At 43.6% G+C, this 115343-nt stretch carries 83 protein-coding genes, 1 tRNA gene, 5 rRNA genes and 1 other RNA gene (1 of these 90 cut by a window edge); 32 read left to right on the top strand and 58 right to left on the bottom strand.

Annotated features, from left to right (window positions below):
- Nucleotides 1-15: 15 nt before the first annotated feature.
- Both AC2CZC_RS09125 and AC2CZC_RS09120 read right to left on the bottom strand, forming a co-directional pair.
- Nucleotides 16-165 carry a hypothetical protein gene (locus AC2CZC_RS09125; RefSeq protein ID WP_484584563.1) on the bottom strand — a complete coding sequence of 50 codons (150 nt, stop codon included), beginning with the start codon at nt 163-165 and terminating at the stop codon, nt 16-18.
- A 9-nt stretch (nt 166-174) separates the two neighbouring features.
- Nucleotides 175-672, bottom strand: coding sequence for a hypothetical protein (locus AC2CZC_RS09120; protein ID WP_484584562.1), 498 nt, complete (start codon nt 670-672; stop codon nt 175-177).
- Nucleotides 673-1372: 700 nt separating this feature from the next.
- Between AC2CZC_RS09120 and AC2CZC_RS09115 the strand changes: the two genes are divergently transcribed.
- Nucleotides 1373-1687, top strand: a complete 315-nt coding sequence (locus tag AC2CZC_RS09115; protein ID WP_484584561.1) for a hypothetical protein — start codon at nt 1373-1375, stop codon at nt 1685-1687.
- A 422-nt stretch (nt 1688-2109) separates the two neighbouring features.
- Here the strand turns inward: AC2CZC_RS09115 and AC2CZC_RS09110 are convergent, their stop codons facing one another.
- Together AC2CZC_RS09110 and AC2CZC_RS09105 are read right to left on the bottom strand one after the other, a co-directional pair.
- Nucleotides 2110-3645 (bottom strand): serine hydrolase domain-containing protein, encoded by a 1536-nt coding sequence (locus AC2CZC_RS09110; protein WP_484584560.1) that lies wholly within the window; start codon nt 3643-3645, stop codon nt 2110-2112.
- A 68-nt stretch (nt 3646-3713) separates the two neighbouring features.
- Complete coding sequence (locus AC2CZC_RS09105; protein WP_484584559.1) at nt 3714-4490, bottom strand: helix-turn-helix domain-containing protein; 777 nt, start codon at nt 4488-4490, stop codon at nt 3714-3716.
- A gap of 440 nt (nt 4491-4930) precedes the next feature.
- Here AC2CZC_RS09105 and AC2CZC_RS09100 point away from each other — a divergent pair, with 440 nt between their 5' ends.
- The 3 genes from AC2CZC_RS09100 to AC2CZC_RS09090 all read left to right on the top strand — a co-directional run bounded on the left by AC2CZC_RS09100 (nt 4931) and on the right by AC2CZC_RS09090 (nt 9298).
- Nucleotides 4931-5698 carry a S1 family peptidase gene (locus AC2CZC_RS09100; protein ID WP_484584558.1) on the top strand — a complete coding sequence of 256 codons (768 nt, stop codon included), beginning with the start codon at nt 4931-4933 and terminating at the stop codon, nt 5696-5698.
- Between the two features lie 61 nt (nt 5699-5759).
- Entirely contained in the window at nt 5760-7850 is a 2091-nt protein-coding gene (locus AC2CZC_RS09095; RefSeq protein ID WP_484584557.1) for a S8 family serine peptidase, read from the top strand.
- A 329-nt stretch (nt 7851-8179) separates the two neighbouring features.
- A complete protein-coding gene (locus tag AC2CZC_RS09090; protein WP_211035660.1) occupies nt 8180-9298 on the top strand; it encodes an MBL fold metallo-hydrolase in 1119 nt (372 codons plus the stop codon).
- Nucleotides 9299-9323: 25 nt separating this feature from the next.
- Here the strand turns inward: AC2CZC_RS09090 and AC2CZC_RS09085 are convergent, their stop codons facing one another.
- The 3 genes from AC2CZC_RS09085 to AC2CZC_RS09075 form a co-directional block, all read right to left on the bottom strand.
- A complete protein-coding gene (locus tag AC2CZC_RS09085) occupies nt 9324-11162 on the bottom strand; it encodes a winged helix-turn-helix domain-containing protein (RefSeq protein ID WP_484584556.1) in 1839 nt (612 codons plus the stop codon).
- Nucleotides 11163-11391: 229 nt separating this feature from the next.
- Entirely contained in the window at nt 11392-11817 is a 426-nt protein-coding gene (locus AC2CZC_RS09080; RefSeq protein ID WP_484584555.1) for an acyl-CoA thioesterase, read from the bottom strand.
- 216 nt (nt 11818-12033) lie between these two features.
- Nucleotides 12034-13029 carry a fatty acid desaturase gene (locus AC2CZC_RS09075; protein WP_484584554.1) on the bottom strand — a complete coding sequence of 332 codons (996 nt, stop codon included), beginning with the start codon at nt 13027-13029 and terminating at the stop codon, nt 12034-12036.
- Nucleotides 13030-13664: 635 nt separating this feature from the next.
- Between AC2CZC_RS09075 and AC2CZC_RS09070 the strand changes: the two genes are divergently transcribed.
- Nucleotides 13665-13817 carry a hypothetical protein gene (locus AC2CZC_RS09070; protein WP_484584553.1) on the top strand — a complete coding sequence of 51 codons (153 nt, stop codon included), beginning with the start codon at nt 13665-13667 and terminating at the stop codon, nt 13815-13817.
- A gap of 1102 nt (nt 13818-14919) precedes the next feature.
- Here AC2CZC_RS09070 and gcvP read toward each other — a convergent pair.
- From gcvP to AC2CZC_RS09050, 4 genes are all read right to left on the bottom strand, one after another.
- A complete protein-coding gene (gcvP, locus tag AC2CZC_RS09065) occupies nt 14920-17817 on the bottom strand; it encodes an aminomethyl-transferring glycine dehydrogenase (RefSeq protein ID WP_484584552.1) in 2898 nt (965 codons plus the stop codon).
- Nucleotides 17818-17996: 179 nt separating this feature from the next.
- Entirely contained in the window at nt 17997-18386 is a 390-nt protein-coding gene (gene gcvH, locus AC2CZC_RS09060) for a glycine cleavage system protein GcvH (RefSeq protein ID WP_046355903.1), read from the bottom strand.
- Nucleotides 18387-18448: 62 nt separating this feature from the next.
- Nucleotides 18449-19531 carry a glycine cleavage system aminomethyltransferase GcvT gene (gcvT, locus tag AC2CZC_RS09055; protein ID WP_039612050.1) on the bottom strand — a complete coding sequence of 361 codons (1083 nt, stop codon included), beginning with the start codon at nt 19529-19531 and terminating at the stop codon, nt 18449-18451.
- 114 nt (nt 19532-19645) lie between these two features.
- Nucleotides 19646-20218, bottom strand: coding sequence for a hypothetical protein (locus tag AC2CZC_RS09050; protein ID WP_063362522.1), 573 nt, complete (start codon nt 20216-20218; stop codon nt 19646-19648).
- A gap of 129 nt (nt 20219-20347) precedes the next feature.
- Between AC2CZC_RS09050 and AC2CZC_RS09045 the strand changes: the two genes are divergently transcribed.
- Nucleotides 20348-21193 (top strand): LysR family transcriptional regulator, encoded by an 846-nt coding sequence (locus AC2CZC_RS09045; RefSeq protein WP_063362521.1) that lies wholly within the window; start codon nt 20348-20350, stop codon nt 21191-21193.
- A gap of 2 nt (nt 21194-21195) precedes the next feature.
- Here the strand turns inward: AC2CZC_RS09045 and AC2CZC_RS09040 are convergent, their stop codons facing one another.
- The 4 genes from AC2CZC_RS09040 to AC2CZC_RS09025 are packed head-to-tail and all read right to left on the bottom strand — an operon-like array spanning nt 21196 to nt 25456.
- Entirely contained in the window at nt 21196-22362 is a 1167-nt protein-coding gene (locus AC2CZC_RS09040; RefSeq protein WP_211035685.1) for an FAD-dependent monooxygenase, read from the bottom strand.
- A gap of 11 nt (nt 22363-22373) precedes the next feature.
- Complete coding sequence (gene ubiH / locus AC2CZC_RS09035; RefSeq protein WP_211035687.1) at nt 22374-23552, bottom strand: 2-octaprenyl-6-methoxyphenyl hydroxylase; 1179 nt, start codon at nt 23550-23552, stop codon at nt 22374-22376.
- 24 nt (nt 23553-23576) lie between these two features.
- Nucleotides 23577-24890 carry a Xaa-Pro aminopeptidase gene (gene pepP, locus AC2CZC_RS09030; protein WP_211035689.1) on the bottom strand — a complete coding sequence of 438 codons (1314 nt, stop codon included), beginning with the start codon at nt 24888-24890 and terminating at the stop codon, nt 23577-23579.
- Between the two features lie 2 nt (nt 24891-24892).
- Complete coding sequence (locus tag AC2CZC_RS09025) at nt 24893-25456, bottom strand: UPF0149 family protein (RefSeq protein ID WP_046355896.1); 564 nt, start codon at nt 25454-25456, stop codon at nt 24893-24895.
- Nucleotides 25457-25728: 272 nt separating this feature from the next.
- On the opposite strand from AC2CZC_RS09025, the gene ssrS reads away from it, so the two are divergent.
- A non-coding RNA gene (gene ssrS, locus AC2CZC_RS09020) (6S RNA) lies at nt 25729-25911 on the top strand.
- A 110-nt stretch (nt 25912-26021) separates the two neighbouring features.
- Here the strand turns inward: ssrS and AC2CZC_RS09015 are convergent.
- The 3 genes from AC2CZC_RS09015 to zntR all read right to left on the bottom strand — a co-directional run bounded on the left by AC2CZC_RS09015 (nt 26022) and on the right by zntR (nt 28918).
- Entirely contained in the window at nt 26022-27119 is a 1098-nt protein-coding gene (locus tag AC2CZC_RS09015; protein ID WP_063362517.1) for a 1-acyl-sn-glycerol-3-phosphate acyltransferase, read from the bottom strand.
- Nucleotides 27120-27213: 94 nt separating this feature from the next.
- Entirely contained in the window at nt 27214-28518 is a 1305-nt protein-coding gene (locus tag AC2CZC_RS09010; RefSeq protein ID WP_484584551.1) for an SO_0444 family Cu/Zn efflux transporter, read from the bottom strand.
- A complete protein-coding gene (gene zntR, locus AC2CZC_RS09005) occupies nt 28502-28918 on the bottom strand; it encodes a Zn(2+)-responsive transcriptional regulator (protein ID WP_063362582.1) in 417 nt (138 codons plus the stop codon). The genes AC2CZC_RS09010 and zntR overlap by 17 nt, the downstream gene beginning before the upstream one ends.
- Before the next feature lie 289 nt (nt 28919-29207).
- Here zntR and AC2CZC_RS09000 point away from each other — a divergent pair, with 289 nt between their 5' ends.
- Nucleotides 29208-30155 carry a D-2-hydroxyacid dehydrogenase gene (locus tag AC2CZC_RS09000; RefSeq protein WP_484584550.1) on the top strand — a complete coding sequence of 316 codons (948 nt, stop codon included), beginning with the start codon at nt 29208-29210 and terminating at the stop codon, nt 30153-30155.
- Between the two features lie 233 nt (nt 30156-30388).
- Entirely contained in the window at nt 30389-30751 is a 363-nt protein-coding gene (locus AC2CZC_RS08995; protein WP_484584549.1) for a DUF3192 domain-containing protein, read from the top strand.
- Between the two features lie 54 nt (nt 30752-30805).
- Here AC2CZC_RS08995 and AC2CZC_RS08990 read toward each other — a convergent pair whose 3' ends face one another.
- From AC2CZC_RS08990 to AC2CZC_RS08980, 3 genes are all read right to left on the bottom strand, one after another.
- Entirely contained in the window at nt 30806-31708 is a 903-nt protein-coding gene (locus tag AC2CZC_RS08990; protein ID WP_211035705.1) for a diguanylate cyclase domain-containing protein, read from the bottom strand.
- Entirely contained in the window at nt 31709-35440 is a 3732-nt protein-coding gene (locus tag AC2CZC_RS08985) for a hybrid sensor histidine kinase/response regulator (RefSeq protein ID WP_484584548.1), read from the bottom strand. It lies immediately after the preceding gene.
- 160 nt (nt 35441-35600) lie between these two features.
- Nucleotides 35601-37001, bottom strand: a complete 1401-nt coding sequence (locus AC2CZC_RS08980) for a PhoH family protein (protein ID WP_063362512.1) — start codon at nt 36999-37001, stop codon at nt 35601-35603.
- 411 nt (nt 37002-37412) lie between these two features.
- On the opposite strand from AC2CZC_RS08980, the gene rapA reads away from it, so the two are divergent.
- Nucleotides 37413-40310 carry an RNA polymerase-associated protein RapA gene (gene rapA / locus AC2CZC_RS08975; RefSeq protein ID WP_484584547.1) on the top strand — a complete coding sequence of 966 codons (2898 nt, stop codon included), beginning with the start codon at nt 37413-37415 and terminating at the stop codon, nt 40308-40310.
- 59 nt (nt 40311-40369) lie between these two features.
- Here the strand turns inward: rapA and AC2CZC_RS08970 are convergent, their stop codons facing one another.
- Both AC2CZC_RS08970 and AC2CZC_RS08965 read right to left on the bottom strand, forming a co-directional pair.
- Nucleotides 40370-40657 (bottom strand): hypothetical protein, encoded by a 288-nt coding sequence (locus tag AC2CZC_RS08970; RefSeq protein ID WP_484584546.1) that lies wholly within the window; start codon nt 40655-40657, stop codon nt 40370-40372.
- Nucleotides 40651-41304 (bottom strand): HAD-IA family hydrolase, encoded by a 654-nt coding sequence (locus AC2CZC_RS08965; protein ID WP_484584545.1) that lies wholly within the window; start codon nt 41302-41304, stop codon nt 40651-40653. Before AC2CZC_RS08965 ends, AC2CZC_RS08970 begins: the two co-directional genes overlap by 7 nt.
- A gap of 139 nt (nt 41305-41443) precedes the next feature.
- Here AC2CZC_RS08965 and AC2CZC_RS08960 point away from each other — a divergent pair, with 139 nt between their 5' ends.
- Nucleotides 41444-42208 (top strand): DeoR/GlpR family DNA-binding transcription regulator, encoded by a 765-nt coding sequence (locus tag AC2CZC_RS08960; RefSeq protein ID WP_484584544.1) that lies wholly within the window; start codon nt 41444-41446, stop codon nt 42206-42208.
- 69 nt (nt 42209-42277) lie between these two features.
- The gene (gene rluA, locus AC2CZC_RS08955; RefSeq protein ID WP_063362507.1) at nt 42278-42931 is read left to right on the top strand and encodes a bifunctional tRNA pseudouridine(32) synthase/23S rRNA pseudouridine(746) synthase RluA; all 654 of its coding nucleotides are present in this window, start codon (nt 42278-42280) and stop codon (nt 42929-42931) included.
- Between the two features lie 16 nt (nt 42932-42947).
- Here rluA and AC2CZC_RS08950 read toward each other — a convergent pair whose 3' ends face one another.
- Nucleotides 42948-44240 carry an amidohydrolase gene (locus AC2CZC_RS08950; RefSeq protein WP_484584866.1) on the bottom strand — a complete coding sequence of 431 codons (1293 nt, stop codon included), beginning with the start codon at nt 44238-44240 and terminating at the stop codon, nt 42948-42950.
- A 192-nt stretch (nt 44241-44432) separates the two neighbouring features.
- On the opposite strand from AC2CZC_RS08950, the gene AC2CZC_RS08945 reads away from it, so the two are divergent.
- Nucleotides 44433-45626: a cyclic di-GMP phosphodiesterase gene (locus AC2CZC_RS08945; protein ID WP_484584543.1), complete on the top strand. Its 1194-nt coding sequence runs from the start codon at nt 44433-44435 to the stop codon at nt 45624-45626.
- Nucleotides 45627-45658: 32 nt separating this feature from the next.
- Here the strand turns inward: AC2CZC_RS08945 and AC2CZC_RS08940 are convergent, their stop codons facing one another.
- Both AC2CZC_RS08940 and AC2CZC_RS08935 read right to left on the bottom strand, forming a co-directional pair.
- The gene (locus tag AC2CZC_RS08940) at nt 45659-46759 is read right to left on the bottom strand and encodes a general secretion pathway protein GspB (RefSeq protein ID WP_484584542.1); all 1101 of its coding nucleotides are present in this window, start codon (nt 46757-46759) and stop codon (nt 45659-45661) included.
- A gap of 9 nt (nt 46760-46768) precedes the next feature.
- On the bottom strand, nt 46769-47683 hold the full coding sequence (locus AC2CZC_RS08935; protein WP_063362504.1) for an ExeA family protein: 915 nt from the start codon (nt 47681-47683) through the stop codon (nt 46769-46771).
- Between the two features lie 172 nt (nt 47684-47855).
- On the opposite strand from AC2CZC_RS08935, the gene AC2CZC_RS08930 reads away from it, so the two are divergent.
- The 3 genes from AC2CZC_RS08930 to AC2CZC_RS08920 all read left to right on the top strand — a co-directional run bounded on the left by AC2CZC_RS08930 (nt 47856) and on the right by AC2CZC_RS08920 (nt 50332).
- A complete protein-coding gene (locus tag AC2CZC_RS08930; RefSeq protein ID WP_484584541.1) occupies nt 47856-48962 on the top strand; it encodes a tRNA nucleotidyltransferase/poly(A) polymerase-related protein in 1107 nt (368 codons plus the stop codon).
- A gap of 262 nt (nt 48963-49224) precedes the next feature.
- Nucleotides 49225-49365: a hypothetical protein gene (locus tag AC2CZC_RS08925; RefSeq protein WP_484584540.1), complete on the top strand. Its 141-nt coding sequence runs from the start codon at nt 49225-49227 to the stop codon at nt 49363-49365.
- A 571-nt stretch (nt 49366-49936) separates the two neighbouring features.
- On the top strand, nt 49937-50332 hold the full coding sequence (locus AC2CZC_RS08920; protein ID WP_484584539.1) for a hypothetical protein: 396 nt from the start codon (nt 49937-49939) through the stop codon (nt 50330-50332).
- A 131-nt stretch (nt 50333-50463) separates the two neighbouring features.
- On the opposite strand, the gene lpdA is transcribed toward AC2CZC_RS08920, so the two are convergent.
- The 5 genes from lpdA to serB all read right to left on the bottom strand — a co-directional run bounded on the left by lpdA (nt 50464) and on the right by serB (nt 59095).
- The gene (lpdA, locus tag AC2CZC_RS08915; RefSeq protein WP_023400801.1) at nt 50464-51888 is read right to left on the bottom strand and encodes a dihydrolipoyl dehydrogenase; all 1425 of its coding nucleotides are present in this window, start codon (nt 51886-51888) and stop codon (nt 50464-50466) included.
- 218 nt (nt 51889-52106) lie between these two features.
- Nucleotides 52107-54014, bottom strand: a complete 1908-nt coding sequence (gene aceF / locus AC2CZC_RS08910; protein WP_484584538.1) for a pyruvate dehydrogenase complex dihydrolipoyllysine-residue acetyltransferase — start codon at nt 54012-54014, stop codon at nt 52107-52109.
- A gap of 11 nt (nt 54015-54025) precedes the next feature.
- Nucleotides 54026-56692: a pyruvate dehydrogenase (acetyl-transferring), homodimeric type gene (gene aceE / locus AC2CZC_RS08905; RefSeq protein WP_063362497.1), complete on the bottom strand. Its 2667-nt coding sequence runs from the start codon at nt 56690-56692 to the stop codon at nt 54026-54028.
- A gap of 102 nt (nt 56693-56794) precedes the next feature.
- Complete coding sequence (gene pdhR / locus AC2CZC_RS08900) at nt 56795-57544, bottom strand: pyruvate dehydrogenase complex transcriptional repressor PdhR (protein ID WP_039612079.1); 750 nt, start codon at nt 57542-57544, stop codon at nt 56795-56797.
- Nucleotides 57545-58075: 531 nt separating this feature from the next.
- Complete coding sequence (gene serB / locus AC2CZC_RS08895; protein WP_484584537.1) at nt 58076-59095, bottom strand: phosphoserine phosphatase SerB; 1020 nt, start codon at nt 59093-59095, stop codon at nt 58076-58078.
- Nucleotides 59096-59168: 73 nt separating this feature from the next.
- Between serB and AC2CZC_RS08890 the strand changes: the two genes are divergently transcribed.
- Nucleotides 59169-59807: an AhpA/YtjB family protein gene (locus AC2CZC_RS08890; protein WP_484584536.1), complete on the top strand. Its 639-nt coding sequence runs from the start codon at nt 59169-59171 to the stop codon at nt 59805-59807.
- A gap of 56 nt (nt 59808-59863) precedes the next feature.
- Here AC2CZC_RS08890 and AC2CZC_RS08885 read toward each other — a convergent pair whose 3' ends face one another.
- The 4 genes from AC2CZC_RS08885 to prfC all read right to left on the bottom strand — a co-directional run bounded on the left by AC2CZC_RS08885 (nt 59864) and on the right by prfC (nt 64780).
- Nucleotides 59864-60628: a TatD family hydrolase gene (locus AC2CZC_RS08885; RefSeq protein ID WP_484584535.1), complete on the bottom strand. Its 765-nt coding sequence runs from the start codon at nt 60626-60628 to the stop codon at nt 59864-59866.
- The gene (gene pdxH / locus AC2CZC_RS08880; protein WP_484584534.1) at nt 60629-61270 is read right to left on the bottom strand and encodes a pyridoxamine 5'-phosphate oxidase; all 642 of its coding nucleotides are present in this window, start codon (nt 61268-61270) and stop codon (nt 60629-60631) included. It lies immediately after the preceding gene.
- 114 nt (nt 61271-61384) lie between these two features.
- Complete coding sequence (gene argS / locus AC2CZC_RS08875; protein ID WP_484584533.1) at nt 61385-63127, bottom strand: arginine--tRNA ligase; 1743 nt, start codon at nt 63125-63127, stop codon at nt 61385-61387.
- A gap of 63 nt (nt 63128-63190) precedes the next feature.
- A complete protein-coding gene (gene prfC, locus AC2CZC_RS08870; protein ID WP_063362491.1) occupies nt 63191-64780 on the bottom strand; it encodes a peptide chain release factor 3 in 1590 nt (529 codons plus the stop codon).
- A gap of 320 nt (nt 64781-65100) precedes the next feature.
- On the opposite strand from prfC, the gene AC2CZC_RS08865 reads away from it, so the two are divergent.
- Both AC2CZC_RS08865 and AC2CZC_RS08860 read left to right on the top strand, forming a co-directional pair.
- The gene (locus AC2CZC_RS08865) at nt 65101-65835 is read left to right on the top strand and encodes a thioesterase II family protein (protein ID WP_484584532.1); all 735 of its coding nucleotides are present in this window, start codon (nt 65101-65103) and stop codon (nt 65833-65835) included.
- Nucleotides 65836-66043: 208 nt separating this feature from the next.
- Nucleotides 66044-67372 carry a hypothetical protein gene (locus tag AC2CZC_RS08860; RefSeq protein WP_484584531.1) on the top strand — a complete coding sequence of 443 codons (1329 nt, stop codon included), beginning with the start codon at nt 66044-66046 and terminating at the stop codon, nt 67370-67372.
- A 2-nt stretch (nt 67373-67374) separates the two neighbouring features.
- Here AC2CZC_RS08860 and AC2CZC_RS08855 read toward each other — a convergent pair whose 3' ends face one another.
- Nucleotides 67375-67980 carry a DUF6151 family protein gene (locus AC2CZC_RS08855; RefSeq protein ID WP_484584530.1) on the bottom strand — a complete coding sequence of 202 codons (606 nt, stop codon included), beginning with the start codon at nt 67978-67980 and terminating at the stop codon, nt 67375-67377.
- A 119-nt stretch (nt 67981-68099) separates the two neighbouring features.
- Between AC2CZC_RS08855 and efpL the strand changes: the two genes are divergently transcribed.
- The 3 genes from efpL (at nt 68100) to AC2CZC_RS08840 (ending at nt 74507) form a co-directional block, all read left to right on the top strand.
- Nucleotides 68100-68672 (top strand): elongation factor P-like protein EfpL, encoded by a 573-nt coding sequence (efpL, locus tag AC2CZC_RS08850; RefSeq protein WP_039612087.1) that lies wholly within the window; start codon nt 68100-68102, stop codon nt 68670-68672.
- Nucleotides 68673-68856: 184 nt separating this feature from the next.
- Nucleotides 68857-71574, top strand: a complete 2718-nt coding sequence (locus AC2CZC_RS08845; protein ID WP_484584529.1) for a basic secretory protein-like protein — start codon at nt 68857-68859, stop codon at nt 71572-71574.
- Nucleotides 71575-71777: 203 nt separating this feature from the next.
- Complete coding sequence (locus AC2CZC_RS08840) at nt 71778-74507, top strand: ATP-binding protein (protein WP_484584528.1); 2730 nt, start codon at nt 71778-71780, stop codon at nt 74505-74507.
- Between the two features lie 17 nt (nt 74508-74524).
- Here the strand turns inward: AC2CZC_RS08840 and rimI are convergent, their stop codons facing one another.
- The 5 genes from rimI to guaB all read right to left on the bottom strand — a co-directional run bounded on the left by rimI (nt 74525) and on the right by guaB (nt 78714).
- Nucleotides 74525-74977, bottom strand: a complete 453-nt coding sequence (rimI, locus tag AC2CZC_RS08835; protein ID WP_484584527.1) for a ribosomal protein S18-alanine N-acetyltransferase — start codon at nt 74975-74977, stop codon at nt 74525-74527.
- Nucleotides 74961-75248 carry a hypothetical protein gene (locus AC2CZC_RS08830; protein WP_063362484.1) on the bottom strand — a complete coding sequence of 96 codons (288 nt, stop codon included), beginning with the start codon at nt 75246-75248 and terminating at the stop codon, nt 74961-74963. The genes rimI and AC2CZC_RS08830 overlap by 17 nt, the downstream gene beginning before the upstream one ends.
- Before the next feature lie 72 nt (nt 75249-75320).
- Nucleotides 75321-75397, bottom strand: a tRNA-Trp gene (locus AC2CZC_RS08825).
- Nucleotides 75398-75543: 146 nt separating this feature from the next.
- Nucleotides 75544-77118 (bottom strand): glutamine-hydrolyzing GMP synthase, encoded by a 1575-nt coding sequence (gene guaA / locus AC2CZC_RS08820; RefSeq protein WP_484584526.1) that lies wholly within the window; start codon nt 77116-77118, stop codon nt 75544-75546.
- 126 nt (nt 77119-77244) lie between these two features.
- Nucleotides 77245-78714: an IMP dehydrogenase gene (guaB, locus tag AC2CZC_RS08815; RefSeq protein ID WP_237139284.1), complete on the bottom strand. Its 1470-nt coding sequence runs from the start codon at nt 78712-78714 to the stop codon at nt 77245-77247.
- A 133-nt stretch (nt 78715-78847) separates the two neighbouring features.
- On the opposite strand from guaB, the gene xseA reads away from it, so the two are divergent.
- The gene (gene xseA, locus AC2CZC_RS08810) at nt 78848-80197 is read left to right on the top strand and encodes an exodeoxyribonuclease VII large subunit (RefSeq protein WP_484584525.1); all 1350 of its coding nucleotides are present in this window, start codon (nt 78848-78850) and stop codon (nt 80195-80197) included.
- On the opposite strand, the gene AC2CZC_RS08805 is transcribed toward xseA, so the two are convergent.
- From AC2CZC_RS08805 to AC2CZC_RS08795, 3 genes are all read right to left on the bottom strand, one after another.
- Nucleotides 80194-80871, bottom strand: a complete 678-nt coding sequence (locus tag AC2CZC_RS08805) for a coiled-coil domain-containing protein (protein ID WP_484584524.1) — start codon at nt 80869-80871, stop codon at nt 80194-80196. The two genes, xseA and AC2CZC_RS08805, sit on opposite strands and share 4 nt — an antisense overlap.
- Nucleotides 80872-80883: 12 nt before the next feature.
- Nucleotides 80884-81705 carry a serine O-acetyltransferase gene (gene cysE, locus AC2CZC_RS08800; protein WP_484584523.1) on the bottom strand — a complete coding sequence of 274 codons (822 nt, stop codon included), beginning with the start codon at nt 81703-81705 and terminating at the stop codon, nt 80884-80886.
- A 207-nt stretch (nt 81706-81912) separates the two neighbouring features.
- The gene (locus tag AC2CZC_RS08795) at nt 81913-84798 is read right to left on the bottom strand and encodes a M16 family metallopeptidase (protein WP_484584522.1); all 2886 of its coding nucleotides are present in this window, start codon (nt 84796-84798) and stop codon (nt 81913-81915) included.
- A gap of 282 nt (nt 84799-85080) precedes the next feature.
- Here AC2CZC_RS08795 and AC2CZC_RS08790 point away from each other — a divergent pair, with 282 nt between their 5' ends.
- Entirely contained in the window at nt 85081-86037 is a 957-nt protein-coding gene (locus AC2CZC_RS08790; RefSeq protein ID WP_484584521.1) for a methylenetetrahydrofolate reductase, read from the top strand.
- 68 nt (nt 86038-86105) lie between these two features.
- On the opposite strand, the gene AC2CZC_RS08785 is transcribed toward AC2CZC_RS08790, so the two are convergent.
- On the bottom strand, nt 86106-88532 hold the full coding sequence (locus tag AC2CZC_RS08785) for a zinc-dependent metalloprotease (RefSeq protein WP_484584520.1): 2427 nt from the start codon (nt 88530-88532) through the stop codon (nt 86106-86108).
- Nucleotides 88533-88693: 161 nt separating this feature from the next.
- Between AC2CZC_RS08785 and AC2CZC_RS08780 the strand changes: the two genes are divergently transcribed.
- A complete protein-coding gene (locus AC2CZC_RS08780; protein WP_063362479.1) occupies nt 88694-89662 on the top strand; it encodes a class 1 fructose-bisphosphatase in 969 nt (322 codons plus the stop codon).
- Between the two features lie 15 nt (nt 89663-89677).
- On the opposite strand, the gene AC2CZC_RS08775 is transcribed toward AC2CZC_RS08780, so the two are convergent.
- From AC2CZC_RS08775 to AC2CZC_RS08760, 4 genes are read right to left on the bottom strand one after another with little or no spacing between them, the layout of a single operon-like run.
- Nucleotides 89678-89995 (bottom strand): hypothetical protein, encoded by a 318-nt coding sequence (locus AC2CZC_RS08775; RefSeq protein ID WP_484584519.1) that lies wholly within the window; start codon nt 89993-89995, stop codon nt 89678-89680.
- Between the two features lie 14 nt (nt 89996-90009).
- A complete protein-coding gene (locus AC2CZC_RS08770; RefSeq protein WP_484584518.1) occupies nt 90010-90795 on the bottom strand; it encodes an ATP-binding cassette domain-containing protein in 786 nt (261 codons plus the stop codon).
- Nucleotides 90792-91724, bottom strand: a complete 933-nt coding sequence (locus AC2CZC_RS08765) for an ABC transporter permease (protein ID WP_484584517.1) — start codon at nt 91722-91724, stop codon at nt 90792-90794. The genes AC2CZC_RS08770 and AC2CZC_RS08765 overlap by 4 nt, the downstream gene beginning before the upstream one ends.
- On the bottom strand, nt 91714-92805 hold the full coding sequence (locus AC2CZC_RS08760; RefSeq protein WP_484584516.1) for a substrate-binding domain-containing protein: 1092 nt from the start codon (nt 92803-92805) through the stop codon (nt 91714-91716). Before AC2CZC_RS08760 ends, AC2CZC_RS08765 begins: the two co-directional genes overlap by 11 nt.
- A gap of 214 nt (nt 92806-93019) precedes the next feature.
- On the opposite strand from AC2CZC_RS08760, the gene AC2CZC_RS08755 reads away from it, so the two are divergent.
- Nucleotides 93020-94207: an ROK family transcriptional regulator gene (locus tag AC2CZC_RS08755; protein WP_484584515.1), complete on the top strand. Its 1188-nt coding sequence runs from the start codon at nt 93020-93022 to the stop codon at nt 94205-94207.
- Between the two features lie 20 nt (nt 94208-94227).
- On the opposite strand, the gene AC2CZC_RS08750 is transcribed toward AC2CZC_RS08755, so the two are convergent.
- Nucleotides 94228-95064, bottom strand: coding sequence for a sulfurtransferase (locus AC2CZC_RS08750; protein ID WP_484584514.1), 837 nt, complete (start codon nt 95062-95064; stop codon nt 94228-94230).
- Nucleotides 95065-95153: 89 nt separating this feature from the next.
- Here AC2CZC_RS08750 and AC2CZC_RS08745 point away from each other — a divergent pair, with 89 nt between their 5' ends.
- On the top strand, nt 95154-96155 hold the full coding sequence (locus AC2CZC_RS08745; RefSeq protein WP_484584513.1) for a glycosyltransferase family 9 protein: 1002 nt from the start codon (nt 95154-95156) through the stop codon (nt 96153-96155).
- A 6-nt stretch (nt 96156-96161) separates the two neighbouring features.
- On the opposite strand, the gene AC2CZC_RS08740 is transcribed toward AC2CZC_RS08745, so the two are convergent.
- Nucleotides 96162-98474, bottom strand: coding sequence for a bifunctional diguanylate cyclase/phosphodiesterase (locus AC2CZC_RS08740; protein ID WP_484584512.1), 2313 nt, complete (start codon nt 98472-98474; stop codon nt 96162-96164).
- Nucleotides 98475-98918: 444 nt separating this feature from the next.
- Complete coding sequence (locus tag AC2CZC_RS08735) at nt 98919-100019, bottom strand: phosphoribosylaminoimidazolesuccinocarboxamide synthase (RefSeq protein WP_484584511.1); 1101 nt, start codon at nt 100017-100019, stop codon at nt 98919-98921.
- Nucleotides 100020-100214: 195 nt separating this feature from the next.
- Here AC2CZC_RS08735 and AC2CZC_RS08730 point away from each other — a divergent pair, with 195 nt between their 5' ends.
- The 5 genes from AC2CZC_RS08730 to AC2CZC_RS08710 all read left to right on the top strand — a co-directional run bounded on the left by AC2CZC_RS08730 (nt 100215) and on the right by AC2CZC_RS08710 (nt 106133).
- Nucleotides 100215-100901, top strand: coding sequence for an ABC transporter ATP-binding protein (locus AC2CZC_RS08730; protein ID WP_484584510.1), 687 nt, complete (start codon nt 100215-100217; stop codon nt 100899-100901).
- Complete coding sequence (locus tag AC2CZC_RS08725; protein WP_484584509.1) at nt 100898-102259, top strand: ABC transporter permease; 1362 nt, start codon at nt 100898-100900, stop codon at nt 102257-102259. The genes AC2CZC_RS08730 and AC2CZC_RS08725 overlap by 4 nt, the downstream gene beginning before the upstream one ends.
- A gap of 55 nt (nt 102260-102314) precedes the next feature.
- The gene (locus AC2CZC_RS08720) at nt 102315-102767 is read left to right on the top strand and encodes a DUF3299 domain-containing protein (RefSeq protein WP_440589565.1); all 453 of its coding nucleotides are present in this window, start codon (nt 102315-102317) and stop codon (nt 102765-102767) included.
- Between the two features lie 1277 nt (nt 102768-104044).
- Nucleotides 104045-105011, top strand: a protein-coding gene (locus tag AC2CZC_RS08715; protein ID WP_484584823.1) for an IS630 family transposase whose coding sequence is annotated in 2 segments (ribosomal slippage) — nt 104045-104443 and nt 104445-105011 — 966 coding nt in all. Because the reading frame shifts where the segments join, the coding sequence is not laid out codon by codon here.
- 155 nt (nt 105012-105166) lie between these two features.
- Nucleotides 105167-106133, top strand: a protein-coding gene (locus AC2CZC_RS08710; protein WP_484584823.1) for an IS630 family transposase whose coding sequence is annotated in 2 segments (ribosomal slippage) — nt 105167-105565 and nt 105567-106133 — 966 coding nt in all. Because the reading frame shifts where the segments join, the coding sequence is not laid out codon by codon here.
- A gap of 126 nt (nt 106134-106259) precedes the next feature.
- Here AC2CZC_RS08710 and rrf (AC2CZC_RS08705) read toward each other — a convergent pair.
- The 6 genes from rrf (AC2CZC_RS08705) to AC2CZC_RS08680 all read right to left on the bottom strand — a co-directional run.
- Nucleotides 106260-106374 (bottom strand): 5S ribosomal RNA (rrf, locus tag AC2CZC_RS08705).
- A 178-nt stretch (nt 106375-106552) separates the two neighbouring features.
- Nucleotides 106553-109435 (bottom strand): 23S ribosomal RNA (locus AC2CZC_RS08700).
- A gap of 256 nt (nt 109436-109691) precedes the next feature.
- A 16S ribosomal RNA gene (locus tag AC2CZC_RS08695) occupies nt 109692-111224 on the bottom strand.
- Together the 16S, 23S and 5S rRNA genes form the textbook arrangement of a ribosomal RNA operon.
- A 1214-nt stretch (nt 111225-112438) precedes the next feature.
- Nucleotides 112439-113405, bottom strand: a protein-coding gene (locus tag AC2CZC_RS08690) for an IS630 family transposase (RefSeq protein ID WP_484584823.1) whose coding sequence is annotated in 2 segments (ribosomal slippage) — nt 112439-113005 and nt 113007-113405 — 966 coding nt in all. Because the reading frame shifts where the segments join, the coding sequence is not laid out codon by codon here.
- A gap of 271 nt (nt 113406-113676) precedes the next feature.
- Nucleotides 113677-113791, bottom strand: a 5S ribosomal RNA gene (gene rrf / locus AC2CZC_RS08685).
- Nucleotides 113792-113905: 114 nt separating this feature from the next.
- Nucleotides 113906-115343: ribosomal RNA gene (locus AC2CZC_RS08680) — 23S ribosomal RNA — on the bottom strand (it continues 1444 nt past the right edge of the window).

Below are 115343 nucleotides of genomic sequence, written 5' to 3'. Positions count from 1 at the left end.
TCGCTAAAACATAGATTAATGCTTTGTCTCATCACTCTTATTGGAATCATCATTATCCTGAGGGTCTAAATCACCGTCATAGTTAGGCATCGGGAACTCTCCGTCCACTGGAGGAAGATCATCACAGCCACCGCCTGAACCAGGTAAAAAATTATAGTTATACACTCGTTTTCCTTATTTAAAATAAAAGTTCTTATTTAGATAAACTTGTAAAACCTGCTCTGCTTTTGCTGATAACTTTTCATTAATTGGCAAAATCATTCCAGTTAAACACTCTTCTCTCATCTTGGTCTTTTTTGCTTGTAAGCTAAAAGCGGCTTCCTTTATTTCATCGCCACTCAATTTATTTTTTGCTATGTCAAACCAAGTTCTGTCACATTCTAAAGAAAGTGTTTGCAAGCTCTTATAAAGGTCAAGCGCAGCCTTTTTTCTTTTAGCAAATGGGAAGTAAGGCTTTATCGCCGTAATCACTTGTGACAATGCAATGATAACCCCCCAAACTAAAGGGTACTTATCCCATACAGCCCAAGTCGCAATGCTTGCACAAGAAGCAATTGCGACCACCATATTGATTGAATTATCCAATTTGTCGCATTTATGCACATAGAGTTGCAAATAGTTAATGTGTTTATGTAAAGCAACTAAAGTGTTCCAGTATATCTGCCGTTCCATTTCTCAACCTAATAAAATAGCTTATCGCTAGTTCCCTATAATGATAAAGACAAGCCACTTGCTAAGACATAGAATGCTTAGTTGTCACCTAATACCATAGCAAGCAGTTAATAATTCAGTATTGTAATATTTATTATACACTTACAAGCCATAAAAAATGAAAGCATTAACAAAAAAATGGAAGGTTACACTTATCAATTAATAAAAAATAATGAGCTTTTAATAATAAACGCTTCATCATAAAAATGTGGTACATTAATTTTTAAGAAAGTTTTTACCCAATGCCTGTCTATGCTCCGCTAAATTAATCTCGTTAATTGATCATTCAACAACAAACTTCATCGCGGTACCGCGTAATCCGTACACATACAATCAAATTAAGCCTTTTTCGATCAAGCACATTACCTCACTAGAATTTGAATATTTCTGCTTTGACCTGCCTGACGTGTGCTTTGCTATTTGCTCCCCACTATTTCTAAAGCAACAACGACCACTCATTTTCTAATGATAAAAAAACTGACATATAGCAAAAAATTGACGCCTCGGCTGAGTTGTCGCTTGTTGTTTCAAGTCGAGAATAGCTTTTATCTGCAGCTTTCAAGGCTTAGATATAAAATGTCGCAAAACTTGGAAAGCTTGGTTTGAAAAATGCATTAGAAACCAACTAAGAACCAAAACCAAATTGAGTGATAACACCACCATGAATGAAAGCACAAATACAGTGTATGTACTGAGCGGTTACGCAAAATGCTCGACCACAGACCAAGACAAATACAAACTTGGCAACAAACACTCTATCGGCCTATTAACGACCGATAAAAATTACAAAGAGAATATCAACAATCTTAAAAACTTTATCCAAGATTTAGGGTGGGATTCCATCACTTTTTGCATGGTTGAAGAGGTCGACGACATCAATGCTTTGTCTAATGACGTGTTAATATCCAGCTTTCAGCGCGCCCAAAAAAATGGCCAATCTTTAGTCGTGAATGACCAACCGATCACTGTGCATTAGTGCAAAATACATCTTGCGGAGCAAGATTACTTTTGCGCAAGGTGATTACGTGCAAAGGGTTAATGACTGCGAGCGCAGCGAGGACATTCTCTTTGCGCAAGGTGAAATGACCCATTTTAACCACACTCACTACTTTAAAAGATCTCGTTGAAAAAGGTTTATGACCACAAACGCAGTGAGAACACTCTCTTTACGCAAGGTGATTACGTGCAAAGGGTTTATGACTGCGAGCGCAGCGAAGACATTCTCTTTGCGCAAGGTGAATTCGTGCAAAATACATCTGGCGGAGCAAGATTACTTTTGCGCAAGGTGAAATGAGCCATTTTAACCGCAGCCTAGCTGCGGCTTTCCACAACCCCAAAACCACATCAAATAATTTGTAGCTATGCCCAACACATCACGCTTAACCCGCTTGGTGCGTTTTAGTCGCTGATTTTCATATACTCTGTACCAAACCAAGTCAAGCTCTTCACTTGTTTTGAGTTGTTATCAAATTTAATATTAATCGGCCTTATCTTGCTAAATGGACTGCTTCGCTCTGCAAATAAGTTCATAGATATAGGCTGGATAGTAAACTCATAATCGTATAACTGCCCGGTTAAAACACCGTGTGAAGACATGGATATGGCCAATTTACTGTACTTGTCTTGACCTTGATAATTGCCAACGAGCTTAACCAACTCAGCTTTGGTAGGCTGGTAATCATCTACACCTGACTGCTTTACTAACGCATTAATCCCATCAGCTTGTCTTTGCAGCCTTCTATCTAACAGCCACTGCACTCGCTCAGGGTAATCACCTTGACGCTGCTCAGCCATCTCATCGGCTTTTTCATGTGCTGTTAAATACTGAAAAAACTGCACCATGGTTTTTCTACTCAGCCAACCTGTCATGTTATCCGAATTAGAAAAAACACCGATCCCCACACCTAAATCAGGCGAAAAGGCCATCACTGTGCGTGCACCTGTATAGCCACCACCATGGGTATACACGGTATGACCATCAATATCACACACAGTCCAACCTAATGCATATCCATGACAGGGAAGCTCGTAAGGGTTTCTTGCTTTGGGGTCAAGCTGAGCAACTGATGTATGAGCTAACTTCATCATGTCACTACTAAACCCTGATTTACGCGCAAGTTCTCGGTTTAACTGTAACTGCAACCACTTCCCCATATCTCGGGGTGATGCCACTAAGCCACCTGCAGATTGCATTTTTCCATCGGTTTTTGGCGGCACGATATGCCAACCTTTCTCCTCGCCTTGCCAGATATGATTCCAAGATAAGTGCTTCATTGAAAAGTCAGATGTGCGGGCCGAAGTGTTTACCATTGCCATGGGTGTAAAGATTTCATCCTGCAACCAATCTTGCCATGCTTTACCTGTTACCTTGTGTAAAATGGCCCCATAAATGTTATAGCCTAGATTGGTGTAGTCGAAACCTTCATCACGCTTAACGCTGTGTTTAGCTAATAATGCAGGATAGTCTTTATGATCGACCTCCGTCATATAAGCTTCTAGTGCAGTAATACGGTCTGCCTCGACAGGAAACTGATGCGTAAGCAAATCACTCAGCGTCCAATGATTAGGGTCAACGCCTTCAGGTAGTTTTATATGCGGCCAGTGCTTAGCAATTGTATCATTAAGTTTGAGTATGCCCTGTTTATCTAACTTCGCTGCAAGTAGCCCCATGTAAGCTTTAGTTTGAGAGGCAATATATATGGGTGTATCCAGCGTCAGTGGCAGCTGAGTATCGATATTACGAATGCCCTGCACATGATTTAAAAGCACCTCATTTTTAGTCACAGCAACAACGGCATAGCCTGGTTCTAAACTTGGCACATCCTCGATAAATTGCTTTAATTTTTCTGCTGCCTGCTGCGGTGTCACCGCATAGCTTAACTGACTCACACCGATTAAAGAGAGAAATAAAATCGCCTGCGCTTTTTTGCCCATAACTGGCTCCTGACTGTAAAAAATAAGCAATAGCATAGCCGCACGCCCAGCTATTTTATTGTATGGATTTAACCTGTAATGAATTGCTTGAGTTGGCGCGGTGTAAAGCCGATTTCTTGCTTAAACAATCGTGTTAAATGGCTTTGATCGCTAAACCCGCTGTCATTTGCCACCTCTACTAGCATTTTGTTTTTTGAGAGTAACTGCATCGCGCGAGAGACCTTGCAACGCTGTTGGTACAAGCTGGGCGTACAGCCAAAGTGCTTATGAAAACTTCGCGAGAAATATACAGGATGAACATCTAGTTCTACTGCCAGTTGCGTTAAATTGAGATTATCGGGGGAGCATTCAATAGACTGCTTAGCCTTTAATAGCCAAGCTACTTTTTGCCGCTCAGTTGTGACGGTACTGCCTTGTCTAATGGCGAGTAAATCCCACAAAAACTGCTCTTGGAATGAATCATTATTTATCATCACCCCTTTGACTGATTGCTTGATCATTTGCAGCAAGGGTTTGCTTGTGAGCGGTTGCCAGTGCCAATCTAGCGCAACACCCTCAGCATATTCATCAAAAGCTTGTTTGCTAAAGTTTAATGCAAATATCAGAGTGCCCTGTTTACCATATTGATTTGCATGGCCAAATTCAGCCGGCTTGGTGCAAAGACTAGGTGTGTACACTTGCTGCTGCAAGCCGCTGCTAGACTCAGCCAAAGCGCCTGACAGCACGATAGACAACTGATGCCCCTCATGCTCATGCATCGCCATCGTGCTATTCGCAGGGTAGTAAGTTAAACACGCATTTAGCCCAGACGAGATATCTACCCGCCTTTGCTTTATATCACTCATTATTGTTTTTATTAGTGTATATATGATTGCCCTAGCCTAATCAAAAACACACCGAGCGACAACCTCAACTAGACCAACAAGCTAACAATCAATTAATTTTCATACACTTGGCTCTCTTTCCGCCAATAGCACTTTGCTCTTGATCAGGCTGAAAGTTAATAAATGCAAGGTCGAGTTACCCAGCCCTCTTTGATTATTTTTTCAAACAAACCTTTCTCTTTGTTTTACATACCTTTACCAACATAAAACAAACAAAAAAAACACAAAAATAAAACATTTTCAAACCCACTTGTTATTTTAATTTTTTTTGTTCGTTCTTTTATATGTGCAAAAAATAATTTTATAAACAGTTATAAATACATTTTAATTTCAAGGAAATAACCTTTTAAATTAAAAATAACTTTATTTGAATTAATATAAAACACAAAGAAGGATACAACATGAAAAGAAACATTTTAACTTCAATAATTTCAAGCGCCGTTCTATTTAGTAGCGTTGCAAGCGCGGATATATCTAACAATAACACTCAAACTAATTCAATCTATGACGGTTTAATTACTAATAGTATTGAAATCAGTAATAACGTGTACCCTGAAATAGTAATGTTTGGATTTAATGGCTATATTTGTACAGGTACATTTGTTGATTCAAAAACTATTCTTACGGCAGGCCACTGTGCTGCCTCATCAGAATATAATCCAAATAACATAGAAGTATTAACTGGGGAAGCTAAAGGTCAAAGCCCTTCAAATGTCTATGTGCACCCTAATTATGATGATTCAAATTGGCATGGCACTTATCAATACGATCTAGCTGTTCTGAAGTTTGACTCGCCAGTTTCTTCAAGCTACAGAGCATTAGCACCGCAATCAGCCAGAGCAGTAGCACAACAAAGAGCTGCAATCATTGGCTTTGGGAATAATAACCAAGTAACGAAAACAGGTGCAGGCGTAAAGCGCCTTGGTATTGCTACCGTGAGCTATGTTGATGGCGCAATGATATATGCTTACGGACATGATGGTAACAGTGGCTCAAATCAAGATTGGACAAGAGGTACATCCTTAACGGGTGGTGGTGACTCTGGTGGTCCTATTTTTGCTGCTCAGGGAATTTTAGGCGTAACCAGTGGTGGCTCTGTCGGTAGTGCATTTTGGGTCGATATTCATTCTAACGCTTCAAAAGCATTCTTAAATCAATATATCCAATAACAAACAGCCCCCAAATGGGGGCTTTTTAATTATACCAATATAAAATATAGGAGGGTTAGTTTTGAAAACGTTAAAACTTATAACCTTTATCTTGCCACTATCTTGTATATTTGATGCAAGTTCCATGACCGACAGGAATTACAAGGATCGCTGGATTAATCCAAAAGGCGACCCTCTTTTAAAACACCAATGGAATTTACTAAATCAAAACTTATCGCAATATAATAATTCACCTAGCGACTTAAACCTCTGGCAAACACATATATGGGGACATAAAGGTAAGGATATAAAAATTACAGTCATCGACTCTGGTGTTGACGTTAAACACCCAGAATTAGTTGATAACTTAATTGTTTTTAGTGAGATTAATTCGTCGGCTACTAATGACGCTCATGGTACCAAGATGGCAGGAATTATCGCGGCCTCAGAAAATGACATTGGAATTCGTGGCGTAGCTCCACAGAGTCAAATAGTTTCGTTTTCTGGTATTAATGACTTAGACGACTTTATGGTGAGTCATGGCCTGCATGAAAGCTCATACGATGTTCAAGTGTTCAATCAAAGTTATGGTTTAGCCTGGTCACATAGTGTGCCTTATACGTTAAATACACCTGAGTTAAATTATATCGAAATGCAATCCGTGTTAAAAAAAGTCTCTCTTGAAAACCCAGCAGATAAACGGAGCGCGCTATTTGTAAAGTCAGCGGGTAATGGGTATTTACAAAGCAGTGTTTTTTATCTTGATGCGAATGACAATAGAGTCAAAAAATATCCAAAAAACAGTAAACCCATTGACGATAATCATTTTTTACCTTGGCAAAATACTAATTCAGACCATGAGAATGCCAACTATTGGAATATGGTTGTTGGCGCCGTCAATGCTTTTGGTGAAAGAACGTCTTATTCAACACCTGGCAGCAGTGTATTTATTTCAGCGCCAGGCGGAGATTCATTTAACACAGGTGTTAAAAATCTTTCAACGACCTTTACCTGCGAACACTTGGAAAAACAAGGCCTTCTAGAGCCTAGTATGTTTATCAGTGATCTAAGGAATGCGCCATTTATCTCATGTACTCATAGTAGCCTGCTATTAAAGCTACTTGATGTTGAACAAATTTATATGCAGCGAACTGGCGCAAAAAGTATTGATTTAGGGCTGATCTACACATTACCAGAGTTTAAGTCGATTGAAGCAACATTAACTGCCCAAGAACACCAAGTGATTAACCAGTTGATTTTGATGCAAATAGTAAATCCGCAGTTTAGCAGTGTACAAGGTCATGGATCACTGCTGTCATACATCGCTGAACAGTCAGATTTTAGCTATGCAATAGATGGGACTTCTTCAGCTGCTGCTAATGCAACTGGTGCGGTTGCTTTGTTAATGTCGGCAGCGAATATGCAAAATCATCAGTTATCATCTCGTGATATACGCCATTTATTAGCAAATACCGCTACAAGAATAGACCCTAATCAGAGTGCTATTTCGGTTAACGGTATTGTTGGATTAGAAGGTTGGTCTAAAAATGCTGCTGGTCATTGGTATAGCCCTCATTATGGATTTGGGTTAATTGATGTTGATAAGGCTGTGGAACTAATAAGACGATACACCATCGAAAATTTACCCAGTGACTTAGTTGAATCGACTTGGGCCGCTTCAGCCTTGAACCTATCAGAGATTAAAATACCGGATTCTCAACAGACGGTGACGTCGGTCATTACTGTAAATGATGAACTGTTTATTGAAGCGGTGCAGGTTAGGTTAGATATTGCCCACAGCCGTATATCAGATTTGAAAATAGAGCTGGAATCACCCAGTGGGACCCGCAGTATTTTAATGTCGCCCTTTGGTAATTTAAACGGTCAAGCTTTGAGCTCTGTCATTAATGGCATGCCAAGTACGCAGGGCTATGACGATCACTTGATGCTGAGCTACAAGTTCTGGAATGAGCAGGCCAATGCCGAACATGGTCAGTGGAAGTTGCATGTGACGGATATGAGCGCTGCGCATCGCAGTTTTCAATTATCAGGTCGCCATGGCAATGAGGATGTCGTTATGGATAATAATGAGCAAGCAGGCAGCCTAAACAGCTGGTCAATTCGCATCATAGGCCATCAAGAAAAGATCAGTAAAAATAAAAGATTAGATTAACTATCTTAGGTTAACCGTAATCAGTAAGAGCACCTTATCAACACGTTGGCGGTTTGAGTTATTCTACCGCCAACTTTTCGTATATCTACCTGAATTGATGGCTATAATCATGATGAACAGAGCGAATGATTTTCTATATGCACTGCGCTCTATCCACCAATAACGCTTTGCCCTAGATTAATAAAAAGTGCACAAAACCCATATTAAGCATTGATTTTTATAGATAAATTTTCTATCCATTTTCTATTTAGCTAAAAATAGGTTTTAAATAAGACCCAATTGGCACTGGCATTTAAGATGCTGTAAAACTAAAACAGGGCCTCTTATTTATGAAACTTAAAACACTAACACATGTTATTTCTCTTATGTTGATAACAGGTTGCACAACACAAATAGAACGTATAGAAAACCCTGAACTTACAAAAAATAAAAAAGGCGCTTATACCAACTTATTCCCAAGTCATTTTACCGATAATGGCCCCCACCATATCAATGATGATTTAGATCTCCTTAAGCCTGAAGAAAAAAAGGTGATTGAAAGAGCATTTTTAGATCCAGTCCCTTCGCATAAATACAGTAAGAGTTATGGCTACAACTTCAATGATTTGGTTTATTCAAATATTGAAATTAGCCCAGATAGAAGAGGTGAATTAACCTGGTTAGGCCATGCCAGCTTTTTGATCCAACAAATGAATAATGACGCCTTAGTTACCGACCCTGTATTTCATGAATTCGATGGCTTTTTAGGTTGGTTAGGACAGCAATTGAGCACCTCATTTGTTCGATTGGGAGAAGCCCCTGTCAACGCTAAAGAGCTGGATTTTGTATCTGGCGTACTGATCTCTCATGACCATTTTGATCACTTAAGTAACACTACGCTTAATGAATTTAGTAAAAATACACAATTATATTTGCCTTTGGACAGTGCCAGCGATATTGACTACGAAAATGGGCCAATAACCGAAATGGACTGGTACACTCATACTCAGCACAATAAAACGCAAGTGCACTTTTTACCAAGTAACCATAACTCCTCTAGAGGGATGTTTGATACCGATCACAGCTTATGGGGCAGCTGGATGCTAGATGATGGGAAATACAAAGTATATTTTGCTGGTGATACCGGTTACAGCGACGTATTCAAAGATATTCGAAAAAAAATGGGCCCAATGGACGTTTGCTTGATGCCAATCGTCGCCTATCATGAAAGTAAAAGACGGGTACACATGTCTCCAGAAGATGCTATAAAAGCTGCCGATGATTTAGGCTGTAAGGTATTTATTCCATGGGGCTATGGCACATGGACTTTAGGGTGTGAACATGTCCATGAACCTCTTAGACGGCTCGCGTTGGCAGCAGAGCAAACGCCACCCAACTTCATTATAAAAACGCTAAAAATGGGGGAAAGCTTTAACTATCACACCCTACTTAACACAGCCAAAAATTAATTAAAAACCGTCATATTTTGATGACTTAGTTAACCGCTAGGTCATCAAAATACCCAACTTCACTCAGCTCAATACGGTGTTTCTCAATCCAAAACTTTGAGGCATGTATTTTGATGTAATTTTGATATTCAATTACTTTAAGTTCATTCATATACGGCTTCATTTGATAAAGTAACAGAGCACTATGTAGGGCGTTATTATGCTCATAGCTTAATCTCGCACTATCAAATGCCTGCTTCGCAGCTTGTATTGCTCCCCTGAAATCTTGCTGTGCACGTAATACCCTCGCTTTTTGATTAAGATTAAAACTACTTTCTGGCTGCGTTTTGAAAAGACCAATAGCCTCTTCCCACCTATTTTGTTCAATATACCAAGACAGTAAATCTTCAATACTGCTTTCATAAATCCACTGATATTTGGCAAGTTTGTTTAGACCAAGCAGTTTTAAAAAATAAGACTCCGCTTCAACCTTACTCGGTGAAAATAACGCCAAGTGATAATGAATAACCGCAAAGTGTGCTTGTTCAATTTCATGCGCGATCAACAGAGATTTGGCAGTATTTAAGTATTGATAACGGTTTACCAAGTCGCCTAGTTTATGAGATAAAATCGACCCCGTCGTTTGCGCTTTAACCTCTGACAATACATCACCACTTTGCCTCGCATGCTCACTCGCATTACTAATATGATGTTGTAGCTGGCTAGTATTATGCTGCGCATAAGCCAACCACGCCAAGGCTAACTCTATATTATGAGCAACCTTTGAATAGGGCGTTTCAGCTAATAATGCCAATGCTTGTTTATAGTATCGTTCGGCATGCTGGTAAGCATGTTGCTGATGAAAAATGCCACCTTTAAGATATAAAGCTAATACAGTATAAGGGGAGTTTTTTTGCAGCTTGGATTCAATAAGCAGCTTTTCAATCAATGCCCTAGCAACATCAAAGTTTTGATGAGTTATTTCTTGCTTTATCAAATGGTAAATAACTGATAAATCATCTGGTTGACGCTCTAAAAGCAATTGTAGTTTTGCAGCCAATAATGCTGAGTTGGGCTCGTTTAGGTATCCCGAACTTTGTACATTACCAATGGTTTTATCAAGCGCATTCGTCATTAACGCTTCATTCTTTGCAAGAATATAACCGTGCCACTCACGTTCTGCACCCAGCAACTTATATTCAACCACCATTTGCTCATCTAATTGCGATACATACCCGGATAGTAATATTGCTGTATTATTGAGCTGGGTCTGCTCTCTAACCTTATCTGAATAGCGAAATACAACATCTGTATCTATGCCATGGTCATCGCTTTGAAAAAGCTTATTACGAGTGAGCAAAGTGTCAATACGATCAACTTGTAACTCATCCAAAGCTTCTGAAAATGAAAAGGGGATAACGTAAACCTGCCCCTTCAATTGTTTATTAGAAAGGGAACCGTTAGAAGACAATCCAAAAAATAAAACAAAAATAATAACTAAGAGCAACGTAATAACAGAATAAAGATAATATGACGATGTATACCATTTATTCATTAACTGAACTGGGGCTTTTTCCTCATTTTTCAGTTCTTTGGGCTCAAATGACAACTGCCACACGTAACCCTTTTTAGAAAATGTTGTTATCGCACCATTTCCAAAAACACGGCGAAGATGGCTAATATTTTGAAAAACAACCTGTTCAGAAACAACCTGCTCGCCCCAAACCTCATCGAGGATCCTGTCTTTACTTAGAATTTTATCTTTATTTTTAATAAATAAAGCTAATAACTTAGCTTCATTACTTTTTAAATCTATCGGCTTATCGTTGTGGTAGAGCGTAAAAGTATCATCATCAAAATAGTACTTTTCAAAATAATAGTGCATAAGTAATCATTATTTTTATCGTATATGACTTATCACAAAGGCAGGAAGTACCCTATGGACTCCGCATTATCAACAATCGAACAATAAATTACTAGGATAATTATTAAGTTAGTGGTGATTATTAAATGAGTGGTAGAGAAAAGAGCAAGCCTTAAAAACAAGGATCCTGATCTGCGTCAGGATGACAAATTATGAATGCATAACCTATAAAGGGGTCTGGCCCCTTTGCTCACATCTCGTATTGCTTCAAAATCGCGAGCATATCATCTGGAATGGCCGCTTTTTGCCCTGTTTTCATATTAAACATCACCACAGTGGCATATCCCGTTGTGCAGACTGCTTGCTGCGACTCACTAAATGCCTCATAGCGCATAGTGAAACGGTCTTCTTTGATGTCGGTAATGTATGAGCCAATATACAGAGTGTCAGGGAAGGTAACGGGTCGTTTATATTGCGCGTAGGTATCACGCAGAACAGGACTATGACTGGGCTCAGATAAAATAGAGAGCAACCCGGTTTGCTTTAAAAAATCAATTCGCGCGGTTTCAAAATAACGGAAATACGACACATTATTCACATGCCCCAACGCATCCATTTCACCCCAAACCACCTTAATTTTGGTGTTAACTGCAAACTTTTCGAAAAACTCCTGCATGATCTTGCCTCAAATTATGATTATTTAATTCGAGAGTATCAACTCATCGTACCAGCTGCAAGGTGAATACGTGCAAAGGGTTAATGACTACGAGCGCAGCGAGGACATTCTCTTTGCGTAAGGTGAATTCGTGCAAAATACACCTTGCGAAGCAAGGTTACTTTTGCGCAAGGTGAAGTGAGCCATTTTAACCATAGCCCACCTAAACTCTCCCCCTCACTCTCCCTCCTCCAAATACCTATTTGCATGTTTTAAACTATGTAAATCATCAAAGCGAACGCCATGTTTTGCCATCACTGGGCGTATTTTTTGACTGATCACTTGTCGAATATAAAAGGGCTGATTTGGCACAAAATGATGAATGGTATGTGTGCGACCAAAATCAAAGCAAAATAATTGAAACGGTAAAAACCAGCGGCTGGTGATCACATGGGTTTGCTCTAATACATTCGTCACACCACCATAATAATGCATAGAAGAAGTGATTAAATTCAGTGACGCTGAGCGGATCATATTCGGTAATATCAGTACCACCATTAAAAACTCAGCCACCGCCAGTAGCTCCGCGCTCCATGCTGGCAAGGTGAATGGCATCACAAATTGCAGCGCATAATAAGCTAACACCCCATACAAAATACCAAAGTAAGCCGTTGCAAGGGGCGCGCCTGCATTAAAGACCCGAAAAAACTTAAAACCACGAATTTCTTTACTAAAGCGCTTTGAATTTATAAGTAGCCCTAAAAGGCCATCAAGGATCACCACCGCCCGTAAAAAAGGCGATTGAATGCCATTGCCCACCAAACGCTCTTCTAAATCCTGCGAAGTCCCCGACACTTTATGATGGTGTAGATGTATCTTCCTACGATACCAAGGGTTCACCGTATTTGGCCGCATCAACCACACGCATAACATCATAAAATTATGCACAAACGGGCGCTGACTAAAATACTGTTTGTGGATCAAGTCATGCTCAAGCTCATGCGCAATGGAGGTGATCAAAGCCACTAAAATTATACACACCCACGCAGGTACCACCGCAACATAATACAGCGCCGCAACGCCAATGAATGCACACAATGACAACAGCAAAATAACCATGGCAATACCGTTTTGCCATTTAAGAATTGAGTAACGCGCCCTAAGTGCTGCCTCTTCGGCTTTTATCGCCGTCACGATTGTATTGATGTTCTGCTTCGCAGTTAGTTTTGACATGGATAGCTGTGCTAAATGGTTGATATCAGGATGATACATGAAATGGGGGGGAGTGGGATCAGAGTGAGTGGATAAGTGTGGTGTTTTGTGTGGAGAGTTCTTTTAAAGGCTGTATCGGGTGATTATAGAGGAAATAGATCAATCTGATCTCTGCGAGGCTTAGGGCTTATATTCTTTTCGATGTTACGATAAAGTAGGCACAAGAATAGTGCTTAGATAATTCGAAGCTGTTCAAAGCAAATGAATGAAAGTTAAACCAAATGTTCAACTATTAAGAGAGGTAAGGAATGCAAACTCTATTAAACCAAAAAGACTGTAGACAGATTAGCGGAGGTGGTCCTTACAGACCAGCAAAACCAAAAGTTCAGACAATCGTTAAGGTTAGGTAATTATTTCTCAACCTTAAATTAAAGGCATCATTGTAAATGATGCTTCATTTACTTACGCTATCTACCCCGCCGCCATGTTTGCGCAGCGTTCTGACTACAAACTTCATCTGCTTTTACTTAATCCAAAATAATTAGGAAAAATTTTAAATAACCACTCTTGTATTATTTTTAACCACCCTTATGTATTAGTAAGCTCATTTTTCAGTAGAGCTATTCCTTTAAAAAATCAACCTACAGGAGTAGTTTATGGCAGATATTGTCAAAGTAAAAAAGCATTCCATTTATTCTCTTCAAACCTTGGTAAAGAACTTCAAATCGCAACTTTGGAAAGCCTTACGGGTTGGAAGAAGAGCACAATCAGCACATACTTTAATAAAAAATGGAAAGGCCAAATTCTGACAAAAGAAAGACCTGGCGTATTTAAAGTAGTCATGGATGCTAAAATGAACTTTGATAATTTCTTCGACTTGCACACACAAGTTGATAAAGCAGTTAGGTAAGCACAAACCTGTGAGGCCAGCGTTGTTGCTCAATAATGTAGTTTAAGCTTCATGACCTCATTCAAATATTCACTGGGCTTTGTCATTTTAATTGGCATCGAGTAGTTTTGAAGGGGTTAGAATATTCTAGCCCTTTTGTTCAAAGGCTTCGGTTAATATCAAAACGGCTCTTAAACTGATAGCTATAATAAATATGGATCCTGACGCTCGTCTGGACGACAAGGGTTGGATTGCTGCTGGACCAGAATCTCTGCAAAATGGCTCCTAACATTCATCAGGATGACGAGGGCGAGATTACAGTTGAGTCCTAGATTCTCAGTTCAAGGTCATCTATATGCCAACCCAAGCCAACAAACTCACGGACAACTCCACTCCCCCTTCTATCACGCCTGAAAATAAGCAATTGATGAGTAATGCGCTCGCATGGATGCGAGCCAAGCCATGACTTCGCCAAGGATGGCGAATACATGGCGGTTACGTTCACATCAATTGATTATTTGAAGATTAAGCGTGATAGCGGGGCGCTGGGAGAGTCCAGAGCGAAGGTCGCACCCGAGAGGCCAGCGTCAGCCCCTCTTTGGTTGTCGTCGCCAACGCGACAAAATGTTTAGTTGAAGGCTGCTGTCGACACCATAACTGTTGTTAACCTGATAACCCTAATAGACATGGATCCTGACGTTCGTCAGGATGACGAAGGTGAAATTACAGCTGAGCCAGCACCTCTGCAAAATGGATCCTGAACTTCGTCAGGATGACGAGGGCGAAATTGCAGCTGACTCCAGCATCTCTGCAAAATGGTTCCTGACGTTCGTCAGGATGACGGGGGCAAGATTGCAACTGAACCCAGCACCTCTGCAAAATGGCTCCTGACCTCCGTCAGGATGACAAGGGCGAGATTACAACTGAACCCAAAACCCGCCCACAAAAAACCGCCTTAATTTCTTAAGGCGGTTTTCAAATCAAAATCCATGTCAGGATTTCTCCCGACAATCAGATATCAATTACTCTGCATATGTCTCAACAGCTGGACATGAACAGATCAGGTTACGGTCACCGTATACGTCATCGATACGAGTTACCGTTGGCCAGAACTTGTCTTTTGCTACAGCAGGTACTGGGAATGCCGCGTAAAAACGGTCATATGCACGCTCCCACTCGTTTCCTAATACGTCAGCTTGTGTGTGCGGTGCAAATACAAGTGGGTTGTTCTCAACAGACCACTCACCAGACTCAACCTTTGCAATCTCCTTACGGATTGAGATCATCGCTTCGATAAAGCGGTCGATTTCAACCTTAGACTCAGACTCAGTCGGCTCAATCATCAGTGTGCCAGCAACTGGGAATGACATCGTTGGTGCATGGAAGCCGTAGTCCATAAGACGCTTCGCTACATCCATTTCAGTGATGCCAGATGCATCTTTAAGTGGACGTAAATCAACGATACACTCGTGCGCAACACGGTCGTTACGGCCGCGGTATAGCACTGGGTAGTGATCCGCAAGTTTAGCCGTTAGGTAGTTCGCATTAACAATCGCAATTTCAGTCGCTTGTTTAAGGCCTTCACTGCCCATCATTGCGATGTATGCCCATGAGATAGGTAAAATCGCCGCTGAGCCGTAAGGTGCAGCAGATACCGCGCCATTGCCTTCTGTTGTGCCCGCAACATTGATGATACTGTGGTTAGGCATAAATGGCGCAAGGTGCGATTTAACACCGATAGGACCAACACCAGGACCGCCACCACCGTGTGGGATACAGAATGTTTTGTGTAGGTTTAAGTGCGATACGTCAGAGCCGATGAAGCCAGGGCTTGTTACACCTACTTGCGCGTTCATGTTCGCGCCGTCCATGTATACTTGACCGCCGTGCTGGTGAACGATGTCGCATACTTCACGGATAGTCTCTTCGTATACACCGTGTGTAGACGGGTAAGTAACCATGATACAAGATAGGTTCTCAGACACTTCTTCCGCTTTAGTGCGTAAATCGTTAAGGTCGATGTTACCTTTATCATCACAACCAACAACCACAACTTTCATGCTTGCCATTTGTGCAGATGCAGGGTTAGTACCGTGCGCAGAGCTTGGGATCAAACAGACGTTACGGTGCGCGTCGCCACGTGATTCATGGTATTTACGAATCGCGATAAGACCCGCGTATTCGCCTTGTGCACCTGAGTTTGGCTGTAGTGATACGGCATCGTAGCCTGTGATATCTACAAGCCAGTCGTGCAGCTCAGTCATCATAGTTTGATAACCTTGTGCTTGCTCAAGTGGACAGAATGGGTGAAGCTCAGCGAATTCAGGCCAGGTTACTGGGATCATCTCCGCTGTCGCGTTTAGCTTCATAGTACAAGAGCCCAAAGAGATCATTGAGTGGTTCAATGCTAAATCTTTGTTCTCTAAACGCTTGATGTAACGCAGCATTTCAGTTTCGCTGTGATACTCATTAAAGTTTGGATGGGTTAGGATCTCGTCATCACGTACCAAGCTTGCTGGGATACCTGTGATGTCGTTTGCCGCAACCTCTGCGTCAAGCGCAGCCACATCAAGACCGTGGCCTTCGCCAAGGATGATGTCGAATAATTCTGTGATGTCAGCGCGTGTGGTTGTCTCATTCAGTGCGATTGAGTACTCGCCTGCGTGGTTAATTGCAAAGTTCACTTCATTTGCAACAGCACGTGCAACGACTGCGTTTTTGTCTGCGTCTTCAGCCACAACCGTGATGGTATCAAACCAAGTGTCGTGCTTCAGTGCAACGCCTTTTGACTTAAGGCCCGTCGCCAAGATGCTTGCAAAGCGGTTGATGCGCTGTGCAATGGTTTTAAGACCTTGAGGACCGTGGTACACCGCGTAGAATGCAGCCATGTTAGCTAGCAATACCTGCGCTGTACAAATGTTTGAGTTCGCTTTTTCACGACGGATGTGCTGCTCACGCGTCTGCATCGCCATACGCAGTGCATCGTTACCTAAACGGTCTTTAGAAACACCAATGATACGACCAGGCAGTGAACGCTTGTACTTGTCGCGAGTTGCGAAGAAGGCTGCGTGTGGACCACCGTAACCCATAGGTACACCAAAGCGCTGTGCCGAACCAAGTACCACGTCTGCACCTAGTTTACCCGGTGCTTTCAATAGCATTAAGCTCATGATGTCTGCGGCAACACAGGCAATCGCTTTTTTGTCTTGTACTTGTGCGATTAGGTCAGTGACGTCCACCACTTCACCTGATGTTGACGGGTACTGGAATAGTGCACCGAAGATCTCGTGATTTACCACGTCGCTTGCAGGTGCGACAACTACGTCAAAACCAAACTGTTCAGCACGAGTGCTTACTACGTCAATCGTTTGAGTGTGTACGTCATCTGCAATGAAGAAAGTATTTGCTTTTTTCGCTTTTGCTACACGCTTAGCTAGGGCCATTGCCTCTGCCGCTGCGGTAGACTCATCAAGCAAAGATGCACTTGCCAAGTCTAGGCCCGTGACATCCATTGTTAGAGTTTGGAAGTTAAGAAGAGACTCCAAACGCCCCTGTGCGATCTCTGGCTGGTATGGCGTATACGCGGTGTACCAACCTGGGTTTTCTAACACATTACGTAAAATAACATTAGGTACGTGTGTTGGGTGATAACCTTGGCCAATGTATGATTTAAATACTTTGTTTTGACCAGCTACTGACTTTAGGTAGCTCAGCGTTTCAACTTCTGTACGGCTTTCACCAATCTTAAGACCTGTTTCTAAACGAATAGAGTCAGGTACCGTTTGACCGATCAGCTCTTCAACACTTGATACTCCAAGCTCAGCAAGCATGTCGCTTACTTGTGCGGCATTCGGGCCGATATGGCGACGAATAAAGTCTTGCTTTTGCTCTAACTGTTCAAGAGATTTGGCGTTTGACATTAGTCCAGATTCCTATGATCCAAATAAAATGGGTGTTCCTGCATTGATGCCTAGCAATGTTGCCAGACAAAGGCCTTGGTAACGCAGTCACAAATAATGCTTTGAGAGTAAACCAAACCAAAGCGGTTTGATTTAACAACAAAAGCCCCAAAAAATGGGGCTTTTAGTCATTCAACGAATTAGTCTTCGTCGATTGAATTTGAATAACCTTCAGCGTCAAGTAGGTTTTCAAGCTCAGACTCGTCAGACGCCTTCACTTTGAATAACCAACCGTCACCGTATGGGTCGTTGTTTACAGACTCAGGAGAGTCTTCTAGCTCTTCGTTGATTTCAACGATAGTACCAGTAATTGGTGCGTAGATATCAGAAGCCGCTTTTACAGACTCAGCAACTGCACAGTCTTCGCCAGCATCTACTTCGTCATCCACATCAGGTAGGTCAACAAATACCATGTCGCCTAGAAGTTCTTGTGCATGCTCAGTGATACCTACAGTGAATACACCGTCGCCTTCAGCGCGAACCCATTCGTGTGAAGATGCGTATTTTAACTCGCTAGGAATGTTGCTCATTTTTTGTTCCTTTGGTCGTTTTAATTGGGCAACCGCCCATTATTCTACTCGTTACAATGATTTTAGATCACTGACTTACCGTTGCGTACGAAGCAAGGCTTCACTACTTTAACGTCTACCAGCTTTTTGCGCATTTCAACTTGTGCCGTTTCCCCAGTTGAACGAGGTACACGTGCCAATGCTACGCTGAAACCTAAAGTCGGAGAGAATGTACCAGAAGTGATAACACCTTCGCCACCTTCTACGATAACTTTAGAGCCACCGCGTAAAACGCCTTTGCTCTCAAGCACCAAGCCAACTAGCTTATCAGTGCTCTTGTCAGCACGTTGTTGCTCAACCACTTTACGACCGATGAAATCACGATCTTCTGGTTCCCAAGCAATGGTCCAAGCCATGTTAGCAGCCAGTGGAGATACAGTTTCATCCATATCAGAGCCGTACAAGTTCATGCCTGCTTCTAAACGTAGCGTATCACGTGCACCTAAGCCAGCCGGACGCACACCCGCGTCTAGCAGTTGCTGCCAAAGCTCAGCAGCATCGTCGTTATGCACAACAATCTCGTAGCCAGCTTCGCCAGTGTAACCTGTTGTTGCAATAAATAGTTTTCCAGCTTGTGCACCAAAGAATGGCTTCATACCTTCAACCGCAGCACGCTGCTCGTCGTTTAAGATAGTTGCTGTTTTTTCTTTTGCATTTGGACCTTGAACGGCAATCATCGCGTACTCAGGACGCTCAGTCACTGTCACGTCAAAATCAGCCGCGACTGCGCCGATGTGCGCCAGATCTTTTTCACGCGTTGCTGAGTTAACAACTAAACGATAATCTGTTTCTGTGAAGAAGTAGATGATAAGGTCGTCAATTACGCCGCCTTGCTCATTCAACATGCCTGTGTAAAGCGCTTTACCTGCAACCGTTAGCTTAGCAACATCGTTTGCCACTAGCTTGCGTAAAAACGCCTGTGCGTCAGCACCTTTTACATCAACAATGGTCATGTGAGATACGTCGAACATACCAGCATCTTGACGCACTGCGTGGTGCTCTTCGATTTGTGAGCCATAGTTGATTGGCATTTCCCAACCGTGGAAATCAACCATTTTAGCGCCAGCTTCTAGGTGCTTAGCATGTAGTACTGTTTTAGAAGTCATACTTGTCCTTCACTTTTTTGGTTTATGTAAGCAATTTAAGTTGCTCACATATAATCGAGCACATAGTCTCGATGGGGTTAATCATGAGCTGATAATCAGCTCAAATGCACGGAATTAGTTAATGCAAAAACCTGCATCGCTTAACTTCTTTTGCCACAGTGATAGTGGCTCTGGCTGCGCGATGAGTTGATGCTGCTGCACACCGTCTTGCAATAGCGTGGTGATGAACACATCGCCACTTTGCTTGCCATAGCAAGCCTGCAAGTCAGAAATACCTAAGCCCGGTGTGAGCGAAAAATGGGTTAACAATGACTCAAATGCTGCCGCACCACTGAGTTGTGCAATGGCCAAATCATCACGGCGCATCAATTCGATGTCATAGTCCTGCTCATGTTGGTCAACCAGCGCTTGCAATGTATGTGCTGCGTCTTGGTCCAAAATGAAGCGATAAGCGGTTTCACTAAAGTAATAAACTGCATAACGATGGCCATTTGCAAACGACCCTTGAATGCCTAAACCCGGTGCAATTAACTTGTTTAAGTTAATGCCAAGCTCTTGATTAAGAAAAGGAGTTGTTTCAAAGCCACTAAAATCCAATACCACCTGACCGGCCAATGCACTGTAGGCATTTTCAGCAGGTACCGTCCCTTGACGATGCTTGGCAAAAATTATTGGAGAAAACGTCATACAACCACCTTAGTGAAATGAAGATAGGCAAAAGTATAGGGGGGGTGAATGGCAACAACAAATTGTAATTATTTATCAATTGATAAATAATATTAATGTATTCGACTTTTATAAATAGCTTTTTTAAATATGAAGAACTTATCAATTGATGGCCTACGGACACTCGTCACGGTTGTAGAGGTCGGAGGTTTTGCAAAAGCAGGCGAACTACTGGGCTTATCGCAACCCGCGGTGAGTTTACAGATCCGCCGCTTAGAAGATTTACTTGGCTGTAAGCTGTTTAAAAAGCAGGGTCAACGCCAAGTGCTTAATCAATATGGCGAGCTACTGCTGCCCCAAGCCAAACAAATGCTGCAATACAATGACGCTATTTTACAGCAGTTTACATCTGAAAGTGTCACAGGACGCGTGCGTCTTGGGATCCCCAGTGAGTTTGCCGCGCGCATTCTGCCCGCCATTATTGGTGACTTTGTCTCTCTTTACCCTGATGTAGCGTTAGAGGTAAAGTCCAGGCTAAGTAAGCATTTACTTTCAGTATCAAGGCAAGATCAATTTGACTTGGTATTGGCACTCAATGAAGAACTTGAGTCTGTCAGTCATCCAATCTTTATGCGTGACCAACTGGTCTGGGTCGGCGACTTAAGCCTCGCAAAAAAAGAAGTCATCACGTTAGTGGCTGCACCGGAGGGCTGTATTTACCGTCGCCGTGCCATCGAAGCGCTACAGCAAAGCGGGCGTTCTTTTCGCATCGTCTACAGCAATGCCGATTTAACCGGTTTAACCGCTGCGCTTAAAGAAGGCTTAGGGATCACGGTACTGGCCAAAAACACCGTGCCCGCAGAGCTGACCTATCAGCAGCATACGCCAGAGCTGCCGAAACTTGGGGAGATTGGGATCAGTTTAATCAAGAATACTCAAGAGTCTGCCCATGCGGTGAACAAACTCGCTGAGTTTATCGCGCTGCGTTTGGCGTAGCGCTATTGCCCGACTGCTTGCTTTACAAACAAGCTTTTAATTGGGCCTAGATTATCTACTAAGCTCAATCCTAAGCCGCGGATCAGCTTTTTAGCCGGATGGGCACCTTCAAATAAATCTTTTAGGCCCTGCATCATCGCGATGTGTTTTTGCGCATCAAGCTTGCGCGCTCGCTCATATTCTCGCAGCACTTTATGCGCGGCGAATTCTTGGCTTTGCTCACCCAGAGCTGTGATCAGATGCGCCGCATCCTTTAGGCCTAAATTCATGCCAAGCCCTGCCAGTGGGTGAATGGTGTGCGCAGCGTCGCCCATTAACACCACGCGACCTTTGAGCCACTGCTGGGCATAACGCATGGTCAATGGAAATACCGCTCGCTCACTTTGCACTTCACACAAGCCACATTGCATATCAATGGCCGCAGATAAGGACTTATTGAACTCACTAGGACTTTGCGCCATTAACTGCTCAGCATGCTCAGGAGACGTAGACCATACGATAGAATGCATATTTTCTTCAGCCAGTGGTAAAAACGCCAATGGGCCAGTAGGTAAAAAGACCTGACGGGCGGTGTGCAGATGTGTGCAATCTGTTTTTACTGTCGCCACAATGGCATGGTGATCGTAATCCCAAAAGCTCAGCGGCATATCAAATAATTTGCGTACACCTGAATTCGCGCCATCTGCTGCCACCAGCAGTTTACTCATCACGGGCATGCCTGAGTCCAACGTGATCAACACATCCGTTTCGGTTTGATGAATGGCTTGATAACGGCTTTCAAATGCCAAAGTGACATTGTCGAAGGCCTGCAATTTATTGTAGAGCGCGTAGCGGATCCCATCGTTTTCAATGATGTGACCCAGTTGTGGTAGCTGCAAAGACTGCGCGTCAAAGGCGATTTTACCAAAGCTATCTGCATCTCTGACATCCATCGCGGTATAAGGCGTGGCGCGACTGGCAAAAATATCCTGCCATACATCTAGCGATTCAAATAGCTGCTGACTGGCCAAACTAATTGCACTAACACGCATGCTGTAGTCCTCAGCCAGCGGCTTAGGTGCACTGCCCGCATCCAATACCATGACCGACACATCTTGCTGTGCTAGCCCAAGTGCTAACGTCAAACCGACACAGCCACCGCCAACAATACATACTTGCACTTGCTGCATGAGAGCTCCTTTTATTGCACTCGACCCATTAGCTGTCTGGCCAATGGTGCTTTTAAATTAGGGAAGAGGCTGATCATCATCAGGCCGCAGCTGCGTCCAAACGCCACGCTGCGGGACTCATTGGAAAAGAGTCGTACCAGAGCGTCAGTGAGTGTCATCACCCGACCAATATCACTATCTCTGGCAACCTTATACGCCTGCGTAAATGCATGATCGCCCCAGGTTGCGATGTCCGAGGCTTGTAGCTGCGATACCAAACATTGAATATCGCGCATGCCCAAGTTAAAGCCTTGCCCCGCAATGGGGTGGATGGCGTGCGCAGCATTACCGATGACCACCACGCGGTGGTGCACAACACTGGAGATCCGCCCATGCACCAATGGATAGCGACTGCGCTTACCAACGGCTTCAAACAACCCACCTCGGTAACCAAACTCTTGCTGCAATCGCGCTAAGAAGGCGCTGTCATCAAGTGCGAGTACCTCTTCCAAGGCATCTTTGTTCATACACCAAGCGACTGAAAAGCGGTCTTCACTCATGGGTAACAGTGCAATGGGCCCTTGCGATGTAAAACGCTCAAACGCTTTCCCCTGATGACCCGGTGACACTTTCACGTTGGCAATTAACGCCCCTTGCTCATAGGGAAAGCTATCAAACTCTAAATTTAATAAGCCCCGCGTAGGCGAGTGCGCGCCATCCGCTATCACCAAGAGTTTTGCTTGCAAAACAGGTGATTGCTCCGCATCGAGTTCAACTTCAACATACTCGGTGTGCTGCGTGACAGCTTTGACCTTTGCAGGACAAAACAAGGTAACATCTTGACTTTGTAATTGTTGATGTAAAAACTGACCATATGGATTTACCTCAACCACATAGCCAAGCGCATCAACTTGATATTCCTCAGGTGTGATGGAAGCTTTACCAAAGTGCCCTCTATCGGACACGTTGACCTGCGAGATCCGCTCAGCGAATGACCATGTTTTATTGAATAGGTTCAGTTTGCTCAGATAATCAACCGATTGCTCAGCCAAAGCAATACTGCGATCGTCAAAACTTGGGTGGCTGTTAGCTTTCGGAGCGAACGCTTCTACCACCGCGATACGGCAATCGGGAATTTGTTTTTTAATACTGACAGCAGCAGTGGCACCCGCCATGCCGCCGCCGACGATAAGGACGTCGAATTGTTGCAAGCCTGATACTCCCAAATCTTGCAGTTAGGCTTTGTGCATCAGTGCTTCAATCTCAGCGATAGATTTTGGCACATCAACCGTTAAGTTTTCATGGCCATCTTGAGTGATCAGTAAATCATCCTCAATGCGCACACCAATGCCTTTGTATTTTTCTGGTACTTCAGCATCTTCGTCAAAATATAAACCCGGCTCTATGGTCAACACCATGCCCGCTTCAAACGGTCTGTCTGCCTCATCCAGTTTATATTCACCGACATCATGTACGTCTAAACCAAGCCAGTGGCCCACTCCGTGCATATAAAACGCCTTGCACGCTTGTGTTTCTATTAGCTCTTCTAAGGTGCCAGAAAGAATGCCAAGCTCAATTAAGCCTTCTGTTAATACACGCACAACCTGCTTATTGGCTTTAACCAGCGTGCCGCCGGGCTTCACTTCTTCAAATGCAGCCAACTGTGATTTTAATACCAGATTATAAATCTCTGTCTGTGCTTCACTAAACTGTCCGCTGACAGGAAAAGTACGTGTAATATCCGCAGCATACCCTTCCAATTCACAGCCTGAGTCGATCAAGATCAAATCGCCCTGCGTTAATACATCGCTGTTTTCAGTGTAGTGTAATATGTTGGCGTTATTGCCTGAGCCAACAATGGTGCCATACGCTGGGTATCTCGCTCCATTCATCGCGTAGTGGTGATGAATTTCAGCTTCTAATTGATACTCAGTGGCGTCTGCCTTGGCAAACTGCATCGCGCGAATATGCGCTTGTGCACTGATCTTTGCGGCTTTGCGCATTACAGCGATTTCGTCTGCGGATTTAAACAGACGCATTTCATGTACGAGCGGACGAATATCTTTAATGGTCTCAGGGGCTCTATACCCTTTTTTAGGTGCGCCGCGCAGCGTGCTCAGTAATCGCCACACTTTATCATCAAAGTCGGGATAAGTGCCTTGGCCAAAATACAGTGTCGCGGTGCCATTCACTAAACTTAACAGTTCATCATCAAGCTCTGTCAGTGCATGGGTGTCATCCATGGCAAACAAGGTTTTCGCTTGCTCAAAGCCAACGCGCCTGCCGTGCCAAATTTCAGCCAACTTATCTTTATTACGACAAAATAAGGTGCTCAGCCCCTTACCTGCTTTGTCTTTGCTCAGCACAAGCACTGCATCCGGCTCTTTAAAGCCGGTGAGGTAAAAGAAGTCACTGTCTTGGCGAAATGGAAACTCGGTATCACGACTTCGGGTAATTTCAGCCGCCGCCGGAATAATGGCAACTGAGTTATTATCCAGGTTGTTTAGCAGTCGCGCGCGACGTGCTACAAACTCTTCATTTTTTATCATAATTAATGCACTGTTTTTGATGTCGCGCCATTTCCTTGCTCTCGGCCCATCTCCGCAAAGCATAATAGCGCAGAAACTCGAATATACTCGACCACTTCGTGGAACGCTTGTTGGTCTTCCTCTGTATCATCGAAATGCGTATCAAGGCGAGTGATCTCACTGAAGTCGCTGATCACTTCTTTTACATCAGCTGACAGCTTGCCGTAATCTTTTTGCTTTAAGCCAAATCCAAGTAAAAACCCAGATACCCAAGATACTAAGGCATTGGCTTGGTCGATAAGTGCTTCATCATCATTGGGTAAGTACACTTCAAAGGTGTGTTCAGGATCGTTAAAGCGCTCTACCACAAGCTTGTATAACTCAGCTAAAAAGTCTTTAAGTTCAACGCCAAATGCTTGGCCATCGTTGAATACATCGCTGAGTAAACCTAGGTATTCTTTGTCATCAATGCTCAATCCACAGGCTAAAATACCGCTGATGGTGCCATGCACTTCTGCTGGTGCGACAAAGATGCCGTGTTTTTCGAGTAATAACTGGGCTTGTTGGTAATCTTTTAATTCGATCATAAGGCTTAATTCTCATTCACTTGATAAGGTTAATGCTACCACTCGAAGTATAGCAACTACAATGCATTGTCTTATTCTGCTGGAAAAAACCCGTCTTTAACTGGGCTAAAATACCGTATTGGTTTACTCAATTTATAAAGTGGATATCTGCTGTGTATGGAAAAAAAGCAAAAGCTGCACAGACAATACTCAGCAGGTGAATTAGCCAGCAAATAAGTAAGATTTTTTCATTTTAAGGTTTAAGCATTCGATGTTGTCTTATATACTGAATGTGTTCCCTAGCTCGCTGGACCGTGGATTATGTCCCTGAGCCGATAAACTTTTTTTAGGAATGCAGTTTATCCACTTTTGCGCAAGCTTGGCATGTACCGAGAAGCCTACGGTGGGTTGTTGCCTTCCGCCTTGAACCTTAGGGTTCAAGGACTTATATCCGCATCCACGCAGCCGGGGACACCTTTCATACCTATAGAATCGCCCGCTTATTTCTTTGCGTTACCGCAGTTAGAAAAATAAAAAACCCACAGAACATAGTCCCATGGGCTTACCAGTCGTATTTAGCTATCGCTTATATTGTCGATTTTCGCTTCACAGGCTGCGCATACATAGACAAGACAAACTCTTTTAGTTCATTTGGCAGCGTTTCAATACTTTGATTAAAGCGCGCTGTTTCTTCACTGCTGCTGTTTGTTTTATCACCCGCTGCTAAATAATTGCTTGAATGCAGATAGTAATTATCAATAATTTGCTTATCGATGATCTGCGCCAGCTCTTCAGGGGTGTCAAAGTCATCCTCAATCGGCGTACCAAATGCAACGTGCACGTTTCCTTTGTCTGCACTAAAGCCATCAATGATGCTCTTGATGTCTTCGCCTTCTTCTTTTTGATATTCACCAAATTGCTGTTTATGGTAAAGCTCTTTGGCTTTTGCTAACGCACATGGCTCATATTGATAAGAGATAGAAACCGGTACCACTTTGAGTTTGCGCACATAATCAGCAAATGGTTCTTTCAAACGTCGCCCTTGTAACTGCAACATTTTCAATAAGGCAGGATCGGTATAATCAATGCCATCTTTGGCACGGCCTTCTTTTTGCGCAATCCAAATAGAATTACCTGACTGCAGTGAATCATAGATATAACCAGACAACTGAGATAGCGCTTTGAGCATTTCTTTTGGCGCTTTTGCTGAGCGTTTAACGATAAAGCTCTTATTTAAACGCATCAGCTCAGTGATATAGGGTACTTGCAACAAGTTATCGCCAATCGCGATACGCACTGTTGGCAAGTTATTCTGGTGAAGTCCCCAGTTTACTAATGCAGGGTCGAGTACAATATCTCGGTGATTTGAGATAAATAAATACGCAGCGTCTTTATCTAAACGGTCGAGTCCCGAATAGGTGACTTTTGACGTGGTACGCTCAACCAACATAGACAAGTACTGCGCCACTTCATTTTGTACCGCTTCAACGTTATTCACCGTCTTCCATTTAGACTTTAATTTTGCCTTTACCAAAGGTCTGCTAATCGCAGAAAAGGCTGCAAGCCACTTTGGTAAGTTATGCTCGGCAATCACATCTAAAAATTGCTCATCGGCCAATAACCTCGCTAGGGCTGCGGGCACTTCATCATCATTATATGGTCTGATATCTGCGTATTTATCCACTAAATTACTCTTACTGATCTGGGCGTATGACAAAAAAACGGCTCATTCTATCTCGCTCTTTATTCGGATGCTAAGAATATCAAGTCTGACCACACTAGGCGGCCCGGCGTTTCATAACATCCATTGCAAACAAGCGTAACATAAGCATCACCAACACAAGCGCCATGAGTTGGCTCATCCAGCTTGGGAGCAGTTGATGTTCATGCCCTGCCATGGCTGACACTTCAAAGCCAAAGTGAGAGACTAGGTAATCCGTTAAAAATCCAAACACAATCGCGACGCCAATGACGGCCGTGATATAGGCAACAACAGCGCGGCATCCAAGCTCTTTTGCAACGACGCCTATGGTAGCAACATTGGTTGCCGGGCCTGCCAGCATAAACACCAAAACAGCGCCAGGAGACACGCCTGCTAATAGCAGACCTGCGGCGATGGGCGTCGATGCCGTGGCACAAATGTACATGGGAATACTGATCAAAATAACCACGACCATGGCTAAAATGCCATCTCCCCACTGTGCTAAAAATGCAGTTGGCACAAATGTTTGGACTAATGCAGCGAAGAATATACCAATTAAAAGCCAAACCATAGTATCAGATAACAGCTTGTTACAACTAAATTTTACTGCTTGCCAAAACTTACTCAGCAAACTGTCTTCACTCTGAGTCTTGGAAGTACAGCAAGTGCTTACTTCTGTCTCGAATTTTTTATTCTCAGATGCACAGCAACTTGCTTGTTTACGTTCAAGCTTTGGCGCAATGACTGGCTCTTTAGCACAGCAAGAAGCCTTATTATCATCCTCATCCAAATTCTTAGACTGAGTCGCACATGAAAAAGCGGATACTTGAGGCTCTTGAGCACAGCAAGAAGTTTTATTTACATCCTCATCTAAACTCTTAGGTTGTGTTGCGCATGAAGAAGTGGCTGCTTGAGGCTCTTGAGCACAGCAACTAGATTGATTGGCAGAAGGGTTTTCTGATGTCTCTTTACCTGCCTCATCTTGAGCATCTCTACCGACTAGCAAGCCAGCAGTAATGGCACTGGTTACCGCAGCAATGGGCCTGATAATCGCCATAAAAGGCCCAAGTAACGCATAAGATACTGAAATTGAATCCACACCCGTTTCTGGTGTTGATACCAAAAATGCAGTAGTTGCACTTTTAGAGCCCCCCGCACGCCTTAGTCCAATGGCAGCCGGAATGACACCACAAGAGCACAGCGGCATCGGCGCGCCAATAAGCGCCGCTTTAATTGTGGTCCAAAGCCCTTCTTTACCTAGATGACGCTGTAAAAAATCTTTCGGAATAAACACATTTAACAGCCCAGCCAACAATAACCCTAGCATGAGCCAAGGTGCCGAAATCACAAATAACTGCCAAAAATTACTGATGAATGTCATCTAAATCCTCCAATGCGGTCAAAATTGAGCAAGTATTTGCAGGTTCATCGCCACCACAACATTGGCTTGCCAATAACGTTAATGAGCGCTCAAACATACTCAATTGTGCAATCTTTTCTCTTACCCAATCGCGCTTTTGTAATGTAAGTGTTTTTACCTCTTCGCAGCTGTGCATTTGCTTTTCAATTTTAATACTCAGTAATTCATGAATATCCTTAAGATTGAACCCAACTTCCTTGGCGCGCACTATAAAGCGCATTCTATCGACAGCTTGCTTATCATATAGACGATAACCAGCTGCACTTCTTTCACTGGCAGTCAATAATCCTTGCTGCTCATAATATCTCAACGTGTCAGTCGACACGCCCAAGAGCTTAGCTAATTGTCCTATTCGAAACATCGTCATTGCTTTCCAACTAAGTATTAAAACCAACCAGCAAACCGGTTTTACCCCAGCTGTATTCATCGCCATATTTAATAAATTTTAAGCGCTAAAAGTGATACACTGGTGTTTGCAATTTGCTGAACATACACAAATGAACTCTGCAAATGGTGCTGTAAAGTAGAGATCTTTAATCCGCCTTGTTCAAAAAGGGCCTAAAATCCAACATCACCGTTTCGTCAAATTCATCACTAATACAGAGTATAAACCTTGGAGTTTACTCCAAAGTCAATAACGAGATAAAAATATGAACATTGTTGTTTTGGATGCCGCTACTTTGGCAGGTGTCGACCTTTCTCCACTGCACGCTTTTGGTACAGTGACCACCTATGAATATACCCAACCAAGTGAAGTCGACAGCCGTATCCAGCAGGCAAACATCATTATCTCAAACAAGGTACAATTAAATGCCACCCATTTTGCCATAGCCCCTGATTTAAAATTGATTTGCGTTGCAGCTACGGGCACCAATAACATTGATTTGGTCGCCGCAAAAGACGCCGGTATTGCGGTTACCAATGTAGCTGGGTACTCGACGCCATCGGTGGTTCAGCATACCTTTACCTTGCTTGGTAATTTAATGAGTAATATTCATAGATATGCTGCAGATACCAAGCAAGGCGCTTGGCAAAACAGCAAGATGTTTTGTCGCTTAGATTACAGCATCAATGACATAGCAGGTAAAAACTTCGTGATCGTTGGCTATGGTAACCTCGGCCAAGCAACCGCTAAAGTCGCAGAGGCATTTGGCGCAAAAGTCATTATTGCAGAACGCCCAAACAGCAAGGCGACACGCAGCGGCAGAGTAACATTTGAAGAAGCCATGCAAATAGCCGATATCGTTTCGATACATTGCCCGCTTACCCCCCAGACAGAAAACTTATTCAATGCACAAACGCTCGCACTTTTGCCTCAACATGCCATTTTGATTAATACAGCCCGTGGCGGTATCGTCAATGAGCAAGCCCTCGCGGACGCGCTTGCAGCAAATCAAATTGCTGCCGCTGGCGTCGATGTTTTGTCTATTGAACCAGCAACCAAAGATAACCCGCTGATCACATACCAAGGTGATAACCTTATGCTCACCCCGCACACAGCTTGGGCCAGTCATGAGTCTATTACGCGCCTAATACAAGGTATTGCAGACAACATCACCAGTTTCTTAGACGGTGGTCAGCACAACCGCGTCGTGTAACCTCACACCTTTCATACAATAAAGCCACTTCGTATTCAAGTGGCTTTATTCACTACATATTGTTCATTATTGTTATTTATTAGTGAAAACTAACACCACCCGAAACATCAAAAACTCACAAGCCATTGTTTTTATTAAATAAAAAATTCTGGCAAAGCAATTGCAACCTCTAAGCTAAGTAAAAAATAAAGATCTGGATGATGGATCACACATCAGGTCATGAGGATAACAAAATGAAAAAACTACTTGTCGCTACTGCGCTTTTGAGCACAACCTTCTTATCTGGCTGTATTGTTGCCGTCTCTGACGGTGAAGTAAGTCACCACAGTGCCTGGAATAGCACTCACAAAGAAAACAGAGCAAAGATCAGTAAACTTGAACTAGGCACAAGTTACCAAGCAGTCACCAGTAAGTTTGGTACACCTGACTTTAATGAAGCAGTGTCTAAAGATGGTCACACTTATCAAGTGCTTTATTTCGCCACCAACAGAAAGCACTCTGATGGTCAAATTACCAAAGATGAGTGCACGCCACTGGTGTTTAAGGATGATCAGCTTATCGGTTTCGGTCAGGCCGCGGTAGACAATTACCTGTAAACAGATTTGACATACTTCCCTACTTAAAGCCGCATTGTGCGGCTTTTTTCTTGGTCAGCGGCTCACTAAAACAACCCGCTCTTGCTGATGATGTGCTTGTAGTAGCGCTTCATCTGCTAACTCCAAGCTGTCATTTTGATCACCAGAAAAGTCCTCATGTACATGCACAACCCCCATACTGATGGTCACATGTGCGCAAATCGGTGAACTCGGGTGTGGAATAGACAACGCATCGACAGCCTGATGCATGGCCGATGCCAGTGACATGGCTTGATCTGCACTGCGCTTATTCATCAAAGCAACAAAGCGCACGCCGTCGTATCTTGCAACAAATCCTTCTACTTTCTGCGTCATGCTTTGCAACACTTTAGCAATTTTAACTAGGCACTCATCGCCCGCACTAAACCCGCAGCTATCGTTATATTCTTTAAAATAATCGATATCTACGAGCAAAATAGACAGCGGGACTTGCTGGTCGCGACTTTGATACCAAAGCTGAGCTAAAGTCTCATCAAGGGCTCTGCGATTTGGAACCTCAGTCAACCCATCAATATTTGCCAAACGCTCAAGTAGATCATTTTTTTGCTTAATCGCTAAATGTATTTTTACCCGGGCTTTAACGATATTGGGGCTAAATGGTTTAACTATATAGTCGACTGCGCCGAGCAATAGCCCTCTGGCTTCATCTTGATAGCTGTTGCTTGCTGAGATAACAATCACGGGGATCTGATAACAACTTGGATCTGCTTTTAGTTGCAGTAAAAAATCGAGCCCTTCATCATCAGGCATGAGGATATCAACAATGATCAAATCAATTTGTGTTTGTAGTAGCCGTTCAAAAGCCTTGTCGCTGTTAGCACAGCTGATCACCAAGTGCTCATCAGATAGCGTATTTTCAAGCACGACACGATTGAGAGGATCCCCATCTAACACTAATATATTGGCCGATTTTTGCATTTAACTTCCTTTTGTTTCCAATAAAATAAACTGCTGAGCTTGGCGGATAAGTCTAATCAGCTCATCTCTCAAAGAGGCGTTTTGCGGTATCACACCTTGATACTCAACTGGCGCATTTACCGCAGTGTCTAAACGAGAATTCGCTTCTACTAATTTGGCATACTCGGCCAAGCGCGTTAACCCTATGCCTGCGGATGCGCCTTTGATGCTATGTGCAATATCTGCCAACTGTTGGTTACTCTCTATTACGAGTAGCTCGCTCACATATTCATCACATAGTTTAGCAAACTTATTCAACATTGTTTTTACCAGACTTGGGTTGTCCATCAGCTGCGCCATTGCAAAGGCTTTATCAAAAACACATAGCTGAGTGCCTACATAGGGCAACAGTGCTGAACACAGTTCTTGAGGAGAGATAGGCTTTACCAAAAAAGCATTAACACCATGCTTGAACGCTTTTTCCTTTTCATGTTCATGTGCATTAGCCGTCAAGGCAATAATGGGAAGATCCTCTTTACTTAATTCTTGACGCAATAACTCTGTCGCTTGGTAACCATCAATGTGCGGCATATAAATATCCATAAGCACCATATCTGGCTGAAGGGCTTGGCATATCTGCACTATGTCCTGTGCACTTGAAAGCGCTACAACCACCGCCCCATGCTGCTCCAACACCGTTTTAGAGATATCTAGATTCAACGCGTTATCATCCACCACCAAACAAAGCGAATTTACCAGACGCGTTTGGCCTTCAACCTCTGTGACGCCTTGCTCAAACGGTGCCAAACACAGAGACTGATAGAACATATGCTGCGGTATCTTCAAAGTGTTCAGTGATGCTTGATGCGCTGACGCCAAGTTTAAATCGCTCGGGACCACCAGCCCTAAACAGTTTTCAGGCGCGATATCACTAAAATGATGGCACAAATAGCTCATTTCATCAGCATCATCACACGCGATATAAGCAAACTTATCCAACTGTGCCAACGCTTCTCCAAAATTAGCAAAGCAAGTAATGTGATAATGACTGAGATAATCAGGAGGCTGATGTGTCGATATCAAACATATCGTGTCTTGATTGGCCATGAGAGCACGGCTTTGCGTTTGTAGCATAAGCTCAAATTCAAAATTACTACCAACGCCTTCCTCGCTGTGGATCTCAATTTTCCCACCTAACAGCGTTACTTGTTGCTTAACAATCGCCAAGCCTAGACCAATCCCTTCATACTCTCTTGAACTTGACTCGTTGCCCTGAGTAAAGGCATCAAATAGTCGCGCTTGCTCGTCTTCTTTAATACCGGGACCTGTGTCAAATACAGAAAAAGACAGCCACTGCTCTCCTTCTTTGCTCCATTTAGACTCAACCCTTAAGCCAACTTCACCACGTTGCGTAAACTTAACGGCATTCCCCATCAGATTAACCAAGATTTGCTTAATACGCGCTTCATCGCCAACAAATTCAGGCCAAACATTCGCTGCAACTTGCAGGTTCAGTGCTAATCCCTTGGCATCACTTAGTGGTTGGATCAAAGCATTTAAGCTATTCATTAAACTCAAGATAGTGAAAGGTTTATTACGCACTTTGGTACGACCGCTCTCCAAACGAGCAAAACTCAATATATCACTGAGCATAGTCAATAATTGTTTTGCGGCGGTTTCGATATGGACTAACTTCTCACTGTCTTGCGGCTGTGTCAGGCTCGGTTTTAATATTCCAACTAACCCAAGAATCGCATTGAGCGGCGTGCGGATCTCATGACTAATATTGGCAATAAAGCGACTTTTAGCTCTATTGGCACGCTCAGCTTCTATTTTGGCTTTAGTCAGCGCGGTGACATTTTGCACATGGATCACAAAGTATTTAGGCTGTTTTTGCTTATCCCATACCAAGGACACACTCAATTGCAGCCACAAAGATGACTCGCTTTGCGACAAGCTCAGCACTTTAACGCCTTTGCGCTCTTCAAGTAATTGATCCAACACCCCATTGAGCGTCTCCAACTCCCCTTGAGCAAAAAGCGTACTCAAAAGCTGACCGGTTTCCACTCCACCCAATAGCTTGCGCACGGCACGATTAAACTCTAAAACCATTGCATCAGTAGAAACAAGTAAAATACCATTGGGTGCATGCTTAATCGCCGCTTTAAAGTTTTGCTCCGAAGCCCGTAGCGCATTCATAGCTTGCTGTTGTTCGCTAATATCACGAGCAATCCCCAAGCTGCCTATTCTGCTCCCCTGTTCATCAAATAAAGGAGAAACACTGACTAAATAGGCCTTGTCATCAAAATCTAAGATCTCAGTCAGTGGAATACTATGGCTCTCCATTGCCTGCTCAAGATCCAATAGCGCTAGGTACTTTTGACTCACCTCTTGATGTTCTTTAGCAACCAGATCACTTTGCGCTACCCCAATAAAGCGCTCAAATGCTTGGTTGCACCCGATAAATGAACCATCAATGTTTTTAAAATAAATCAGATCAGGTACTGAGTTAAGCACGGTATTAAGCAGCGCAGCTTGGCGCTCCTTAGCTTCAAAGCTTCGTGATAACGCTTTTTTCTGTCGCCGTACCTGCTCATCCAATCGCGCATTATGTGTTTCCATCTGTTCAATCAGTGCTTGCCTTTGCACCACAACATCTTTGATCTCTTTAAACCAAGGCTGCCAATCCACTGGTACAGAATAATCAAGCGTTTCTGAGTCGACTAAATCTTGCTTCGTTAGATAATTAACAAAATGTTTGAGCGGACGAATAAAAACCTGCCCGTTGAGCCATAAAAAGGAGCAAAAAGTAAATAAAATAAACAGTGCTAAGAAGCTAAGCTCAACCATGACTTCTTCGAAAACAGCGGCAGTAAACGCGCCTTCAGTTTGCTGAAACCTAAGTACATAAGGTGCATTTTGGATATCCCCTGTTAACTCAATGCCACCGCGCCATACCCGAGCACGCTCCGAAGGCAAAGGCTTTAGTAAGCCCGCTGGCGAGCTGCTTTGCACTAGCACTTGTTCATTGTCATCTACCAGCGCCAGTGATCCGCCATCAAAGGTTAATTTATCTAATAAAGCCGTCACTTTTTCAGCGTTGTAAATCAAAATAATATGAGACTTTCCGCCACTGTTAATTGGCTGAGCAATGCTGAAGTAGGTATTACCAAATAGCCTAGCTTGCTTGCTATCTGGGTTACTCAAAACGCCCTTTCTGGGACTAAAACGCCCTTCGACGATGGCAGTTAATAGATGACTTTGTGTTTCATCACGGCGTTTAACGAATGCAAAGCCATGCTCATTAAAATAAGCCACCGCCTCTAGCTCACTGATCAACGCCAAAGCAGTATCAAAACTCGGACCCAGTGCCATCACATGCAACCAATGTTCTAACACATGCGGGGAGGCTTTGTATGTCCCCAGTCCAACCAGCTCTCCGCCTTGCTCTGGCAAACGATGATAATAGTAACCTAATTGCTGGCGTACCTGTTGCTGGACATCACGACTTAGTTGGTATTTGATGGGAGTCTCTAGTCCGCGTTTAATACTACCGATCACCGTGCTTGCGGCACTGGCTGCTTGATCAACTTGCGCCAATACCGCAGCAAATTGCACCTGGTAAACGGCGTATTGACGCTCTAACTTAATATTGAATAAATGAAAACACAGTACAATGGCGAGAATTAAAGGAATTAATAACGCAACACAGATAGATTTTCGATAAGTTTTGAGTGGCTGAAACTCTGACATAATGTCCATTCACTGGCCTGTAGTAGTTCTTTCCATCTTTTTTTTGAAAGGTTAGCGAGCAGTGTTCAGATAAGCAAGTGATTCACATCGTAACCCCTATATTTGCAAATAAAAAACCAGTGTATACCGGATACACTGGTTGATATTTATGGGCTAAATATTACAAGTTTTCTTCGGCAAATGAGGCCAATCGACTTCTAACAACACCATTTAGGTTGATGGTCGCACTGCCCTCGAAGTCTTTAAATCGCTCCACTATATAAGTTAGTCCAGAAGTCACTGGTGTTAAGTAATTACTGTCTATTTGCGCCAAGTTGCCTGTACAGATAAGCTTGGTCCCCTCACCGCAACGCGTAATGATGGTTTTAAGCTGTGAAGCCGTTAAATTTTGGCTCTCATCTAAAATCACCACTGCGTTTTGAATGCTGCGACCGCGCATAAAGTTAACCGACTTAAACTGGATATTGGCCTTTTCCATAATGTAATTACGGCTAGATATCGGGCTTTCGTCATGCTTATGCAACACCTCCAAAGTATCTGTAATGGCTGCCAGCCATGGTGCCATTTTCTCTTCCTCTGTACCGGGTAAAAAGCCAATACTTTCTGCGATTTCAGGGGTATTTCGCGTCACGATCACCTTGTCATATATGCCCTTTTCGATGATCATTTCAAGGGCACTGGCCAATGCCAATAGTGTTTTACCGCAGCCAGCAGGACCGGTTAATACCACTAGCTCAATGTTAGGGTCTAAGAGCGCATCCAATGCCATCCCTTGATATACATTTTTTGGTTTAACGCCCCAAGCTTGCTGATGCAGTAACCGTTCGACGCTGATGTCTTTTAACGTTACATGTGATTCATCATACCCCACTACACGTGCCGCAAAGTGCTCGCCGCCATCAAGAAGATATTCGTTATAAAATACCTCTGGCATCCGAGACTTTGGTACTTTATGTAAACTATATCTCCCTTGCTGCTCAGTTTGGCACTCACCTACACTTGCCCAAAAGTCTCCCTCAAACTTGTTATACCCTGAGGTCAGTAAGTTAATATCATCAATGAGTTGATCTGTTCTGTAGTCTTCAACAAACTTCAACCCCACCCCTTTTGCTTTGAGGCGCATATTTATATCTTTGGTTACCAAGGTTACTTTTTTTTCTGTGTATTGTTTTTGAAGTTGTAGCGCACAGTTGATAATACTGTGGTCGTTTTCATTGCCAGGCAGTCCAGAAATACTATCTGGATACAAATGGTCATTTACGATTATAAGCTTGCCACTGCTGGCTGGTTTATTGGGATCACGCTGTACTTTTGGTAAATCAACACCCTCTAGCATTTGCTCTGGAGTCGCATTGGTCAAAACATCATCCAAACTTCTAATGGCAACTCTTGCATCTCGACTTACATCACGTTTTCTATCCTTGATGTGGTCAAGTTCTTCTAACACAGTCATGGGGATCACAACATCATGTTCTTGGAAGGAAAGGTAAGCGAGGGGTTCGTGAAGTAAAACGTTGGTGTCTAGTACATAAATTTTCCGGTCGAGGTCATCTTTTCCCATAGTGCATTCCTATTCGTCTGCAATTTCTATGATTGAACTGTGTATTGCTCGCCACACAATACATCGCTCTAACTTAATTTTAGTCTATTTGTCACAAAAGTCGTTTTCATGACAAAAAACCTTTTGCCGAAATGTCCCTAATTATTTCCACACTCCCCCTGTACCACTTTTTTTAATGATTCAATTCGTATATTTTATCTCCAATAACAGTGATGTTTGACTATGCTTAATAGCCACTATTGCACAATAAAAAACAATCAACGGTGAGCAAACGAAGAATATGAATCAGTTATCTTGTAAAACCCACGCAATACCACGCGGTAAGGCACATTTATTGTGTTTTTACAATCTTGAACAAGGCTTTGCTTCTCGGTAACATAGCCGCCTTTTTTCTGCGAAGATGAGAAAACCATGAATTTTTCCTTAGGTCAGCGCTGGATAAGCGATACCGAATCAGATTTGGGTTTAGGGGCCATTGTCGCCTTAGAAGGTAGACAAGTAACCATTCTGTTTCCCGCCAGTGGAGAAAACCGCGTTTATTCTGTACAAGAAGCGCCGGTGACTCGAGTAGCATTTAATCCTGGGGATGTGATCCGCAGTGTTGAAGAATGGGAAATGCGTGTAGAGAGCATCGAAGAGCAAGGGGATCTGCTTTGCTATCATGGTGTTCGTCTAGACACAGAAGAAACTGTCAGCCTAAAAGAAACCTTTTTAGATCATTTTATTAAGTTTAATAAGCCACAGGACAGACTATTTGCAGGTCAAGTGGATAGGTTTGATCGCTATACATTGCGTTATCAAACATGGCAGCACCAATTTAACCGTCAACAATCTCATCTTAAAGGCCTAATCGGACAACGTGCCAGCTTAATTCCACACCAGCTGTATATCGCTGATGAAGTGGGACAACGCTTTGCACCACGTGTTTTACTGTCTGATGAAGTCGGCTTGGGTAAAACCATTGAAGCCGGTATGATTTTGCATCAGCAGATCCTAACGGGTCGTGCTAGCCGTGTACTCATTGCGGTACCTGAAAGTTTACAACATCAGTGGCTAGTAGAGATGTTACGTCGTTTCAACTTACGTTTCTCCATCTTTGATGAAGAGCGTTGCGACGAAGCATTTGCAGACTCACCCAATGTGTTTGAAACCGAGCAATTGGTTTTGGTCAGTCTTGAATTTATCACTAAGAAACGCCGCTGGTTTGAGCAAGCAACGCTGGCAGATTGGGATCTGCTTGTGGTCGATGAAGCGCACCACCTTACCGTAGAAAAAGATAAGCCAAGTACTGAATATCAGCGCATTGCTGAACTCAGCCAAGATATCCCGGGCCTCATCTTATTGACTGCAACACCTGATCAATTAGGCCATCGCAGCCACTTTGCTCGCCTACAGTTATTAGATCCAGATAGATTCTATGACTATGACGCGTTTGTTGCAGAAGAAAGTAACTATAAAGAAATTGCGGATGCCGCAAATCAATTGCTGCAAGATGCGCAGATAGATGACAAAGCAACCGCGACCATTACTGAGCTTCTAAAAGAAACAGATATCTCAGAGCTTCTTAAGCGCGTTGCTGCCAAAGAGCAAGAGGCGAAGCAAGAGCTATTAGGCATGTTGCTTGACCGTCATGGTACAGGCCGTATCTTGTTCCGTAACAGTCGCAGTGGCATTGATGGCTATCCCGGTCGTAAAGTCCATGCGCACCCAGTTGACATGCCAAAGCAATATAAAACGGCGATGTCTGTGCTGGGTAGTATGGGCGGTATCCAAACTGCAGAGAAAAGCGCATTACGCGCCCTATTCCCTGAAAAAATCTTTCAGGAGTTTGAAGGTGAAAGCGCCAGTTGGACACAGTTTGATCCACGCGTTAATTGGTTGATTGAAAAGCTTAAAGAACTAAAGCACGAAAAAGTACTTTTGATCTGTGCCGAAGCACAAACAGCAATTAGCCTCGAGCAAACTTTACGCGAGCGCGAAGGCATTCGTTCAGCAGTCTTCCACGAAGGCATGTCAATCATTGAACGTGACCGCGCGGCCGCTTACTTTGCTGATGAATATGACAGTGCACAGGTATTGTTATGTTCTGAGATAGGCTCTGAAGGTCGTAACTTCCAGTTCTCACATCACCTAGTGTTGTTCGATCTGCCACTAAATCCAGATTTGCTAGAGCAGCGTATCGGTCGACTTGACCGTATTGGTCAACAACATGACGTCAATATTCACGTGCCTTACTTTGCAAATACCGCTCAAGAAGTGTTATTGCGTTGGTACAACGAAGCGTTAGATGCATTTGAGACCACCAGCACAACAGGCCAAATGCTGTATAAAGAGTTTTCTGAAGATCTGCTTGAATTTATCGCGGCGCATAACTGTGATGAGGAAGAGCTTGATCCATTACTTGAGCAAGTCGCCAAACAGAACAAAGTGCTGCGTGCAAAAATGGAGCAAGGTCGAGACAGATTACTTGAACTGCACTCAAGCGGCCAAGGCCGTGCAGAGCAAATCGTCACTGAGATTGAAAAACTCGATGATGATGTGATCTTGCCTGCTTATATGATTAATGTGTTTGATATTTTTGGTGTAAACCAAGAAGACAAAGGCGAGAACACCATTATTCTCAAGCCCACAGAACACATGCTTAATCCGTCATTCCCATGTCTGAAAGACGATGGTATGACAGTAACATTTGACCGATCAACTTCACTGTCGCAAGAAGATGCGCAATTCATCAGTTGGGATCACCCAATGGTTGAAGGCGTTATGGACATGATCTGTGATGATGACTTTGGCTGTGCATCCGTGGCGCTATTGAAAAACAACAAACTGCCTGTCGGCACTTTCTTTGTTGAGCTGATTTATGTTGCCGAAACCTCTGCGCCTAAATCGCTGCAAGTGGGTCGCTTCTTGCCGCCTACACCTATTCGTGTATTAATGGATAAAGCAGGTAATAACTTGGCTGAGAATGTCGCATTTGATGCATTTAATCAGCAGCTCTCTGCGGTAGGCCGTCAAACTGCCAGCAAGCTAGCCAATGCATTGCAATCGGGGATCCACCCACTTATAGCCCAGGCAACAGATATTGCCAACCAGCAACTAGACACATTGCAAAGTCAGGCTCAAGCAGATATGCAGACACGCTTAGACGAAGAACAAACTCGTCTAAGTGCACTCAAAGCGATTAATCCAAATATCCGTGATGAGGAGATCCAAGTGTTTGATAAGCAAAAAGCACAGCTCAATGAGCACATCTCTAAAGCACAGGTAAAACTGGATGCGATCCGTTTAATTGTGGTTGCTAACCAGTAATTAGTGCCTTTAAAATAGGCAATAAAGTATTTTTCATTTATTGCCTATTTTCCCCATTTTTACCCGATAGCGACCAGTAAAAGTGAAGCTTGCAACACCAAGCATACACTATTCGTTACCACAATGGCTGGACGTTTAAACCTCAAGCCATAAAGCAGCCAAAACATAAAGACCACGACATAACCCAATAAAAAGCTCATCGATAAAGTGCTATCACCTTGATGATTAAGTTCATTGAGTAATTGTCCAAGCAGTGCAAACGCACCTATCCCCCCAAACAATACGCCAGCCATATCCCAGTGACGTTCACTGCTCATTAAAAAGTGCGCCCAAGTCACTTTCAGCATGCTCCCCTCCCATGCAACAGCTTTGCATTCCAATTTGTATAGTCATTTATCCTAGCTACAATGTTGGGATGTGATAGCTGACAGAACCGCCCGACTACCACCACGTCACACCCGGCAGATAATGCTCCTTGTACGCCAGCATCTGAGTCTTCAAACACCACACATTCTCCACAGGGCAAGCCCAGCTTACTTGCAGCCGCGGTGAAAGGCTCTGGATCTGGTTTACCTTGGCGGACATCTTCCGCCCCGATTAAATGCGTGGGTATAGGTAGGTGGCATGTTTGCATCCTCTTCAATGCATTATCACGATCTGCTGAAGTCGCTAACGCCCACGGTAAGTTCAACTGCTGTAAATGAGTAAGGAAGGCCTTTGCGCCAGCAATCTCTTCAACATACTTTGCAAATGTGGTCTCAGCGCCTTCTAAATGCTTAACTTCCTGGTGAAGGTCCAAATGTGGTAAATGTTGCTTTACATAGTCTTCAAAGCGAACACCTCGGCCATCTCTTAATACTTGTTCAATATCGAGCTGATGCAGTTGGCACCAAGGTGCAATGGCTTTGGCAATCGCGGTATCAGAATCAACAAGTGTGCCATCCATATCAAAAATAGCACCTCGGTACTTTGACAAATTACAGTAATAATCCATATTTCTCTCCATCAAAACAGGCAAAAACACGCAAATTAAAACTTAAAAACGCAAAAAAACGCATGTACATGCAAATAATACGCTTGCGATCCCCCTAAGATCAAGTAAAATTCGGCAAAAAAGCGCAGGAACATGCAAAATGCTATTGGCGGAACGACATCAATTAATCTTAGAACAACTTAATCTGCATGGCAGGATCACATCTGTGGAGTTGGCTAAATCACTGGCTGTTAGTGAAGACACGATCAGGCGAGATCTCAACAAGCTAGGTGAATTAAAACTGTTACATCGTGTTCATGGCGGTGCTTTGGTGATGCAAGAAGAGACACCTGATTATTTTGACAGATTAAATACACCCGATCCCTCAAAAAAGCGCTTTTTAGAACCCGCACTCAATATGCTTGAAGCAGGACAAACCATTGTTATTGATTCTGGTGAAACGTGTCGTTATCTCGCACAAAACTTGCCAGCCAACTTGCCTTTAACCGTTGTCACTGGCTGCCCGCTGATTGTGCAAGATCTCATGCAACAACCTCAGGTGCAGGTTATCCAAATTGGCGGCAAAATGTTTAAGCCTGCCATGCGCACTGTTGGTCACAGTGCCATTGAGATGCTCAAACAGATCCGCTTTGATATCGTCTTTATGGGGATCTGTGCATTTCATGCCAAGCACGGCTTTTGCGTCAGCTACCTTGAAGAAGCTGAAGTATTGCGAGCCACCATTGAGCAAGCTGATCGCACCGTTTTAATGGGGCCTCATGATAAGCTAGATAAAACCAAAACTTACCAGATTGTGCCTGCGCATAAGATCAATCATGTGATCACCGATGAGGGCATACGACAAGATGTACAAAACAGTATCCAAGCGCTTGGGATTGAATTAACCATTGTGCCAAGCAACTAGGGTTTACTTGGCCTTTTGACCGTAGCCAGTTAGAATACGCCCGTTTTCGATCAAATTTGGAATTTTGCAGTGCTATTAAATTACAACCCACCAACCGATCCCTATCTAGGCCTCTTATATCAGGACGATCATATGTTGGTGATCAACAAGCCAAGTGGTTTGTTGACAGTGCCGGGCAAAGATCCAAAACATGCAGACAGCGTCATTAACCGCATCAATCGGGTATTTCCAACTGCAAAAATCGTGCATCGCCTAGATATGGCGACATCAGGTATCCTATGTTTGGCCATGCATAAAGAAGCACACCGCTTTTTAAGTATTCAATTTCAAGACCGACTGACGAAGAAGCGCTATGTGGCCCGTGTACATGGTCGATTGGAAAGTAAGACAGGCTCAGTTGATCTGCCACTCATTTGTGATTGGCCTAACCGCCCCAAACAAAAGGTCTGTCATGAATCGGGCAAGCCATCACTGACCCATTACGAAGTACTTGAATATGAGCCAAATGCAACACGTGTTTCACTTACGCCCATTACTGGTCGATCTCACCAGCTAAGGGTACATATGCAATCACTGGGTCATGTTATTCTAGGTGATAGGCTATATGCGACTGGTGACGCCCTCAAAGCCGCAGAGCGTTTGCAGCTACATGCACAAATGTTAGAGATCTGCCACCCTGTCAGTGGCGAGATGATGCAATTTAATGCGCCAGATCCTTTTTAGGCTCTGGCACGAATCCTTACTTTTGATTAAAGAGATCTAACGCACTGGCCGTCATAGCACGTACCCCTGTTTTTAAAGCCAATGGATAATCTGGCGCAAACTTGCTTGAATGCAGTGAAGGCAAACTTGTGCCATGTGTTTGCGCATCAGCATAAGCTTGTGGCTCGACGCCCCCTAACCAGAAAATGGTGATTGGAATATTATCATTCGTGCGCCCGTATAAGCCAAAGTCTTCACCCGCCATCACAGGCTCTGCTTTCACCACATTCTCAGCACCCAATTCATTTTTAATACTGGCTGTCACCGCATTAGCAAGAGCAGGTGCATTATAAGTTGATGGAATGCTTTCTGATTCATGCACATGTACAACAGGCGCTTGCTCAGGCGTTAATCCAGCACTAAGGGCAACGCCTTTCGTCAGTCGCCTTAACGCTGCTATTTGCTGATCTCTCACTTCTCTATCATAAGATCTCAATGTCAGCTGTAATTTCACTTCGTTAGAAATAATATTATGCTTAGATCCACCATGAATCGATCCCACAGTGATCACAGAAGGCTTAAGCGGTGAGATCTCGCGACTGGTAATGGTCTGGATCCCAAGTACAATGCGCGACGCTAACACGATGGGATCAATGGTTGTATGCGGGTAGGCGCCATGACCACCTTGCCCTTTAACAGTAATGTCTACAGAATCAACATTGGCTAACGCATAGCCAGGAGAGATGGCAACTTTACCTGCTGGCAGCGATGCACTGACATGTAAACCAAGCACATGATCAGGCTTGGCAAATTTGCTAAATAGCCCTTCTTTGAGCATAGCTTTAGCGCCAGCGCCCACTTCTTCTGCAGGCTGCGCCACCATCATCAATGTACCCTGCCACTGATGTTTATTTTTTACCAACTGCTCTGCAGCACCAATAAAGCTGGTCATATGAATATCATGGCCACAGCCGTGCATCACACCGACCATGTTATTGTTGGCATCCTTTACACGCACTTTTGAGGCATAAGGCTTTCCGGTTTGCTCAATAATTGGCAAACCATCTGTATCAGCGCGGATCATCACTGTGGGTCCATCACCATTTTTCATCAGCCCTACTACACCATATCCGCCCACACGCTCAGTGACGTCAAAGCCCAATGCTTTTAACTCTTGCGCCAAACGTGCGCCCGTTTGCTGTTCTTGCATAGACAGCTCAGGGTTCTGATGTAGATGTAAATACAGCGCTTCTAATTTAGGAAGCGACTGGTTTACTGCGGATTCTAGATTACTAGCAGCAGCGTGATGTACGCAACACAATAGCGCCATTGATGTGAGCAATGTTTTCATAACGTTATTATTATTGAATTGAAAAAGTCGTTCCAGCTTGCAAATAATTGCTGATAAATGCAACTGTTTATGCCATTCACGCTGGACAAAAATTATAATCTGTGCACTATTGCGCTTTCATTTTGATATGCCTTTGCTAAGCTTAAATTCTATACAAGGGGTTTTTATACTGTGAAAACAATAAATATCAAAGAGTTGCAACCTGGTATGTTTGTTGTTGGCGTGATCAAACAAGCCGGACACGTACGGGTAAAAAATCAGGGCTGGGTGAGAGATGAAAAAGGGATCAACAACCTGATCCATTCCGGTGTATTAGAAGTCGAGATCGATCCCGACAAAACATTAGATCAGTCTAAGCCCGAACCAGAGATCATCGAAGAAGTGATCACTTCTGCTAAACCTGATCCCTGGCATAAATCCGTCCCAGTCGAAGCTGAACTTGGCCAAGCTGTGAAAATGTACGAGCAAGCAAAGCAGCTACAAGAAAAAGCGTTCTCCGATATAAAAGAAGGCCGAAAAATCAATATCGCGGAGTTTAAAGAAACGGCTTCAGGTTTTATCGATTCAGTGTTTAGAAATCAAGACGCCCTCGCCTGCATCGCACGGATCCGTGAAAAAGATGGCTACCTGCTGGAGCACTCTCTAAACGTATCCATTTTAATGAGTATCTTTGCCAAGCACCTCGGATTTGATCGCGAGCTCATAGAAGAGTTGGCAACAGGCGCGTTATTGCACGACATAGGTAAAATTAAAATCCCTGATGAAATATTGCAAAAACCGGACAAGCTCAGTGAAAATGAGTTTGCCATCATGCGAGAGCACGCCAAATATAGTCACGATATTGTTAAAGACAGTGGATTAGGTGAAATTGCCGCTGAAATAGCAGGCTTTCATCACGAGAGGCTGGATGGAACAGGGTATCCGTACTCAAAACAAGGTGACGAATTATCACAGTATGTACGTATGATCTCTATTGTCGATGTCTATGACGCCATGACTGCAGACAGAGTCTACAAAGTGGGTATGGCCCCCATAAAAGCATTCAAAAAGCTCAAAGCAGGATGCCCACATCAGTTTGATGAGAACTTACTTAACCAATTTATTCACTGTATTGGCATGTATCCGGTAGGCACTTTAGTTAAGCTCAAAAGCCACCGAGTAGGTATTGTTGCAGCGAGCAACCCAGTGTCGCCTTTACAACCTGTGGTGAAAGTGTTTTACAATGCAAAGAACATGTTTCATGTTGAAGTAAGAGATGTCGACTTAAGCGATAAGCGCATTGATGATGAGTTAGAAGCAGCGGTAAAACCTGAAGAGTTTGGTTTGGATTTAATCAAGTTTTTCCGCCACTCTATGCTACCTTAGCGCCCCAAAGCGCTAAGGCCACTTCTGTTGAGTTATGGGATCCAGTCCTGCATAGCATTTAGAGTAAATTCAATGCCATCAAAATCAAATAAAGCTTGCTCTGGTGTGATCTCTACTATAGTTAAAGCCCCCAAATTGTCACCTTCATACAACTCACGGTTATTCACTTTGATCCAACGCTTGTCAGGCTCAGTGGCGTAGATATGTGCTTGATAACGCAAAGATGGAATACTATTTTGAAGCTTCAAAGGAAGTAGTTCAACAGGCGTGGCTTGTGCTGTTTCTCTGCTACTAGATACCACGTCACTGTCTTCATCTGAACCCACCGAAAACGTCGGGCGGGTTTCTTCCACAGCTGCTGCAAAGGCTTTTTTTAGCTCATCTGATACACCCGATAGCTCCTCTTCTTCACGATTTTGAGTACTATTAAACTGATTAGATTGCGGCGCTCCGTTATATGCTTGTGTCATATTCGGATTATAAACTTGTCCTGTATTAGGCATCGCGACAGGCTGCTGTGTATAAGCCATATTTGGCTGCACAATTTGCCCTGCGGCTGCAAATTGCTGTGTTTGTGGCATTTGCGCTTGTACCGGTACATTAACAATTTGGCCCTGACTATTCACAGGGACCAACTGTTGAGAATAAACAGCTCGGCCACTGGCATCGAATCCCACTTGCACTGACATCCACTGATAGTGAATTTGGTTTTGTACCATAGGTTGCTGCATCAATACCGGTTGTTGCATTGGGTTGGTCATAACAGGTGCGGTAGCTACAACATTGGGGGTTGTAAGTGCAGTGTTTGCAACAACTTGATCAGGCGCATTGGACTCAGTATGAGTAATCTCCGAGTCCGCTTTAACCGCCTCAACCTCTGCAGTCTCCTTGGTTTTCTCAGCACCCGATACTGGCTCAACAGCCACCAGTATTGGATCATTGTCAGGTGTTTGCACCGACTGACCAAGGAAATACCCTGCGCTTAGCGCACAAATGCTAATAAGCCCACCGCCTAGTCCAAGACTCAAACGTTTATAAAATGCGACCTGTGCAGATTGACGTGCTTGTACATAGTCTTGCTCAGATTTTGATTGTTGTTGTGATTGTTTTAATGCATTAACAAGATAAGACATGGCACACCATTAAAAAATATATGAAAGACCAAAACCGCAGACAAACATTGCGGCCACCCAACCAGACACTAACATCGGCACATTGAGTTTTTTGGTTTGTTGTTCTGGGATCAAATTAAGCGGCAAAGCCTCTTTGGCTGCTTGTTGCGCTATCTGCTTAGTGACTTCTTGCTGCTGAGCAGAATAAGCGCCAAGCAAACATCTGTCTGCCAGTAAGTTGATAAGCCTAGGGATCCCTGCAGTGACTTGGTGAATATAGGCAACCGATTCATTACTAAATAAATGGTTTTGACAACCTGCTTTATTCAACCTGTGCTTGATATAAGAAAACACTTGCGACTCAGTCAGCGGCAGTAAGTGATATCTCGCAGTGATCCTTTGTGCCAACTGACGCAGTTCATTACGTTGTAGTAACTGCTGGAGTTCAGGCTGACCAACCAATACAATCTGCAGGAGCTTTTTATGATCCGTTTCTAAATTAGTCAATAGACGAAGCTGCTCTAACACTTCTGCAGCCAAGTGCTGTGCTTCATCAATAATCAGCATAGTGTGGCCACCTTGCTCATGATTATCTAACAAACGCTTTTTGATCACATCGGTTAATGACTTCAGCGTTGCTTCTTTTGCATCATAGTCAATGTGCAGCTCATCACAAATACTGGCTAACAATTCCATTTCAGACAGTGCGGGGTTTAAAACAAACGCAACCTGCGTAGACTCGGGTAATTGCGCCAACATGCTGCGCGTCACGGTGGTTTTACCTGTGCCCACTTCCCCTGTCAATAATACAAAGCCGCCGGCGTCACCAAGTCCATAGGTTAAATGCGCCAACGCTTCTTTGTGGCGATCACTTAAAAATAGAAACTCAGGATTTGGCGCAATTGAAAACGGTTTTTCCGTTAAACCAAAATAGCGTAAATACACGTGCTGTCTCTTTATTGTTAGAATGCTGCCTATAATGGCAAAAAATCACTTTAAGTTAAAACATTGTTTGCTTAATCGACACTGAATTTTTCACAAATTTAGGAACAAACATTTTAAACTCAAGATGATAGTGCCATAGTGAAACATGAAATAATGACGTATTAGGATAACTATGAAGGTGTATTTGGTCGGTGGTGCCGTCAGAGATGAATTACTCGGCAGACCTATATTAGAAAGAGACTATGTTGTAGTAGGTGCGACAATCAGAGATATGCTCAAACTTGGTTATCAGCAAGTTGGTAAAGACTTCCCTGTGTTTTTGCACCCAGAAAGTAAAGATGAGCACGCCTTAGCACGCACCGAGCGCAAGCAAGGACAAGGCTATACGGGCTTTATTTGCGACTTTGCACCGACCATTACCCTAGAAGATGATCTGATCCGCCGTGATTTGACCGTCAATGCCATTGCCCAAGATGATCAAGGTAATTTGATCGATCCCTATCATGGCAAAGCAGATCTCGACAATAAGATCTTGCGCCATGTCAGCGACGCCTTCAGCGAAGATCCACTGAGGATCTTACGTGTTGCGCGATTCGCTGCGCGCTATCACTACTTGGGCTTTACCATTGCGGATGAAACCATGCAGTTAATGACTGCCATGGTTCAAGCTGGTGAACTTAAAACGCTCACTAAAGAGCGGGTATGGATGGAGATAGAAAAATCACTCAAAGATGGTGCTATCCACATATTTGCCAATGTGCTTGCGGATCTGAATGCCCTGCCATTTGTCACACCTTGGCAAACCAAATGGGATCAAGAAACCGCTAAGACATTAGCGGATCAACTCGCGCGCTTAGATCCAAGCAACGATACCTATTTAAGATCTGCACTTAGCCTTTGGCAATATCAAGCTGATCTGAGCCAATACAATCTAGAGCAAGATCATAAGATCCCAAAAATCTATGCTGATAGCTTACGTGATTTGCAGGCAAACTTACCATTATTGCAATCAGATACTTGGCAAGCTGACACCGTCATGACCATATTAAATCAGCTTGATGCTTGGCGCCGCCCAGAGCGATTAAGTGTGTTTATTAGCACTGCACGTGTGATTGATGATACCTGCGCTGTTAGGGCCATCGAACTCAACAAAGCATATAAAGCGGCCAACAACGTCAAAGCACAAGAGGTTATTGCATTGGGTGCAAAAGGGCCAAAAATTAAAGTTGAGATGGATAAGCTGAAGTTAAAACGAATTGAAGCCATTTTTAAAATATAGATATCGAGTATTGTGGGCTAGCTTCTATGAAAGCAGTCCATCCTACTATAGTAACGGCAAGCGAATTCAACTATTAATATAATTATTTACAAGCATAAGCAATGAGAAAAAAAGCAGAAAAATAAAAGAAAAATAAATATATTGATTAAAAATATCAAAAAAACAAAAATCAAAAAGTTGATCAAAAAAAATAAACATAGTAGATTTAAAAAATCATTAATAATAATGATTAAATAAAATTTAATTTTAAAAGGAAATTCAAATGAAACTAAAACTAACTAAAAACAACATTAAAGAGTTATCTAACAGAAAAAATCTAAATAAAGAGCAAACTAATGAAATTGCAGGTGCTAGTGGCAGAGTTGTCCCATCTGATCGTCAACTTAAATGTGATATACAATAAAAATTAATTAGTTTAAAATATGGTAGCTATATTTAAATTTAGCTACCATTTAAAATCCAAAAGAAACTGACACAAATAAAAAATACTTTCCTATGAATAATTAATAATGCACTGCGATGCACGTGCAATGGATAAACCAAAAATAACACTTGCTTTAGGAATTGTTATTTCCTTAACCAACATTTAAATATAAAGAAAACAATATAATTTAAAAACCAATTAAAACCTCAACCTCAATTTGAAAACAACTAAAACCAAATCGATTAATAAAAACCTTAAAATAAAAATAATTAAAACAACCAACACTACTACAATATATTTTACCAACAAGCTTTACTCTTATGCCATATTTAAAATATTAATTAACAGTAAAGTAAAGATACTCATAGCACATCATTTTCATTGCTAATTAAAACTGAAATTTGACCATAAAAATATAATCAAGATGACTCACATCCAAAAAAATTAAAAGCTGAATTGCCGAAAAAATATAGGAAAGCAACTTTTTAATATTCTGTGCACATATCTTGCTTTATTTTTATGCTAAACCACACTTGAGTAAGGATACAGGATGAAAATTGATGGTGCATATACTGCATATACCCCAACGAACAGCCAGGTTAAGGCAAAAACGCAACACGGCAATACACTGCCGCAAAACTCAACGCCACAGTCAATCAATACAAAGGCCATCGATATGAGCAATATCGGCATGAATGAGCTCAATGCACTGATACAGGCAACTGGAGACGATAGACTCCTGTTCAGGCTCCCTCATGACACCTTTAAATTGGTTGATGGTGAACTCCAAGGTTCTAGCAGTAGAAACTTTTTAGCACAAATTGAAAACGAAATCGCCTTTGAGCAAAGCCGAGGAAGTGATACCGGCGAGCTAGAAAGCTTTTTAGCTGTCCTCAAGGAGTATCAAGGTTATCCGCTGCAATCGAATGTCGCAGTGACTGCCTGAACGTGGTTGAACAAAGGCAGCTGAGCGTGCTTATAAGTAGATTGGAGCTCACTTTTCACAACGATACACCCGTGTAACAAACAAAAAACCCGGCAATTGCCGGGTTTTTTCAATTCAAAAAGAAGTATGAATTACTTCTTCTTAACTGCTTTTTTGTTTGGAAGGTCAGTGATTGAACCTTCGAAAATTTCAGCAGCTAGACCGATTGACTCATTCAGTGTTGGGTGAGCGTGGATAGTCAGTGCCACATCTTCTGCGTCTGCACCCATCTCTACCGCTAGGCCGATCTCACCAAGCATTTCGCCTGCGTTGATACCAACCATTGCACCACCGATAACACGGCCTGACTCTTTATCAAAGATAAGCTTAGTTTGACCTTCAGTACGTGCTGAAGCAATTGCACGGCCAGATGCTGCCCACGGGAATACCGCAGTTTCAATCTTAAGACCTTGCTCTTTCGCTTCTTTCTCAGTTACACCAACCCATGCAATTTCTGGATCTGTGTAAGCGATTGAAGGAATACACTTAGGATCGAAGTAGTGCTTCTTACCAGAGATAACTTCTGCAGCAACGTGCGCTTCATGTACCGCTTTGTGCGCAAGCATAGGCTGACCAACGATATCACCAATCGCGAAGATGTGGTCAACGTTTGTCTTCATTTGCTTGTCTGTGTTGATGAAGCCACGCTCATCAACAGCAACGCCAGCTTTGTCAGCGTCAAGTAGCTTACCGTTTGGTGTACGACCAACAGCAACCAATACTTTGTCGTAACGTACTTGGCCTTCAGGTGCTTGCTTACCTTCGAATGAAACGTAGATACCGTCTTCTTTCGCTTCAACAGCAACAACTTTCGTAGAAAGCATTACGTTGAACTTGTTCTTAACGTACTTCTGGTAAACCTTGATGATGTCTTTGTCAGCAGCAGGTACTAGCTGATCAGCAAACTCAACAACGTCGATGTCTGAACCTAGCGCACGGTAAACAGTACCCATCTCAAGACCGATGATACCACCACCTAGTACAAGTAGTTTGCCAGGCACGTCTTTAAGCTCAAGTGCACCAGTTGAATCAATGATGCGCTCATCTTGTGGGATGAACGGAAGGCTTACTGGTTGTGAACCTGCTGCGATGATTGCGTTATCAAACGTCACTGTCTTAGTGCCGTCAGCGCCTTCAACTGCGATAGTGTTAGACCCTGTGAATTTACCGTAACCGTTAACTACGTTAACTTTACGCATTTTAGACATACCAGCTAGGCCGCCAGTAAGTTGACCGATTACAGACTCTTTCCAAGTACGGATTTTATCTAAATCGATTTGTGGAGCACCGAAAGTTACACCGTGAGAAGCCATTTCAGCTGCATCGTCGATAACCTTAGCGACGTGAAGAAGTGCTTTTGAAGGAATACAACCTACGTTCAAGCAAACACCACCTAGGGTATCGCGAGATTCAATCAATGTAACATCTAAACCTAGGTCTGCTGCACGGAATGCTGCAGAGTAACCACCAGGACCACCGCCTAGTACAACAACTTGAGTTTTGATTTCGTTGCTCATGTTATTACCTTAACTATTATTCGAACGGGACTCTACTCAACTGAGTATCCGCACCCAATTTGCCTGCCGGTCGCCAAATTAGGGCAAATCCAACAGAGAGAGTTTTTTGTGCGCGAAAGTGTATCATTCGCACTCACTAATGTCCCGTCCAATTATCAGACAGGACACTAAAAATACAACAAAACCGCACAACTTAGGCTGGGCGGTTTTGATTCATCTTACATCACTAGCTGACGAATATCGCTCAGGTAGTTTGCAAGTGTCACAGTAAAGCGTGCTGCAAGCGCCCCGTCAATTACACGGTGGTCGTATGAACAGCTTAGCGGCACCATTAAGCGCGGCTCAAACTCTTTACCATTCCATTTCGGCTTCATCTCAGACTTAGATACACCTAAGATAGCCACTTCTGGCGCATTCACGATTGGCGTGAATGACGTACCACCGATACCACCAAGGCTCGAGATTGTGAAACAACCGCCTTGCATGTCAGCAGCAGTCAGCTTACCGTCACGTGCTTTCTTAGACACTTCCATCAGTTCACGAGAAAGCTCGATGATGCCTTTTTTGTTCACGTCTTTGAATACAGGAACAACCAAGCCATTTGGCGTATCAACCGCCACACCGATGTTCACGTATTTCTTCAGAATTAGGCTCTCACCGTCTTCTGATAGTGAAGAGTTAAACGTTGGGAACTCTTCAAGTGCTTTTGCAGCGGCTTTCATTACGAAGACCAATGGCGTGATTTTCACACCCATTTTCTTCTTCTCAGCCAGCACATTTTGCTCTTTACGGAACGCTTCTAGTGTCGTGATATCTGCTTCGTCAAACTGTGTAACATGCGGGATTTGTACCCAGTTACGGTGTAGGTTTGCACCAGAGATCTTTTGAATACGAGATAGCTTCTTCTCTTCAACTTCACCAAACTTGCTGAAGTCTACTTTCGGCCAAGGAATTAGACCAAGCTCGCCACCACCGGTGTTGCCACCTTTAGATAGCTGACCTGATTCAACTTGCTTCACTAGCTCTTTCACATAGTTCTGAACGTCTTCTTTAACAACACGGTTCTTACGACCGGTAGCTTTAACGCGCGCAAGGTTTACACCAAACTCACGTGCTAGACGACGCACAACTGGTGATGCGTGTGCGTACTGATCGTTCGCAACAAATTCATCTTTTTGTGCAGATGCAGGGGCTGCTGCCGGAGCAGGTTTTGCCGCAGGAGCCGATGTTGGCGCTGCGGTTGGTGCTGGCGCTGCTACAGGTGCTGCTGCCGCTGGTGCACTGCCTGCTGTTTCAAATACGAAGATTAAAGAGCCTGTCGATACTTTATCGCCAGCATTTACTTTGATCTCTTTAACAGTACCTGAAAATGGTGCTGGTACTTCCATAGAAGCCTTATCGCCTTCTACAGTGATAAGAGATTGCTCTTCTTCGATTGAATCACCAACTGATACCATGATTTCAGTCACTTCAACTTCATCACCGCCGATATCTGGTACATGTACTTCTTTCGCTTCTGCTACCGCAGCTGGTGCCGCCGCTGGCGCAGGTGCTGCTTCAACAGGTGCCGCTGCTGGCGCACTGCCTGCAACTTCAAATACGAATACCAAAGAGCCTGTTGACACTTTACCGCCAACTTCCACTTTGATTTCTTTCACAGTACCTGCAAATGGTGCTGGTACTTCCATAGAAGCCTTATCGCCTTCTACGTTTAAGATTGACTGGTCAGCTTCAACTGCGTCGCCCACAGCAACCATGATCTCAGTCACTTCAACTTCGTCGCCACCGATATCTGGTACATGTACTTCTTTAAGCTCTGCCGCAGCAGGTGCCGCAGGTGCTGGCGCTGCAGCAGGAGCCGCTGGCGCTTCTGCCGCAGCAGGTGCTTCTGCACCGGCTGCGTCAAAAATCATAATCAAAGAACCTGTTGAAACTTTATCACCTTCAACAACTTTGATTTCTTTAACAGTACCCGCAGCGGCTGCTGGTACTTCCATTGAAGCCTTATCGCCTTCAACTGTGATCAATGACTGATCCACTTCAACCGTGTCACCTACGCTTACTAGGAGCTCGGTTACTTCAACCTCATCGGCACCAATATCTGGAACATGAATTTCAATTGACATGTTTTTGCCTCTTATGCGTAAAGTGGGTTAGCTTTTGTTGTGTCGATATCAAATTTCTTGATAGCGTCAGCAACAACTGATTTTTCAACCTTGCCCTGTTGAGCAAGTTCGTTAAGTGCAGCAACAACCACATAACCTGCGTTCACTTCGAAGTGACGACGTAGGTTTTCACGGCTGTCTGAACGACCGTAACCGTCAGTACCTAGTACCTTGTAAGAGCTGCTTGGCATGAATGCGCGTACTTGATCTGCATAGTTCTTCATGTAGTCAGTCGCTGCAATCGCTGGAGACTCACCCAGTACAGTTGAGATATAAGGTACTTTTGCATCTGCTTCTGGGTTAAGCATGTTGAAACGTTCAGCGTCTTGACCGTCACGAGCAAGCTCGTTGAATGACGTCACAGAGAATACATCTGAACCAATGCCGTACTCTTCGCTTAGGATTGCACCCGCTTTACGTACTTCGTTCAAGATTGTGCCTGAACCCATAAGTTGTACGTGTGCTTTCTCACCTGCGTTTGACTCAAGCTTATAGATACCTTTACGGATACCTTCTTCAGCGCCTTCAGGCATTGCTGGCTGGTGATAGTTTTCGTTCATCAGCGTTAGGTAGTAGAACACGTTTTCTTGCTCTGGACCGTACATACGACGGATACCATCTTGCAAGATAACCGCTACTTCAAATACGAACGTTGGGTCGTAAGAAATACAGTTAGGGATCGTACCCGCTTGAATGTGCGAGTGACCATCTTCGTGCTGTAGACCTTCACCGTTTAGCGTTGTACGACCTGCTGTAGCACCTAATAGGAAACCACGTGCTTGTTGGTCACCCGCCATCCACGCCATGTCGCCAACACGTTGGAAGCCGAACATAGAGTAGTAGATATAGAATGGGATCATCGGCAGGTCATTTGTGCTGTATGACGTTGCAGCAGCAACCCATGAAGACATTGCACCTAGCTCGTTGATACCTTCTTGAAGTACCTGACCTGATGTTGCTTCTTTGTAGTAAGAAACGATGTCGCGGTCTTGAGGCGTATAGTTCTGACCATGTGGGTTATAGATACCGATTTGACGGAATAGACCTTCCATACCGAAAGTACGCGCTTCATCCGCAATGATTGGTACGATGTTTTTGCCAACACCCTTGTCTTTTAACAAGATGTTTAGTGCACGTACGTAACCCATTGTGGTTGAGATATCACGCTTTTGCTCTTCAAGTAGCGGCTTGAACTGCTCCAATTTTGGTAGCTCAAGTGCTTGTGTGAAGTTAGGTAGACGCTGTGGTGTGTAACCGTGTAGCGCTTTACGGCGTGCGTGCAGGTATTCGTACTCTGCAGAGCCTTCTTTAAGCGTTAGGTACGGTAAGTTTGCAATTTCTTCGTCAGAAACTAGATCTTCTAGACCTAGGCGTGAGCGCAAGTGCTCAACGCTAGACATGTCCATTTTCTTAACTTGGTGTGCAATGTTTTTACCTTCCGCAGCTTCACCCATGCCATAACCTTTTACAGTCTTAGCTAGGATAACTGTTGGACGACCTTTCTCGTCTTGCGCCGCTTTATAAGCTGCGTATAGTTTAGATGTATCATGACCACCACGCTTAAGTGCGAAGATTTCATCATCCGTCATATCAGCAACCAGTGCTGCTGTCTCTGGGTAACGACCAAAGAAGTGCTCACGTACATACGCGCCATCTTTCGCTTTGTATGTCTGGTAGTCACCATCGATTGTTTCGTTCATTAGCTGAAGAAGCTTACCAGTTGTGTCTTTCGCTAGTAGCGTATCCCAACCTGAACCCCAAACAACTTTGATTACGTTCCAACCAGCACCTTTAAATAGGCCTTCAAGTTCTTGAATGATCTTACCGTTACCCATTACTGGGCCGTCAAGACGCTGTAGGTTACAGTTGATCAGGTAACATAGGTTATCTAGCTTCTCACGCGCTGCAAATGAGATTGCACCACGTGATTCTGGCTCATCCATCTCACCATCACCTAGGAACGCATATACGCGCTGCTCGTTAGTCTCTTTAAGACCACGACCTTCTAGGTACTTAAGGAAACGTGCTTGATAGATTGATGCGATTGGACCAAGACCCATAGATACTGTTGGGAATTGCCAGAACTCAGGCATCAATTTAGGGTGAGGGTATGAAGAGATACCTTTACCGTCTACTTCTTGACGGAAGTTATCTAACTGCTCTTCAGTTAAACGACCTTCAAGGAACGCACGTGCGTAGATACCCGGTGAAATATGACCTTGGTAATAGACTAAATCACCACCGTCCTTCTCGTTTGGCGCACGGAAGAAGTGGTTGAAACACATTTCATAAAATGCTGCTGAAGACTGGTAAGACGCCATGTGGCCGCCTAACTCTAGGTCTTTTTTAGACGCACGAAGTACGATCATGATCGCATTCCAACGTACGATAGAGCGGATACGGCGTTCAATCGTGGTATCACCAGGATATGCTGGTTCTTGGCCTGCCGGAATGGTATTTACATAGTTTGTAGTAATACCTGTAGGCATGTCCACGCCATCTAGGCGGGCTTGCTCTAGCACTTGCTCAAGTAAGAATTGCGCGCGTTCTACGCCTTCTTCTTTCACAACTGACTCAAGCGCTTGTAACCACTCTTGGGTTTCTAACGCGTCAACGTCAAACTTATTGACTTCAGACATATGGAGTGTTCCTTATGTTTTAAATGCAAATTTATTCAATGCGTCAATGACGCAATCAAGCATAATTGCTCGATTTTGCTTAAAAGACCGAATTTACCTAACTTATTGCTGCTTAGTGCGACGTAGACTCCGCTCAATACGAGAGCGTTCTCTACCCGCTTCAAGTAATGCTTCTTCGATGAAGGCCAGGTGCGCGTTACTCGCAAGCCTCGCCTTTTCCGGATCCCCTTGGATCACGGCATCCATCAATACCGCTCGGTGCTGTGCAAGCTGTTCGCTCACATCTGACTTTTGCACCAACACGGTTAAATTCTGCAATACATTTTGCTCAAGTAACGTTTGCATTCCTCTCACTAGGTGCAGTAACACCACATTATGTGACGCTTCTGCTACAGTGAAATGAAACGCATTGATTGCTTTGGCTTTTAGGGCTAAATCATCCCCCACCTCAGCGATATTGTCATAGCTCTGCTTTACTTTATCCATGTCATTGTCTGTGCCTCGAAGCGCAGCATAATAAGCAGCGATACCTTCTAAGGCATGACGGAATTCAAGTAAGTCAAACTGAGACTCAGGGTGTTTACTGATCAAGTCAAAAAGTGGATCAGTTAATCCTTCTTCTAGTTGATTTTTAACGTACGTACCGCCACCTTGGCGACGCGTCACTAACCCTTTGGCTTCGAGTTTTTGAATCGCCTCTCTTAACGACGGGCGGGATACTTCAAACTGCTTAGCAAGTTCTCTTTCGGGAGGAAGCTTTTCACCAGGAAGCAATGATCCTTCTAAAATCATGTTTTCCAATTGCTCTAAAATCACATCCGAGAGTTTCGCAGCTTTAATCTTCAAAGACATTGATAACACGCCAGTTTGGGTTATATCCACCAACTAAGTAAGAAGTCCCTACGTTACATCGTAAGTCTTTAAAACTTAGCAATATTTACTTAATCATTTAGTATATTGTGACCAGGTAGGTAAATTGGTCATACCAAATTTGGACAATAAGTTATCAAAATCAAGCTCGGCTGTCAAAATTACACCTTTTAATCGCTTTTAATATCCTTTTTTTGACATCCATTCAGATTAAACTTTATACAATTAAAAATGATTGCAAAGAAAAATAAAAATGGTCAGACCAGAGGGGGCGAAATACAAATTAAAACCAATTGGCAAATTTAAATAGTATGAAGAAACATAGTGTTTTATCGAATGGATAATAAAAGAGGAGGAGAAGCTGTCCTAAAATCAACGTCAGGGTGGACAACTTCTCACAGGGTTAACTTGTGCTCATCTCTAATTTCCTCTTCTTCGCTTGTTATCATTATATGTTCGTGATTAGTGTGCATTTTAGGTACAGACTAACCCGTTCGATTATGAACTAAGAAGTTAAGGTAATGGTACTGTCAGAAAATACAGGAATTGTAATAATGAACCTTCACAAATTGCAGCATCGGCCTGCTCTACTACTTTGGGCTTGCCATGGATCGCCACCCCTAGATCCGCAGCAGCCATCATGACAAGGTCGTTCGCACCGTCACCAATCGCGAGTGTCTGCCCTGCACTCACTTCATAGCGCTCACGTAAGGCATTTAACACCTCAGCTTTTTTCTCAGCATCCACAATCTCTCCGATGACACGGCCAGTTAGACGCTGCCCATCGATTTCTAGCGTGTTGGCATATGCATGGTCTAGACCCAATCTAGGTTGCAACGCCTCTGCAAACCAAGTAAATCCCCCCGATGCGATTGCTAATCGCCATTGATGTGCCTTTAGCACCTCACACAACTGCTTAATACCCAACATTAAAGGTAGATCTTCTTTAAGCGGTGAGATTAAGCTCAATTCAATCCCCTGTAACTTCGCTACTCGCTTGTGCAGACTGTCACTGAATGCCAATTTACCAGCCATGGCCTCTGCGGTGACTGAAGCGACTTCATCATATACGTCGGCCAAACGCGCAATCTCATCAATGCACTCTATCTCAATCACTGTTGAGTCCATATCCATGACCAGTAAACCTGGAGTATGTAGCTGAGGCAAACAAGGTAAGATCGCCCCCTGACAACCAAGTTTGCTAGCCGCTTGACGAATGTCTGATTTAGGCAACTCAGCAGAGGGAAAACATGCCATGATGGCGACACCGGCGGGTAAATCCTCATGTGCTTGGTACGCACATACCTGTGTAGGCACGATGTTTACCAATGCCAATGCGTTTAAAAACTCAAGTAAAATTGACCCAGTAATAGTCGTACCAAATAACACGATACAGTGTGCTGCGCCCTCTTCTAATCCCCCCTCTTTCACAGATTGGGCATTTTCAAATTCATACCACTTTGATAAGGTAAGTTGATTTTCAACAGGGCGGACATCAAGTTGGTCGAGACTTGGCATATTTAGCATTGGCATTGAGCACTCCTAATAATGATATAGGCTCTTTTTAACATCTAATGAAAATAAAGTCAGCCAACAAGCTGTAACTATGAAAAATACACAAGCGAACACCTTTTTACAGTCATCAAAAAGTAAACGATTACTGAGACTTATTATCGCAGCAGGCTGTTTGATTGCGCTGTTATGGATTGCGACCAATACCAGTTTTCGCTCTCACCAGTTACTTCATACCAATGCCAACCATACTGGACAAAGCTTAATCAATCAGTTTGCATTAAATGCGATTGAACCACTGACGAAGATGGATACGCCCAGACTCAGAACGCTCAGTAATCATCTCGCAAGTGATGAGTTCGTCTTGTCTGTGGCGGTTTATAATCACAAGGGAGAATTCGTCATTGGCAATGATGGTATCACTCAATCACCCGTGATTGCGGGCTTGCCTGATGGACTTGCTGGGATCAACCCGAGTAAAGATGCCATTGTCAGTACCATTGTCGATAACGAACGTACAATTGGCTTTGTCAGTATTGAATACCTGACTGACGCCGCAATGAATGAAAGCCACAAGCACTTTCACCAGCTTGGCCGTATCGTGCTACTCATGCTCATTATTGTCGGGGTGTTTACGTGGCAAATAGGCAGAGCATTGACGCGACGTGATGTCAAAAAGCACATTAACAAAAGTGCACAAGAGGATAAGACCGAAAAAGATATTAACGAATGATGGCACGCTAGCAAAACTCACTCAATGCAGTGAAGGCTAGAGTAAACTTGCAGACGTCAAAGCGAAAAAAGCTCTCTGGACGATTTATATAGAGCTCGCGCAATGACTTCTGGTGGTTCAGTACGCAGCTGACATACCTGTTCAAAAATATCCACCAAACGCACTGGCACATTTATCTGTCCTTGAAACCCACAAACCGGCATTGATGGCGCATCGGTTTCTAATACAAAATGGCATAATGGCAAACAACTAACGACATCACGGGTCTTTCTCGCACGTGCATAAGTTATCGTGCCACCAATACCCAGTTTAAATCCTAGCTTTATATAATACTCAGCTTGCTGCTGTGAGCCAGAAAATGCATGGATCACACCACCAAATTGAGGGATCACTTGCTTAAACGCTTGTGCAATTAAGTGGTGACTTTGGCGATGATGAACAATGAGCGGCAAGCCTAATTGATTAGCCAGCTTAATATGCTCTTTAAATAAGACTTGTTGCAGTGCTAAATTATCGCAATGACTATCGATGCCACACTCGCCAATGGCGACCAGCTTTACTTTCTGTTGCGCTGCCAAAGCAGCCAAATGTGGCATGTCTTCTACACTTCGCTCAGTCAAAAAGTACGGATGTAAGCCAAATGCAATATGGCAACTTGGGTGCTGCTGTTGAAACGCCAGTAAACTTTCACTTTGTGCAAGTGATATACCAGGCACCACAAACCGCTCAATGCCAGACGCTTTCGCATCTGACATATATTCCGTTAAGTTATCGGCAAGTTCGTCAAAGTCCAAGTGACAATGACTGTCTATAAAGCGCATTTACGGATTTAAACGCTCAATAGACCAGCTACCATTTGATTGCTTCACATACATAAAGCGATCATGAAGGCGATGCTCTCCACCTTGCCAAAACTCTATTTTATGTGGTACAACACAGTATCCGCCCCAAAAATCAGGTAGGGGAATATCACCTTTAGCAAACTTACTTTTCATCCCTTCAAATGTTTGCATCAATGCCTGCCTTGATGACACTGGACGCGACTGCTGAGAAGCCCAAGCAGCTAGCTGGCTCTCTTTTGGGCGAGATAAAAAGTACTTTGCCACAGCTGCAGTGCTCAAAGGCTTAGCTTCACCATAAACAATCACTTGTCGCTCAATTGCATGCCAAGGGAAATGTAGAGAGATTTTATTATTCTCAGACAAATCTTGTGCTTTTTTTGAGCCCGTATTAGTAAAAAATACGAAGCCATTTTTATCTAGATTTTTGAGTAATACGATGCGCTGTGAAGGCTGACCATCTTTATCAACAGTCGCAACCACCATGGCTGTTGGATCTGCACTGAACTTAGCGTCAACCGCTTGCTTCAACCAAATCTCAAATTGCTCAATAGGGTCATCTTGCAAAGTTTCTCGGCGCAACCCACCTTGCACATATTCTCTGCGGATATCATCTAATTTCATCTTGGCGATTCCTTAGCATATTTCAACGACTTCTCTTTGTGCTCAAAGGAAGTATTACATAAACAAAAAGCCGCCTAGAGTGGCGGCTTTTTTAACATCACACATAGATAAAGCTTACATTTGCTCCATCACTTCAATGCCTAACAAATCTAGACCTGTGTGTAGTGTTTTAGCCACTAAATTACATAGCATCAAGCGACTTTCTCTTGCTTGTTCTGTGACATCGTCTTTCAAAATAGGGCACGCCTCGTAGAAAGACATATATAAACTCGCAAGCTCATATAAGTAACCACATAATACGTGTGGCGTCGCTTCATTGATCATTAGATCAAGCACTTCTTCCAACTGCAGCAGCTTAAGCGCAAGCGCTTTTTCTTGCGGCTCTGTGATAGCGATATTACCAGCCAAGGTTGCACTATCCACATTTGCTTTACGGAAGATACTCTTAACACGCGTATATGCATATTGAAGATATGGTGCTGTTGCGCCTTCAAAGCTCAACATCGTATCCCAGTTGAAGATGTAATCACTGGTGCGATGCTTTGATAAATCGGCATATTTAACCGCGCCAATACCCACTTTACGGGCGATCTCCGCACGTGCTTCCTCTGACAGTTCAGAAGCACGCTCAGCCAGTTTATCCGACGCTCGGCCAACCGCTTCATCCAACAAATCTGCAAGCTTAATCGTACCACCTGTACGAGTTTTAAATGGCTTACCATCATCACCCATCATGGTACCAAATAAGCTTGGCTCATAGCTGGTTTTTTCTTTTAATAAACCTGCTTTACGCGCTGTGATCTCAACTTGATTGAAGTGAAGACCCTGACGTGCATCCACAAAAATCAAGATACGGTCAACATCAAGTTCATTTGAACGGTAATCACACGCCGCTAAATCTGTTGTAGAGTATAAGAAACCACCACCTGATTTTTGTACGATGAATACTGATGGCTCACCATCTTTATTCGCTAATTCATCAAGGAAGACCACTTGTGCACCTTGGTCTTCTACCGCAATGCCTTTTTCTTTGAGCAGTTCGATCACACCATTAAGACGCGCGTTATATGCACTCTCTGCTTTGATGTCTTCACGACCAAGGGTTACGTTCAGCTTTTGGTAGACTTCTTCAGAGTGTTTTACTGATGTATCGATGAATAAATGCCACAATTTTTCACAGTGCGCATCGCCACCTTGTAATTTTACAACATAGTCACGGGCTTTATCCGCAAAACCTTCTTCATCATCAAAGCGTTTTTTCGCATCACGGTAAAAGCTTTCTAAATCAGCCAGCGCTACCGCCTCAAGATCAATACCTTGCTCAAGTAAATCTTCAAGGTGTGCGATCAACATACCAAACTGAGTACCCCAGTCACCCATGTGATTTTGACGGATAACTTTATCACCACGGAATTCAAGGGCACGCACAACGGCATCACCAATGATGGTCGAACGCAGATGACCAACGTGCATTTCTTTTGCAAGGTTTGGCGATGAATAATCCACAACAACTTTATGTGGCGTTGTGTGTTCTGCTACACCAAGTTTTGCATCTTGGTTAGCTGATTCTAAGCTAGATGCTAAGAACTCAGGTTTTAGATGAATATTGATAAAGCCTGGGCCTGCGATTTCAGTTTTTGCAGCAACATCGTCGATATCTAAGTTATCAATGATCTTCTGTGCAACTTCACGCGGATTCGTTTTTAATGCTTTTGCGGCACCCATTGCACCATTGATTTGGTAATCACCAAATTGCGGGCGAGTAGATTGTGTAACCGCTGGGTTTGTGCCTTCTGGAATGCCCGCAGCTTGCATCGCTGCATTGGCTTTTTCAATTAATAGAGTTTTGATATTCATTTGTTATCCTGTGATCCTTGCCAGCCATCAAACCAGCAAGGTTAAATTCAATTTAAGCGCTTATTAGTGTTCACGTGTATGGTGGAACTTAACATCAGGATAGCGTTCCATTGATAAGTTTAAATTTACACGGCTAGGTGCAATGTAAGTTAAGTTATCACCACCATCAAGGGCCAAGTTTGCTTCGCACTTGCGTTTAAACTCAGCCATCTTCTTATCGTCGTCACACGTCACCCAACGGGCTGTTTGTACCGCTACACTTTCGTAAATTGCATCTACGTTATATTCAGCTTTGAGGCGCGCTACAACCACATCAAACTGAAGCACACCGACCGCACCAACGATTAAGCTGTTATTTTGTAGTGGTCTAAATACCTGTACCGCACCTTCTTCTGACAGCTGTACTAAGCCTTTTAGCAGCTGCTTTTGCTTAAGCGGATCTTTTAAACGAATGCTACGGAATAATTCTGGCGCGAAATTTGGTATACCGCTGAATTTCAGCTTTTCACCTTGTGTGAAGGTATCGCCGATTTGGATTGTACCGTGGTTATGCAAGCCAATGATGTCACCAGCGTATGCCTCTTGAGCACGCTCACGGTCGCCCGCCATAAAGGTTACCGCGTCGGAGATACTGACTTTTTTGCCAATACGCACATGATCCATCTTCATGCCTTGCGTATATTTACCCGAAACAATACGCATAAAGGCAATACGGTCACGGTGTTTAGGGTCCATATTCGCTTGAATTTTGAATACAAAGCCTGAGAACTTTTCTTCTTCCGCTTTGACTTCACGCTCTTCCGTTTGACGTGGCATTGGCGTAGGCGCCCACTCTGTTAAACCGTCAAGCATATGGTCAACACCAAAGTTACCTAATGCAGTACCAAAGTAAACGGGTGTTAGCTCACCCGATAAAAATAACTCATGGTCAAACTCATTGGATGCACCGATCACCAGCTCTAGCTCTTCGCGAAGCTGTTCGGCTAACTCATCACCGATTTCGGCATCTAGATCTGGGTTGTCTAAGCCCTTAATGATGCGCTTTTCCTGGATAGTATGGCCTTGACCCGTTGCGTATAAAATCGTTTCATCACGATGAATGTGGTAAACGCCTTTAAATTCCTTACCGCAGCCGATTGGCCAAGTGATAGGCGCACACATGATGTTCAGTTCTGTTTCAACTTCGTCCATCACTTCCATTGGGTCACGGATATCACGGTCAAGTTTGTTCATGAAAGTCACGATTGGCGTGTCACGTAAGCGAGTAACTTCCATTAATTTACGTGTTCTATCCTCAACACCTTTTGCCGCATCGATCACCATTAGACATGAGTCAACGGCAGTCAGCGTACGATAAGTATCTTCAGAGAAATCTTCGTGTCCCGGAGTATCTAGTAGGTTTACCAATGCATCATTATACGGGAACTGCATCACCGAGGTTGTTACCGAGATACCACGCTCTTTTTCCATTTCCATCCAGTCAGATTTTGCGTGCTGGTTTGAACCACGACCTTTTACCGTACCGGCTTTTTGTAACGCCTTTCCGAATAAAAGCACTTTCTCTGTAATGGTGGTTTTACCCGCATCCGGGTGAGAAATAATGGCAAAAGTACGGCGAAGCGATACTTCTTGCTGGATACTGTTGTTTGACATTGAAAACTCTACTTTTGGCTTATCTGAGTGTGACTATTCACTGATAACACTCGGCTGTGAACACATATCCGCGTATTGTCTCTGATCCTGACTATTTTAACAACTTATCGGCGTATAAATTGCCGATAATCGGCTTAACTTTTACATAAACAAAATCAATATGCTCGATATTGAGCGAAATACGGCTATTTTTGATAACCAATATCAGCTAACCGCTCAGTGTCATATTTAAATTATCAATTCATCACAAAAGCCCCACTATACAAATGTGCTCAAGTTGCTAGGATAAGCGCCATCAACACATAATAAAAATATAACCAATGACAAAACTCTTTTTAATTCCGAAACCTAACCCGCATGCAACCCTGCGATTATTTTGCTTTCCGTATGCTGGCGGATCACCTAGTATCTTTATGCCATGGCTAAACCAGCTGCCAGACAACATTGAGCTGGTATTGGTACAATTACCGGGACGCGGTGCACGGTTAATGGAAACGCCTCACAATAAAATGAGTTCGATTATCGATGAGTTAATGCAACATAGTAGTTTTATCACTCAAAAGCCCTGTACCTTCTTCGGTCATAGTTTGGGCAGTAGAGTTGCCTATGAACTCGCGTTAACATTACAGAAAAATAACCAGATATTGCCTTTAAAAATAATCGCGTCAGGCAGTCGCGCACCACATTTAGAAAGTCACAAAACTCCCATCTATCATTTACCTGAGCCTGAATTTATCACTGAACTGCGCGATCTCAATGGCACGCCAAAGGAAGTGTTAGATAATGCGGAGCTCATGGAGTTATTTTTACCGCTGCTGCGAGCTGATTTTGAAATTGCCGATTGTTACCAGGCAAAAGAGCAACCGCTTCCAATCCCCATTGATGTATTTTTTGGTCATGACGATATCGATGTAACACCCCCAATGGTTGATGCTTGGCAAGCACTATCTGCGTTACCAATTAAGAAGTATGCTTTCAATGGCGACCACTTCTTCATTAACACCCACAGTGAAACTGTGGTCAAAACAGTATCAGAGCTACTTCCCTCAAACTAAGAAAGGCTCAATCGAGCCTCTATCTCCTCTTTTTATTCATTCCCCCCTATCTTTACGCTAACTTTTTTCGACAGTCATAGACTTAGGTACACATTAATATTTAATATATAATGCTAGGTTAACATTCGACCTATAATTGTAATCCATATATAAAAGTCAGGTTGATGAAAAGTCGAAGCCGTGTCATTCAGAGAAAAAGGAAGCAAAAGTGAGAAATGTATTGATGTTATCTATGCTGATACTCACTCTAAGTGGTTGTAAAAGCTTAGTTGAGAAAGGACATAATCTGTTCCAAGCAGGCATGTATACGCAATCAGCAGAATATTATGAACAAGCATTACAAGAAGACCCCCATGACATTGAAGCACAAAAAGGTCTACTGCAAGCTCGCAACAAAATTTTAGATAAAGGCCTAATTGATGTGCGAATGTTACGGTTAGGTGGCAACCCAACTGGTGCAGTCATTAAATTAGAATCTTTGTTGCGTAATCAAATAGCATGGCAAATCGAACCATTTGGGCCAATCGCGAATACACAAACGGAAGAAATCGACTACGCAACTCTCTGGTTAAAGCAGCGAGCTGCACAGCTTGGTCAATCTCAGTTTCCTGATAAATTCCGCTATTTTGAACATAGATATGCTTTTTTAATCAGTAATGCTCAATTGCACAGTCAATTCAGTACTTATCGTGCCGCTTTGCAAAATAAAGCCCACGCTCAGTGCACGCGTATGTCGACTAAAACGACTAATGAACGTTTTTACTTACGCCAGTTCACTGAAAAGTACTGCATGGCATGGGATCTACCGCAAGAATTGGCCATAATTACACAAGACCCAACTCGTTACTCCAATATCCAGCTTACGCCGCACTTCAAAGTAAATTTACACCGAACAAGCAGGCAGTCAAATTCGCTCAAAACCGCCTCGTCAGAGTTAAAGCAAATATTTCGAGAAAGCCTTTGGTATAACCCTGTAGGTAAAAACACATTCAAACTCAAATTTGACGCACACCTAGAACACACAAGAAAAGCAAAGCTTGTAAATAGGCATACTCACTTCACACTCGTTGAAGAAAAACAAAGTAAAACAAACCCTTCGGATACATTAGACGTCGAAGTGAAAAAAGCATTTCGCTATCCTGTTACCGAGTTCACAGAGCAATTTAGTGTCAGTGCAAAATATGAAGGCATCATTGGTCAACAGCAGATAGAGTTTAGCGTTGATGATAGTCAAACCCACTATACACAAAGCCATCAGGCTGATTTCCCTCAGCTCAATATCAAGCCAATGAAAGCAACCTTTTTAGATGTAGACAGTAAACTTGATAAGCAACTAACCACACTACAACAAGATTTTAAATCTCAGTTAGATCGCGTGTGGATTGACACCCATTGTAATGGCTTAATCGGTGCACAATATGGCGAATACATCTTACGTTGTGGCAAAATCTCACCCGACAATGAGTTTGTAAACAGTTGGTTTAAAAAACAGTTTGGTTTGAATTACCAAGAAATGGCGACCTTGTACGCACTATAACTCTAGCTTTTCTTATCGACAAGGCAATAGGGTTTCACCAATGGCTCACCTTGTCGATAAAAAGGCGATGGGGTGTTTTTTCCCAGCAGTCGCCAAAGCACCAATTTCAATACCAAATTGGCAACCACCCGCTTATGTGACCAAGGCCCTTTGATTTCTGTTGGGATCGCTGCACTTGCAAATTTACAAAATACACTGCCTGAGGGCGGACCTACAACCTCATCTAAATTATCTTCAATGCAACTGTGTAATAGCCCAACCAATGGCCAACGCGCGCTCATCGTATTGCCAAGTGGGCTATTACAACAACTTGCAAACCATCGGTGCACACCTTTTCGCGTGACGGTAAGACAGGCTATTTCTTCTTGCCCATGCGTAAATGTGAGTTGTGATGCGCTCACTTGAAACACATCTGAACCGCCATATTCATTAAGAACATTTTGCTTCGCTAAGTGTTTCACAAAGGCTTGGCAATCATCACAATAACAAACCACACGATTGTGAAAAAGCCGATTGCCACATGACACAACCCCGCGCACTTTGCCACATTGGCATTTCACATTCACACACTTGTCCATCGTATTCTCCACTGGATTAGGCTTGTTCATATTGTTGCTTTTCATACACTCTAACAGTGCTTTACAACACAATAAAATGCAAGTGGTGCTTGGCCTAGAGCCGGCTTCATGCTAGTTTGCTGCAAAACAAAATAAATTTGGGAATTACTATGCCAAAGGCCAGTGAAATAAAAAAACATGCGGCGATTGAATACAATGGTCGCGTCATGATTGTACGTGATATTGAGCGTTCAGTACCACAGGGTCGCGCAGGTGGTAGCCTATACCGTATGCGCATGTACGATGTTGTCAACAATGGTAAAGTAGACGAGACGTTTAAAGCAGAAGAAATGCTTAAACTCGCTGATTTAACGCGTCGCCCTGCGATGTTTTCATATATCGATGGTGAAGAGTATGTCTTTATGGATGAGGAAGACTACACCCCTTACCACCTCAATAAAGAAGCGATTTCAGAGCAGGTTTTATTTATCAATGAAGATACTAAAGGCCTATCTGTTGTGGTTGTTGAAGGCAGCCCTGTATCGGTTGACTTACCTTCCAGCGTAGAGCTTGTGATTGAAGAAACGGCACCATCAATTAAAGGGGCATCTGCCAGTGCGCGTACAAAGCCGGCAACACTTACGACAGGCCTAATTGTCCAAGTACCTGAGCACATTTCAACAGGCGATAAAATCAAGATCAACACGACTGAAGTTAAATTCATGAGTCGTGCAGATAGTTAATTTTACCTATCGAAATAAACAAGCCGGTTATTCCGGCTTTTTTATTGTCTTTGTAACTTAACCCCCTACTTTTTTCTGTTTTATCTCTCCTCTAGTGTAATTAATGCTTTGAATTGCTGTTATTTTGTGCCAATAATAAATGGAACGTTCCAAATAATAACAATCAAGAGAATGGGAGTTAATCATGAAAAGGTTTGCACTTTGTGCTTTGGCACTTGCTATCCAGTCTGTATCTATACACGCGCACACAGGTCATACACATTCGCCATCACACAACAATGAAATCAACGAATGGCAAGATAAAAACAACTACAAAAAAGGCCAACGAGTCACGCACCAAGGTGCAATTTATCAAGCAAACTGGTGGTCTGAGGGCGACTCGCCTGCCATTAATACTTCAGGGGCATGGCAGTTTGTACAATTCATCAATCATGAAAATAATACCCCAAACCCTTGGTTGCATGCTCAGGTATACACCAAAGGTCAAATCGTTGCCTATAAGGGTGAGTTGTTTGCAGCTAAATGGTGGACATTGAATGAAACCCCAGATGAAAGCCAAGTCTGGGCCAAAATCGCCCATGATAAAAAGAACGATCCAATTTCGCAAATGAGCCTAATTAGCAATGACGTTGTGCTCAGTGAACAAAAAGCGGAATCACCTGCAGGCGAGGCTATAGATAATGCCTTTGATGGCGATCCCCGCACTAAATATGTCACACTCAAACCACAAGGATGGGTACAAGTCTCTTTAGCGCAGCCACAGAGTTTAGCGAAATATCAACTCACATCAGCAAACGACGCGCCGGGTAGAGATCCACACACATGGACGCTGCAAGGTTCTAACGATGGCGAAAACTGGCATGTCATTGATACACAGTCCGAGCAAACTTTCAGTAAACGTTTCGAGCAAAAAACCTATCATTTAAATGCGGTCAAGCCTTATCAACATTATCGCTTTGATATGACCCACAAAGGCACGGATGATTGGGGGTATGATTTGCTACAAATTGCTGAAGTTGATTTATTTACCAACACGCAACTCCCTATTGCCGGTATTGCCAGCGATGCAAGCACTATATTTATTAATGAAGCATTAACGCTGAAAGACACCAGCCTTAATCAACCAAATAGCTTTGAATGGCGATTTGAGCAAGGCACACCAGCTACCAGTTTGGCCAAAGACCCACAAGTCACCTTTAATACACCCGGTGTGAAAACAGTAGAATTGGTCACATATAATTGGCATGGTCAAAGTGACACGGCTAGTCATAAAGTAAAAGTGGTTGACCCCGCAAACCCTTGGCATGGATTTGCTTACCCGGAAATCAAATTTGCCCACGAAGATACGCAAAGCGAAGGCTATAAACGCATTCACAGGCTATTTCCTAATTTAGAAAAAACCATCAATGACGTTACATTACAAGTAAACCAATATTTATATAAGCACTATGGTGAATCACCTGAGTTTGACTCTGTTACATTTAGTCTTAAGTGGATGGATACCCTAGCCTATCGAGCAGGCTCTGGCCGAAATATGGAAATTGCGTTCAGTACCAAATATATTACGGAATCTTTAGCCAACGCCAGCGATGAAGAAGTTATTTACGAATTGCTCGGTGTATTCTGGCATGAGCTTGTTCACGGTTATCAACACTTTCCAACAGGCGCAATGGCCGATGATAATGAAACTCACGCCATTGTTGAAGGCATTGCCGACCTTGTTCGGATCCGAGCTGGTTTCCACGCCACACGCAGCCCCTCACCGTCTAAAAACTGGCTAGGAGGTTACACCAATACCGGGTTCTTTTTATCATGGATCCAAGACAATTATGATGATGATTTTACCTATAAGATCAATCAAATGGTGCTAACGAGTCAACGTGAAGGTTGGGAATGGACATTAGAAGAAGCACTTAAACGCACCTTAAATCAAGATATCAATACCCTATGGCAGAAGTACCAAGCAACGTTGGGCGCGGCACCTGAAGCCCCCGCTATCCCAGAAGATCAAATTAGCTTGGTGAGTTTAGGCACAGATATAAGTGCCTCAGCACAGCCTGCAGACCCTATCTATGATATTGCAAAAGCAATCGATGGCGACCGTTATACTAAATACTTGACGATAAATAGTCAGTCTGAGGTAACCTTTTCTACCCATGGCGCAGGAAAACTTAAATCCTATAGACTCACTGTCGGTGATAACCAACCAAGCAGGGATCCAAGTGCATGGACCTTATTAGGCTCTCAAGATGGTGTCACATGGCATGAGGTGGATAGCCAATCTAGTCAAGTATTTAGCCAAAGGTTAGAAACACGAGAATTCTCAGTCGACCAAGTACCAAGTTATCAATACTTTCAATTCAACTTCACCAATAGCGGACAACAAAGCAATGGTGAGTCAGTATTTCAAATCGCCGAAATCGACTTATTAGCTGATAAAGCCACAGTAACTTTACCCGTCGTATTAGAAAACTTTGTTTTGCTTGGCGGTGAGCTCAGCGCTGAGCATGAAGGATTTAGCCAATGGGGCGAGGGCTATCAAAGTGCATTTGATGGCAATTATGAAAACAAGTATGTTGCGCTTACGGACAAGGGGTGGCTGCAATTTATTGCCAATCAACCTCGTATCCTCAGTGCATACAGCATAACAAGTGGCAACGATGCGCCAGAACGAGACCCGTCAAGCTGGACGTTACATGGTTCAAATGATGGCGTGCATTGGCATATCATGGATACACGTCAATCTGAACAATTTACTGAACGCAATCAAACACGTACTTTTCGTATTGAAAACACCACTGCGTTTACCCATTACCGTATTGACTTAACGCACACTGCTACTGACAGTAATGGCAATAACTTACTTCAACTATCAGAAATAGGCTTTTTTAGCGCTAAATAGGTAATGAGTGGAGGCAAGGTTTTTTTACCTTGCCTTTATTCTTTGCCAAACCTTACACAGTTATAGTGCCTTTTATTTAATCCCAAACATCATCCGACACAGCGTAAAAACTTGAGAAATCAGACAAGCCATCATATGATCCAATATTGCACGGTGAATGGATCGTTTGGCGGATTTTAAAGCAAATATGGATATCGGGAAAGATGAAAACCAGTAAGCTCAGTATCAGGTTACTTTGGTATATAACACCACTGGTGATTTTGCCTTTGTTGTTTTTAGGTGGCTTTACGCTAACCAATGTTACGAGCTCTACTCAAAAGCAAGCAAAACTGATAGTTGGCCGTTTTGTTGAACAGCAGCAACAAAAAATGTTCAACTACATGGAAATATACCAATCAACCACAAAACTGCTTTCCACATCCCCAGTGCTGAGTGATTTTCTACTCTCTCCACCTGACAAAGAACCACTGCAAAAAAAGCATTTAGGCGTACTGCTTACGTCGTCTGATGAACAGAAACTTAAAACAAAGCGTTTGGGTGCGCTTATGGATGTCTTTGCAAGTTACAGTGAAGCCTATCCAGATATTCTCAGTATCAATTTGGTCGATGCAGATGGTAAAAGCCATGCTTTCTATTCGAGTAATTTAAGTTTTGCACCCGATGATTACCCATTTTTTGACCAAGTACTCAAAAGCAACTTAAGACAGCAACAGTATATGCTGCCCGCCAAAGAGGGCGGAACGCAACTCTATTTTGTGCAACAAATTTATAGCGTTAACTTTCATCTGAAAAGGCCACAACGCCAAGGCTATATAATTGTTCGTGTCGCTCCCTCAATCATCAGCAGCAGTATACTTGAGGCGCCCTACGACAATACGTTAAACTTATTGGTCTCTACTCAAGGAGAAGTCCTGTTCTCTTCTGATGGGCAGTTCACATCGACTTATCTGTCTGACGAGGAAATGGCCCAGATAAGTTCCTTGGCAGATAGAGGCAAGTTAGATTCAGTCGTCCTGCCCTCGGTAGATGGACTAAAGCGCATGACCTACAGCGCGCAACTCAGCGGTGGTTATTATTACATTTCCACGATCCCCAAAAGTATTCTCTACCAATCTGGGAAAGCGATCAGCTTGATCACCGCTTTAATCGTTATCCTCTCTGTGGTGACCTTACCAGTACTCATCTTTATTGTGGTTCGGAACCTCCTGCTGACACCAATTGAATTACTTGGCGAGGCAAGTCATCGTGTTGGTGACGGAGACTTGTCTGTCTCGTTGCCAGCCCATGACGACGACGAAGTTGGCATCTTGTTTGATGATTTCAACCACATGGTAAAACAGATCCGTGATTTCCAAGGCGAATTAGAAGATTATAAACTCCATCTAGAAGAAAAGGTGGAAAGCCGTACCCGAGCGCTAGAAGAAATGAACAGTCAGCTAGAAATCGCCATCACCGAAGCTGAGCAAGCCAACCAACTTAAAAGCCGCTTTTTGGCCAATATGAGTCACGAGATCCGCACCCCTTTAACTGCAATCATGGGCTTTACTGAACAGCTACTGCACAACCCTGGCGCTAAAAATTCAGATTTACACTTAGACACCATTTTGCGAAATTCAAAGCATTTATTAGAACTTATCAACAATATCCTAGATTTGTCTAAGATTGAGGCAGAAAAGCTCGCAGTTGAAAAAAACCGCATTGAGTTCCTACCTTTAATAAAAGACATTGAGTCCATTATTCAGCCACTCGCAGAAGAAAAGCATCTTGAACTTAATCTCAATTACGCCTTCCCGCTACCAAAAGTGCTTCACAGTGATGAGACGCGTCTGAAACAGATTTTACTTAACATTGCCAGTAACGCCGTTAAATTTACCGAACAAGGGTTTATATCTATTAACATTGATTTTAATACCCAGCATGATCAGTTTATCTTTACTATCAAGGACACGGGTATTGGTATGTCAAAAAGTGAGATGGAACGTGTATTTAAACCTTTTGAACAGGCAGATACCACCACCACGAGACGGTTTGGCGGTACAGGGCTTGGTTTGTGTATTTCCAAAAACCTTGCCCAATTGCTTGGTGGCGATGTGCAGGTCAGCAGTGAGCAAGGCAATGGCAGTACATTTACCATTACCATCTCAGCGAATCATGTAAACCAAGACATAGAGTGGATTGAATGTGATACCCACACTCACAGCCAAACCAGTAGCTCGCAAAAACTCGCAGAGACTCAGCTTGAAGCAACAATACTCTTAGCAGAAGATAACAAAGATAACCAAGAGCTGATCTCCTTGTTGTTAAGCTCTTGGGGGCTTACTCCCGATATTGCCAATAACGGCGCGGAAGCAGTAGAGATGTCTCTCATCAATGACTACGACTTAATCCTGATGGATATGCAGATGCCAGTGATGGGGGGCTTAGAAGCGACTGAGATGCTAAGGCATGCCGCTTATGATGGTCCGATTGTCGCACTGACAGCGAACATCATGAAGCACGATATTGATACCTACTTAGCAGCAGGATGCAATGCCACACTAGGCAAGCCCATTGATAGGGAGAAGTTAGGCGCGGTACTACTCGAGTTTTTAGAGCTCGCCAGCGAAAATGCCTCTAAGTGGAATAACCTGCTTAAAAGTGAAAAGTTCCTGCAGATAAGCCAAAATTATCTAGAGAAACTACCTGAACAACTAGACCTTGTAGAAGCACTTTATGAAAACCAAGAATGGGAATCGCTGCGCGCCCTGGCGCACAGCTTGAAAGGCAGTGCTGGCTGCTTTGGCTTTAGCAACATTCACTGTGCTGCCGGAGATTTAGAAAATAGCTTGCAAGGTAATAACAAAGCACAGTGGCAATACACCACACTGCAGCTTACTCAAGCAATTCAATACACTTTAGACAATGAAAATGTGCAACTGCAAGCTGTTCGCTAAGCGCAACTACGCTTTATTCACTCTGTGAACTGCAGCCCCATTAAAATAGCGTCTTCTTTACCAGTTTGTGTCGGGTAGTAGTTTTTTCTTCTACCCATCACATTCAGACCCACCTTTTCATACAAAGCAATCGCTGATGTATTCGATGCTCTAACTTCAAGAAATAGGTTTTCCGCCTGCTCATCTCGACACCAAGTGATCAAGGCCTGCATTAACTCAGTTGCAATCCCTTGACCTTGGCTATTTGGATGCACACAGATATTCATCAAAGTATAATCAGGGCCCGCTCGCTCAGCGATAAAGTACCCGACCAATCCCTGCTCACTATCGCGACACATATTAAAATAACGTCCACCAATACATGAGACGAGCGTTTTTTCGCTCCAAGGATGACTGTGGCAAGCATTTTCAATCTCCATGACCTTATCTATCGGAAATTGTCCGAGCACGTCTTTATGCAGATATTGCATGAGATATCACCTGCCATAGATGTTGCTTTTGCTGAGCATTTAATGTGTCGCTAGGCAGCATCAGTGTACTGCCGTTTAAGGCGATTGAATCCCCTGACACCACCACTAAGTCAGTACAATTTAAAGCAAGGGAAATGTCTGCTGTCAATTGCGCAGGCAGCTGCAAATGGATTGGCGCATTTGACCCATCTTCCGAAGCCACTTGTGTGTCATAGCGCGCTTTGAGTTTGAGTGGTGTTAAGCCAAGTAATTGAGCATGTATCGGATGCATGATAAAAACACTTTTTATACTGAGTCTAAATGGTAGTAGTAAAAGATTCAATTACGTGGGAAAAGTAAGAAGTGGCAGGGGCGGCAGGACTCGAACCCGCAACCATCGGTTTTGGAGACCGCTGTTCTACCAATTGGAACTACGCCCCTGCAATGTCGACGCATTATAAAGAGCTTTTAGAAAAGGTAAAGAGGAAAAATGCATTTTTTTGTTTGTTTGCGCTTTTTATAAACAAAAAGGCGAATATTTATTATATTCGCCTTTTTTTCATTCAATTAGCTTGTGCTAATTATCATTATTCCCACTCGATAGTCGCAGGTGGTTTGCCTGAGATATCGTAAACGACGCGAGAAATACCATCGATTTCATTAATGATACGGTTTGATACCAGACCTAAGAAGTCATATGGTAAATGTGACCAACGCGCCGTCATGAAATCAATTGTTTCTACACAGCGTAATGACACAACCCAGTCGTACTTACGTGCATCACCCATTACGCCTACCGATTTAACCGGAAGGAATACTGTGAATGCTTGAGATACTTTGTGGTAAATGTCTGCTTTATGAAGCTCTTCAATGAAGATAGCATCTGCACGACGAAGTAAATCACAGTATTCTTTCTTGATTTCACCAAGTACACGTACACCTAGACCTGGACCTGGGAATGGGTGACGGTAAAGCATGTCGTAAGGTAAACCTAACTCAAGGCCAATCTTACGTACTTCATCTTTAAATAGCTCGCGAAGTGGTTCTACTAGACCCATTTCCATATCGTCAGGCAAGCCGCCTACGTTATGGTGAGACTTAATCACGTGGGCCTTACCTGTTTTAGATGCCGCTGACTCGATGACGTCTGGGTAAATCGTACCTTGCGCTAACCATTTAGCATTTTTCAACTTTTTAGATTCAGCATCGAATACGTCAATGAAGGTATGACCAATTGCTTTACGCTTATCTTCAGGATCAGAGAGACCAGCTAAGTCATTTAGGAACTGCTCTTCAGCATCTACTTTGATGATATTCAGGCCGAACTTATCACCAAACATCTCCATTACTTGCTGACCTTCGTTTAAACGAAGTAAACCGTTATCAACAAATACACACGTTAACTTCTTACCAATCGCACGGTGAATAAGCATAGCCACAACCGATGAATCAACACCGCCTGAAAGGCCAAGGATAACTTCGTCATCGCCGACTTTCTCTTTGATGCGCTCAACCGCATCTTCAATGATCTGCGAAGGTGTCCAAAGCTTCTCACAGCCACAGATATCAATCGCAAAACGCTCTAACAAACGAGTACCTTGCTGCGTATGTGTTACTTCAGGGTGGAATTGCACACCATAGAAACGTTTTTCTTCCCAAGACATTGCCGCGTGTGGACACGTATCCGTTTTTGCACTTGTTACAAATGTGTCAGGGACTTCAACTACTTTATCGCCGTGGCTCATCCATACGTCAAGTTGGCCAATGCCATCTTCGATGTGATCTTCAATCGCTTCGAATAAAGCACAGTTACCAACTTTTTCAACTTTTGCGTAACCAAACTCTTTCTTATCAGAGCTATGTACTTTACCACCAAGCTGCATCGCCATTGTTTGCATGCCGTAACATACACCAAGTACAGGTACACCTGCCTCAAACACATACTCTGGTGCTCTTGGGCTATTTTCCTCTGTGGTTGACTCTGGACCACCAGACAGGATGATACCCTGCGGGTTGAATTCACGGATCTGCTCTTCCGTTACATCCCACGCCCAAAGTTCACAGTAAACGCCAATCTCACGTACACGACGTGCAATTAACTGCGTGTATTGAGAACCGAAGTCTAAGATCAAAATACGGGAATCATGGATGTCTTTGCTCATTGATAATCTCGTTAGTTAGGAAACGATAAAATTAGTAAAGCACAGCTAACCTGCTTTACCAGAATTAAAAAGGGCTAGCAGCTGCTAGCCCTGACAATTTTGCGGGCTCAACGCACGTTGGCCGGCTTAACCTAAGCGATAGTTAGGTGCTTCTTTGGTGATTTGTACATCGTGTACATGAGACTCACCCATACCTGCTGATGTAACACGTACAAACTCAGGCTTGATGTTCAGCTCAGCGATTGTTGCACAACCAGTTAAGCCCATTGCACTGCGAATACCACCAATTTGCTGGTGAATGATCGCAGCAATTGGGCCCTTGTATGCAACGCGGCCTTCAATGCCTTCTGGCACAAGCTTGTCTGCTTGGTTGCTTTTCTGGAAGTAACGGTCTGAAGAACCTTCTTTTTGGTTCATCGCACCTAGAGAACCCATACCACGGTAAGACTTGTAGTAACGGCCTTGATACAGTTCAACTTCACCCGGTGACTCTTCAGTACCAGCAAGCATTGAACCAACCATGACGCATGCTGCACCAGCAACAAGCGCTTTAACAATGTCACCTGAATAGCGAATACCGCCATCGGCAATGACTGGAATATCACGATCTTTTAGCGCTTCAACAGCATCTGAAATAGCTGTGATTTGTGGTACACCACATCCTGTAACGATACGTGTTGTACAGATTGAGCCAGGGCCAATACCTACTTTAACGGCATCTGCACCAGCATCGGCAAGGGCAAGGGCACCTGCGCCTGTTGCAACGTTACCCGCAACGATTTGTAGCTCAGGGTAAGCTGCACGCGTTGCTTTAACGCGGTCAATTACACCTTGAGAGTGACCATGAGATGTATCAATCAATAAGATGTCCACACCAGCTTCAACCAATGCAGCGATACGCTCGTCAGTACCAGCACCAACACCCACAGCAGCACCAACACGTAAACGACCTTGTGCGTCTTTACATGCGTTCGGCTTTTCTTGTGCTTTTTGATAATCTTTAACAGTGATCATGCCTTTCAGTGCGAAAGCATCGTCAACCACTAAGATTTTTTCTATGCGGTGCTCGTGCATAAGACCAAGGATCTCTTCACGACCTGCGCCTTCTTTCACAGTTACCAAGTCTGCTTGTTTTGTCATCACTGACGAAACAGGCTTGTCTAGCTGAGTTTCAAAACGCATATCACGGCTTGTCACAATACCTTCTAACTGGTTATCAGCACCCACTACAGGGAAGCCTGAAAACCCTTTTTCTTCAGCAAGGGCAATTGTTTCAGCAATTGTTTTGTCAGCTGTCACAGTAACCGGGAAAGTAACAATACCCGCTTCGTAAGTTTTCACTTTACGAACATTGTCGGCTTGCTCTTCGATGGTCATGTTTTTGTGAATAAAGCCAATGCCGCCTTCTTGCGCTAAGGCAATCGCTAAGCGTGCTTCAGTTACTGTGTCCATTGACGCAGAAACAAGTGGCAGATTAAGCTCGATATCGCGTGTCAGACGAGTTTTAAGACTCGCTGTGTGCGGTAGAACAGTTGAATGAGCGGGTACTAATAGTACGTCGTCAAAAGTAAGGGCTTCTTTTGCAATTCTTAGCATGTGTGCGGCTTCTCTCAAGTGAATTCTGAGTATAAGGAATTGCGTGCGCATTTTATCAGCGTTCCTTATGTGAGTAAACAAAATTTAGCAAAAAATGTGCTAAAGTGTCTGTGAATTTTTTATGGAGCTCGGTATGTCGTTGCCACAAAACAACAAAGTTTATACAGTTTCGCGTCTAAATCGCGAAATTCGCGGTTTATTAGAACAAGGTTTCGCTTCTCTTGAATTGACGGGTGAAATTTCAAACTTTGTCGCCCCTGCATCTGGGCATTGGTACTTTTCTTTAAAAGATGAAAAAGCGCAAATTAAAGCGGCGATGTGGCGAGGCAATAACCGATATTGTAAATATCGCCCAGAAAATGGGGCACAAGTACAAGTCAAAGCCCGAGTCTCTGTGTATGAACCCCGTGGAGATTATCAGCTTATCGTCGAACAGATGGCACCCGCCGGAGAAGGCTTACTGAAGCAACAGTTTGAAGTGCTACAGATGCAGCTCGCCGCTGAAGGGCTCTTTAATAGTTTCCATAAAAAACCACTTCCGCAACAAATCAATCGCGTTGGGGTTGTCACCTCCGCAACCGGCGCTGCCATCAAAGATATTTTGTCTGTGCTAAAGCGCCGAGCGCCTCAATTAGAAGTCACCATCTACCCCACACTCGTACAGGGAAAAGGTGCTGGAGTGCAAATCGCAGAAAAGATTGCACTGGCAGATAAACGTAATGAAGTCGATATATTGATAGTAGGTCGCGGAGGTGGCTCGCTGGAGGACCTGTGGTGCTTTAACGAAGAAGTCGTCGCTCGTGCTATTTTTGCCTGTAGTCTCCCTGTGATAAGTGCTGTAGGCCACGAAATAGACACCACCATCAGTGATTATGTCGCTGATTTACGAGCCCCTACCCCCTCCGCAGCCGCAGAGTTAGTGAGCCCTGATAGTAGTGAGCTGATAAATTATGTAAAGGATAGAAAACAGCGCCTAACAACTGCATTAAAGCGCAAGCTATATGATGAGCAGCAACATATTGCACGATTGCAACAGCGATTAAGCCTGCAGCACCCTCAGAACCAATTAATGCAACAAGTACAGCGCGTCGATGAATTGCAGCAACGTTTGATCCGAGCATGGCAATATCAGCAACAAAAACACCATCACAAAGTGAATGTACTTGACCATACGCTACTAAAATTCCACCCTGAAAAGCGCTTGAATGAAGCCAAAGCAAAGCTACAGAGACTGGAATCAGCTTTGCACAATACCATGAAGCAACAGCAAAGCCGCCAGCAAAACCAGTTGGCGCTCCTTGCTGCGAGACTCGATAGCGTTAGCCCTCTGACTGTGTTATCTCGAGGATACAGTATTACTCAAAAAGGCAAACATGTGCTTAGTTCGGTATCAGAGGTAAAAGCCGGTGATGCGCTTATTACACAGCTCGCTGATGGGCAACTGCATACTAAAGTCACTGCAATTAAAAAGCGAGTAAGTTAGTACTCGCTTTTTAATTGCTCACTGGTTTTTAGACTCAGGTGTATCTGCATAACACCTTGGTTTTGTACGGCTGTCACCGTTTTAAACTGCTTCATCCAAGGCATGTTAAGTAAAGCATTGTGGAGCTGCTGCCACCTTGGTGAAGTACTATTTGATTGCGACGCAAAGTTAAGCTGACAAATATGCTGCCTACATTCTACAGATAACATCTCTACATCACCATGCAGACCTGCCTCATATAGAAAGTCTTCCGCAAATAGCTCCACTTCCGAGGCCCACACTTCATCGCGCCGCTGGTGTGCGAATATATTTTTCAATTGATTTGGGACGTTATAACTTGAAGGTGAGGGCTCACTGGGGTGCGATAACTGCGCTTTCAAACGTGAGTTTTCTTGCTCTAATTGCTGATTGCGTTGAACCAGCTGTTCAAGTTCTGTGGTGTGATTTAAAACAGGTAGCGCATTACTGTGCGTTCCTCTTGGTAGAACGGGAGGAATAGCTTGTTTCAATAAGTGTTCTTCAGCCACTTCGCGAGTGACTTCATTCAAATGAAGTACTTTATCGGACGGTTCATCTCGAGCGTCAAGCTCAGTATGGCGTATTTCATAAAACCCACAGGTTAACAAAACACCCGTGGCAAACGCATATACCAAAGAGCGCTTCGAGCGCATCATACAAAGCGCAACTTAAAGCATGGCGCTGGTATGAGAGTCATTAATTCGACTAATCGCATCATCTAAGAAGTTTTGATCCATGCTCTCTGCAGGGCATGGGCAATTTGGTTTACCGACCACTTTGGCAGGTACACCCACTACCGTGGTATGCGGTGCAACGGCTTTTAATACTACCGAGCCTGCGCCAATGCGTGCCCCTTCACCTACTTCAATGTTACCAAGTACTTTTGCGCCAGCACCAATTAAAACACCGGCACGGATCTTAGGATGACGATCACCTTGCTCATTACCCGTACCGCCGAGTGTGACTGACTGCAAAATAGATACATTATCTTCAATTACCGCGGTTTCACCAATGACTATACCAGTCGCATGGTCAAGCATAATACCATGGCCGACTTTACAAGCAGGATGGATGTCAACGCCAAAAACTTCAGAGGTGCGACTTTGAATAAAGCGGGCGAGCTCTTTGCGCTGTTGTCGCCACAGACAGTATGCGAGACGGTGTGCTTGTAATGCATGGAAACCCTTCAAGTTTAATATCACGTTAAGATAACTATCGGCAGCGGGGTCTCGATCTTTAACAGCTTTTATATCATGAGCCACATGAGTCAGCATTCGATCGCAATCAACAAACGCTTGATCAAACAATTCTCGAATCGTAAATGCAGACACAACGGCATCTGAGAGCTTATTTGCCACAATAAAACTCAACGCTGACCCCAAACATTCGTGATTGAGCACACTTGAATAAACGTGACTGGCGAGTAAGGGCTCTCTTTGTACAAGCTCTTGGGCTTCTTCTCTCAATTGTTGCCAAATTTCGTGTCTCATAATTTCCACATGTCTGTCATTTACTGTCGTTTCTTATCTTAGCGTGCATCACCCTTTGATAGCACTAGCCAGCCTCGAATTTCTAGTTATTAATTATAACTGAAGGTTCCTATAATGGTGTTTTTTTTACGCTTATGCAACTTAATGCTAATCAATAAAAACGCCCCGCATAAGCGAGGCGTTTGTTCTGTCATACAACTTAGAGGTTTATTTAAATAAATCCTGTGCTTGTATGACTTCAATGTTATTTGCAGGCACAGACAGCTTATAACTCTCTACTATCTTATCTTCATCAAGTAAAGCCTGCGGCTTGCTGACATTGTACTTCAGCGGTGACACCTGCTCACTAGCAAGACGCTGCTTCATATCTTCACCGTCACCTGTCACAAACACATAGTGCATATTCTCAGTTTGTAGGTTTTCACGGATCACACGGTTGACGTCATCTAAGCTCAAACTCGCAAGCTGTGAACGAACTAGGCTTACAAACTCATCGGTATTATAGAATTGGCTATCCAATGCATAACCAAGTTGTCTGTCCTGACTCGCCACCAGCTGCGGCACATAGTTGTTTAAGAAATTACGCGTAGCTTCAAAGTCTTTTTCACTCATCCCTTGCTTAATCATCTTATCAAGCTCATACACCGCGACACGAGTGGCAAAATGCGCGTCGTTATTTGAGCGCAGTGGACGTAACCAAACTTGGAAGATCTGCTCAGAGCGACCTAAGTTCGCATCAGGCATAGTTTGGTACATACCGCGTGGGAAGTATTCTATGTAAGCATAATCGCCATAGTTCATACCACGAGTTTGACGAATTCGGTCAAATAGGAAAGCGCCTGAATTACGGTGCTCACCAAAGTATGAACGTACTAACCATAACGCAGTCCAATCTTTGCTACTACGTACGGTGTCAATTGGGAAACCAAATGACACCGCCGTTGATTTAGCGCTTTTCTCAACTACGGTCGCATGGATCCCATCTAGTGCAGGTGCATCCGTAACATTTAAACGCTTTTCTTCACCTTTTGGTAAACGCGTTAAGTCTTGTATCAATTGCGCCTTCAAATCGTCATTTAACGCACCTGTTAACCCTAGATTTAACTTCGCCTGAGTGAACTGACTGTGATAGAAATCCTTCACATCTTGCAATGTTAGGGCTTCTAAATCTGACAAATCACCTAAATTAAGACTTTCATAGGCATGACCTTGATACAACTTATGATAAAGCACCTCTTTACCCAGCTCTTCATCATTGGACGACTTTAAGTCTGAATTAATGTTATCAATCAGCTCTTTTTTCAGGCGACTAAAGTCATCTTCTCTAAAGCCTGGATTGAGCAGTTGCTCACCAACTAATGCATACCACTGCTGTGCATTGTCTTTATGCACACGACCACGCAATGCAATCATTTCTTTATCTACTTGATGAGCAAAGCTACCCGCTAGCGGGTACATGGCTTTTTGAATTTCTTTATATGACTTAGTTGCACTGCCACCTTTAGCCAGCATTGCTGCGGTCAAAGCAGCAACCCCTTTTTTCCCAACCGGATCAGCCGCCGCGCCCGTGTAAAATAACCAATTCACATCAACAAGCGGTGAATTTGACGTTTTATCTAGTACAGTAAAGTGCTGCTCTGTAGGGCGGTTTAGCTCAGCCGTCAGTGCATCAAGCGCTACTTCTTTATCAAAACCAGTGATTTCAGCTTTTGCTGACATGGTGACGGTATTGCGTCCAGAATCAACAAAGTATTTGTTTGCGATGCGGCGAATGTCTTCTGGGGTGACAGTGTCTGCCGTTGCATACATTTGGTTGATAACTTCAGGATCACGTTCAAAGTGCACATAGCTTGCTAGCATAGATGCAATTGCTTTTGATGAGTCTAAATCATTGGCAAAGCTATAACGCTTATTTGATTTAAGCGCCGCCAGCTTGCCTTCATCTACCAATTCCGTACGTGCTGTCGCATAAGTACGGTTAATTGCGTCACGCACGGTCACAAGGTCTTTTTCGTCTTCGACTTTAACGAACACATGTAAAAGGCCGGGATCTTTTGTTTCTGCATTATAGGTAATCAATTGTGTCGCAATTTGCTTATCCACGACCAACTCTTGATATAACTTAGAGTTTTCTGAGAAATATAACTCGGAAATTAAATCTACTGCCGCACGATCTTTTTCAGTTGGCTGCCAAGCTGGTCCTTTGTAAGAGACTAATAACCAGTGACCCGGTTGCCCTTCATTGACGACATGCTGGTATTTTGCTGCTTGCTGCTTTGGCTCGACTGGGATCTCTGCTTGATATTCACCACGCTGCCACTCACCCCAGTGCTTTTTCACCATATTTATCGTGGCTTGTGGCTCCACATCACCCACGATGATGATGGTCGCATATTCAGGCTTATAAAAGCGCTCGAAGAATAAATCCGCATAGGCCATTTGATCTGGCATTGCCTCTATATCTTCAAAAAAGCCCATCGTAGTATGTTTATAGGTGTGCTCATCAAACGCCTTTTCACGTACAGCACCTAATAATTTGCGAAGCGGATTGGCATTATTTTTAAGGTATTCCCCCTTTACGGTCAACGCCTCTGTACGGAATTGCTCTTCGCTAAAATGTAGGTTTTGGAAAATATCAGACTGGATCTCTAATACTTTTTCTAAATGTTCTTTAGAGAAGCTTAAATAATAATTGGTGTAGTCGTTGGTTGTATAAGCGCGGTTATCAACCCCTGAATTTTTGATGATGTCTTTGTAGATTGCTTCAGGGTATTTTTTAGACCCCTTAAACATCATATGTTCAAAGAAGTGTGCAAAACCTGTTTTGCCATCTTCGATTTCATTGCGCGAACCAACGGATACTGGGATCTGTAAAGATACAACATCGGGATAATCAGTCTTAACCACCATCACACGTAGCCCATTATCGAGCTCTTCCAAGACATAGTCTTGAGAAAACACTTTGTTTTCAGCAGTGTTCACCGCAGCTACGGCATTGCTTTGAAGACTATTGGTATTGTTTGCGTTATTTGCAGCGCAGCCACTCAGTGCCAAGGTAACAGCAAGGCTGGTTGCCAAAAGCTTAAATTTCATATGCGTCCCTAAATTTATCATTTTGTCTCTGTATGCCAGTGCAAAGCACAGGTTTATTCCCTGATTATGCCTTAAAGAAAGCAAAAATCTCATATATCTCGATAAATGGTGAAAAAAACTTACCTCGGATTGCATTAAAAATTTGCACCATAATGTTCTTTAATTTCAGTCCTTATGAAAAAAAATCATATTTAATGAAGTAAATTCAATAAAAAAATCTATCTAGACGTCTAAATGGCTGCTATATTTACCCTGTAATGATGAATGAGCGGGAATGAGGACATGGCTTTAACGCTGCAAGAGAAAATATTAGACCCTAATCAAGGCGTATATTTAATTGGTACAACTCCACCTAAGCTAGGCACAGATAGCGAACAGCTTCAAACGATTGCCACTAAGCTGTTAAATCGATTGCATGAAATCGAGTATGATGGGGTGGTGATTTACGACATTCAAGATGAAAGCAGCCGTACACAGGTGCCAAGACCTTTTCCTTTTAAGCAAACAGTCGACCCGGTTGAATACAGTAAATTAGTCCGTGATTTATCTAATCTAGACGTCATCACCTATAAAAGTGTTGCACAACGGGACAGAGAAGAGTTCACCCAATGGTTACAGAAAACAAAACAAGATTTTGGCTTGAACAACCTTGTGCTAGTGGGCAGCCCATCTTCAAAAGGCGACATAAAATTAGGTTTGCCTGAGGCTTATCAAACTTTACGTGAGCATACACAAGACTTTTTCTTGGGCGGTGTTACTATCGCTGAGCGCCATGCAAACAAACGCAATGAGCATGAGAGACTGATCGATAAAACCACCAAAGGCTGCGAGTATTTCATATCTCAAGCAGTGTATGATGCGCAAGCAACGATTGATTTATTAACCAGTTATGCACGTACTTGTCGTCAGCAAGGCAATGAACCAAAGCGCATTATTTTGACCTTCACCCCCTGTGGTGGGCAAAAGACACTCGAGTTTATGCAGTGGTTGGGTATCTCAGTGCCAGAAGCAACTAAATGGCGCATGTTAGATGCCGACAATACGCTCAATGAATCAATAAAAATTTGCCGTGAGAATTTAGATTTGATTTTACGAAGTTGCGCGCACTTGGATATTCCTCTTGGCCTAAACATTGAGAGCTTAACCAACCGTAAAGAAGAAATTGATGCCTCTATCAATTTGTATCGCCTACTCAAAGCCACCATGGAATTGCAACTGGCAGAGAAGCAAATCGCTTAATCATTTCAGTACACCATTCATCTCGTAAAAAGCCCCAAAATGGGGCTTTTTTCATGATAACTCAGCGCTTAAATCGGAGACCCAGGAGGCATAGCCAAAGGCGCATAATTTGCAGGCCATTTACCTTCTTTTAAGAAATACTGAATATGCTCGCCTAAATAGAGCGAAAACGCATCAGCTTTACTTGGGCTTGAAAACAGCGACTGTTCTGTTGTGTCCTGCGCGACTTGTCGCAAATAATAGCGAAGCTGTGCTTGCACCTCTGGTGCAACTTTATCGCTCAGGCTCAGATCCGCCATGCGATAGGCCGTTAAATACTGCACGCGTTGGTTTAACTTTTTCGCCATAGTAGATTTTGCATTGGCTTCAAATACATGCGCATGGACCTTTGCCAATACTTCATCACTGCCTAAATAGCGGTCATTGCGCGCATACTGCTGAGCAACGCGATTTAAACGCTCGGCATTCAGTAATAACTTCAATGTGTGCTGGGTTGCCATTTCTGGTAATGCCATAGCATCTAACGTCAAGCCAGTTCTGCCATGAACACTTTCGCGATTTCTCGACTCACCGTAAGCCTTAGGTGGGATCACCGCCAGTACAGACTCAGGAATACTCAGTGACTCAGGAGATAATGTCTCCAACAGTGCCTGCAATGCATCCACTTGCTGTGCTTTTGCCACAACATGTGCACCTTTTACTTTGTCTTCACCGCGTACTTCATAGTCGTAATCAACGCCGCCTATCAACTTCACAGCAGACTCAACTTGATACCTGTGGAATAAATACAGTGGCACCAACTTTTCTTCTAACTGTGATAAGGCAACGCCTTTTTTGATGTTATTAGGACCAAATTGAGCCAGGGCTTGTTGGCGAATGCCCATCACACGACGTAGTTCAGCTGTTGGGTCTTCACCGTTATCCCACAAGTGTGCCGTCGGGTGAGCACCACCTTGCGGTCTTGCGTCTGCATCAGAGATATACGCCAATCCCATGTCGTTGGTCTGCTTAATCACTTGCGCCAGCGCTTGCGCTTCATCTGTGGCACGATAGTCACCATAGCCGTATTTGACCGCTTGGATATCCCAAGTCCCCATACCAGAGGCATAACCTTTGCTCACATCAAGCTGTCCATCATTGGTAAATTGCACCAGTGGGTGTGGGTAATCCATAACGGATGCGCGGCCATCTGCTGATGCTGCAAAGTTATGAGCAATACCTAAAGTGTGGCCAATTTCATGTGCACTGAGTTGGCGAATGCGATCCAGCGCCATATCATGTAGTTTTTGGGTGACTTCATCGCCTTTGATAAAAGGTGCAGCAAGGGCTTCTGCAATGAGAATATCTTGACGCACTCTCAATGACCCTAATGTCACATGTCCTTTGATGATTTCACCGCTTAATGGGTTGATAATAGATGCACCATACGACCAGCCACGCGTCGCTCTGTGAACCCATTGGATCACGTTATAGCGCACATCCATCGGATCTGCATGCTCGGGTAACATTTTCACTTCAAATGCGCCTTTATAACCAGCCGCTTCAAATGCATCATCCCACCAGCGCGCACCATCAAGCAATGCGGTTTTTACCGGTTCGGGCACACCGGGATCTAAATAGTAAACAATCGGTTTTACTGGCTCAGACACTTTTGCCGTAGGGTCTTTTTTCTCTAGGCGATGACGTGGAATATAGCGCACATACATCGAGCTTCCTAAAGGTGCCGAGTAATCTTTGTGCTCAATGCTCCAAAACCCTGACTGAGGGTGGAACTGACGTGGCTGATAGTTTTCATCAGGCAACTCAATAAGTGAATGACGCTGATGCACCGTGATGGCATAAGGATCTGCCACGGCTTGGCGCACATACTTACCAGGATTGCCGCCTTTAAACGTCAGCACAGCCTCTAATTCGGTGTTTTTTACAAAAGCCTTTGAGCGCTCAGAATAAACCGCACTGCGACTTGCATCTAGACTGTAACTACCTTGCTCAGTGGCTTTTAATCGACGCGATACACCATGCACATCCGACAACAGGTAAGGCGTGTAATCAATTAAAACACTGTCACTGTCCTCGGCAACGACTTTAAAACCATGCAAAATACTTGATGCAAATGCCTCTTTAACACTTTGCTGCTCGGCATGATTATCTGCACTGGCGCGATAATACGTATTGTTAGCACGCAACATGACTTTATTGCCAAAGCGCTCAAACTGTACCAAATGTGTACCACCCAGCTGACCTCTATCCAGCCCGATATCATTGGACCCAACACCATAAGGCAAACTGTGCTGTAGTAAAAAAGGCTGTGCAAATTTATCTACATCTAGGTAAATTTTACCGCTGCTTTGATCTGCATAAAATGAGTAAAACCCGGGGAAATGGTTAAACTTATCAGTAAATTCGTCAATAGACTTAATTGCTGCCTGCGCATGCGTTATCATAGGCAGTAACAAAGCAGAAACGAGGTAAGGGGTAAAGCGTCTCTTAATCATAATTTTGTCTTTGTTATTTTCATGTTTTGTGATTGTTTTTTGGCTAGTATATAAAATTGTATACAAAAAACAGTGTTTCAAGACGAAATTCAGCGCAGTTCGCAGTGCCTCTCTCACATTAAAATCACTGCGACCCGACAAACGTTATCAGGATTTAAAATATGCGTAGATTACCGCCGGTGTTATTTGAAGATGGATGTTCTAGAGAGTTAGTTTCTCTTATCCGTACTCTTTTGGCCGCTTGTAAAGAGATCTCCTTCCGTGTAGGACAAGGTGCACTATCAGGTGTGTTAGGTTCTACCCTAGATGAAAACATCCAAGGTGAGACCCAGAAAAAGCTAGATGTTTTATCAAATCAACTCATTAAAGACATCTTGTTAGAATCTGGCTACGTAAAAGCAATTGCGTCTGAGGAAGAAGACTATACTGTTGCAGGCGATCCAAACGCCAAATACATAGTGTCTTTTGACCCATTAGATGGCTCTTCAAACACAGATATCAACTCATTAGTTGGCACCATTTTCTCGATTATGGAAGCGCCAGAAGGTTCAGATGCAGCTGATCCGGCTATTTTTATGCAACCTGGTAAAAACCAAGTTGCAGCAGGTTATGTACTTTATGGTCCTTCAACAACACTCGCTTTGACCACAGGTAAAGGCACACGTATCTTCACGCTAGACAAAACACATGGCAGCTTCCTATTAACCGAAGACTTTGCAAAAATCCCTGAAGATACGCAAGAGTTTGCAATTAACGCCTCTAATCAGCGCCATTGGCAACCTGCGATGAAAAATTACATGGCGGATTTATTGGCAGGCACAGAAGGCCCTAGAGGCAAAAACTTTAACATGCGCTGGATAGCAGCCATGGTTGGCGATGTGCATCGTGTATTGTGTCGCGGTGGCCTATTTACTTATCCTGCGGATACTAAAAACCCTGAAAAACCTTACAAGCTAAGATTACTATACGAAGCAAACCCAATGGCAATGCTTGTAGAGCAAGCTGGTGGCTTGGCACATACAGGTGAGCAGCGTATTCTTGACATTGAACCCAATGCAATCCACCAGCGAGTGGCGGTTATTCTCGGTTCAAAAAATGAAGTTGAAACTTGCTTAAACTATCATAAGTAACTTCATCGTATGAGGTCATTCTAACAGCGTTAATAAACGTGTGAGTTTGGCCTCATCTATTCCACCCATTACATCTGGATCCGACAGAGCATAAAGGCTCCCCTCCAGTTCGCCAACGTTATACTCCTCACGCTGCAATAAAACATTCGCCCATAGCTCTAAATCTGCAATACAGATCTCTCCATCAATAGTGCGCTGCAGCACTTGTTTAAATGTGGCTATCGACACACTATACATACCCACCTGCTGCTTGGTACCCAACATAATGGAGATTGCATCATCACGATGCTCACCAAACTCTGCAAAACAGCTAACCGCTTCTGAATAATTCACTCTGTCCCCATTGATTAACTCGCTTGAGCTATGTCTAGTTCAATGCCATTCATATAACCCAGTAATTGTGCCTGACTGACCTCATCTATCGCAACATCAGCAACGCTTTGTCCTTGAAATAAAATAACGGCACGGTCGCACAAGGTATCTACTTGTTGTAAATTATGACTGATCAGGATGATGGCTATCCCCTGTGAGCTAAGCAAGCGGATCAATGTCACCAAGCGCGCACACTGCTCTGCCCCCAGAGCCGCCGTTGGTTCGTCCATGACAATGATTTCAGCACCAGCATACACAGCTCTTATAATCGCAACCGCCTGTTTTTGACCGCCAGAGAGTGTATTTACTGGTGCGTTGATATTGATCAGCGGCATGCCAAGTCGCTGCAATAATTTTTTTGCTTTTCTTGCCATGGCTTTTTTATCTAACCAACCTAGCAGCCTTAACACCCTATGTTGATGTAATATTTCGCGATTTAAAAATAAATTTTCAACCACACTGAGCTCTTGCACCAATGCTAAATCTTGATGGACGACGGCGATTCCTGCTTGATAAGACGCACTTGGCGTGCATAAAGTGCGCTCAATTTGACCAACTTGGATCTTGCCCTGATCAGGCTGAGTTAACCCAGCCAAACACTGCACTAGCGTCGATTTACCCGCCCCATTGTCCCCAAGCAAGGCAACCACTTCACCTCGATTAACCGTAAAGTTAACCCCGCTAAGCACATTGATACCTTCAAAGCTCTTATACAACCCACGGACTTCTAGGGTCACTTGGTCTAACGCAGTACGCTTCATGATTTTTGTGCCCTTGTTGTGATGGCCACAGCCACAATTAAAATACCGCCTTTTACCATCATCTGCTCATTACTAGAAAAGCCGCTGAATATTAGCGCGTTATTAATACAACCAAGCAACCATACCCCCAGTACAACAGCGAAGATATTGACCTTGCCACCAAGCAAACTACAGCCACCAATGATCACAGCAGCGATAGCGACCATCAAGTCAGACTCGCCAATTGTGTATTTGGCACTTTGCATTCTTGCCGCATATAACAAACCAGCAAACGCACAAAACCCGCCACACAATGACATGGCAATCATCCGGACTCGAGATACATTTAGCCCCATTTGGTGTGCTAACGATGAGCTTACTCCCACTGCAAATAAATGACGTCCAAAACGAGTTTGAGTCATAATTAACGCAGCCATCATCGCCAGTCCAGCAAGCCACAACAAAAAAATTGGCACACCCAATACTGTGCCATGCCCAAACAGAGTAATAAAATGGGTATGAATAATTGGAATAGACTGAAGATCTGAAATTTTTCTTGCAAACCCAGTCAAAACACCCAACATGCCCAAGGTCACGATTAACGGTGGCAAAGCGAAACGTTCACACAAATAGCCGTTTATTGCCCCAATAAACACGCCTAAAGACAATGCAAATACAACGGCCACCGGCAGGCCATAAAGCGGTAACAAAAAAGCAGCAGCCATACCACAAATAGCTACAATTGCACCGATTGATAAATCAATATAGCCAACAGATAAAGCGAAGCTTAAGCCAATTGCCATGACCGCAATCGGCGCGGTTTGGAGTAAAATATTTAATAGATTTGTCGGCGAAAAGAAGGCAGAGCCGGACAGCGATAACATGAAAATCAGCATCGCGCTCGTACATGCATAATATATCAATGTCTGTCTATTGAGCTTACTGAACATCGCTCCCCCTATCTTGCGTCAGAGCATCCGCTTGAGATTGCTTTAATACTGTTTGTAATATTTGTGGTAGTGGAGTCTGAAAAGCAAGCTGCCAAGAAGCGGCGATATTATTGGCAGTCACCGCATGATAGCTCACTTGTGTGTATAAGGGTGTCGTAACACCAGTAGCAGCGCCTGCTCCAATTCTTGCCATTAAGGTTCCGATCTCGAACGGACGATCAGAGACTGTGCCATACATATTGCCATGCAAGGCCATATCAATAAGGTTGTTCGTGCCCAAATCATGGGTGATCACTTTAATGTCTTTACGATTTGCAATCCTAAGTGCCTCAATCACCCCTTCAGCAGCAGCATCCCACGATACATAGATGGCGGAAATATTTGGGTTCTGGATGAGCATTGCTGAAGTGAGCTGCGCGGTTTGATTCTTTCTCACAAATCCTTTTTGTACGCTCAGTTCTATATCATCGTATTGCGCAAGTGCATGTACAAAAGCAGCATCGCGTTGGTTGGTAATATAATAATCGGCCTCGTGATAAATCATCCCTACTCGGCCATGATGTGAGATAGCTTCTGCAACTAACTTGGCAGCGGCTTGTCCCATTCCCTCAACATTATCACCAACTAACCCAGCATAATCTTCACCATGTATAAAACCAGCTATTGGATTACTGAGTAAAACCAATTGCGTACCGCTTCTACTCAAGCGTAAATAGCTGGGCTTAGAGCTAAAACTATCAATACTCAGCGATAACAAAATATCCGGCTCTAAAACGGCCAATGTCTCCAAGTCTGTTACTTGCTTTGCAGGATCATAGTGCGCCTCTGTCACAGCCAACACCTCGATCCCCAAACGCTCAAACTCTTGTTGGGCACCCAATGTCACCGCATTTACCCATGGACTAGAACCATGCCAAGCCATCGCTGCGGTAAGTTTTGCAGTTTTAACATCGGCTTCTTGCTTCGTTGATAGGACGTAACTGGTATTGCTATGTGCATACTGAGCTAACATCACAAAAAACAAACAAGCCCATGTACGTAGTCGCAGTTTTGTGCAGTATTGAAGGCAATATTTATACATAAAACAACAGCGCTTCACTCAATAGTTCCTTTAATGAAAACCTGATTCAGTACATTTGATCAGCACTCCTATGTTTGTCAAATGATTTTACTTAACCCTGAATGGACTATCTGAGAAGCTAAAGCATTTAAAGTATTCGAAAATAGTGCCATGTGTAATAAGATAGAGCGTCTTGAATATGATTTAGATACGTGTCGACGAAAAAGGATACAGAGTGAAAGGGTCAAATGCTAAACAGAATAAAGCCGTTAATTTACGTTTAGTATTGACGCAAATTGTCACGTTAGGCCCAATTTCTCGTGCTGATATTGCACGAAATACCTTACTGACTAAGCAAACCATTACGAATATGGTTGAAGCCTTGTTAGCGGTCAATCTTGTTGAGGAAATCGGCGTCAAGCGGACAGAGAGCGCAGGCAAACCATCAAAAATGCTGTGTTTAAATAAACATGCGGCATTTACCTGCGCAATGAGAGTGAGCCCCAGTTTCTTAGAGTTGGGCTTGTATTACCTCAATGGTGAATGTCATAGCCAAACGACCAAAGACCTAATAACTCAACCTAACGCCCAAGACATCAAGCAAGAGTTAGAAAAGTTCATAGCGACAAGTGATATCAGCTTTGAAGAGATATTCGCTGGCGGCTTATCTATTCAAACGGACCAAACTGATGCAATATCTCAGCATCAAGTTAATCAACATCTACAATCACAATTAAGTGAATTACTTAATCTACCTATCGCATTAGAAAATACCGCATCGGCATGCGCGGTTTACCAAATGCTATTTGGCGAAGCCAAAACATTGCATAATTTTGTGTATCTGCATTTGGGCAACAAAGTAGAAGCTGCGGTCGTATATGATAGGCAGATCATGCTTGGACAAAACGGGCTTACAGGGGCGATCGGCGATATATTTGTCACCCCCGATCAAGATGAAAGCACAGCAGAACTTGGAACCTTAAATAAATACGCGTCGATTAACGCACTAAAAACCTTTCTCAACGGCTGTGATGAGGACACGATCCCCATTGAGCAATTAGATCCATTAAGTCACCCAATGTGTAAAAAGTGGATAACGCAAGCGACTGAGCCGCTGCGAATTGCGATTCACACCTTAGAGTCATTGCTGAATACTCAGACTATCATCATCGGCAGTGATATTAGTGAAGCATGCCTTGATGCACTTATTTCTTCACTGAGGCCTTTTATCCCCTCTATCGCTCAACTTGGTAAAAGGGACATAGTCAGACTCATCAAAGTGCCAAATATCGATAGCATCGCACTGACTGGTATTGCAACATTACCTCTACATGCTGCGCTTAATAATAAAAACATGCAAACACTTTATATCCCCCCTTTGTGGTCAGGAAATACATTGCAAAGCACAGTTTTTTCGCAGTGATATTTGCACAACAAGCTTAATTATGAAGGGCCTATCTCAACCGGTGCGCCTTCTAGCTTGCTCCATTCACTCCACGAGCCATCATATACCTGTAGGTGTGTATAACCACATTCTGTCGCGACTAAAGCCAAAATACATGCAGTGACGCCTGAACCACAGCTAAATTGGAGCATTGTTTTATTTGACTCTGCGCCCAGCGAAGCTAAGCGCTCAGCTATTACAGAGATGGGTTTTAACAGCCCCTCTTCGGTCAACAAACTACTATAGGGCAAATTAACACTCTTAGGGATATGACCTTGACGCCCTTGACGAGGTTCACTTCCCTTACCCTCAAACCGTTTTGCGCCTCTGGCGTCAAACAGTAAAGTATCTTGGCAGTTTATTCCGTTCAGAACCGCTTTATGGTTTATGAAAAAGTGCGGCTTTGGTTTTGCTGTAAAATTACCAAGATTTTGAGCACTAGCATAGTCAGAGACAGTCTCAAAGCCACACGCTTGCCAATGTTTTAACCCTCCATCTAACACATACACATGCTCAAACCCCATTGATTTAAACATCCACCACGCGCGTGCAGCACTAAACAAACCTTTATCGTCATATACAATGATCGTGTCCGAATCATTTATGCCCAGATGCCTGGCCTCAGCTTGAAAAACTCTGCTTGAACACATCATGTTAGGTAGTGTCGATGCATGGTCGCTAAAGGTATGACTTATATCGAATCGAAGTGCACCAGGAATAATCGCTGCTGGCTGATAGTCACCTGACTCACCAGGCTTCACGATCCCTGAATCAAGAACAATCACATCCTCTCTATGTTCGTATAACCACTGACTACTTTTTAAGTTTTTTACCATTTCGAACACTTATTTAATTAGTTTCAGTTAAATTCCAGCACTGCAAGCGCTATACTAGGGGGCTTTAATGCATATCTCAAATAATGTTTATGGGTAATCAAATTATTGATTCAAGTCAAGTAAATGGCGCTATCTTAGTTGTATTGCCAAAGTTCATCGGCGATGCGATCAATACCCTACCAGCTTTAGAGCTTTTGAAAAAACTATATCCCACGCAACGCGTTTACGTGCTGGGCAGGCCATTTATGTCACACTTATTCACTCGCGCAGCGCATTACGGCACTGAGTTTATTAGTGATAAACGCTACTGTGAAGAAGAGAAGCATAGTCTGTTCAAAATGGCCAAAGAGCTAAAGCAGTTTGATATTTCCATCGCGGTATTATTGCGCGGCTCACTTCGAGAAGCGCTACTACTCAAGCTGGCTGGTGTTAAAAACGTTATCGGCTATGCACAAAATGCAAGAAGCCCACTACTGAGTCACGCATTAAAACTTAATCAATCTGAGCACTATATTTACCGTTATTGCCAGCTTATCAATATTCCTCATGGCCGACCATTCAAGCAATTTAGCGCCCCAAAGTTAATACCTAAAAAAACAACATGCGCTTTAAGTAAAAACCGCAATATCGCGCTCTATCTCGGTGGTTCAGTTAAAGGGGACCGTCATTATCCCCATGACTTGTCGCTAGAATTAATCAACAATTTAACCATGCGTGATGATATACATCTGTATTTATTAGGTGATAAAACGGAGCGAGAGGAAATGGAAACACTCCGATTCAAGGCCGGTAAAAATGGAGAAAAAATCACGAATTTGGCTGGCTCAATGTCACTGGATATATTAGTTGATACCATCGGCGCTATGGACGCGATGATTTCTATCGATTCTGGCCCAATGCATATTGCCTCTGCATGCGGAACGCCGTGTGTCGCCGTTATTGGTCAAGGCACGTCTCCTTGGTCTAATGTCACACCAAAGCAAAGTAATTTGATCGCACTTCATCATAATTCAATGTCTTTATCCAAACCAGACATGATAAGAGACATCACCCCTAAAGCAATTACTGACGCGCTCGCGACAGTATTCTGAGCATACTTAAACAGCCTTGTGATGTTGCCCTAACCACTGAGTAAAATCATCCGCCTTTAATGGGCGACTTAAGTAATAACCTTGCGCATAGTCACACTTCATTTCTTCTAGGAGTTTTAACGACTCGACGTCCTCAACCCCTTCTGCGACCACAGAAAAACCAAGTTGATGCCCTAAGCTGATAGTAGAGCGGACAATGCATTGATCCTGATGCGACCCAGCTAGCTTTAAAATAAACACCTTATCGAGTTTCAACTCGTCAATTGGCAACATTTTAAGGCGACCAAGAGAAGTTTGTCCAACACCATAGTCATCTAGAGAAATGTGGACACCAATCTCTTTGAGCGCGATTAAAGCAGCGATCCCTTTTTCTTCATTTTCAATCATGTCTCGTTCGGTCAGCTCAATCGTGATGAGATTGGCAGGCACGGAGTATGCTTTTAACATAGCCAAAAGGTGAGGTATAAACTCAGCATCCGCAATATCTTGCGCTGATACATTAATTGCCGCTTTCATTGTAAGGCCCTGCGAAGACCACGCAGATATTTGCGATACAACAGTCCGTAACACCCACTGTGTTAGGTCAACGATTAAACCTGATTGTTCCGCGAGGTCGATAAACAATTCCGGTGAAACCCACTCCCCATTGCTGCGCTTCCAACGTATCAAAGACTCTACTTTATCAACTACGCCTGTACGCATATTCAACTTTGGCTGAAATGTCATAAAAAGCTGCCCATCATCAGCGACTAGAGCTTGCTTAAGCTCATCGACAATTTCTAACCTCTCTAAATATGCCTCATCTTCTCCTGTTTGATAAAAATAGACATCCTCCACGCCGTGAGAAGCATTGTCGGCAGCGATTAAAGCGCGACGGATACTATCATCCGCGTTATCTGCTTGCTCTGGGATATGCACCACACCGACGCTAAAGCGTAAATTTATATCAAAGTTATGCACCGTATAACTAGGATTAAGTTTATTCAAAAAGCTGTCAACGCATTGCTCCATCGTTGAGTTAGATTTGGCTAAAAGTACCGTTAAAAACTCATCTCCTCCAAGTCTTACATTAAGCCCCTCAAAATCAGCGGTGACCTGCTCGATTCGCTCTGCTACAGCTTGAATACAACTATCTCCAATACGTGGGCCTAACTTATCGTTAATGTGCCTAAGCCCTTTGATATCAATTACCAGCAGATAGTAAACCTGCTCAGTTGAAAATAAAGCATCTAATATTGGCAATGCCGAAGTACGATTATAAAAGCCAGTCAAAACATCATGACTTGCTTGATAGCGAATTTTCTTTTCCCGAGCTTGAATATCATCCCCCATCTCATGAAAGGCATCGACCAGCTGGCAGATCTCTTTGGTAGGGCGCGTTTCGTGAATTTGCGCATGATAATCACCTTTTGCAAAGCGCCTCGCCATAACAGTAAGCTGCTGAAGCGGAGTCGCCAAATTACGCGCTAAAAACCCACTGGCGACAAAACCAAATAACATCGTAATACAAGAAAGAAACACAATCGTCAGAACAAGTTGGTCAAACTCTTCATATTCAGCCCGCAAATCAGCGCTGAGCACCAAACTAACAGGCACTGCAGTTAAGGAGGGCAAAGCCACTTCTGCATTGACATAAATAGGATACTCACCAAACCAACGGCTAATTTTTTGATCGTGCAAATAAGTAAATAAATCTCTATCTTCAGGCAGTTGAATAGAGCTTGCTTTCATCCGCTCGCCTTGACTAATGAAACTCATCTCCATCCCCGTAAGCCCCTTTAACTGCTCTGCAATGGGTTCATCAACGACAAAACCAACAATCGTAAATGCAATGGTTCTGGGCGCTTTAACTGGTAAAATGATGGCCTGATACAATTTTTTATCTAACACCACAAATGCAGAGCGTTTCTCATATGCGAGCAGCTCTTTCACTAAGGGTCGCATATCTTGCGGTAACTCAAGCTGATTTTGATTGGTAGAAATAAGCTTACCGCGTACATCCAATAGCAGCATCAGCTCTGCATTAATTCGCTGACTGTGGTTATACAGCACGCTACTTATCGTAGAGGCATCTCTAGTTGCGACAGCTTGTTTGAAGCCAAAGTCCTGAGTCAAAACAGATGCAGCCGTCACCAATAATCGTTCTCTGGCAACTAAATACTGTTGATAGACGCTCTGCGCTTTTTGAATATCCTGTTGCACTTGGCGCTCTTTGAATTCACTGGTCGACCACCAGAAGCCCGCAAGACTGGCTATCGCGGTTATTAATACGAGGCCAACACACAGAATAATTATTCGGTTTTTAAAACTTGTGCCCATAATGTTCCTTTCAGATATCAACGAGTAGAGATTGCAGACGGTGATATACAGACCCAATTATTGGATCTATATTATGCATTCATTGATACACAGTTATGGCTAATCCAATTTATAGACCGTTATTTTTAGTAATATATTTCATTTATTTCAACACTCGTCACGTTGCTACTATTACTTGCCAAAAATAAATCGATGCTTGCCATTAAAAATATAGCTGAAAGCCATCAAATCGTGTGCTCTAGTTAAGAAAAAACGAATATTTAATACTTAAAAACGCACTTAACAATAAATGCTCTTTATCAAAAACGCTCTTGGAACAGTGAGTAACTCTCTACTCGGTGATGTTGTGTTGCTCAGCACAATTGCTTGGAAAAGAAAATCGGAGAAGGGGGCACGAATACCTAGCAATCATTTAAATTATTGACTGCTAGGCATCTTTAAACACTAGTCTATAAGAGCATATTGCTCATCAAGAATAGCGATGACCTCTGCACGAGGGTCTTGAGGGATGACAAGATCTTTGCCAACAATTTTACTCGCAATGCCAACATATGTGTCTGATACAGACATCATCACATCTTGTGGTAATTTATAAGACTGAGCCAAAGATTCTCTTTCAGGCATGCGATCTTTATTTAGCAATACGTCACTATCTGGCACATTGTTAATTAATAACTGGCGGAAGCCTTCTTTCGAGTTTTCCACAATCTTGCCATCGCGATAAGCTGGGCCATCCCAAATTCGAGAAGAGTCTGGCGTACCAACTTCGTCAATATAAATTAAGCGAGTTTTACCATCTGAGTCTTCAACATAGCCAAACTCAAACTTGGTATCAACGAAGATTTGGTCAAGTTTATTTAACTCTTTAGAAATCAGATTAAAGCCATCGCTGAGTAACTGCTCATAACGTGTGACATCATCAGCTGATTTAAAATTGAATGCATCTAGATTGTCAGTGATATTAGCACGCGTAATATTTACATCATCAACTTCTGGCACACCTTCAACACCTGAAATAATGCCTTTAGTCGAAGGTGTAATAAGTACTTCTTCTAATTTCTGGTGAGCTTGTAGGCCTTCTGGCAGTTGAATACCGCAGAAATCTCGAATGCCTTTGCTGTAGTCACGCCACATGCTGCCTGTAATGTATTGTCTGGCAATTGCTTCAACGCGAACGGTACTCGCTTTGCGAACAATCCACACGTAAGGGTGAGGAATATCAACAATATGATTACCGGCAAGACCTGCTTCATCAAATAATTTAAACCAGTGGGCTGCAACGCTGTTTAATGCAATACCTTTACCTGGTACACCATTTAAGCCATTTTCACCTTGCCAGATGCAATCGAACGCAGAAATACGATCTGAAATAACCATGATCGCAAGCTCAGTTCCTTGAGGAACATCATAGCCTTTTTCTTCGATTAATCTGGCGCTGTCTTGATCGGTTAACCAATAAACCGAGCGTACTTTACCACTGTGAACTGCACCTTTAGTGCGAATTGGTAGATCGTCATTGACGTCTAGAACTTTGTAGCTACTCATTGTATCTCCATAGAGAACGGCTGCATCTTGCTAAAGGACGCATAATACAGAGGGGGTTAGAGGGGGGTATGATAATCGAGCACAACTAAAATCACAATTGTTTAACGCAATACTAGACCAACCTAGCGAAACTTAGTTTAGTCCTGCACTGTTCTACGCTAACATGAACAAAACTCGGTACTAAGAGATGGTTACATGATCCAAATATCAGATCTCACGTTCAGCTGGCCGGGGCAATCCAACCCGACACTACAAATCAAAGACCTACAAATAAAAACCGGTGAGCGGCTGTTTTTGCATGGCCCCAGTGGCAGTGGCAAATCGACATTACTCAGCTTACTTGCAGGCATTCAGTGCGCCCAGCAAGGCAGTATAAAAATATTGAATGAAGATCTTAGCGCACTCAATGATGCCAAAAGAGACAAGTTTAGAGCCGATCACATTGGCACTATTTTTCAAAACTTTAACTTGCTGCCTTATTTAAGCCCCATAGATAACGTTGTCTTAGGCTGTAATTTCTCTAAACGTCGGCAAGCAAACTTAAAAACTGAGGGCACCACTGCAACATTGCAAGCAACACGGTTACTCGCTGAATTAGGGTTAGATGAGAATACTCAGCACCGTGCAGTTAATGAACTGAGTATTGGTCAGCAACAGCGCGTTGCAGCAGCGCGTGCCTTCATAGGACAACCTGAGCTCATTATCGCCGATGAGCCTACTTCTGCACTGGACGCAGATAACAGAGATATTTTTATTAAACAACTTTTTGAACAAGCACAACAGTATCAAGCGACGATATTGTTCGTCAGCCATGACGCAAGCCTTGCACCTTTATTTGATCGAAAAGTAAGCCTAGCAGAGATAAATGGAGCGAGCCTGTGACATTAATCAACCTCGCATTTAAAAGCATCATAAACCGAAAAGCCAGTGTGCTTCTTACCCTCTTTACTATTGCAATTAGTGTCATGTTACTACTATCAATAGAAAGAGTAAGACAGGAAGCCAAGACAAGCTTTAGCAATACAATTTCAGGTACCGATTTGATTGTGGGTGCACGCACAGGAGATATTCAACTCCTGCTATCCAGTGTTTTTCGCATTGGTCATGCAAATAATGGCCTGTCTTGGCAAAGCTATGAATATATCAAAGCACAAAAAGGCGTGGCATGGACAATCCCAATCAGCTTGGGAGACAGCCATAAAGGCTTCTCAGTACTTGGCAGTGACGAAAACTACTTCAAACATTATCGCTATGGCAGTAAACAAACGCTGCAATTCGAGCACGGTAGGCCTTATCACAACGCACAAGAAGTGGTTATCGGCAGTGAAGTAGCAAAGCAGCTTCACTACTACCTAGGGCAAGAGATTGTGGTCGCGCATGGCATGGGCAACACTAGCTTTCATCATCATGATGACAACCCTTTGGTGATTGTGGGTATTTTAGAACCGACAGGGACACCGGTAGATAAAACATTGCACGTGCCACTCAAAGCCATTGAGTTAATGCATGGCCCAAAGCACAGTACTCAACACATCGTCGGGCGCAAAGACACCTCTGAGGACCACGACCACGACCACGACCACGACCACGACCACGACCACGACCACGACCACGACCACGACCACGACCACCAAAGTCATAATTATGAGAACCTGAACAGTCAACCTGGAGATTTAATCGGTCAGCCTAAGCAAATTACCGCTTTCTTAATGGGGTTTGACTCTCCTTTTTACACATTACAAATACGCCGAAATATCAATATATATAAACCTGAGGCACTTTCTGCCATTATGCCAGGCGTTACTCTCAGAGAGCTTTGGAGCATGCTAGATATCGTGGAAAAAATCTTACTCCTTTTTTCCGGTGTGGTTGTATTGATAAGCTTACTCGGTATGCTAACAACTTTATTATCGTCATTGAACCAACGCCGCAGAGAGCTCGCAATACTCAGATCTGTAGGAGCCAGGCCTAGACATATATTTGCTTTAATGACCAGTGAAGCAGTCCTGATCACTGCGCTTGGATGTATGTTAGGCGTTGCACTGTTCTACTCGCTGATAATAATTGGCAAAGGTATACTACAAGCACAATTTGGTATTTCTATCACAATATCCATGCTCAGCAGCTATGAACTACTCCTGCTAGGCGTTATTATGGTGTCAGGCACATTTATCGGTGCAATTCCTGCTATTCGTGCGTATTTTTACTCACTCAATGATGGCATGAGTATCAAAGTTTAAGAGGATTTTTATGTATTCAACTCGATTAGCATCTTGGTTTGTCTCACTCACTGTGATGCTTATGTCTTTATCCGTAATAGCGGCACCACCTAAAGAGATCTTTTGGGACGATTTAATTCCTGAAGGCCACGAGCAGATCAGCAATCAGGAAGCCGCTAGCCATGATGGCGATGATAAAAACTGGGTGCAACCCGATTTAGATGCACCTGTAGTAAAAGCACTCGATGGTAAAAGCGTTAGCTTGCCTGGCTTCGTGGTGCCTCTTGAAGGTAATAGTGAAGTCATTACTGAGTTTTTACTCGTGCCATATTTTGGAGCCTGCATCCATGTGCCACCACCACCGCCCAATCAGATCGTGCACGTGAAGATCAAAAACGGTGTCCCAATTGACAGCCTATATGATGCCATAACCGTGACAGGCACCATCAAGGTAGAAAGTCATAAAAGTGACCTAGCGCAAACTGGCTATACAATGAAAGCCGTTGGTGTTGCACCTTTCGAACTTTAATCTGTATCGAGGAAGTAGATATACTTCCTCGCTCCCATCACAGCAACCATCCTCCCTCAATCTGTCCTTCACAAAATAAACTTATTTCCCACTCAACATCTTTAATATATCGCATCTTGTAGGTTAGATACGCGAGGCTTGCCCAACATGATGCAGAAAACAACCTTTATGGGTGAGAAACCATAGTGCAAAAGGTTAGCGACATTGAACGAAGTGAATCCGCTCTTTTTACTTAAGATGAAACGAGCAGTTTTAACGAGAGGTAATCAATACACCGCTATAAACGCAGCAACCAACTCAGAATAAGCAAAGCATGGATCCTGAAACGAGCTCAGGACGACGTATTTAAACTATGCCGTCGCACTCAACCTAGCCGTCATCCTTAACTCGGTTCATGGTCTATGGTGCGAAAGGCTAGCGACAGCGAACGAAGTGAGTACGCCTCTTTTTGCGCAAGGTAAATATCGTGCGAAAGGTTAATGACACAGCGCGAAGCGCTGGCATTCTTTTCGCGCCAGGTGATTAACGTGCAAAATGTAACGACAACGAGCGAAGCGAGTACGTTCAATTTGCGCAAGGTGAAATAAGCCGTTTTAACTATTGCCAAGGGGCTTAAACGTAAAAAACCCGCTGCATCTCTGTAACGGGTTTGACGTACATGGATGTACTAATGTCGATTAGGTTCATGGATGAATGCTGTTAATCGACCTTTAATTGGGCCCTTGGTGCGCTACGCAGTAGAATGTCCTACTTTCACATGGGCGAAATGAGACCGAAGCGAAGCTTCTCAGTTATGGTGTAAAGGGCTAATGACAACGAACGAAGAGAGTACATTCTCTTTACGCAAGGTGAAATAAGCTATTTTAAACATCGCCGATTGACTTATTGGCGCGATGGAACCCAGCTTCAGGGATGAATAGACAACGCAGAACTATCTACAAAGAAATAACGTAATGCACTAAAACATATAACCGTGAAATGAGCGAGTTTAACCGCTGCTAAGGGACTTAACGCAAAAAACCCGTCGCATTTCTGCAACGGGTTTCTTTAATTGGGCCCTGGCAATGTCCTACTTTCACATGGGAAAGACTCGCCGTCCGCCCCACACACTATCATCGGTCGGGGCCGACCCTTCGGCTATTTCGTTTCATACCAATCCGCTTAAATATCTGATCTAATATAGAGCATATAAAATTACAGACTAAATAACGTTGAACCCAAGTATATCTGAACAGCTTTTAGCGCTTTCTCGAAAAGAACCCAACGCACGTAAACGTATGCGATTACTTGCTGTGTCATTATTTTATGAAGGTCATAGCAGAACCGACATTGCAAAACGCCTTAATATAGCACGGAGTAGTGTTAATAAATGGGTCTCTAGTTACCTAGAGCATGGGCTCGATGGCTTAGACAATAAGCCTATTCAAGGACGTCCATCCAGACTGCAACAGTCTCAGCTTGATCAACTGTCTGAATTTATTAAACGCACAAACACGGAGCTTCAAGGTGGCCGTCTAACCGGTGAGGACATTGTGCATTACATTAGCAGTGAATTTGGTGTTCATTACCACTTAAATCATGTCTATAAAATCCTAAAGCAGCTTGGCTTTAGTTGGATCACAAGTCGTTCAAAACACCCTAAGCAGTCATTACAAAGCCAAGAAGCTTTTAAAAAACTTCCAACTGGAAACGATCCTTCACACACCAGGACACTTACCTCTTGATCGTATCGACGTATGGTTTCAGGATGAAGCTCGATTTGGCCAGCAAAATCCGACTACACGCATTTGGGCTAAGACGGGTACTCGGCCAAGGATTGTGAAACAACAACAGTTTGAATACGGGTATTTATTTGGTGCAGTATGTCCTGCCACGGGCCAAACAGAAGCGCTAGTAAGTCCATTCGTAAATAAAGAAGCGATGACGCAGCACATGCGTCAAATATCACAAGCTACACCAATTGGTAGACATGCAGTAGTGATAATAGATGGCGCAGGTTGGCATACACATGATACTGCGTCAGAATTCAGCAACTTAACGCTAATAAAGCTTCCCCCTTACTCACCTGAGTTAAATCCAATAGAACAAGTATGGAGCTGGATAAGGCAACATTGCTTATCCAATAGAATATTTTCGGGCTATGTAGAAATAGTTGACGAAGTTTCAAAAGCTTGGAATCAATTTATTTCAATACCTGAACGAGTTAAGAAAATGTGCAGTCGTGAATGGATAAAGCTGATTTAATCTTTATGCGGAATGGTATCACTACTGATACCAATCCGCTTAAATATCTGATCTAATATAGAGCATATAAAATTACAGACTAAATAACGTTGAACCCAAGTATATCTGAACAGCTTTTAGCGCTTTCTCGAAAAGAACCCAACGCACGTAAACGTATGCGATTACTTGCTGTGTCATTATTTTATGAAGGTCATAGCAGAACCGACATTGCAAAACGCCTTAATATAGCACGGAGTAGTGTTAATAAATGGGTCTCTAGTTACCTAGAGCATGGGCTCGATGGCTTAGACAATAAGCCTATTCAAGGACGTCCATCCAGACTGCAACAGTCTCAGCTTGATCAACTGTCTGAATTTATTAAACGCACAAACACGGAGCTTCAAGGTGGCCGTCTAACCGGTGAGGACATTGTGCATTACATTAGCAGTGAATTTGGTGTTCATTACCACTTAAATCATGTCTATAAAATCCTAAAGCAGCTTGGCTTTAGTTGGATCACAAGTCGTTCAAAACACCCTAAGCAGTCATTACAAAGCCAAGAAGCTTTTAAAAAACTTCCAACTGGAAACGATCCTTCACACACCAGGACACTTACCTCTTGATCGTATCGACGTATGGTTTCAGGATGAAGCTCGATTTGGCCAGCAAAATCCGACTACACGCATTTGGGCTAAGACGGGTACTCGGCCAAGGATTGTGAAACAACAACAGTTTGAATACGGGTATTTATTTGGTGCAGTATGTCCTGCCACGGGCCAAACAGAAGCGCTAGTAAGTCCATTCGTAAATAAAGAAGCGATGACGCAGCACATGCGTCAAATATCACAAGCTACACCAATTGGTAGGCATGCAGTAGTGATAATAGATGGCGCAGGCTGGCATACACATGATACTGCGTCAGAATTCAGCAACTTAACGCTAATAAAGCTTCCTCCTTACTCACCTGAGTTAAATCCAATAGAACAAGTATGGAGCTGGATAAGGCAACATTGCTTATCCAATAGAATATTTTCGGGCTATGTAGAAATAGTTGACGAAGTTTCAAAAGCTTGGAATCAATTTATTTCAATACCTGAACGAGTTAAGAAAATGTGCAGTCGTGAATGGATAAAGCTGATTTAATCTTTATGCGGAATGGTATGAGTTCGGCATGGGCGGGGCTGGCCTTCCAGTCAGGTGGTTCCAAAATTTTAAGCTATAAACGCAAAAAAGCCCGACTCTTTCGAATCGGGCTTTCTTTTATTTGGCGCTTGGCAATGTCCTACTTTCACATGGGAAACCCCACACTATCATCGGCGCTATTTCGTTTCACTACTGAGTTCGGCATGGAGTCAGGTGGTTCCAAAATGCTATGGTTACCAAGCAAATTCTTTTCGTGCAAATGGTTAATGACGTCTTTTTGTCATTTCATTTGCGCAAGGTGAATTGATTTCTCATAAGAGCTCATCTATTCACAATGCTAAAATCTGGAAGCGTAATTAAATTCTTATCGTCTACTTTCTATTCTTAACTTCTAACAAGTCAAACCACTTTGGCGTTGTATGGTTAAGCCTCACGGGTAATTAGTACGAGTTAGCTCAATGCCTCACAGCACTTCCACATCTCGCCTATCAACGTTGTAGTCTTCAACGGCCCTTCAGTTAACTTAAAGTTAAAGTGAGAACTCATCTCGAGGCTCGCTTCCCGCTTAGATGCTTTCAGCGGTTATCGATTCCGAACGTAGCTACCGGGCAATGCTATTGGCATAACAACCCGAACACCAGCGGTTCGTCCACTCCGGTCCTCTCGTACTAGGAGCAGCCCCTCTCAATTCTCAAACGCCCACGGCAGATAGGGACCGAACTGTCTCACGACGTTCTAAACCCAGCTCGCGTACCACTTTAAATGGCGAACAGCCATACCCTTGGGACCGACTTCAGCCCCAGGATGTGATGAGCCGACATCGAGGTGCCAAACACCGCCGTCGATATGAACTCTTGGGCGGTATCAGCCTGTTATCCCCGGAGTACCTTTTATCCGTTGAGCGATGGCCCTTCCATTCAGAACCACCGGATCACTATGACCTACTTTCGTACCTGCTCGACGTGTCTGTCTCGCAGTTAAGCTGGCTTCTACCATTACACTAACCGTACGATGTCCGACCGTACTTAGCCAACCTTCGTGCTCCTCCGTTACTCTTTGGGAGGAGACCGCCCCAGTCAAACTACCCACCAGGCACTGTCCTCAACCCCGATTAGGGGCCTAAGTTAGAACATCAACACTACAAGGGTGGTATTTCAAGGTCGGCTCCACACAATCTAGCGACTGTGCTTCAAAGCCTCCCACCTATCCTACACATGTAGGGTCAATGTTCAGTGCCAAGCTGTAGTAAAGGTTCACGGGGTCTTTCCGTCTAGCCGCGGGTACACAGCATCTTCACTGCGATTTCAATTTCACTGAGTCTCGGGTGGAGACAGCGTGGCCATGGTTACACCATTCGTGCAGGTCGGAACTTACCCGACAAGGAATTTCGCTACCTTAGGACCGTTATAGTTACGGCCGCCGTTTACCGGGGCTTCGATCAAGAGCTTCGACCTAAGTCTAACCCCATCAATTAACCTTCCGGCACCGGGCAGGTGTCACACCGTATACGTCATCTTACGATTTTGCACAGTGCTGTGTTTTTAATAAACAGTCCCAGCCACCTGGTCACTGCGGCTCTCGTCTGCTTATGGAGCAAGTCCTTCACAAACAAGAGCGTACCTTCTCCCGAAGTTACGGTACAATTTTGCCTAGTTCCTTCACCCGAGTTCTCTCAAGCGCCTTAGTATTCTCTACCTGACCACCTGTGTCGGTTTAGGGTACGATTCGATATAAACTGAAGCTTAGAGGCTTTTCCTGGAAGTAGGGCATCAACAACTTCACCACCGTAGTGGCTCGTCTCGACTCTCAGCCTTAGCGACCCGGATTTTCCTAAGTCACCAGCCTACAGCCTTTCACATGGACAACCAACGCCATGCTTGCCTAGCCTGCTCCGTCCCCCCATCGCATTTATACCAAGTACGGGAATATTAACCCGTTTCCCATCGACTACGCTCTTCAGCCTCGCCTTAGGGGTCGACTCACCCTACCCTGATTAACATGGGATAGGAACCCTTGGTCTTCCGGCGTGCGGGTTTTTCACCCGCATTATCGTTACTCATGTCAGCATTCGCACTTCTGATACGTCCAGCAAACCTTACAGTTCACCTTCAGCCGCTTACAGAACGCTCCCCTACCCCGCATACTAATGTATGCAGCCGTAGCTTCGGTGGTATGTTTAGCCCCGTTACATCTTCCGCGCAGGCCGACTCGACTAGTGAGCTATTACGCTTTCTTTAAAGGATGGCTGCTTCTAAGCCAACCTCCTAGCTGTTTTAGCCTTCCCACATCGTTTCCCACTTAACATACACTTTGGGACCTTAGCTGACGGTCTGGGTTGTTTCCCTCTCCACGATGGACGTTAGCACCCACCGTGTGTCTCCCGGATATTACTTTACGGTATTCGGAGTTTGCAAAGGGTTGGTAAGTCGGGATGACCCCCTAGCCTTAACAGTGCTCTACCCCCGTAAGTATTCGTCCGAGGCTCTACCTAAATAGATTTCGGGGAGAACCAGCTATCTCCCGGTTTGATTAGCCTTTCACTCCTAGCCACAGGTCATCCCCTAACTTTTCAACGTTAGTGGGTTCGGTCCTCCAGTCAGTGTTACCTGACCTTCAACCTGCCCATGGCTAGATCACCGGGTTTCGGGTCTATACCCTGCAACTTAAGCGCCCAGTTAAGACTCGCTTTCGCTACGGCTCCCCTAAATGGTTAACCTTGCTACAGAATATAAGTCGCTGACCCATTATACAAAAGGTACGCAGTCACCCTCGAAGGGCTCCTACTGCTTGTACGTACACGGTTTCAGGTTCTATTTCACTCCCCTCACAGGGGTTCTTTTCGCCTTTCCCTCACGGTACTGGTTCACTATCGGTCAGTTGGGAGTATTTAGCCTTGGAGGATGGTCCCCCCATATTCAGTCAAAGTTTCACGTGCTCCGACCTACTCGATTTCACTTCAGATAAATTTTCGTGTACGGGACTGTCACCCTGTGTCGTCCAACTTTCCAGAAGGTTCCACTAATTACACTGAAGCTTAAGGGCTAATCCGATTTCGCTCGCCGCTACTTTCGGAATCTCGGTTGATTTCTTTTCCTCGGGGTACTTAGATGTTTCAGTTCTCCCGGTTTGCCTCTTACAGCTATGTATTCACTGCAAGATACCGCTAAGCGGTGGGTTTCCCCATTCGGAAATCTAAGTCTCAAGTGCCTCTTACTGGCTTGACTTAGCTTATCGCAAGTTAGTACGTCCTTCATCGCCTCCAACTGCCAAGGCATCCACCGTGTACGCTTAGTCACTTAACCATACAACCCAAAATGGTTTGTATCGTCAAAGACAGTTTTAACTTCGCCAGAAGTTAAGTAATACTAAAGTAGACGCTAATTAATCAACTAAATGATTAATCGGCATTTTCTTTCGAAAACTCTGAATAACAATTACTTGTTATTCGAGAATTTAATTATCAGCTTTCCAAATTTTTAAAGAGCAATATTAATTAGCTATTAAAGCTAACTAACAATCATCTGTGTGGACACTTCGAACAAATCTGTTCTAAATCGTTAAGGAGGTGATCCAGCCCCAGGTTCCCCTAGGGCTACCTTGTTACGACTTCACCCCAGTCATGAATCACTCCGTGGTAAGCGCTCTCCCTAAGGTTAAGCTACCTACTTCTGGAGCAACCCACTCCCATGGTGTGACGGGCGGTGTGTACAAGGCCCGGGAACGTATTCACCGCGGCATTCTGATCCGCGATTACTAGCGATTCCGACTTCATGGAGTCGAGTTGCAGACTCCAATCCGGACTACGACAGACTTTAAGTGATTCGCTTACTCTCGCAAGTTCGCAGCACTCTGTATCTGCCATTGTAGCACGTGTGTAGCCCTACACGTAAGGGCCATGATGACTTGACGTCGTCCCCACCTTCCTCCGGTTTATCACCGGCAGTCTCCTTAGAGTTCCCGACCGAATCGCTGGCAACTAAGGATAGGGGTTGCGCTCGTTGCGGGACTTAACCCAACATCTCACAACACGAGCTGACGACAGCCATGCAGCACCTGTATCAGAGTTCCCGAAGGCACCAAACTATCTCTAGTAAGTTCTCTGTATGTCAAGTGTAGGTAAGGTTCTTCGCGTTGCATCGAATTAAACCACATGCTCCACCGCTTGTGCGGGCCCCCGTCAATTCATTTGAGTTTTAACCTTGCGGCCGTACTCCCCAGGCGGTCTACTTAATGCGTTAGCTTTGGAAAAGTTGTCCGAAGACCCCAGCTCCTAGTAGACATCGTTTACGGCGTGGACTACCAGGGTATCTAATCCTGTTTGCTCCCCACGCTTTCGTACATGAGCGTCAGTGTTGACCCAGGTGGCTGCCTTCGCCATCGGTATTCCTTCAGATCTCTACGCATTTCACCGCTACACCTGAAATTCTACCACCCTCTATCACACTCTAGTTTGCCAGTTCGAAATGCAGTTCCCAGGTTGAGCCCGGGGCTTTCACATCTCGCTTAACAAACCGCCTGCGTACGCTTTACGCCCAGTAATTCCGATTAACGCTCGCACCCTCCGTATTACCGCGGCTGCTGGCACGGAGTTAGCCGGTGCTTCTTCTGTAAGTAACGTCACAGCTAGCAGGTATTAACTACTAACCTTTCCTCCTTACTGAAAGTGCTTTACAACCCTAAGGCCTTCTTCACACACGCGGCATGGCTGCATCAGGCTTGCGCCCATTGTGCAATATTCCCCACTGCTGCCTCCCGTAGGAGTCTGGACCGTGTCTCAGTTCCAGTGTGGCTGATCATCCTCTCAAACCAGCTAGGGATCGTCGCCTTGGTAAGCCATTACCTTACCAACTAGCTAATCCCACTTGGGCCGATCATAAGGCGAGAGCCGAAGCCCCCTTTGGTCCGTAGACATTATGCGGTATTAGCCATCGTTTCCAATGGTTGTCCCCCACCTTACGGCACGTTCCCAAGCATTACTCACCCGTCCGCCGCTCGTCATCTTCTAGCAAGCTAGAAATGTTACCGCTCGACTTGCATGTGTTAGGCCTGCCGCCAGCGTTCAATCTGAGCCATGATCAAACTCTTCAATTAAAAGTTTTTTGAATCCGAAGATTCGTGCTCAATGAATTCTGTATAAATTGACTATATAGTCACTCATAAGAAATTGAGACTCTAATTCTTTTGCTCCTGAATCAAGAGCTGTTAGAACTCAATCTGTACGAGTGCCCACACAGATGATTGCTTCATATTTTTAAAGAACAATGTAACTAACCCTTGGTTAGTTACCGCAGCGTTGCTGCGAAGTGGAGCGCCATAATAACCGCTTCACTTTTAAAGTCAACTAGAAAATTTAATTTTTTAATTAACCTTTCAATTTAACTTTAACCTTCACTTTGGTTTGCGTTTTCTCTCGCATCCCGCCGTGTCAGTGGGTGCGCATTATAGGGAGCTTAGGAAATAGTGCAAGCAATTTTTATAAAAAACTTATGAAAAAACGCTGTTCGTTCAAATATCAACCTAAGCCAGCTATTTCTGTATAAGAACCGAACCAAATAAACGCTATTTAGACAGTACTATTCTATCTAACTATGTAATAAATAAATCCTAAAATGAGCTCAGGAAGACGCAATAAAAATGATTAATTATTGAGAATACAGTAAGCACGCTCTTTTTGCGCAAGGTGAATAACGTGCAAAAGGTTACCGACTGCGAACGAAGTGAGTACGGTTCTTTTACGCAAGGTGAAGTAAGCTGTTTTAGCTATTGCTGAGACAACCACCTCTAAAATCTACAGTCACCGCCAAAACATGCCCAACATTAATAAACATGGATCCTGAAACAAGCTCAGGACGACGATATTAAACAACTGAGCTGTATTTACCCTCCTCGTCACCCTGAACTCGTTTCAGGGTCTATGATCTAAAAGGTTAGCGAAAGTGAACGAAGTGAGAGCGCTCTTTTTGCGCAAGGTGAAATGAGCAGTTTTAGCTGTTGCCAAGGGACTTAAACGCAAAAAACCCGCTGCATTTCTGCAACGGGTTTGACGTACATGGATGTACTAATGTCGATTAGATTCATGGATGAATTAAGTGCAAAGTACAGTGACATAGAGCGAAGCGAGTACATTTACTTTGCGCAAGGTGAATATCGTGCGAAAGGTTAATGACACAGCGCGAAGCGCTGGCATTCTTTTAGCGCAAGGTGAAATAAGCCGTTTTAGCTGTTGCTGAGGAAATCTTGAGTTTGCCTTGTCGGCGGTGAAGGATGCTCCCTTCACCTTGCGCTAATACCATTCCGCATAAAGATTAAATCAGCTTTATCCATTCACGACTGCACATTTTCTTAACTCGTTCAGGTATTGAAATAAATTGATTCCAAGCTTTTGAAACTTCGTCAACTATTTCTACATAGCCCGAAAATATTCTATTGGATAAGCAATGTTGCCTTATCCAGCTCCATACTTGTTCTATTGGATTTAACTCAGGTGAGTAAGGGGGAAGCTTTATTAGCGTTAAGTTGCTGAATTCTGACGCAGTATCATGTGTATGCCAGCCTGCGCCATCTATTATCACTACTGCATGCCTACCAATTGGTGTAGCTTGTGATATTTGACGCATGTGCTGCGTCATCGCTTCTTTATTTACGAATGGACTTACTAGCGCTTCTGTTTGGCCCGTGGCAGGACATACTGCACCAAATAAATACCCGTATTCAAACTGTTGTTGTTTCACAATCCTTGGCCGAGTACCCGTCTTAGCCCAAATGCGTGTAGTCGGATTTTGCTGGCCAAATCGAGCTTCATCCTGAAACCATACGTCGATACGATCAAGAGGTAAGTGTCCTGGTGTGTGAAGGATCGTTTCCAGTTGGAAGTTTTTTAAAAGCTTCTTGGCTTTGTAATGACTGCTTAGGGTGTTTTGAACGACTTGTGATCCAACTAAAGCCAAGCTGCTTTAGGATTTTATAGACATGATTTAAGTGGTAATGAACACCAAATTCACTGCTAATGTAATGCACAATGTCCTCACCGGTTAGACGGCCACCTTGAAGCTCCGTGTTTGTGCGTTTAATAAATTCAGACAGTTGATCAAGCTGAGACTGCTGCAGTCTGGATGGACGTCCTTGAATAGGCTTATTGTCTAAGCCATCGAGCCCATGCTCTAGGTAACTAGAGACCCATTTATTAACACTACTCCGTGCTATATTAAGGCGTTTTGCAATGTCGGTTCTGCTATGACCTTCATAAAATAATGACACAGCAAGTAATCGCATACGTTTACGTGCGTTGGGTTCTTTTCGAGAAAGCGCTAAAAGCTGTTCAGATATACTTGGGTTCAACGTTATTTAGTCTGTAATTTTATATGCTCTATATTAGATCAGATATTTAAGCGGATTGGTATAAATAGACAACGCAGAACTATCTACAAAGAAATAACGTAATGCAATGAAACATATAACCGTGAAATAAACCAGTTTAACCGCTGCTAAGGGACTTAAATGCAAAAAACCCGTCGCATTTCTGCAACGGGTTTCTTTAATTGGGCCCTGGCAATGTCCTACTTTCACATGGGAAACCCCACACTATCATCGGCGCTATTTCGTTTCACTACTGAGTTCGGCATGGGGTCAGGTGGTTCCAAAATGCTATGTTTACCAGGAAATTCTGTGTGCAAGATGTTTAAAACACCTTACTAAAATCTGGAAGCGTAATTAAATTCTTTTCGTCTACTTCTATTCTTAACTTCTAACAAGTCAAACCACTTTGGCGTTGTATGGTTAAGCCTCACGGGTAATTAGTACGAGTTAGCTCAATGCCTCACAGCACTTCCACATCTCGCCTATCAACGTTGTAGTCTTCAACGGCCCTTCAGTTAACTTAAAGTTAAAGTGAGAACTCATCTCGAGGCTCGCTTCCCGCTTAGATGCTTTCAGCGGTTATCGATTCCGAACGTAGCTACCGGGCAATGCTATTGGCATAACAACCCGAACACCAGCGGTTCGTCCACTCCGGTCCTCTCGTACTAGGAGCAGCCCCTCTCAATTCTCAAACGCCCACGGCAGATAGGGACCGAACTGTCTCACGACGTTCTAAACCCAGCTCGCGTACCACTTTAAATGGCGAACAGCCATACCCTTGGGACCGACTTCAGCCCCAGGATGTGATGAGCCGACATCGAGGTGCCAAACACCGCCGTCGATATGAACTCTTGGGCGGTATCAGCCTGTTATCCCCGGAGTACCTTTTATCCGTTGAGCGATGGCCCTTCCATTCAGAACCACCGGATCACTATGACCTACTTTCGTACCTGCTCGACGTGTCTGTCTCGCAGTTAAGCTGGCTTCTACCATTACACTAACCGTACGATGTCCGACCGTACTTAGCCAACCTTCGTGCTCCTCCGTTACTCTTTGGGAGGAGACCGCCCCAGTCAAACTACCCACCAGGCACTGTCCTCAATCCCGATTAGGGACCTAAGTTAGAACATCAACACTACAAGGGTGGTATTTCAAGGACGGCTCCACACAATCTAGCGACTGTGCTTCAAAGCCTCCCACCTATCCTACACATGTAGGGTCAATGTTCAGTGCCAAGCTGTAGTAAAGGTTCACGGGGTCTTTCCGTCTAGCCGCGGGTACACAGCATCTTCACTGCGATTTCAATTTCACTGAGTCTCGGGTGGAGACAGCGTGGCCATGGTTACACCATTCGTGCAGGTCGGAACTTACCCGACAAGGAATTTCGCTACCTTAGGACCGTTATAGTTACGGCCGCCGTTTACCGGGGCTTCGATCAAGAGCTTCGACCTAAGTCTAACCCCATCAATTAACCTTCCGGCACCGGGCAGGTGTCACACCGTATACGTCATCTTACGATTTTGCACAGTGCTGTGTTTTTAATAAACAGTCCCAGCCACCTGGTCACTGCGGCTCTCGTCTGCTTATGGAGCAAGTCCTTCACAAACAAGAGCGTACCTTCTCCCGAAGTTACGGTACAATTTTGCCTAGTTCCTTCACCCGAGTTCTCTCAAGCGCCTTAGTATTCTCTACCTGACCACCTGTGTCGGTTTAGGGTACGATTCGATATAAACTGAAGCTTAGAGGCTTTTCCTGGAAGTAGGGCATCAACAACTTCACCACCGTAGTGGCTCGTCTCGACTCTCAGCCTTAGCGACCCGGATTTTCCTAAGTCACCAGCCTACAGCCTTTCAC

Source organism: Pseudoalteromonas sp. MMG033 (assembly GCF_057197785.1).
Note: the sequence above shows the minus strand (reverse complement) of the source record. Positions and strands in the feature narration are given on the sequence as shown.

Coding starts and splice junctions, on each gene's coding strand:
- AC2CZC_RS09120 (WP_484584562.1), bottom strand. CDS start 672: ATGGAACGGCAGATATACTGGAACACTTTAGTTGCTTTACATAAACAC.
- AC2CZC_RS09115 (WP_484584561.1), top strand. CDS start 1,373: ATGAATGAAAGCACAAATACAGTGTATGTACTGAGCGGTTACGCAAAA.
- AC2CZC_RS09110 (WP_484584560.1), bottom strand. CDS start 3,645: ATGGGCAAAAAAGCGCAGGCGATTTTATTTCTCTCTTTAATCGGTGTG.
- AC2CZC_RS09105 (WP_484584559.1), bottom strand. CDS start 4,490: ATGAGTGATATAAAGCAAAGGCGGGTAGATATCTCGTCTGGGCTAAAT.
- AC2CZC_RS09100 (WP_484584558.1), top strand. CDS start 4,931: ATGAAAAGAAACATTTTAACTTCAATAATTTCAAGCGCCGTTCTATTT.
- AC2CZC_RS09090 (WP_211035660.1), top strand. CDS start 8,180: ATGAAACTTAAAACACTAACACATGTTATTTCTCTTATGTTGATAACA.
- AC2CZC_RS09085 (WP_484584556.1), bottom strand. CDS start 11,162: ATGCACTATTATTTTGAAAAGTACTATTTTGATGATGATACTTTTACG.
- AC2CZC_RS09080 (WP_484584555.1), bottom strand. CDS start 11,817: ATGCAGGAGTTTTTCGAAAAGTTTGCAGTTAACACCAAAATTAAGGTG.
- AC2CZC_RS09075 (WP_484584554.1), bottom strand. CDS start 13,029: ATGTCAAAACTAACTGCGAAGCAGAACATCAATACAATCGTGACGGCG.
- AC2CZC_RS09070 (WP_484584553.1), top strand. CDS start 13,665: ATGGCAGATATTGTCAAAGTAAAAAAGCATTCCATTTATTCTCTTCAA.
- gcvP (WP_484584552.1), bottom strand. CDS start 17,817: ATGTCAAACGCCAAATCTCTTGAACAGTTAGAGCAAAAGCAAGACTTT.
- gcvH (WP_046355903.1), bottom strand. CDS start 18,386: ATGAGCAACATTCCTAGCGAGTTAAAATACGCATCTTCACACGAATGG.
- gcvT (WP_039612050.1), bottom strand. CDS start 19,531: ATGACTTCTAAAACAGTACTACATGCTAAGCACCTAGAAGCTGGCGCT.
- AC2CZC_RS09050 (WP_063362522.1), bottom strand. CDS start 20,218: ATGACGTTTTCTCCAATAATTTTTGCCAAGCATCGTCAAGGGACGGTA.
- AC2CZC_RS09045 (WP_063362521.1), top strand. CDS start 20,348: ATGAAGAACTTATCAATTGATGGCCTACGGACACTCGTCACGGTTGTA.
- AC2CZC_RS09040 (WP_211035685.1), bottom strand. CDS start 22,362: ATGCAGCAAGTGCAAGTATGTATTGTTGGCGGTGGCTGTGTCGGTTTG.
- pepP (WP_211035689.1), bottom strand. CDS start 24,890: ATGATAAAAAATGAAGAGTTTGTAGCACGTCGCGCGCGACTGCTAAAC.
- AC2CZC_RS09025 (WP_046355896.1), bottom strand. CDS start 25,456: ATGATCGAATTAAAAGATTACCAACAAGCCCAGTTATTACTCGAAAAA.
- AC2CZC_RS09010 (WP_484584551.1), bottom strand. CDS start 28,518: ATGACATTCATCAGTAATTTTTGGCAGTTATTTGTGATTTCGGCACCT.
- zntR (WP_063362582.1), bottom strand. CDS start 28,918: ATGTTTCGAATAGGACAATTAGCTAAGCTCTTGGGCGTGTCGACTGAC.
- AC2CZC_RS09000 (WP_484584550.1), top strand. CDS start 29,208: ATGAACATTGTTGTTTTGGATGCCGCTACTTTGGCAGGTGTCGACCTT.
- AC2CZC_RS08995 (WP_484584549.1), top strand. CDS start 30,389: ATGAAAAAACTACTTGTCGCTACTGCGCTTTTGAGCACAACCTTCTTA.
- AC2CZC_RS08990 (WP_211035705.1), bottom strand. CDS start 31,708: ATGCAAAAATCGGCCAATATATTAGTGTTAGATGGGGATCCTCTCAAT.
- AC2CZC_RS08985 (WP_484584548.1), bottom strand. CDS start 35,440: ATGTCAGAGTTTCAGCCACTCAAAACTTATCGAAAATCTATCTGTGTT.
- AC2CZC_RS08980 (WP_063362512.1), bottom strand. CDS start 37,001: ATGGGAAAAGATGACCTCGACCGGAAAATTTATGTACTAGACACCAAC.
- rapA (WP_484584547.1), top strand. CDS start 37,413: ATGAATTTTTCCTTAGGTCAGCGCTGGATAAGCGATACCGAATCAGAT.
- AC2CZC_RS08970 (WP_484584546.1), bottom strand. CDS start 40,657: ATGCTGAAAGTGACTTGGGCGCACTTTTTAATGAGCAGTGAACGTCAC.
- AC2CZC_RS08965 (WP_484584545.1), bottom strand. CDS start 41,304: ATGGATTATTACTGTAATTTGTCAAAGTACCGAGGTGCTATTTTTGAT.
- AC2CZC_RS08960 (WP_484584544.1), top strand. CDS start 41,444: ATGCTATTGGCGGAACGACATCAATTAATCTTAGAACAACTTAATCTG.
- AC2CZC_RS08950 (WP_484584866.1), bottom strand. CDS start 44,240: ATGGCGCTATTGTGTTGCGTACATCACGCTGCTGCTAGTAATCTAGAA.
- AC2CZC_RS08940 (WP_484584542.1), bottom strand. CDS start 46,759: ATGTCTTATCTTGTTAATGCATTAAAACAATCACAACAACAATCAAAA.
- AC2CZC_RS08930 (WP_484584541.1), top strand. CDS start 47,856: ATGAAGGTGTATTTGGTCGGTGGTGCCGTCAGAGATGAATTACTCGGC.
- AC2CZC_RS08925 (WP_484584540.1), top strand. CDS start 49,225: ATGAAACTAAAACTAACTAAAAACAACATTAAAGAGTTATCTAACAGA.
- AC2CZC_RS08920 (WP_484584539.1), top strand. CDS start 49,937: ATGAAAATTGATGGTGCATATACTGCATATACCCCAACGAACAGCCAG.
- lpdA (WP_023400801.1), bottom strand. CDS start 51,888: ATGAGCAACGAAATCAAAACTCAAGTTGTTGTACTAGGCGGTGGTCCT.
- aceF (WP_484584538.1), bottom strand. CDS start 54,014: ATGTCAATTGAAATTCATGTTCCAGATATTGGTGCCGATGAGGTTGAA.
- aceE (WP_063362497.1), bottom strand. CDS start 56,692: ATGTCTGAAGTCAATAAGTTTGACGTTGACGCGTTAGAAACCCAAGAG.
- pdhR (WP_039612079.1), bottom strand. CDS start 57,544: ATGTCTTTGAAGATTAAAGCTGCGAAACTCTCGGATGTGATTTTAGAG.
- serB (WP_484584537.1), bottom strand. CDS start 59,095: ATGCCAATGCTAAATATGCCAAGTCTCGACCAACTTGATGTCCGCCCT.
- AC2CZC_RS08890 (WP_484584536.1), top strand. CDS start 59,169: ATGAAAAATACACAAGCGAACACCTTTTTACAGTCATCAAAAAGTAAA.
- AC2CZC_RS08885 (WP_484584535.1), bottom strand. CDS start 60,628: ATGCGCTTTATAGACAGTCATTGTCACTTGGACTTTGACGAACTTGCC.
- pdxH (WP_484584534.1), bottom strand. CDS start 61,270: ATGAAATTAGATGATATCCGCAGAGAATATGTGCAAGGTGGGTTGCGC.
- argS (WP_484584533.1), bottom strand. CDS start 63,127: ATGAATATCAAAACTCTATTAATTGAAAAAGCCAATGCAGCGATGCAA.
- prfC (WP_063362491.1), bottom strand. CDS start 64,780: ATGTCAAACAACAGTATCCAGCAAGAAGTATCGCTTCGCCGTACTTTT.
- AC2CZC_RS08865 (WP_484584532.1), top strand. CDS start 65,101: ATGACAAAACTCTTTTTAATTCCGAAACCTAACCCGCATGCAACCCTG.
- AC2CZC_RS08855 (WP_484584530.1), bottom strand. CDS start 67,980: ATGAACAAGCCTAATCCAGTGGAGAATACGATGGACAAGTGTGTGAAT.
- efpL (WP_039612087.1), top strand. CDS start 68,100: ATGCCAAAGGCCAGTGAAATAAAAAAACATGCGGCGATTGAATACAAT.
- AC2CZC_RS08845 (WP_484584529.1), top strand. CDS start 68,857: ATGAAAAGGTTTGCACTTTGTGCTTTGGCACTTGCTATCCAGTCTGTA.
- AC2CZC_RS08840 (WP_484584528.1), top strand. CDS start 71,778: ATGAAAACCAGTAAGCTCAGTATCAGGTTACTTTGGTATATAACACCA.
- rimI (WP_484584527.1), bottom strand. CDS start 74,977: ATGCAATATCTGCATAAAGACGTGCTCGGACAATTTCCGATAGATAAG.
- AC2CZC_RS08830 (WP_063362484.1), bottom strand. CDS start 75,248: ATGCATCCGATACATGCTCAATTACTTGGCTTAACACCACTCAAACTC.
- guaA (WP_484584526.1), bottom strand. CDS start 77,118: ATGAGCAAAGACATCCATGATTCCCGTATTTTGATCTTAGACTTCGGT.
- guaB (WP_237139284.1), bottom strand. CDS start 78,714: ATGCTAAGAATTGCAAAAGAAGCCCTTACTTTTGACGACGTACTATTA.
- xseA (WP_484584525.1), top strand. CDS start 78,848: ATGTCGTTGCCACAAAACAACAAAGTTTATACAGTTTCGCGTCTAAAT.
- AC2CZC_RS08805 (WP_484584524.1), bottom strand. CDS start 80,871: ATGATGCGCTCGAAGCGCTCTTTGGTATATGCGTTTGCCACGGGTGTT.
- cysE (WP_484584523.1), bottom strand. CDS start 81,705: ATGAGACACGAAATTTGGCAACAATTGAGAGAAGAAGCCCAAGAGCTT.
- AC2CZC_RS08795 (WP_484584522.1), bottom strand. CDS start 84,798: ATGAAATTTAAGCTTTTGGCAACCAGCCTTGCTGTTACCTTGGCACTG.
- AC2CZC_RS08790 (WP_484584521.1), top strand. CDS start 85,081: ATGGCTTTAACGCTGCAAGAGAAAATATTAGACCCTAATCAAGGCGTA.
- AC2CZC_RS08785 (WP_484584520.1), bottom strand. CDS start 88,532: ATGATTAAGAGACGCTTTACCCCTTACCTCGTTTCTGCTTTGTTACTG.
- AC2CZC_RS08780 (WP_063362479.1), top strand. CDS start 88,694: ATGCGTAGATTACCGCCGGTGTTATTTGAAGATGGATGTTCTAGAGAG.
- AC2CZC_RS08770 (WP_484584518.1), bottom strand. CDS start 90,795: ATGAAGCGTACTGCGTTAGACCAAGTGACCCTAGAAGTCCGTGGGTTG.
- AC2CZC_RS08765 (WP_484584517.1), bottom strand. CDS start 91,724: ATGTTCAGTAAGCTCAATAGACAGACATTGATATATTATGCATGTACG.
- AC2CZC_RS08760 (WP_484584516.1), bottom strand. CDS start 92,805: ATGTATAAATATTGCCTTCAATACTGCACAAAACTGCGACTACGTACA.
- AC2CZC_RS08750 (WP_484584514.1), bottom strand. CDS start 95,064: ATGGTAAAAAACTTAAAAAGTAGTCAGTGGTTATACGAACATAGAGAG.
- AC2CZC_RS08745 (WP_484584513.1), top strand. CDS start 95,154: ATGGGTAATCAAATTATTGATTCAAGTCAAGTAAATGGCGCTATCTTA.
- AC2CZC_RS08740 (WP_484584512.1), bottom strand. CDS start 98,474: ATGGGCACAAGTTTTAAAAACCGAATAATTATTCTGTGTGTTGGCCTC.
- AC2CZC_RS08735 (WP_484584511.1), bottom strand. CDS start 100,019: ATGAGTAGCTACAAAGTTCTAGACGTCAATGACGATCTACCAATTCGC.
- AC2CZC_RS08730 (WP_484584510.1), top strand. CDS start 100,215: ATGATCCAAATATCAGATCTCACGTTCAGCTGGCCGGGGCAATCCAAC.
- AC2CZC_RS08720 (WP_440589565.1), top strand. CDS start 102,315: ATGCTTATGTCTTTATCCGTAATAGCGGCACCACCTAAAGAGATCTTT.